General features: G+C 71.3%; 106 protein-coding genes, 4 tRNA genes and 1 pseudogene (2 of these 111 only partly in view). 39 read left to right on the forward strand and 72 right to left on the reverse strand.

The genetic code is table 11. From position 1 onward, the window contains the following. A protein-coding gene (gene sufB / locus JRG78_RS07100; RefSeq protein WP_259606036.1) for a Fe-S cluster assembly protein SufB crosses the window boundary here: on the reverse strand, positions 1-519 show its start. Its footprint begins 900 nt before the window's first position; 519 of the gene's 1,419 nt are visible here — the first part of the coding sequence; it begins with the start codon at positions 517-519; the stop codon falls past the left edge of the window. Positions 520-752: 233 nt separating this feature from the next. Between sufB and JRG78_RS07105 the strand changes: the two genes are divergently transcribed. Continuing rightward, positions 753-1,685, forward strand: a complete 933-nt coding sequence (locus JRG78_RS07105; protein WP_259606037.1) for a COX15/CtaA family protein — start codon at positions 753-755, stop codon at positions 1,683-1,685. Positions 1,686-1,708: 23 nt separating this feature from the next. On the opposite strand, the gene JRG78_RS07110 is transcribed toward JRG78_RS07105, so the two are convergent. Beyond that, positions 1,709-2,623 (reverse strand): heme o synthase, encoded by a 915-nt coding sequence (locus tag JRG78_RS07110; RefSeq protein WP_432806451.1) that lies wholly within the window; start codon positions 2,621-2,623, stop codon positions 1,709-1,711. A 235-nt stretch (positions 2,624-2,858) separates the two neighbouring features. On the opposite strand from JRG78_RS07110, the gene tkt reads away from it, so the two are divergent. The 6 genes from tkt to pgl are packed head-to-tail and all read left to right on the forward strand — an operon-like array spanning position 2,859 to position 11,018. Beyond that, on the forward strand, positions 2,859-4,988 hold the full coding sequence (gene tkt / locus JRG78_RS07115) for a transketolase (RefSeq protein WP_272653249.1): 2,130 nt from the start codon (positions 2,859-2,861) through the stop codon (positions 4,986-4,988). 20 nt (positions 4,989-5,008) lie between these two features. Continuing rightward, the gene (gene tal / locus JRG78_RS07120) at positions 5,009-6,121 is read left to right on the forward strand and encodes a transaldolase (RefSeq protein WP_272653250.1); all 1,113 of its coding nucleotides are present in this window, start codon (positions 5,009-5,011) and stop codon (positions 6,119-6,121) included. Then, on the forward strand, positions 6,118-7,722 hold the full coding sequence (locus JRG78_RS07125) for a glucose-6-phosphate isomerase (RefSeq protein WP_272653251.1): 1,605 nt from the start codon (positions 6,118-6,120) through the stop codon (positions 7,720-7,722). Before tal ends, JRG78_RS07125 begins: the two co-directional genes overlap by 4 nt. Before the next feature lie 28 nt (positions 7,723-7,750). Then, positions 7,751-9,301: a glucose-6-phosphate dehydrogenase gene (gene zwf, locus JRG78_RS07130; protein WP_259606041.1), complete on the forward strand. Its 1,551-nt coding sequence runs from the start codon at positions 7,751-7,753 to the stop codon at positions 9,299-9,301. Beyond that, positions 9,298-10,233, forward strand: a complete 936-nt coding sequence (locus JRG78_RS07135; protein WP_259606042.1) for a glucose-6-phosphate dehydrogenase assembly protein OpcA — start codon at positions 9,298-9,300, stop codon at positions 10,231-10,233. Before zwf ends, JRG78_RS07135 begins: the two co-directional genes overlap by 4 nt. Beyond that, on the forward strand, positions 10,230-11,018 hold the full coding sequence (gene pgl, locus JRG78_RS07140) for a 6-phosphogluconolactonase (protein ID WP_259606043.1): 789 nt from the start codon (positions 10,230-10,232) through the stop codon (positions 11,016-11,018). The genes JRG78_RS07135 and pgl overlap by 4 nt, the downstream gene beginning before the upstream one ends. On the opposite strand, the gene JRG78_RS07145 is transcribed toward pgl, so the two are convergent. Then, a complete protein-coding gene (locus tag JRG78_RS07145; RefSeq protein WP_259608156.1) occupies positions 11,012-11,974 on the reverse strand; it encodes a multidrug DMT transporter permease in 963 nt (320 codons plus the stop codon). The two genes, pgl and JRG78_RS07145, sit on opposite strands and share 7 nt — an antisense overlap. A gap of 73 nt (positions 11,975-12,047) precedes the next feature. On the opposite strand from JRG78_RS07145, the gene def reads away from it, so the two are divergent. After that, on the forward strand, positions 12,048-12,614 hold the full coding sequence (gene def / locus JRG78_RS07150; RefSeq protein WP_259606044.1) for a peptide deformylase: 567 nt from the start codon (positions 12,048-12,050) through the stop codon (positions 12,612-12,614). 47 nt (positions 12,615-12,661) lie between these two features. On the opposite strand, the gene JRG78_RS07155 is transcribed toward def, so the two are convergent. From JRG78_RS07155 to dusB, 5 genes are all read right to left on the reverse strand, one after another. Next, positions 12,662-12,737: transfer RNA gene (locus JRG78_RS07155), tRNA-Asn, on the reverse strand. A gap of 87 nt (positions 12,738-12,824) precedes the next feature. Continuing rightward, a complete protein-coding gene (locus tag JRG78_RS07160; RefSeq protein ID WP_259606045.1) occupies positions 12,825-13,586 on the reverse strand; it encodes an ATP-binding cassette domain-containing protein in 762 nt (253 codons plus the stop codon). Between the two features lie 34 nt (positions 13,587-13,620). After that, positions 13,621-15,570 carry a DNA primase gene (gene dnaG, locus JRG78_RS07165; protein ID WP_259606046.1) on the reverse strand — a complete coding sequence of 650 codons (1,950 nt, stop codon included), beginning with the start codon at positions 15,568-15,570 and terminating at the stop codon, positions 13,621-13,623. Further along, a complete protein-coding gene (locus tag JRG78_RS07170; protein ID WP_259606047.1) occupies positions 15,570-16,958 on the reverse strand; it encodes a deoxyguanosinetriphosphate triphosphohydrolase in 1,389 nt (462 codons plus the stop codon). The genes dnaG and JRG78_RS07170 overlap by 1 nt, the downstream gene beginning before the upstream one ends. Further along, complete coding sequence (gene dusB / locus JRG78_RS07175) at positions 16,948-18,132, reverse strand: tRNA dihydrouridine synthase DusB (RefSeq protein ID WP_259606048.1); 1,185 nt, start codon at positions 18,130-18,132, stop codon at positions 16,948-16,950. Before dusB ends, JRG78_RS07170 begins: the two co-directional genes overlap by 11 nt. A gap of 75 nt (positions 18,133-18,207) precedes the next feature. On the opposite strand from dusB, the gene JRG78_RS07180 reads away from it, so the two are divergent. Then, positions 18,208-18,708, forward strand: coding sequence for a glutathione peroxidase (locus JRG78_RS07180; protein WP_259606049.1), 501 nt, complete (start codon positions 18,208-18,210; stop codon positions 18,706-18,708). A 45-nt stretch (positions 18,709-18,753) separates the two neighbouring features. Here the strand turns inward: JRG78_RS07180 and JRG78_RS07185 are convergent, their stop codons facing one another. After that, complete coding sequence (locus JRG78_RS07185) at positions 18,754-19,431, reverse strand: DsbA family oxidoreductase (RefSeq protein ID WP_259606050.1); 678 nt, start codon at positions 19,429-19,431, stop codon at positions 18,754-18,756. Positions 19,432-19,704: 273 nt separating this feature from the next. Here JRG78_RS07185 and JRG78_RS07190 point away from each other — a divergent pair, with 273 nt between their 5' ends. Continuing rightward, a complete protein-coding gene (locus JRG78_RS07190) occupies positions 19,705-20,124 on the forward strand; it encodes a hypothetical protein (protein ID WP_259606051.1) in 420 nt (139 codons plus the stop codon). Here the strand turns inward: JRG78_RS07190 and JRG78_RS07195 are convergent. Further along, complete coding sequence (locus tag JRG78_RS07195; RefSeq protein ID WP_259606052.1) at positions 20,070-20,867, reverse strand: isoprenyl transferase; 798 nt, start codon at positions 20,865-20,867, stop codon at positions 20,070-20,072. The genes JRG78_RS07190 and JRG78_RS07195 overlap by 55 nt on opposite strands. Beyond that, on the reverse strand, positions 20,864-21,607 hold the full coding sequence (gene recO / locus JRG78_RS07200) for a DNA repair protein RecO (RefSeq protein ID WP_259606053.1): 744 nt from the start codon (positions 21,605-21,607) through the stop codon (positions 20,864-20,866). Before recO ends, JRG78_RS07195 begins: the two co-directional genes overlap by 4 nt. 36 nt (positions 21,608-21,643) lie before the next feature. Here recO and JRG78_RS07205 point away from each other — a divergent pair. Beyond that, positions 21,644-22,331: pseudogene (locus JRG78_RS07205) on the forward strand (trimeric intracellular cation channel family protein). A gap of 114 nt (positions 22,332-22,445) precedes the next feature. Here JRG78_RS07205 and leuA read toward each other — a convergent pair. Beyond that, positions 22,446-24,200, reverse strand: coding sequence for a 2-isopropylmalate synthase (gene leuA, locus JRG78_RS07210; RefSeq protein WP_259606054.1), 1,755 nt, complete (start codon positions 24,198-24,200; stop codon positions 22,446-22,448). A gap of 206 nt (positions 24,201-24,406) precedes the next feature. Between leuA and JRG78_RS07215 the strand changes: the two genes are divergently transcribed. Next, a complete protein-coding gene (locus tag JRG78_RS07215; RefSeq protein WP_259606055.1) occupies positions 24,407-25,060 on the forward strand; it encodes a hypothetical protein in 654 nt (217 codons plus the stop codon). A 3-nt stretch (positions 25,061-25,063) separates the two neighbouring features. Here the strand turns inward: JRG78_RS07215 and era are convergent, their stop codons facing one another. The 14 genes from era to JRG78_RS07285 all read right to left on the reverse strand — a co-directional run bounded on the left by era (position 25,064) and on the right by JRG78_RS07285 (position 40,013). Next, on the reverse strand, positions 25,064-25,978 hold the full coding sequence (gene era / locus JRG78_RS07220; protein WP_272653252.1) for a GTPase Era: 915 nt from the start codon (positions 25,976-25,978) through the stop codon (positions 25,064-25,066). Next, positions 25,953-27,248, reverse strand: coding sequence for a hemolysin family protein (locus JRG78_RS07225; protein ID WP_272653253.1), 1,296 nt, complete (start codon positions 27,246-27,248; stop codon positions 25,953-25,955). Before JRG78_RS07225 ends, era begins: the two co-directional genes overlap by 26 nt. Next, complete coding sequence (gene ybeY / locus JRG78_RS07230) at positions 27,245-27,703, reverse strand: rRNA maturation RNase YbeY (protein ID WP_259606058.1); 459 nt, start codon at positions 27,701-27,703, stop codon at positions 27,245-27,247. The genes JRG78_RS07225 and ybeY overlap by 4 nt, the downstream gene beginning before the upstream one ends. Then, positions 27,700-28,725, reverse strand: coding sequence for a PhoH family protein (locus JRG78_RS07235; RefSeq protein WP_272653801.1), 1,026 nt, complete (start codon positions 28,723-28,725; stop codon positions 27,700-27,702). The genes ybeY and JRG78_RS07235 overlap by 4 nt, the downstream gene beginning before the upstream one ends. Before the next feature lie 94 nt (positions 28,726-28,819). Next, the gene (locus tag JRG78_RS07240; protein ID WP_272653254.1) at positions 28,820-29,167 is read right to left on the reverse strand and encodes an HIT domain-containing protein; all 348 of its coding nucleotides are present in this window, start codon (positions 29,165-29,167) and stop codon (positions 28,820-28,822) included. 16 nt (positions 29,168-29,183) lie between these two features. Next, positions 29,184-29,912, reverse strand: coding sequence for a 16S rRNA (uracil(1498)-N(3))-methyltransferase (locus tag JRG78_RS07245; RefSeq protein ID WP_272653255.1), 729 nt, complete (start codon positions 29,910-29,912; stop codon positions 29,184-29,186). A 13-nt stretch (positions 29,913-29,925) separates the two neighbouring features. Beyond that, on the reverse strand, positions 29,926-31,032 hold the full coding sequence (gene dnaJ, locus JRG78_RS07250) for a molecular chaperone DnaJ (RefSeq protein WP_259606061.1): 1,107 nt from the start codon (positions 31,030-31,032) through the stop codon (positions 29,926-29,928). A 33-nt stretch (positions 31,033-31,065) separates the two neighbouring features. After that, entirely contained in the window at positions 31,066-32,103 is a 1,038-nt protein-coding gene (gene hrcA / locus JRG78_RS07255) for a heat-inducible transcriptional repressor HrcA (protein WP_259608158.1), read from the reverse strand. Between the two features lie 40 nt (positions 32,104-32,143). Continuing rightward, positions 32,144-33,421, reverse strand: a complete 1,278-nt coding sequence (hemW, locus tag JRG78_RS07260; protein ID WP_259606062.1) for a radical SAM family heme chaperone HemW — start codon at positions 33,419-33,421, stop codon at positions 32,144-32,146. Further along, on the reverse strand, positions 33,421-34,074 hold the full coding sequence (locus JRG78_RS07265; RefSeq protein ID WP_259606063.1) for a DUF1990 family protein: 654 nt from the start codon (positions 34,072-34,074) through the stop codon (positions 33,421-33,423). Before JRG78_RS07265 ends, hemW begins: the two co-directional genes overlap by 1 nt. A 147-nt stretch (positions 34,075-34,221) precedes the next feature. Beyond that, positions 34,222-35,940 (reverse strand): ABC transporter family substrate-binding protein, encoded by a 1,719-nt coding sequence (locus tag JRG78_RS07270; RefSeq protein WP_259606064.1) that lies wholly within the window; start codon positions 35,938-35,940, stop codon positions 34,222-34,224. Positions 35,941-36,164: 224 nt separating this feature from the next. Then, the gene (locus JRG78_RS07275; RefSeq protein ID WP_259606065.1) at positions 36,165-38,096 is read right to left on the reverse strand and encodes an ABC transporter ATP-binding protein; all 1,932 of its coding nucleotides are present in this window, start codon (positions 38,094-38,096) and stop codon (positions 36,165-36,167) included. Further along, positions 38,093-39,028 (reverse strand): ABC transporter permease, encoded by a 936-nt coding sequence (locus tag JRG78_RS07280; protein WP_259606066.1) that lies wholly within the window; start codon positions 39,026-39,028, stop codon positions 38,093-38,095. The genes JRG78_RS07275 and JRG78_RS07280 overlap by 4 nt, the downstream gene beginning before the upstream one ends. 1 nt (position 39,029) lies before the next feature. Then, entirely contained in the window at positions 39,030-40,013 is a 984-nt protein-coding gene (locus JRG78_RS07285) for an ABC transporter permease (protein ID WP_259606067.1), read from the reverse strand. A 254-nt stretch (positions 40,014-40,267) separates the two neighbouring features. Here JRG78_RS07285 and lepA point away from each other — a divergent pair, with 254 nt between their 5' ends. From lepA to rpsT, 3 genes are all read left to right on the forward strand, one after another. Next, positions 40,268-42,136, forward strand: a complete 1,869-nt coding sequence (lepA, locus tag JRG78_RS07290) for a translation elongation factor 4 (RefSeq protein WP_259606068.1) — start codon at positions 40,268-40,270, stop codon at positions 42,134-42,136. A 46-nt stretch (positions 42,137-42,182) separates the two neighbouring features. Further along, positions 42,183-42,911 carry an alpha/beta fold hydrolase gene (locus tag JRG78_RS07295; protein WP_259606069.1) on the forward strand — a complete coding sequence of 243 codons (729 nt, stop codon included), beginning with the start codon at positions 42,183-42,185 and terminating at the stop codon, positions 42,909-42,911. A gap of 126 nt (positions 42,912-43,037) precedes the next feature. Beyond that, positions 43,038-43,298 carry a 30S ribosomal protein S20 gene (rpsT, locus tag JRG78_RS07300; RefSeq protein ID WP_259606070.1) on the forward strand — a complete coding sequence of 87 codons (261 nt, stop codon included), beginning with the start codon at positions 43,038-43,040 and terminating at the stop codon, positions 43,296-43,298. 242 nt (positions 43,299-43,540) lie between these two features. Here rpsT and holA read toward each other — a convergent pair whose 3' ends face one another. The 7 genes from holA to pabB form a co-directional block, all read right to left on the reverse strand. Next, on the reverse strand, positions 43,541-44,599 hold the full coding sequence (holA, locus tag JRG78_RS07305) for a DNA polymerase III subunit delta (RefSeq protein ID WP_259606071.1): 1,059 nt from the start codon (positions 44,597-44,599) through the stop codon (positions 43,541-43,543). Positions 44,600-44,741: 142 nt separating this feature from the next. Next, on the reverse strand, positions 44,742-45,644 hold the full coding sequence (locus JRG78_RS07310; protein WP_336297674.1) for a hypothetical protein: 903 nt from the start codon (positions 45,642-45,644) through the stop codon (positions 44,742-44,744). Between the two features lie 84 nt (positions 45,645-45,728). Further along, the gene (locus JRG78_RS07315; protein ID WP_259606072.1) at positions 45,729-47,093 is read right to left on the reverse strand and encodes a hypothetical protein; all 1,365 of its coding nucleotides are present in this window, start codon (positions 47,091-47,093) and stop codon (positions 45,729-45,731) included. Between the two features lie 190 nt (positions 47,094-47,283). Continuing rightward, positions 47,284-49,638: a ComEC/Rec2 family competence protein gene (locus JRG78_RS07320; protein WP_259606073.1), complete on the reverse strand. Its 2,355-nt coding sequence runs from the start codon at positions 49,636-49,638 to the stop codon at positions 47,284-47,286. Then, on the reverse strand, positions 49,635-50,306 hold the full coding sequence (locus JRG78_RS07325; protein WP_259606074.1) for a ComEA family DNA-binding protein: 672 nt from the start codon (positions 50,304-50,306) through the stop codon (positions 49,635-49,637). The genes JRG78_RS07320 and JRG78_RS07325 overlap by 4 nt, the downstream gene beginning before the upstream one ends. A 126-nt stretch (positions 50,307-50,432) precedes the next feature. Continuing rightward, positions 50,433-53,009 (reverse strand): leucine--tRNA ligase, encoded by a 2,577-nt coding sequence (gene leuS, locus JRG78_RS07330; protein WP_259606075.1) that lies wholly within the window; start codon positions 53,007-53,009, stop codon positions 50,433-50,435. A gap of 99 nt (positions 53,010-53,108) precedes the next feature. After that, positions 53,109-54,458 (reverse strand): aminodeoxychorismate synthase component I, encoded by a 1,350-nt coding sequence (pabB, locus tag JRG78_RS07335; protein ID WP_259606076.1) that lies wholly within the window; start codon positions 54,456-54,458, stop codon positions 53,109-53,111. Positions 54,459-54,500: 42 nt separating this feature from the next. Between pabB and JRG78_RS07340 the strand changes: the two genes are divergently transcribed. From JRG78_RS07340 to JRG78_RS07350, 3 genes are read left to right on the forward strand one after another with little or no spacing between them, the layout of a single operon-like run. Next, the gene (locus JRG78_RS07340; RefSeq protein WP_259606077.1) at positions 54,501-55,163 is read left to right on the forward strand and encodes a DedA family protein; all 663 of its coding nucleotides are present in this window, start codon (positions 54,501-54,503) and stop codon (positions 55,161-55,163) included. Positions 55,164-55,213: 50 nt separating this feature from the next. Further along, on the forward strand, positions 55,214-56,242 hold the full coding sequence (locus JRG78_RS07345) for an App1 family protein (RefSeq protein ID WP_259606078.1): 1,029 nt from the start codon (positions 55,214-55,216) through the stop codon (positions 56,240-56,242). A gap of 41 nt (positions 56,243-56,283) precedes the next feature. Further along, the gene (locus JRG78_RS07350; RefSeq protein WP_259606079.1) at positions 56,284-57,150 is read left to right on the forward strand and encodes a 3-methyladenine DNA glycosylase; all 867 of its coding nucleotides are present in this window, start codon (positions 56,284-56,286) and stop codon (positions 57,148-57,150) included. Between the two features lie 83 nt (positions 57,151-57,233). Here the strand turns inward: JRG78_RS07350 and JRG78_RS07355 are convergent, their stop codons facing one another. After that, positions 57,234-58,394, reverse strand: a complete 1,161-nt coding sequence (locus JRG78_RS07355) for a glycoside hydrolase family 3 N-terminal domain-containing protein (protein ID WP_259606080.1) — start codon at positions 58,392-58,394, stop codon at positions 57,234-57,236. 87 nt (positions 58,395-58,481) lie between these two features. On the opposite strand from JRG78_RS07355, the gene JRG78_RS07360 reads away from it, so the two are divergent. Beyond that, positions 58,482-59,261 carry a uracil-DNA glycosylase gene (locus tag JRG78_RS07360; RefSeq protein WP_259608160.1) on the forward strand — a complete coding sequence of 260 codons (780 nt, stop codon included), beginning with the start codon at positions 58,482-58,484 and terminating at the stop codon, positions 59,259-59,261. 144 nt (positions 59,262-59,405) lie between these two features. Here the strand turns inward: JRG78_RS07360 and JRG78_RS07365 are convergent, their stop codons facing one another. Further along, positions 59,406-60,539 (reverse strand): NAD(P)-binding domain-containing protein, encoded by a 1,134-nt coding sequence (locus JRG78_RS07365; RefSeq protein ID WP_272653256.1) that lies wholly within the window; start codon positions 60,537-60,539, stop codon positions 59,406-59,408. An 84-nt stretch (positions 60,540-60,623) separates the two neighbouring features. Here JRG78_RS07365 and JRG78_RS07370 point away from each other — a divergent pair. The 4 genes from JRG78_RS07370 (at position 60,624) to JRG78_RS07385 (ending at position 64,281) form a co-directional block, all read left to right on the forward strand. Next, a tRNA-Ala gene (locus JRG78_RS07370) sits at positions 60,624-60,699 on the forward strand. Between the two features lie 705 nt (positions 60,700-61,404). Beyond that, the gene (locus tag JRG78_RS07375; protein WP_259606082.1) at positions 61,405-62,466 is read left to right on the forward strand and encodes a hypothetical protein; all 1,062 of its coding nucleotides are present in this window, start codon (positions 61,405-61,407) and stop codon (positions 62,464-62,466) included. 126 nt (positions 62,467-62,592) lie between these two features. Then, the gene (locus JRG78_RS07380; protein WP_259606083.1) at positions 62,593-63,795 is read left to right on the forward strand and encodes a GTP pyrophosphokinase; all 1,203 of its coding nucleotides are present in this window, start codon (positions 62,593-62,595) and stop codon (positions 63,793-63,795) included. Positions 63,796-63,807: 12 nt separating this feature from the next. Next, entirely contained in the window at positions 63,808-64,281 is a 474-nt protein-coding gene (locus JRG78_RS07385) for a zinc-binding dehydrogenase (protein ID WP_259606084.1), read from the forward strand. Between the two features lie 12 nt (positions 64,282-64,293). Here the strand turns inward: JRG78_RS07385 and JRG78_RS07390 are convergent, their stop codons facing one another. Further along, positions 64,294-65,148: a transposase gene (locus JRG78_RS07390; protein WP_259606085.1), complete on the reverse strand. Its 855-nt coding sequence runs from the start codon at positions 65,146-65,148 to the stop codon at positions 64,294-64,296. A 154-nt stretch (positions 65,149-65,302) separates the two neighbouring features. Here JRG78_RS07390 and JRG78_RS07395 point away from each other — a divergent pair, with 154 nt between their 5' ends. The 3 genes from JRG78_RS07395 (at position 65,303) to JRG78_RS07405 (ending at position 67,080) form a co-directional block, all read left to right on the forward strand. Next, the gene (locus JRG78_RS07395) at positions 65,303-65,650 is read left to right on the forward strand and encodes a hypothetical protein (RefSeq protein WP_259606086.1); all 348 of its coding nucleotides are present in this window, start codon (positions 65,303-65,305) and stop codon (positions 65,648-65,650) included. Positions 65,651-65,759: 109 nt separating this feature from the next. Continuing rightward, on the forward strand, positions 65,760-66,548 hold the full coding sequence (locus JRG78_RS07400; RefSeq protein WP_259606087.1) for a hypothetical protein: 789 nt from the start codon (positions 65,760-65,762) through the stop codon (positions 66,546-66,548). 1 nt (position 66,549) lies between these two features. Continuing rightward, complete coding sequence (locus JRG78_RS07405; RefSeq protein WP_259606088.1) at positions 66,550-67,080, forward strand: hypothetical protein; 531 nt, start codon at positions 66,550-66,552, stop codon at positions 67,078-67,080. Positions 67,081-67,153: 73 nt separating this feature from the next. On the opposite strand, the gene rsfS is transcribed toward JRG78_RS07405, so the two are convergent. The 9 genes from rsfS to rplU form a co-directional block, all read right to left on the reverse strand. Further along, positions 67,154-67,525: a ribosome silencing factor gene (gene rsfS / locus JRG78_RS07410; protein ID WP_259606089.1), complete on the reverse strand. Its 372-nt coding sequence runs from the start codon at positions 67,523-67,525 to the stop codon at positions 67,154-67,156. Then, entirely contained in the window at positions 67,525-68,685 is a 1,161-nt protein-coding gene (locus JRG78_RS07415; RefSeq protein WP_259606090.1) for a hypothetical protein, read from the reverse strand. The genes rsfS and JRG78_RS07415 overlap by 1 nt, the downstream gene beginning before the upstream one ends. Beyond that, positions 68,682-69,284, reverse strand: coding sequence for a nicotinate-nucleotide adenylyltransferase (nadD, locus tag JRG78_RS07420; RefSeq protein ID WP_259606091.1), 603 nt, complete (start codon positions 69,282-69,284; stop codon positions 68,682-68,684). Before nadD ends, JRG78_RS07415 begins: the two co-directional genes overlap by 4 nt. Positions 69,285-69,290: 6 nt before the next feature. Beyond that, positions 69,291-69,515: a hypothetical protein gene (locus tag JRG78_RS07425; protein ID WP_259606092.1), complete on the reverse strand. Its 225-nt coding sequence runs from the start codon at positions 69,513-69,515 to the stop codon at positions 69,291-69,293. A 48-nt stretch (positions 69,516-69,563) separates the two neighbouring features. Next, on the reverse strand, positions 69,564-70,841 hold the full coding sequence (locus JRG78_RS07430) for a glutamate-5-semialdehyde dehydrogenase (RefSeq protein WP_259606093.1): 1,278 nt from the start codon (positions 70,839-70,841) through the stop codon (positions 69,564-69,566). A 50-nt stretch (positions 70,842-70,891) separates the two neighbouring features. Next, positions 70,892-71,680 carry a glutamate 5-kinase gene (gene proB / locus JRG78_RS07435; protein ID WP_259606094.1) on the reverse strand — a complete coding sequence of 263 codons (789 nt, stop codon included), beginning with the start codon at positions 71,678-71,680 and terminating at the stop codon, positions 70,892-70,894. Then, on the reverse strand, positions 71,677-73,173 hold the full coding sequence (gene obgE / locus JRG78_RS07440; RefSeq protein WP_259606095.1) for a GTPase ObgE: 1,497 nt from the start codon (positions 73,171-73,173) through the stop codon (positions 71,677-71,679). The genes proB and obgE overlap by 4 nt, the downstream gene beginning before the upstream one ends. Positions 73,174-73,281: 108 nt before the next feature. Then, positions 73,282-73,539, reverse strand: a complete 258-nt coding sequence (gene rpmA, locus JRG78_RS07445; protein WP_259606096.1) for a 50S ribosomal protein L27 — start codon at positions 73,537-73,539, stop codon at positions 73,282-73,284. 19 nt (positions 73,540-73,558) lie between these two features. After that, positions 73,559-73,867 (reverse strand): 50S ribosomal protein L21, encoded by a 309-nt coding sequence (gene rplU, locus JRG78_RS07450; RefSeq protein ID WP_259606097.1) that lies wholly within the window; start codon positions 73,865-73,867, stop codon positions 73,559-73,561. Positions 73,868-74,140: 273 nt separating this feature from the next. Between rplU and JRG78_RS07455 the strand changes: the two genes are divergently transcribed. Next, positions 74,141-74,407: a DUF4031 domain-containing protein gene (locus JRG78_RS07455; RefSeq protein WP_259606098.1), complete on the forward strand. Its 267-nt coding sequence runs from the start codon at positions 74,141-74,143 to the stop codon at positions 74,405-74,407. On the opposite strand, the gene JRG78_RS07460 is transcribed toward JRG78_RS07455, so the two are convergent. Beyond that, on the reverse strand, positions 74,372-76,642 hold the full coding sequence (locus JRG78_RS07460; RefSeq protein ID WP_259606099.1) for an Rne/Rng family ribonuclease: 2,271 nt from the start codon (positions 76,640-76,642) through the stop codon (positions 74,372-74,374). The two genes, JRG78_RS07455 and JRG78_RS07460, sit on opposite strands and share 36 nt — an antisense overlap. Before the next feature lie 285 nt (positions 76,643-76,927). Here JRG78_RS07460 and JRG78_RS07465 point away from each other — a divergent pair, with 285 nt between their 5' ends. After that, positions 76,928-77,539, forward strand: a complete 612-nt coding sequence (locus tag JRG78_RS07465) for a vitamin K epoxide reductase family protein (RefSeq protein ID WP_259606100.1) — start codon at positions 76,928-76,930, stop codon at positions 77,537-77,539. Between the two features lie 58 nt (positions 77,540-77,597). Here JRG78_RS07465 and ndk read toward each other — a convergent pair whose 3' ends face one another. The 9 genes from ndk to JRG78_RS07510 all read right to left on the reverse strand — a co-directional run bounded on the left by ndk (position 77,598) and on the right by JRG78_RS07510 (position 89,705). Then, on the reverse strand, positions 77,598-78,014 hold the full coding sequence (gene ndk, locus JRG78_RS07470) for a nucleoside-diphosphate kinase (RefSeq protein ID WP_259606101.1): 417 nt from the start codon (positions 78,012-78,014) through the stop codon (positions 77,598-77,600). A 1-nt stretch (position 78,015) separates the two neighbouring features. Then, entirely contained in the window at positions 78,016-78,414 is a 399-nt protein-coding gene (locus JRG78_RS07475) for a DUF4233 domain-containing protein (protein WP_259606102.1), read from the reverse strand. Beyond that, positions 78,411-79,763 (reverse strand): bifunctional folylpolyglutamate synthase/dihydrofolate synthase, encoded by a 1,353-nt coding sequence (locus tag JRG78_RS07480; protein WP_259606103.1) that lies wholly within the window; start codon positions 79,761-79,763, stop codon positions 78,411-78,413. Before JRG78_RS07480 ends, JRG78_RS07475 begins: the two co-directional genes overlap by 4 nt. Then, positions 79,760-83,233 carry an isoleucine--tRNA ligase gene (locus tag JRG78_RS07485; protein ID WP_259606104.1) on the reverse strand — a complete coding sequence of 1,158 codons (3,474 nt, stop codon included), beginning with the start codon at positions 83,231-83,233 and terminating at the stop codon, positions 79,760-79,762. Before JRG78_RS07485 ends, JRG78_RS07480 begins: the two co-directional genes overlap by 4 nt. A 280-nt stretch (positions 83,234-83,513) precedes the next feature. Beyond that, positions 83,514-84,356: a type IV toxin-antitoxin system AbiEi family antitoxin domain-containing protein gene (locus JRG78_RS07490; protein ID WP_259606105.1), complete on the reverse strand. Its 843-nt coding sequence runs from the start codon at positions 84,354-84,356 to the stop codon at positions 83,514-83,516. A 408-nt stretch (positions 84,357-84,764) separates the two neighbouring features. Beyond that, positions 84,765-86,258 carry an ATP-binding cassette domain-containing protein gene (locus JRG78_RS07495; RefSeq protein ID WP_259606106.1) on the reverse strand — a complete coding sequence of 498 codons (1,494 nt, stop codon included), beginning with the start codon at positions 86,256-86,258 and terminating at the stop codon, positions 84,765-84,767. Further along, positions 86,255-87,121: an ABC transporter permease gene (locus tag JRG78_RS07500; protein WP_259606107.1), complete on the reverse strand. Its 867-nt coding sequence runs from the start codon at positions 87,119-87,121 to the stop codon at positions 86,255-86,257. The genes JRG78_RS07495 and JRG78_RS07500 overlap by 4 nt, the downstream gene beginning before the upstream one ends. Beyond that, positions 87,118-88,089: an ABC transporter permease gene (locus JRG78_RS07505; protein WP_259606108.1), complete on the reverse strand. Its 972-nt coding sequence runs from the start codon at positions 88,087-88,089 to the stop codon at positions 87,118-87,120. Before JRG78_RS07505 ends, JRG78_RS07500 begins: the two co-directional genes overlap by 4 nt. Beyond that, positions 88,086-89,705, reverse strand: coding sequence for an ABC transporter substrate-binding protein (locus tag JRG78_RS07510; protein ID WP_259606109.1), 1,620 nt, complete (start codon positions 89,703-89,705; stop codon positions 88,086-88,088). The genes JRG78_RS07505 and JRG78_RS07510 overlap by 4 nt, the downstream gene beginning before the upstream one ends. 172 nt (positions 89,706-89,877) lie before the next feature. Here JRG78_RS07510 and valS point away from each other — a divergent pair, with 172 nt between their 5' ends. Together valS and JRG78_RS07520 are read left to right on the forward strand one after the other, a co-directional pair. Next, on the forward strand, positions 89,878-92,451 hold the full coding sequence (valS, locus tag JRG78_RS07515; RefSeq protein WP_272653257.1) for a valine--tRNA ligase: 2,574 nt from the start codon (positions 89,878-89,880) through the stop codon (positions 92,449-92,451). After that, positions 92,451-92,666 carry a hypothetical protein gene (locus JRG78_RS07520; RefSeq protein ID WP_259606111.1) on the forward strand — a complete coding sequence of 72 codons (216 nt, stop codon included), beginning with the start codon at positions 92,451-92,453 and terminating at the stop codon, positions 92,664-92,666. Before valS ends, JRG78_RS07520 begins: the two co-directional genes overlap by 1 nt. 174 nt (positions 92,667-92,840) lie before the next feature. On the opposite strand, the gene JRG78_RS07525 is transcribed toward JRG78_RS07520, so the two are convergent. After that, entirely contained in the window at positions 92,841-93,059 is a 219-nt protein-coding gene (locus tag JRG78_RS07525) for a hypothetical protein (protein ID WP_259606112.1), read from the reverse strand. 80 nt (positions 93,060-93,139) lie between these two features. On the opposite strand from JRG78_RS07525, the gene JRG78_RS07530 reads away from it, so the two are divergent. The 6 genes from JRG78_RS07530 (at position 93,140) to JRG78_RS07555 (ending at position 97,535) form a co-directional block, all read left to right on the forward strand. After that, positions 93,140-93,643 (forward strand): GyrI-like domain-containing protein, encoded by a 504-nt coding sequence (locus JRG78_RS07530; protein ID WP_259606113.1) that lies wholly within the window; start codon positions 93,140-93,142, stop codon positions 93,641-93,643. 147 nt (positions 93,644-93,790) lie between these two features. Then, on the forward strand, positions 93,791-94,129 hold the full coding sequence (locus JRG78_RS07535) for a hypothetical protein (protein ID WP_272653258.1): 339 nt from the start codon (positions 93,791-93,793) through the stop codon (positions 94,127-94,129). 108 nt (positions 94,130-94,237) lie between these two features. Then, a complete protein-coding gene (locus tag JRG78_RS07540; RefSeq protein WP_272653259.1) occupies positions 94,238-95,392 on the forward strand; it encodes a sensor histidine kinase in 1,155 nt (384 codons plus the stop codon). Beyond that, positions 95,389-96,051 carry a response regulator transcription factor gene (locus JRG78_RS07545; RefSeq protein WP_259606116.1) on the forward strand — a complete coding sequence of 221 codons (663 nt, stop codon included), beginning with the start codon at positions 95,389-95,391 and terminating at the stop codon, positions 96,049-96,051. The genes JRG78_RS07540 and JRG78_RS07545 overlap by 4 nt, the downstream gene beginning before the upstream one ends. Before the next feature lie 75 nt (positions 96,052-96,126). Then, positions 96,127-96,756 carry a DUF4956 domain-containing protein gene (locus JRG78_RS07550; RefSeq protein ID WP_259606117.1) on the forward strand — a complete coding sequence of 210 codons (630 nt, stop codon included), beginning with the start codon at positions 96,127-96,129 and terminating at the stop codon, positions 96,754-96,756. Continuing rightward, positions 96,753-97,535: a polyphosphate polymerase domain-containing protein gene (locus JRG78_RS07555; RefSeq protein WP_259606118.1), complete on the forward strand. Its 783-nt coding sequence runs from the start codon at positions 96,753-96,755 to the stop codon at positions 97,533-97,535. The genes JRG78_RS07550 and JRG78_RS07555 overlap by 4 nt, the downstream gene beginning before the upstream one ends. Positions 97,536-97,576: 41 nt before the next feature. Here JRG78_RS07555 and clpX read toward each other — a convergent pair whose 3' ends face one another. The 10 genes from clpX to JRG78_RS07605 all read right to left on the reverse strand — a co-directional run bounded on the left by clpX (position 97,577) and on the right by JRG78_RS07605 (position 107,041). Beyond that, positions 97,577-98,845 (reverse strand): ATP-dependent Clp protease ATP-binding subunit ClpX, encoded by a 1,269-nt coding sequence (gene clpX / locus JRG78_RS07560; RefSeq protein WP_259606119.1) that lies wholly within the window; start codon positions 98,843-98,845, stop codon positions 97,577-97,579. A 123-nt stretch (positions 98,846-98,968) separates the two neighbouring features. Then, on the reverse strand, positions 98,969-99,832 hold the full coding sequence (locus JRG78_RS07565; RefSeq protein ID WP_259606120.1) for an aldehyde dehydrogenase family protein: 864 nt from the start codon (positions 99,830-99,832) through the stop codon (positions 98,969-98,971). Continuing rightward, positions 99,829-101,382, reverse strand: coding sequence for an aldehyde dehydrogenase family protein (locus tag JRG78_RS07570; RefSeq protein WP_259606121.1), 1,554 nt, complete (start codon positions 101,380-101,382; stop codon positions 99,829-99,831). Before JRG78_RS07570 ends, JRG78_RS07565 begins: the two co-directional genes overlap by 4 nt. A 14-nt stretch (positions 101,383-101,396) precedes the next feature. After that, entirely contained in the window at positions 101,397-102,398 is a 1,002-nt protein-coding gene (gene deoC, locus JRG78_RS07575) for a deoxyribose-phosphate aldolase (RefSeq protein ID WP_259606122.1), read from the reverse strand. Next, positions 102,395-103,324, reverse strand: a complete 930-nt coding sequence (locus tag JRG78_RS07580) for a sugar-binding transcriptional regulator (protein WP_259606123.1) — start codon at positions 103,322-103,324, stop codon at positions 102,395-102,397. The genes deoC and JRG78_RS07580 overlap by 4 nt, the downstream gene beginning before the upstream one ends. A gap of 156 nt (positions 103,325-103,480) precedes the next feature. After that, positions 103,481-104,122: an ATP-dependent Clp protease proteolytic subunit gene (locus JRG78_RS07585; protein WP_259606124.1), complete on the reverse strand. Its 642-nt coding sequence runs from the start codon at positions 104,120-104,122 to the stop codon at positions 103,481-103,483. A gap of 17 nt (positions 104,123-104,139) precedes the next feature. Next, positions 104,140-104,733 (reverse strand): ATP-dependent Clp protease proteolytic subunit, encoded by a 594-nt coding sequence (locus JRG78_RS07590; RefSeq protein ID WP_259606125.1) that lies wholly within the window; start codon positions 104,731-104,733, stop codon positions 104,140-104,142. Positions 104,734-104,814: 81 nt separating this feature from the next. Continuing rightward, a complete protein-coding gene (locus JRG78_RS07595) occupies positions 104,815-105,306 on the reverse strand; it encodes a tetratricopeptide repeat protein (RefSeq protein WP_259606126.1) in 492 nt (163 codons plus the stop codon). A 65-nt stretch (positions 105,307-105,371) separates the two neighbouring features. Continuing rightward, the gene (gene tig, locus JRG78_RS07600; RefSeq protein ID WP_259606127.1) at positions 105,372-106,886 is read right to left on the reverse strand and encodes a trigger factor; all 1,515 of its coding nucleotides are present in this window, start codon (positions 106,884-106,886) and stop codon (positions 105,372-105,374) included. A gap of 78 nt (positions 106,887-106,964) precedes the next feature. Further along, positions 106,965-107,041: transfer RNA gene (locus JRG78_RS07605), tRNA-Pro, on the reverse strand. A gap of 113 nt (positions 107,042-107,154) precedes the next feature. Between JRG78_RS07605 and JRG78_RS07610 the strand changes: the two genes are divergently transcribed. The 3 genes from JRG78_RS07610 to JRG78_RS07620 all read left to right on the forward strand — a co-directional run bounded on the left by JRG78_RS07610 (position 107,155) and on the right by JRG78_RS07620 (position 108,928). Then, positions 107,155-107,225, forward strand: a tRNA-Gly gene (locus JRG78_RS07610). Positions 107,226-107,418: 193 nt separating this feature from the next. Continuing rightward, a complete protein-coding gene (locus tag JRG78_RS07615; RefSeq protein WP_259606128.1) occupies positions 107,419-108,072 on the forward strand; it encodes a SipW-dependent-type signal peptide-containing protein in 654 nt (217 codons plus the stop codon). A 1-nt stretch (position 108,073) separates the two neighbouring features. Next, positions 108,074-108,928 (forward strand): SipW-dependent-type signal peptide-containing protein, encoded by an 855-nt coding sequence (locus JRG78_RS07620; RefSeq protein WP_272653260.1) that lies wholly within the window; start codon positions 108,074-108,076, stop codon positions 108,926-108,928. Positions 108,929-109,274: 346 nt separating this feature from the next. On the opposite strand, the gene JRG78_RS07625 is transcribed toward JRG78_RS07620, so the two are convergent. From JRG78_RS07625 to JRG78_RS07650, 6 genes are all read right to left on the reverse strand, one after another. Then, positions 109,275-109,631 carry an RNA polymerase-binding protein RbpA gene (locus tag JRG78_RS07625; RefSeq protein WP_259606129.1) on the reverse strand — a complete coding sequence of 119 codons (357 nt, stop codon included), beginning with the start codon at positions 109,629-109,631 and terminating at the stop codon, positions 109,275-109,277. Beyond that, positions 109,631-109,879: a preprotein translocase subunit SecG gene (gene secG, locus JRG78_RS07630; RefSeq protein WP_259606130.1), complete on the reverse strand. Its 249-nt coding sequence runs from the start codon at positions 109,877-109,879 to the stop codon at positions 109,631-109,633. The genes JRG78_RS07625 and secG overlap by 1 nt, the downstream gene beginning before the upstream one ends. Before the next feature lie 83 nt (positions 109,880-109,962). Next, positions 109,963-110,754, reverse strand: coding sequence for a triose-phosphate isomerase (gene tpiA, locus JRG78_RS07635; RefSeq protein WP_259606131.1), 792 nt, complete (start codon positions 110,752-110,754; stop codon positions 109,963-109,965). Then, positions 110,745-111,971, reverse strand: coding sequence for a phosphoglycerate kinase (locus JRG78_RS07640; RefSeq protein ID WP_259606132.1), 1,227 nt, complete (start codon positions 111,969-111,971; stop codon positions 110,745-110,747). The genes tpiA and JRG78_RS07640 overlap by 10 nt, the downstream gene beginning before the upstream one ends. A gap of 10 nt (positions 111,972-111,981) precedes the next feature. After that, positions 111,982-112,986, reverse strand: a complete 1,005-nt coding sequence (gene gap / locus JRG78_RS07645) for a type I glyceraldehyde-3-phosphate dehydrogenase (RefSeq protein WP_259606133.1) — start codon at positions 112,984-112,986, stop codon at positions 111,982-111,984. Between the two features lie 104 nt (positions 112,987-113,090). Next, on the reverse strand, positions 113,091-113,164 hold the final stretch of the coding sequence (locus JRG78_RS07650) for a superoxide dismutase (RefSeq protein WP_259606134.1). The gene runs 553 nt beyond the window's last position; only the last 74 of its 627 coding nucleotides appear in the window; its start codon lies beyond the right edge, outside the window — the gene reads right to left on this strand; it ends in the stop codon at positions 113,091-113,093.

Raw genomic sequence — 113,164 nt, forward strand, 5'->3', positions numbered from 1 at the left:
GGGGATCACGGTGCCGAAGTACTCCTCGAAGAACTCGGGGTGCTCGCGCAGCGCGGTGTCGGTGTCCATGAAGATGACGCCCTGCGCCTCCAGGTCCTCACGGATCTGGTGGTAGACGACCTCGGACTCGTACTGCGCGGCGACGCCGGCGACCAGGCGCTGGCGCTCGGCCTCGGGGATGCCGAGCCGCTCGTAGGTGTTCTTGATGTCCTCGGGGAGCTCCTCCCAGGACTGCGCCTGCTTCTCGGTGGAGCGGACGAAGTACTTGATGTTGTCGAAGTCGATCTCGCTGAGGTCGGCGCCCCAGGTCGGCATCGGCTTGCGCTCGAAGAGCTGCAGGCCCTTGAGACGGGTCTTCAGCATCCACTCCGGCTCGCTCTTGAGCGCGGAGATGTCACGCACGACCGCCTCGGAAAGGCCGCGGCGGGCGCTGGCGCCCGCGGCGTCGGGATCGTGCCAGCCGAACTCGTACACCCCCAGACCTTCGAGCTCCGGGCGGTCGATCAGCACATCCGACATCACACACTCTCCTCTGCGGGCCGCAACGGTGTCATCCGCCCCGACACACCTGATCCCCGTCGAGTCTGCGGGAATCGGATGCCGCTGGTGGGCCCTGACCTTCGGCGCTCTCGTCGCGCCTAGACTGTTGACGATGCGCGTCGCATACCGCGCGTTCATCCCAACAATCCCGATTCTACAGGTTCCGCCTGGCTGAGGGGCCGCGTGCGTCCTCGCCGCGCACCGGAGGACCCATGACCGAGACCACCGCGTCCGTCCCGGACGCCGCCACCACCCGCCCGGGGCACGCGCCGATCGGCCGCGCGCTGCGGATCTTCGCCTGGCTGTCCTTCCTCGCCGAGGTGACGATCATCGCCACGGGCGGCGCGGTGCGGCTGACAGGCTCGGGACTGGGCTGCTCGGAGTGGCCGCTGTGCACGCCCGAGTCTCTGGTCCCGGTCTACGAGGTGCAGGGCGTGCACGGGATGATCGAGTTCGGCAACCGCCTGATGACCGGGGTGGTGGGGCTGCTCGCGCTGGCCGTGCTTCTGCTGGTGTGGCGGATGCGGCGCGAGCGCCGCGACCTGTTCGCCCTCGCGCTGGTGGTGCTGCTCGGCGGCATCCTGCCGCAGGCGGTGGTCGGCGGCATCATCGTCTGGACGGGCCTGAACCCGTTCATCGTCGGTTTCCACTACGTCGCCTCGCTGCTGCTGGTGTGCGTCACGGCAGCGTTCCTGGTCCGGATGAACACCGCACCAGGCCCGCGCGAACGCGTCGTGCCGTCCTGGTTCGCCGCGCTCACCCACGTCACCGGCCTTGCGCTGGCCGTGACGATCGTGTTCGGCGTGCTCACCACCGGGAACGGCCCGCACTCGGGTGACGCGGACGTGATCCGCACCGGCTTCGACGCCACCGTGCTGGCGCACGTGCACTCCTGGCCGGGCTACATCCTCGCCGGGCTCGTCCTGGTGCTGCTGGCCGCCGCGCTGCGGCTGCGCCTGCCGGTGGCCCGCTGGCTCGTCGTCCTCGCCGCCGCGATCCTGGTGCAGATCCTCGTCGGGGTGTGGCAGGCGCGGGAGGGACTGCCACCGGTGCTGGTCGGCGTCCACATGGTGCTCGCGGCGCTGTCCGCCGCGGCGTACACGGTCGTGGTGCTGAACCTCAAGCGCCCGGTCGCTCCGGCCTGAGCATCAGGAGACCGGGCTTCGGGTCAGAGCGGCAGCAGCGGGTCGACCGCGACGGCGAGGAAGATCAGCGTCAGGTACGTGATCGAGGCGTGGAACACCCGCATCGGGCGCGCCTCGGTGCCGTGCACGGCGCGGTTGTAGAGGCGGTGCGACTCGTAGATGAACCAGCCGCCGACGACCAGGGCGGACACCGTGTACACGATGCCCATGCCGGCGACCGGGACAAGCAGCAGCGAGCAGGCGACCGTCGCCCAGGCGTAGAGGATGACCTGCAGGCCGACCTGGGGTGCGGAGCGGGTGACGCCCAGCATCGGCACGTCCACGTCGTCGTAGTCGTCCTTGTACTTCATCGACAGCGGCCAATAGTGCGGCGGCGTCCACAGGAACACCAGCACGAACAGCACCAGCGGCGGCCAGTCCAGCGACCCGGTCACGGCGCTCCAGCCGATCAGCACCGGGAAGCATCCGGCGATCCCGCCCCAGACGATGTTCTGCTCGGTGCGCCGCTTCAGGATCATCGTGTAGATCACGACGTAGAAGAAGATCGCCCCCGCCGACAGCGTCGCGGCCAGCCAGTTCGTGGTGAGCCACAGCCAGAGCGTGGAGACCACCGCGAGCACCCAGGAGAACACCAGGGCGCCCCGGGGCGAGACCTCGCCGGTGACCAGGGGCCGGTTCTCGGTGCGCTTCATGTGCACGTCGATGTCGCGGTCCAGGTACATGTTGAAGGACGCAGCGGATGCGGCGCTCATCGCCCCGCCGATCACGGTCGCCAGCACGAGCCACAGGTTCGGCAGGCCGCCCGCGGCGAGGAACATCACCGGGACGGTGGAGACGAGGAGCAGCTCGAGGACTCGCGGCTTGGTGAGGGCGATGTACCCGCGGATCTTCTGACCGATCGAGTGCCTCGCCTCGATGGTCTGCGACGTCGTGGTGATCGCGATCCCCTCCTCCTGCGCGCGCCCGGACACTCCTCTCAGTCTATGGCACCGGGCGTGTCGGACCGCGTTCCGGGGGTCCTCCGATCCATGGCGAAACGCGGCGCTGCGACGGAGTCGACCCCGCTATGCTGAAACCCACTCGCGCGCCCGCGCTGTGCACCCCCCTCCGTGACGACGCGGATCCCGCGCATCGAATACGGGCGCCTTCGATTGCGTCAGAAGGAGCATGGCCGTGACGGAACTGCAATGGGATGAGATCGACCGGCGCGCTGTGGACACGGCGCGGGTGCTGGCGGCGGATGCGGTGGAGAAGGTCGGCAACGGCCACCCGGGCACCGCGATGAGCCTCGCACCGGCGGCCTACCTGCTGTACCAGCGGGTCATGCGCCACGACCCGGCGGACACCGACTGGCTGGGGCGGGACCGGTTCATCCTGTCGGCGGGGCACTCCTCGCTGACGCAGTACGTGCAGCTCTACCTGGGCGGTTTCGGCTTGGAGCTCGACGACCTGAAGGCGCTGCGGACGTGGGGCTCGAAGACCCCCGGTCACCCGGAGTACGGCCACACCAAGGGCGTGGAGATCACCACCGGCCCGCTCGGCCAGGGCCTGGCCTCGGCGGTCGGCTTCGCCTACGCCGCCCGCTACGAGCGCGGCCTGTTCGACCCGGACGCGGCGCCGGGTGAGAGCCCGTTCGACCACTTCGTGTACGTGATCGCCAGCGACGGCGACCTGCAGGAGGGCGTGACCAGCGAGGCGTCGTCCCTGGCCGGCCACCAGCAGCTCGGCAACCTCATCGCGATCTACGACTCGAACCAGATCTCGATCGAGGACGACACCGACGTCGCGTTCACCGAGGACGTCGCAGGGCGCTACGAGGCGTACGGCTGGCACGTGCAGACCGTGGACTGGAAGAAGTCCGGCGAGTACGTCGAGGACGTCGCCGAGCTGTACGCCGCGATCGAGGCGGCGAAGGCCGAGACCGACCGTCCGTCGCTGATCGTGCTGAAGACGATCATCGGGTGGCCCTCGCCCGGCAAGCAGAACACCGGCAAGATCCACGGCTCGGCGCTCGGCGCCGACGAGCTGGCCGCGACGAAGAAGGTGCTCGGCTTCGACCCGGCGCAGTCCTTCGTGGTGGCCGACGATGTGATCGCGCACACCCGCGCCCTGGCCGAGCGCGCCGCCGCGGCGCGCGCCGAGTGGCAGACCGCGTTCGACGCATGGGCGGAGGCGAACCCGGAGCGCAAGGCGCTGCTGGACCGTCTCGAGGCCGGCGAGCTGCCGGAGGGCATCGAGGACGCCCTGCCGGTGTTCGAGGCCGGCAAGGAGGTCTCCACGCGCGCCGCATCCGGTCAGGTGATCAACGCGCTGGCGGCGCAGCTTCCCGAGCTGTGGGGCGGATCGGCCGACCTCGCCGAGTCGAACCTGACCACGATCAAGGACGCCCCCTCGTTCATCCCCGCCCAGTGGTCCACGCACGAGTGGTCGGGCGACCCGTACGGCCGGGTGCTGCACTTCGGCATCCGTGAGCACGCGATGGGCGCGATCGTGAACGGCATCGTGCTGCACGGCCCGACCCGCGCGTTCGGCGGCACCTTCCTCATCTTCAGCGACTACATGCGCCCGTCGGTGCGCCTGGCCGCGCTGATGAACATCCCCTCGATCTTCGTGTGGACCCACGACTCCGTCGCCCTCGGTGAGGACGGCCCCACGCACCAGCCGATCGAGCAGCTGGCCTCGCTCCGCGCGATCCCGAACTTCACGGTGGTCCGCCCGGCGGATGCGAACGAGACCGCCGTGGTGTGGCTGGAGATGCTGCGCCGCCAGGCGGGCCCGGCCGGCATCGCCCTCACCCGGCAGAACATCCCGGTGTTCGAGCGCGGCGACGGCGACGCCGCCGGCGAGACCCTCGCCGCCGCCCGCAACGCCGCGAAGGGCGCGTACGTCCTCGCCGAGGCGCCGGGCGGCACGCCGGACGTGATCATCATCGCCACCGGCTCCGAGGTGCAGCTCGCCGTCGCCGCGCGCGAGACGCTCGCCGCCGAGGGCGTGAACGCGCGCGTCGTGTCCGCGCCGTCCCTGGAGTGGTTCGCCGAGCAGGACGAGGAGTACCGCGAGTCGGTGCTGCCGAGCGCGGTCACCGCCCGGGTGTCCGTCGAGGCCGGCTCCCCGCTCACCTGGCGCGGCATCGTCGGCGACCGCGGCCGCTCCGTCGGCATCGACCACTTCGGCGCCAGCGCCGACTACAAGACGCTGTTCCAGAAGTTCGGCGTCACCACGGAGGCCGTCGTCGAGGCCGCGCGCGAGACCATCGCAGCGAACGCCCCGCGCGAGACCACCACGGCGAACGCCGCCCACTGACCGAGAAGGAGCATCCCCCCATGAGCACTCCCACCGCACAGCTGGCGGCCGCCGGCGTCAGCATCTGGCTGGACGACCTGTCCCGCACCCGCATCGCCTCCGGCAACCTGCAGGAGCTGATCGACACCCGCAACGTCACCGGGGTGACCACGAACCCGACGATCTTCGCGAACGCGATCACCAACCCGGACGACACCTCCTACGACGCGCAGGTGCACGAGCTCGCCGCCTCCGGCGCCAGCGCCGTGGACGCCGTGTTCGCCGCGACGACACAGGACGTCACCGCGGCGCTGGACGTGTTCCGCCCGGTCTGGGAGGCGACGAACCACGTCGACGGACGTGTGTCGATCGAGGTCTCCCCCGACCTCGCGCACGACACCGAGGGCACCATCGCCCAGGCCAAGGAGCTGTGGGACCGCATCGACCGCCCGAACCTGCTGGTGAAGATCCCGGCGACGAAGGCGGGCCTGCCCGCCATCGCGGCCTCCATCGGCGCCGGGGTGAGTGTGAACGTGACGCTGATCTTCAGCCTGGAGCGGTACGCCGAGGTGATCGACGCGTACCTCACCGGTCTGGAGACGGCGAAGGCCAACGGCATCGACCTGTCCACGATCCACTCCGTCGCCTCGTTCTTCGTCTCCCGCGTCGACACCGAGACCGACAAGCGCCTCGACGCGATCGGCACCGAGGCGGCCCTCGCCCTGCGCGGCAAGGCCGGTCTGGCCAACGCCCGGCTCGCCTACGAACTGTTCGAGAAGGAGTTCGCGACCGACCGCGCCAAGGCGCTCCTGGACGCCGGCGCCAACCTGCAGCGCCCGCTGTGGGCGTCGACCGGCGTGAAGGACCCGGCGCTGCCGGACACCCTGTACGTGACCGAGCTCGTCGCCCCCGGCGTGGTCAACACCATGCCGGAGAAGACCCTCGAGGCCACCTTCGACCACGCCGTCATCACCGGCGACACGGTCACCGGCCGCTACGACGAGGCGCGCGAGGTGTTCGCGGGACTCGCCGAGGTCGGCGTCGATTTCGACGACGTCACCCAGGTGCTCGAGGACGAGGGCGTCGCGAAGTTCATCGACTCCTGGCACGGCCTGCTCACCACCGTCACCGAGGGCCTGGAAGCCGCGCGATGACCGCCGCGGTCCACGTCTCGGGCGTGCCGAAGACCGCGATCGACGAGCTCGTCCCCGGACTGGTCACCGAGCTGGTCGCCTCGCGGATCACCGCCGGGGATCCGACCCTGTGGGGTCCGGATGCCGAGGCCGAGGCATCCGTCCGGCTGGGCTGGGTCGAGGCGGTGTCGGTGTCGCGACCGCTCGTGCCGGAGATCCTCGCCCTCCGCGGCGAGCTGCGCGCGCGCGGGGTGGACCGGGTGGTGCTGGCCGGGATGGGCGGGTCGTCCCTGGCGCCCGAGGTGATCGCCCGCACCGCGGGCGTGCCGCTCACCATCCTCGACTCGACCGCCCCGGCGCAGGTGCTGGCCGCCCTCGACGAGGACCTGCAGCGCACGGTGCTCGTGGTGTCGTCGAAGTCCGGTTCGACCGTGGAGACGGATGCGCAGCGCCGGGCGTTCGAGGCCGCGTTCGCGGACCTCGGCATCGATCCGGCCGAGCGGATCGTGGTGGTCACCGACCCGGGTTCGCCGCTGGACGCGGAGGCGCAGCAGGCCGGATACCGCGTCTTCCACGCCGACCCCGCGGTGGGCGGGCGCTACTCGGCGCTGACCGCCTTCGGCCTCGTCCCGGCGGGTCTCGCCGGCGCCGACATCGCCGAGCTGCTGGACGAGGCGGAGGCCTCGATGCTTCAGTTGGCGGTGGATTCGGCCGAGAACCCCGCCCTGCGGCTGGGCGCCGCGATCACCGGAATCCCGCCGCGCCGCGACAAGCTCGGCCTGGTGCCCGACGGCACCCACATCGAGGGCCTGCCGGACTGGATCGAGCAGCTGATCGCCGAGTCCACCGGCAAGGCCGGCACCGGCATCCTGCCGGTCGTCCTGCTGCCGGTATCCCCCGAGCTGGAGAGCCGCCCGGCCGACCTGCAGATCGTGCGGCTCGTGGACGACGCCGACGAGTTCCACCTCACCGAGCGGCATGAGGGCGAGATCCTCGTCAGCGGCACCCTGGGCGCGCAGTTCCTGCTCTGGGAGTACGCCACCGCGATCGCCGGGCATCTGCTCGGCATCAACCCGTTCGACCAGCCCGACGTCGAGTCGGCCAAGGCCGCGGCCCGCGGCCTGCTCGAGAAGCAGCCCGAGCCGACGCCGCCGGCGTTCGTGCAGGACGGCATCGAGGTGCGCGTGTCGGACCCGGCCCTGGCCGCATCCGGCACCGTCGAGGGCGTGCTCGACGCACTCTGGGCGCAGCTCCCCTCGGACGGCTACGTGGCCGTCCAGGCGTACGTCAACCGCCTGGAGATGGGCCAGCTGCAGGGCCTGCGCGAGATGATCGCGGCCGACTCCGGACGTCCCACCACCTTCGGCTGGGGCCCGCGCTTCCTGCATTCGACCGGTCAGTACCACAAGGGCGGTCCGGCACAGGGCGTGTTCCTGCAGATCCTGGAGCGCACCGACGTGGATCTGGAGATCCCCGGCCGCCCGTTCACGTTCGGGCGGCTGATCGAGGCGCAGGCCGCGGGCGACGCCGCGGTCCTCGCCGCGCACGGCCGTCCCGTCGTCTCGCTCACGATCACGGATGCCGCGGACGACATCCTCGCCCTCTTCGAAGCCGCCCAGTAACCCCCTCCCCTGGAGACATCCCCCACCGATGACTGCCCCCATCTCACGCGGACACAACCCGCTCCGCGATCCCGACGACCGCCGGCTGAACCGCATCGCCGGCCCCAGCGCGCTGGTGATCTTCGGGGTCACCGGCGACCTGTCCCGCAAGAAGCTGATGCCCGCCGTGTACGACCTCGCCAACCGCGGGCTGCTCCCCCCGGGCTTCGCCCTGGTCGGGTTCGCCCGCCGGGAGTGGGAGGACCAGGACTTCGCGCAGGTGGTGTACGAAGCCGTCAAGCAGCACGCCCGCACGCCGTTCCGCGAGGAGACCTGGCAGCAGCTGCTGCAGGGCATCCGCTTCGTGCAGGGCACCTTCGACGACCCCGCGTCGTTCGCGCACCTGCGCGAGACGGTCGAGAAGCTCGACGTCGAGCGCGGCACGATGGGCAACCACGCGTACTACCTGTCGATCCCGCCGAAGGACTTCCCGCTGGTCGCGAAGCAGCTGAAGGACTCCGGCCTCGTCGGCGACGACAGCGCGGACGACACCTGCTGGCGGCGCGTCGTGATCGAGAAGCCGTTCGGCGACGACCTGGAGTCGGCGCGGGCCCTCAACCGGGCGCTCGAGGTGGCCTTCCCGGCCGACTCGATCTTCCGCATCGACCACTACCTCGGCAAGGAGACGGTGCAGAACATCCTGGCGCTGCGCTTCGCGAACGAGCTGTACGAGCCGCTGTGGAACCGCAACTACGTCGACCACGTGCAGATCACGATGGCCGAGGACATCGGCGTCGGCGGGCGCGCCGGCTACTACGACGGCATCGGCGCCGCGCGCGACGTCATCCAGAACCATCTGCTGCAGCTGCTCGCGCTCACCGCGATGGAGGAGCCGATCAGCCTGTCCGCCGAGCACCTGCGCGCCGAGAAGGAGAAGGTGCTCGAAGCGGTGCGGCTGCCCGACGACCTGTCCCTGGCGACCGCGCGCGGCCAGTACGCCGGCGGCTGGCAGGGCGGCGAGAAGGTCAACGGCTTCCTCCAGGAGGAGGGCATGGACCCGCACTCCCGCACCGAGACCTACGCCGCCGTCAAGCTCGACATCGAGACGCGCCGCTGGGCCGGCGTGCCGTTCTACCTGCGCACCGGCAAGCGCCTCGGCCGCCGCGTCACCGAGATCGCCGTCGTCTTCAAACGCGCCCCCGAGCACCTTTTCGGCCGCGGGCAGAGCTCGGAGCTCGGTCAGAACGCCCTGGTGATCCGGGTGCAGCCGGACGAGGGCGTCACCATCCGGTTCGGCTCGAAGATCCCCGGCAGCGGCGCGAACGTGCGCGACGTCACGATGGACTTCGGCTACGGGCACGCCTTCACCGAGGCGAGCCCGGAGGCGTACGAGCGCCTCATCCTGGACGTGCTGCTCGGCGATCCGCCGCTGTTCCCGCGGCACGAGGAGGTCGAGCTGTCCTGGAAGATCCTCGACCCGATCGAGGAGTACTGGGCTTCGCTGCCCGGCGGCCTGGAGCAGTACGCTCCCGGCTCCTGGGGACCGGCATCCGCCGACGCCCTCCTTGCCCGCGACGGACGAGTCTGGAGACGCCCGTGATCATCGACCTTCCCGACACCACCGTGAGCCAGGTGGCCAAGCAGCTCGTCAAGGTCCGCGAGGAAGGCGGCGCGGTCGCTCTCGGCCGCGTGCTGACGCTGATCATCGCGGCCCGCAACGGCGTCGCGGAGGCGGCGATCGACGCCGCCAACGACGCCTCGCGCGAGCATCCGATGCGCGTGATCGTGCTCACCGCGGGCGACGGCGACGCGCGCCTGGACGCGCAGATCCGCGTGGGCGGCGACGCCGGCGCGAGCGAGGTGGTGGTCCTCCGCGCGTACGGCGAGGCCGCCAGCAACGAGGAGAGCCTGGTCACCGGCCTGCTGCTGCCGGACGCGCCGGTCGTGGCGTGGTGGCCGGAGGAGGCGCCGACGGACGTGTCGGCCTCGCCGCTGGGCCGCATCGCGCAGCGCAGAATCACGGATGCCGCGACCTCACCCGACGTTCGCGATCGCCTGGCGCTGCTGGGGAAGACGCACGCCCCCGGCGACACCGACCTGGCGTGGACCCGGCTCACCCACTGGCGGGAGCAGCTCGCCGCCGTCCTCGACCAGCCGCCGTACGAACCGGTCACCGGGGTGGAGGTCCGCGGCGCCGCGGCCTCCCCGTCCACCGCGCTGCTCGCGGCCTGGCTGCGGCTGGCGCTCGATGTGCGGGTGCGCTGGTCGTACGAGGACCCGGAACACTGGCAGGAGGGCATCAAGTCGGTGCGGCTCACGCGAGCCAGCGGCGACATCCTGCTGGAGCGGCCCGTGCCCGGGGTGGCGGTGCTCACCCAGCCCGGGCAGCCCGATCACGAGCTGCACCTGCCACGACGGACGCTGCGTGAGTGCCTCGCCGAGGAGCTGCGCCGTCTGGACGCGGATCTGCTCTACGGTCGAGTCGTGACAGAGGGATGGGAGCGGCTCGGGCCGCCGGACCGGGAGGCATGACAGCAGTGAAAGTCCAGGGGTCGACGAAGACCGTCGTCGTGGAACCGACACCGGAGGCGCTCGCCGCACGGGTCGCGGACCGTTTCCTCACCCGGCTGCAGGCGCGCACGCGCAACGGACGGACCGCGCACATCTGCCTCACCGGCGGATCGATGGGCGCCGCCGTACTGGCCGCCGCGCTCGGTGACCCGCGGCTGGAGGGGATCGACTGGTCCCGGGTGCACTTCTGGTGGGGCGACGAGCGGTTCGTTCCGCTCGACCACGCGGACCGGAACTCACGGCAGTCGCGGGAGGCGCTCCTGGACCGCATCCCGGTGCCGGCGGAGAACATCCACGAGGTCGCCTCTCCCGACGACGGCGTGTCCCTGGAGGAGGCGGCGGCCGCCTACGCCGCCGAGCTCGCCCGGTTCGGCACCGAGCGGCATCCGTGGCCCTCCTTCGCGGTGTGCTTCCTGGGTGTCGGCCCCGACGGCCACATCGCCTCGCTGTTCCCCGACCGGCCCGAGGTGACCGTCACCGACGTGGCGGCGCTGCCGGTGCGCAACTCCCCCAAGCCGCCGCCGGAGCGGGTGACGCTGACCCGTCCGGTGCTGAACGCGTCCAAGCGGGTGTGGCTGGTGCTCACCGGCGCCGACAAGGCATCCGCTCTCGGGCTGGCGCTGGCGGGCGCGAGCTACGCCAGCGTTCCGGTCGCGGGGGCGAAGGGGCGCCGGCGGACGGTGTTCTTCGTGGACGAGGCGGCGGCGGCCGAGGTGGCGCCCGACCTCATCGACCGGGACTACTGACGGGTCTCGTCCGGCTTGTCGCTGCCGCGGCGCAGGCCGAGCTCCTGGCTCTCGCTGAGGATCTGCGGATGGAACCTGGCCAGCCCGAACACGCCCCAGATCGCCGCCGCGCCGGTGACGATGAACAGCACCACCACCCACATCGGCGCCGCCGAGGCCTCGCCGAGCACCAGGGCGCCGATGAGGACCGCCACGATCGGGTCGATCACGGTGAGCCCGGCGATGACGAGGTCCGGCGGGCCTGAGCTGTAGGCGGTCTGCACGAAGTACGCCCCCGCGGCGGCGGCCGCGATGAGGGCGATCACGCAGACCACGGTGATCCAGTCGAAGTTCCCGGCCTGGATCCGCTTGATCGCGGCCTTCGCGAGCGTGGCGACGAAGCCGTACAGGATGCCCGCGCCCGTGACGTAGAACAGCGCGCGCATGCGGTGGCGCAGGATCAGCCAGCTCGCTCCGAGCAGGATGATCACCAGCAGCAGGATCGTCAGGATCACGAACAGGTCGATGTCGCTGATCTCCCGCTCCTTGGCGTACAGCGCCGCCAGCGAGACGAACAGGAAGATGCCGCCGATGCAGGCGCCGATCGCGATGAGCGAATGCCGGGTCGGGGCGTGGCCGGAGATGCGCGCGTTCAGCAGCGTCGTGATCACCAGGGCGACGGCGCCGAGCGGCTGCACGACGATCAGCGGGGCCACCGCAAGGGCGCTGAGCTGGCACAGGATCGCGAAGCCGAGCATGAGGGTGCCCACCACCCACGACGGGCGCCGCAGCAGACCCTTCAGCTGGGCGCCGCTGAGGCCGGTGGTGCCCTCGGTGCCGGTGAGCCGCTCGACCTTCTCCACGCCGCGGTGCTGGTACTGCGCGCCCAGCGACATGAACACGGCGCCGGCGAGGGCGAGCGGGATGCCGAAGAGGAGCCCGGGGTTCTGGAAGACCCCGACCAGCTCGTCGCCCATGTTCGAGACGACGCCCCCTGCAAGACTCACAGTACGACCCTACCCGCCGCCGGCCGCCCAGTAGGGTTGTGGCGTGGCTGTTCTTCCGATCCGCATCATGGGCGACCCGGTGCTGCACGCACCCGCGAACGAGGTGGGCGAGATCACCGACGAGATCCGCACGCTGGTCGCGGACATGTACGAGACGATGGATGCCGCTCCCGGCGTCGGGCTGGCCGCCCCGCAGGTGGGTGTGCCGCTGCGGATCTACGTCTACTCGTACGTGGACGACGAGGAGCGCCCGTGGCGCGGGGAGATCATCAACCCGGTGCTGTGGATGAGTCCGCCCGAGCCCGGCTCCCCCGACCCCGACCTGGAGTCGGAGGGGTGCCTGTCGTTTCCGGGCGAGCGGTTCCCGCTGCGGCGCGCGGACCGGGTCCTCGTGACCGGAACGGATCTGGGCGGCAACGCCGTGCGCATCGAGGTGGACGGATGGCGCGCGCGCATCATGCAGCACGAGTTCGACCACCTCGACGGCATCCTGTACGTCGACCGGCTGTCCGACGGCGACTGGAAGACCGCGCAGAAGATCGCCCGCAAGCGCGGCTGGGGCCGGCCCGGCGCGAGCTGGATGCCCGGAGTGGACGATCTGGAGGGCTGAGCCCCGCCGGTACGCGAAAGGGCCCGTCCAGCTGGACGGGCCCGTGGTGGCTCCCCGGCTTGGACTCGAACCAAGAACCTATCGGTTAACAGCCGATTGCTCTGCCAATTGAGCTACCGAGGAAAGCGCCCGCCGCGGCGGGCAACTCCCCAAGCTTAGCAAACTCCGCGGCGCTCTCAGAAACCTGCGGCGCATGCCGGGCGTGGCGCGTCAGCGGCGCGAATCGTGCTCGGTGTTGGGGGTCCAGGCGAGGTTGCGGCCGGTCCCGCGGGCGACCACGTGGCCGGCGCGGAGGATGAGCGCCTCGGCGTCGAGCTCGCGGATGAAGTCCGCGTCGTTGGTGACCAGAAGAGCCGCCATGGCGCGCTCCTCGCGGCGACGGGTGATCGCGTCGAACACCACCGGGCGCACCTCCAGGTCGAGATTGGCGAGCGGCTCGTCGGCGATCAGCACGTGCGGGTCGAGCATCAGAGCACGGGCGATCGCGACCCGCTGGCGCATGCCGGCGCTCAGCTCGTACGGGAACTTCTCGGCCGCCCCGAGCGGCAGGTGCAGCTCGTCCAGCAGCGACGCCACCCGGATCGACAGCGCCCTGGCGTTCACCCGCCGCTGCCGCGACGTGATCGGCTCGGCGATCACCTCACCCACGGTGAGCCGGGGCGGGAGCCCCGCTCCCGCCCCCTGCGGCAGATACCCGGCCAGCGCGGTGAGCTGCCGGAGCCGTCGCCCAGGCCGCCGGACGTCGACCCCGCACACCACGGCGCGCCCGCCGGCGACCTTCACGGAGCCGTCGGCGTGACCGGACAGCGCGGTGACGAGGGTCGACTTCCCCGACCCCGTGGGACCGGCGACACAGAGCAGGTCTCCCGGCGGCAGGGTGAACGTGACGCCGTCCACGGCACGGGTCGCACCGCCGTGGCCGATCCGGTCGATGACGAGGTCCGAGCAGACGATGGCGGGGGCATCGGGCATGCCTCCATCCTGCCGTGCGTCGCGCACCGGCGGGTCAGGACTCGGCGAACTGCAGTCGTTCCGCGTCGATGTCGCGCAGCCGCATCCGCAGCGCCCGCCCGCCGTCCGAGTCCGCCGGCACGCGCTGCACGGCCGCGAGCAGCTCGTGCTTCTCCCGATCCATGTCGCGCAGGATCAGGCGGCGGCACAGCCCCGTCGCGGACGCGACGGCGCCCTCCTCGTCCCGCGCCGGGAACGGCATCATCAGCAGCTCGCCGGCGAGCCCGCGGAACGGCTCGCGCACGGCATCCGCGGCCTCCGCCGCCCAGCCCACCCGGGTGCGGTCGGGCACCGCCGCGACCGCCTCGCGCACCGCCTCGAGCGCCGGATGCCGGAACGGCGGCGCCAGCGCCCGCGAGAGCAGCCCGGGGTCCACCCGGTGCCCGTACTGCAGCACCCCCATCAGCGCGTCGCGCTCGAGGGCGACGTCGGGATTCCGCGGCAGGTCGGCGATCCGCACCCGCGCGGGCGGCGCGTCGGAGACTCCCGGCCCGCCCGGCACGCCCGGTGCGCCGGGGATGCCCGGTGCGCCAGGGTTGCCGGGTGCGCCGGAGCCGCCCGGCCGCGCGGGTGCGGATACGGTCGGGTCGCGGCGCTGCGACTGCCTGCCCGCGCCGCGCTCGCCGGCGCGCGCGGCGCGGCGCACCTCCTGATGCACCGCGACCGGGTCCATGCCGAGCCGGCGGGCGAGCACCCGCTCGTACCCCGGCCGGAGCAGCTCGTCCCGGATCTCGGCGACGATCGGGGCCGCGGCGCGCAGCGCGCCGACCTGCCCCTCCACGGTGGCGAGGTCGTAACCGGCGAGCTTCCGGTCGAGGGCGAACTCGAACATCGGCACCTTCGCGTCCAGCAGGGCGCGCACCGCGGCATCCCCCCGCTGCAGCCGGAGATCGCACGGGTCGAGACCGTCCGGAGCGACGGCGACGAAGGTCTGCGCGGTGAACCGGGAGTCCTCGCTGAACGCGCGCAGCGCGGCCTTCTGCCCGGCCTCATCGCCGTCGAAGGTGAACACGACCTCACCGGCCGCGGAGTCGTCCCCCATCACGCGCCGCAGCACCTTGATGTGCTCGGCACCGAACGCGGTGCCGCACGTGGCGATCGCGGTGGTGACCCCGGCGAGGTGGCAGGCCATCACGTCGGTGTAGCCCTCCACGACGACCACGCGGCGGGGGTCGCCGCGGGCGATGTCGCGCTTGGCGAGATCGAGGCCGTAGAGCACCTGCGCCTTGCGGTAGATCGGCGTCTCCGGCGTGTTCAGGTACTTCGGGCCCTGATCGTCGTCGTACAGCTTCCGTGCGCCGAAGCCGATCGTCTGCCCGGTGACGTCGCGAATCGGCCAGACCACCCGGCCGCGGAACCGGTCGTACACACCGCGCTGCCCGGTGGAGACCAGGCCGGCGGCGCTGAGCTCGTCCCGCGTGAAGCCCTGCGCGGTGAGCGCCTTCAGCATCCCGTCCCAGCCGCGGGGCGCGTACCCGACGCCGAAGTGCGCCGCCGCACCGGCGTCGAAGCCGCGCTCGCCGAGGAAGCGGCGCGCGGTCTCGGCCTCGGGGCTGAGCAGCTGGGCGCGGAAGAACTCCACGGCGGCCGCGTTCGCGGCGTACAGCCGGCTGCGGCCGCTCGTCTCCGGAGCCGCTCCCCCGTCCTCGTAATGCAGCGAGTACCCGATCCGGCCGGCCAGCCGCTCGACCGCCTCGGTGAAGCTGACGTGGTCCATCTCGCGCAGGAAGGAGTACACGTCGCCCGAGGCGCCGCATCCGAAGCAGTGGTAGAACCCGACTTGCGGGCGGACGTGGAAGCTGGGGCTCTTCTCGTCGTGGAACGGGCACAGCCCCTTCAGTGACCCGACCCCGGCGGACTTCAGCGCGACGCGTTCGCCGACGATGTCGGCGATGTTCGTGCGCGCCTTCACCTCGTCGATGTCGGCCTGCCGGATGCGGGGCATCAGGTCACCCCTTCGCCGACCATCCGCGCCTCCGCGCGCGGCTTCGCCCCGGGCCGGGCGTGCCGCGGGCTCCAGATGCCCACCTCGGCCGGATCGATCTCGCCGACCAGGCGGTTGTGCCAGTCGACCGCGGTCTGATCGGTGAGGCTGGCGACCTGGTCCACGACGACGCGCGCGCGTTCGGCATCCGTCGTCGCGGCGAGGAAGTCCGCGGCGAACGCGGGCTCGAGCACGTCCGCACCCGCCGACCACAGCGCGTCCGTCGACCACAGCGCGTCGGCGAGGCGCTTGAGCACCCGGCGCTGCTCCTTGTACACGCCCTTGCGGGCGTCGATCGTGACGATCGCCTGCCCCATGATGCCCTTCAGCACCGCGATCTCCGCCTCGACCACGCGCGGCACGACGACCTGCGCGTCGTACCGCGCCAGGCTCGCCCCGGGATAGGCCTCGCGGGTCGCCGCCACAGCCGCGCGGGCGAAGCGGCCGATGAGGTCGCTGGTGAGGTTCTTCAACCGCGCCAGGTCACGGCGGGAGCGGTCGAAGGAGCGCAGCCACATCGGCTGGCAGGTGAGCCGGTACAGGGCGTCCGCCAGCTCGTCGCGGGTGAAGTCGTAGCCGACCCACTGCTGGATGCGCCCGATCAGGTGGTGATGCTCGACGGGGTCGGCCAGCTGCGCGGCGTCGAGGTACCCGTTCACGATCGCGTCCTCGAAATCGTGCACCGAGTACGCGATGTCGTCGGACAGGTCCATGATCTCCGCCTCGATGCAGCGCAGGCGCCCCGGCGCCCCCTCCCGCATCCAGCGGAACACCGCCTCGTCCTCGGGGTAGACGCCGAACTTCAGCCGCCCGCCCGGATCGGGCATCGGGCTGTCCACGGTCCACGGGTACTTGCAGGTGGCGTCCAGGCTCGCCCTGGTCAGGTTCAGGCCGACGGAGTGCTCCTCGTCGTCGAGGACCTTCGCCTCGAGCCGGGTGAGGATCCGCAGCGACTGCGCATTGCCCTCGAAGCCGCCGATGTCCTCGGCCCACTCGTTCAGCGCGCGCTCGCCGTTGTGCCCGAACGGCGGATGCCCGAGGTCGTGGCTCAGGCAGGCGGTGTCCACCACATCGGCGGACACGCCGAGCGCCATGGCGAGCTCGCGACCCACCTGCGCCACCTCCAGCGAATGCGTGAGGCGGTTGCGGGCGAAGTCGGCGGTGCTGGCGGGGCTCAGCACCTGCGTCTTGGCCGCCAGCCGCCGCAGCGCGGCCGAGTGCAGCACCCGGGCCCGATCGCGGGAGAAGTCGTCCCGCTCCGAGCGGTGCGTCTCGGCGAAGAAGCGCTCGGCGTCGTGCGGTCCGTACCCGCCGGCGCGGCCGGGGGCCGCCTGCGGGTCAGCCGCCACTGTTCTCGACCTCGGCGCCGCGCATCATGTCGCAGGTCTCCCCCGCCACCTCGCGCGAGTCCAGCCAGCCGTCCGGCAGGGCGGTGCGCTTCGGCGAGCCTGCCCGCCCGCGCTGTCCCTCGGCGGCCGCGCCCGGGTAGGGGGCGTCGCCGAGCGTGCCGAGCAGGTCGTCGATCTCCTGCAGCGTGGACACGCGGGCGAGCGCCGCGCGCAGGTCGCCGCCGACCGGGTAGCCCTTGAAGTACCAGGCGACGTGCTTGCGGATGTCCTTGCAGCCGCGGTCCTCGTCCTCGAAGAACTCCACGAGCAGCTCGGCGTGCCGGCGGAACGCGGCGGCGACGAACTGCAAGGTGGCGTCGACGACGGGCGCGGACGAGGAGGACGCTTCGATGGACTCGGCGTTCGCGGGGCCGAGGGCGGCGGCGAGCTCGCCGAAGAGCCACGGCCGGCCCAGGCATCCGCGGCCGACGACGACGCCGTCGCATCCGGTCTCGGCCATCATCCGCACCGCGTCATCCGCCGACCAGATGTCGCCGTTGCCGAGCACCGGGATCGAGGTGACGGCCTCCTTCAGCTCGCCGATGGCGTTCCAGTCGGCATGCCCCGAGTAGTACTCCGACGCGGTGCGCGCGTGCAGCGCGACCGCCGCGGCGCCGGCGTCCTCCGCGGCGCGGCCGGCGTCGAGGAAGGTGAGGTGGTTCCGGTCGATGCCCTTGCGCATCTTCACGGTGAGCGGGATGTCGCCGGCGGCCTTCACGGCGCGGGAGACGATGTCCGCGAACAGCGACGTCTTCCACGGCAGCGCCGCTCCCCCGCCCTTGCGGGTCACCTTCGGCACCGGGCATCCGAAGTTCAGGTCGATGTGGTCGGCGCGGTCCTCGGCGACGATGATGCGCACGGCCTCGGCGATGGTCGCCGGGTCGACGCCGTACAGCTGGATCGAGCGCGGGGTCTCGCTCTCGTGATGCTGGATGAGCCGCATCGTGATCGCGTTGCGCTCCACCAGTGCTCGCGAGGTGATCATCTCGCTGACGTACAGGCCGGCGCCGTACTCACGGCACAGCCGGCGGAACGCGGTGTTCGTGATCCCCGCCATGGGTGCCAGGACCACCGGCACGTCGAGATCGATCGGGCCGATGCGGAGCGGGCGGGCGGGGGCGGTGGCGATGGTCATCGTCTCCATTCTCCCAGACCCGGGAGGGTTTCCGGCCAGGCCTCCGGCGGCTGTGGAGACGCCTAGGCTGTGGATATGACCGACATCCCGATCAGGCAGATCCCGTACCGCGACGCGCAGGGCGCCGAGACCCGGCTCGACGACCTCGGCGCGGACGTCGTGCTCGTCGTGAACGTCGCCTCCCGGTGCGGCCTCACCCCGCAGTACGCGCAGCTGGAGCAGCTGCAGCGCGGCTACGGCGATCGCGGGTTCACGGTCGTCGGGTTCCCGTGCAACCAGTTCCTGGGCCAGGAGCCGGGATCGATGGAGCAGATCCTGGACTTCTGCTCGACGACCTACGGGGTCACCTTCCCGGTGAACGAGAAGGTGAAGGTGAACGGCCGTCACGCGCACGAGCTGTTCCAGGCGCTGAAGCGAACCCCGGACGCCTCGGGGAAGGCCGGCCGGGTGGAGTGGAACTTCGAGAAGTTCCTGGTGCTGCCCGACGGCGAGGTGCGCCGTTTCCGGCCGAAGCAGCGCCCGGACGACCCCGAGATCGTCGGCGCGATCGAGCAGGCGCTCGCGACGGTGCGCTGAGGCGGACCGGTCGCGGGGCGCGGCGCGCGACCGCCCCGGTCGAGGTCAGGGCTGCGCGGCCGCCTCGCGGCGCTGCGCCCACAGGTCGCGCAGCACGTTCTCGAACGCGGCGGGCGGCTGCGCGCCGCTGATGCCGTACCGTCCGTCGATGACGAAGAACGGCACGCCGTTGATGCCGTAGGCGCGCGCCTGCGCCTGGTCCGCGCGCACCGCGGGCAGGTACCGCGCGCTCTCCAGCGCCTCCCGTGTCTCGTCGCGGTCGAGCCCGACCTCGGCCGCGAGCTCGACGAGGTCGTCGATGCGGCCCACGTGCCGGCCCTCGGTGAAGTACGCCGACATCAGCCGCTCCTGCATCTCCAGCTGACGGCCCTTGTCCTTGGCGACGTGCAGCAGCTCGTGCGCCTTGACCGTGTTGGTGTGCTGGAGCAGGTCGAAGCGGTAGTCCAGGCCCGCCTGCGCGGCGACGCCGGTGACATGGTCGAGCATCTGCTCGACCTGCGCACGCGGCATCCCCTTGTGCCCGCACAGGAAGTCCACCTCGTCGCCGTCGAAGTCGACGGGGGTGTCGGGCGCGAGCTCGAAGGAGTGGTAGGTCACCCGCACCTGCGGGGCGTCCTCACCGGCTGCCGCGGCCGCCAGGCCCGCTTCCAGATTGCGCTTGCCGATGTAGCACCACGGGCAGGCGATGTCGGACCAGATGTCGATCGAGATGGGTTCGCTCACACCCAGGCGCAACCGCGCTCACCGGCGTCGTATTCCGTTGGTAGCATCTTCGGATGCTCGACACCCCGCACCGCGTGCTCGTGGCCGGCGTGACCGGATCGGGCAAGACGACACTGGCGGCCCGGCTCGCGGAGCGCTGGGGCCTGCGCCACGTCGAGATCGACGCGCTCTACCACGGCCCGGATTGGACACCGAGGGCGTCGTTCCTCGACGACGTGCGCGCCTTCGCGGCCGAGGAGCGCTGGGTCACCGAGGGCGTCGTTCCTCGACGACGTGCGCGCCTTCGCGGCCGAGGAGCGCTGGGTCACCGAGTGGCAGTACACCAGCAAGGGCACGAGCGAGATCCTCGCCCCGCGTGCCGAGCTCGTCGTCTGGCTGGACTACCCCTACCGCGTGGTGCGGGCACGGCTGGTCCGGCGCACGTTCGGTCGGGCGGTGCTGCGCACCGAGCTGTGGAACGGCAACCGCGAACGCGGCGTGGCGAACATGTTCCGCCGCGACCCCGAGGTGAACATCCTGGCGTGGCAGAAGCGCACCCTGCACCACTGGCAGGAGCAGATGCCCGAGCTGCAGCGGCGCTACCCGCACCTGCAGGTGCTGCGGTTCCGGCATCCGCGCGAGACGGAGGCGTGGCTTCGTCAGCGGGACGGCGCGTTCACCGCGCCGCCGAAGCGGCGATCGCGGGACAGATAGATCTCGATCGCGCGCCACAGCTCCTCGCGGGAGAAGTCCGGCCAGAGCGTGTCCAGGAAGACCATCTCCGCGTAGGCCGACTGCCACAGCAGGAAGTTCGACGTGCGCTGCTCCCCCGAGCTGCGCAGGAACAGGTCCACATCGGGCATGTCCGGCACATACAGGTGCCGGCGGATCTGCTTCTCGGTGATGGCGCCCGGCTTCATGCGCCCCGTGGCCACGTCCTCGGCGATCGCGCGCATGGCGTCGACGAGCTCGACCCGCCCGCCGTAGTTCACGCACATCGTCAGCGTGAGGACGTCGTTGCCGCGGGTGAGCTGCTCGGCGTACTGCAGTTCCTTGATCACCGAACCCCACAGGCGCGGCTTGCGCCCGGCCCAGCGCACCCGCACCCCCCATTCGTTGAGCTGGTCTCGGCGGCGATGCAGCACGTCCCGGTTGTAGCCCATCAGGAAGCGCACCTCCTCCGGGGAGCGCGCCCAGTTCTCGGTCGAGAACGCGTACACCGACAGGTGCTTGACGCCGGCCTGGATCGCGCCGGCGACCACGTCGAGCAGCACCTCCTCGCCGGCCTTGTGCCCCTCGATCCGGTTCAGGCCCCGCCGGTTCGCCCAGCGCCCGTTGCCGTCCATCACGATCGCGACATGGTTCGGCACGGCCGGGAACGCGGGCGGGTGGATGCCGGTCCAGTCCAGCGGCCGGTACGGCACGGCGTCCTTGTGCGTGTACGGTTTCGGGGTCACCGGGCTCCTTCGCGCTGCGGGTCGGACACGTGGGCGAGCGAGCGGATGCCGCGCTCGAGATGCCATTGCGCGTATGCGGCGACCGTGCCGGAGGCGGCGGCCGTGTCGGCCGGGGTCGCTGCATCCACGGTCGCCCAGTCCCCCGCCATCAGCGCGCGCAGCAGGGCGAGGGCGGATGCCGCGATGCGCGGGCTCCCCGCCGGGGCGCAGTCCGCGCAGATCAGCCCGCCGAGCTGCGCGACGAAGGCGGCGTGCGGGCCGGGCGCCCCGCAGCGTGCGCAGTCCTGCAGCGCCGGGGCCCAGCCGGACAGCGCCATGACCCGCAGCAGGTAGGAGTCGAGGATGCTCCGCGGGGCGTGCTCGCCGCGGGACAGGGCGCGCAGCCCGCCGACCAGGAGCAGGTACTGCTCGGGCGTCGCCTCGGCCTCGTTCAGCCGGTCGGCGGTCTCGACCATGGCGTTCGCGGCGGTGAAGCGGTCGTAGTCCGCGGCGATGTCGGCGCCGTAGGCGCCCAGCGACTCGGCCTGCTGGACGATGTCCAGCGAGCGGCCCTGGTAGAGCTGCACGTCGGCGACCATGAACGGCTCCAGCCGGGACCCGAACTTCGACGAGGTGCGCCGGACGCCCTTCGCGACGGCGCGGATCTTGCCGTTGCGCCGCGACAGCATCGTGACGATGCGGTCCGCCTCACCCAGCTTGTGGGTGCGCAGGATCACCGCTTCGTCTCGGTAGGTGGGCATCCAACGATTATCCTCCGCGCACGGGAGAATGGTCGCGTGACCGAACCGCTCTTCACCATCCCGCTCTGGGCAGACCTGCTCGGCGTGGGGCTCGGCGGCATCCAGGGCGCGATGTTCGCGTCCGGCTTCCAGGGCCAGCGCCGGCTCGACCTGCTCGGCGTCGCGATCATCGGGATCATGATCGGCATGGGCGGCGGACTCATCCGCGACCTGCTGCTCGGCGAGCCCCCGGCGACGCTGCAGAGCAACTGGTACCTGCTCACCGCCGGGGGCGCCGCGCTGCTCGGGATGCTGCTGGCCGGGCTGTTCCAGCGCGTGAACACCGTGATCGTCGTGCTCGATGCCGTGGTGATCGGGATGTTCGGCGCGTTCGGGACCAGCAAGGCGATCGCGGTCGGCATCCCCCGAGGTGCCTGCGGTCTTCATCGGTGTGTGCGCCGCGGTCGGCGGAAGCGTGCTGCGCGACGTCCTCGTGGGACTGCCCGTCGCGATCATGCACGTCGGGTCGCTGTACGCGGTGGCCGCCGGCGCGGGTTGCGCCTTCATCGTCACCGCGCACACCCTGGGGATGCCGATCACCCCGGCCGCGATCATCGGGATCGCCGTGACCGCCGTGTTCCGGGTGCTCGCCGTCGTGTTCGACGTCTCCCTCCCCGAGCAGCGCCGCCTCTACCGCCGCAAGGTGGCCGCCGAGACCGGCTCCATCCCGATCGTCAAACCCTGACCCTCACCCCGGGTTGGGGCGGATTCTCGACCTTGGGGCGGCTCTCCGCCGCCCCGAACGCGAGAATCCGCCCCAAACCCGAAAGAGAAGGGAAGGGGGGATCCGGCGACGGGGTCAGCCGGCGACGAGCTCCGGCTGACGGGCGCGGATCGAGCGGTTCACGCCGGAGACGATCGCCTTGAGGGACGCGGTGGAGATGTCGCCGTCGATGCCGACGCCCCACAGCCGCTGGTCGCCGACCTGCAGCTCGACGTAGGCGGCCGCCTGCGCGTCGCCGCCGGCGCTGAGCGCGTGCTCGACGTAGTCGTACACCGTGATGTCGAAGCCGTGCTCGCGGAGCACCTCCACGAACGCCGCCACCGGCCCGTTGCCGCGGCCGGATGCGGTGACCCGCTCGTCCTCGTCGCGCAGCACCACGTCCAGCTGCACCTCGCCCGACATGTCGCTGCGGATCTCGGTGCCGAGCAGCTCGAACCGGCCCCACTTGGCATCCGCGTCGTCGGCCGGCAGGTACTCGTCGGTGAAGATCTCCCAGATCTGGTCGCTGGTGACCTCGCCGCCCTCGGCATCCGTCTTGGCCTGCACGACGCCGGAGAACTCGATCTGCAGCCGGCGAGGCAGGTCGAGGGCGTGGTCGGTCTTCAGCAGGTAGGCGACGCCGCCCTTGCCGGACTGCGAGTTCACCCGGATCACGGCCTCGTAGGAGCGGCCGAGGTCCTTCGGGTCGACCGGCAGGTACGGCACGGCCCACCCGATCTCGTCGACCGGCCGGCCCTCCGCCTCGGCGCGCGCCGCCATGGCCTCGAAGCCCTTCTTGATGGCGTCCTGGTGCGATCCGCTGAACGCGGTGAAGACGAGGTCGCCCGCCCACGGGCTGCGCTCGGGCACCGGCAGCTGGTTGCAGTACTCGACGGTGCGCTTGATCTGGTCGATGTCGCTGAAGTCGATCTGCGGGTCGATGCCCTGCGTGAACAGGTTCACGCCCAGGGCGACCAGGTCGACGTTGCCGGTGCGCTCGCCGTTGCCGAACAGGCACCCCTCGATGCGGTCGGCGCCGGCCATGTAGCCGAGCTCGGCGGCGGCGATCGCGGTGCCGCGGTCGTTGTGCGGATGCAGCGACAGGATGACGTTCTCGCGGTGGTTCAGGTGCCGGCTCATCCACTCGATCGAGTCGGCGTACACGTTCGGCGTGGCCATCTCCACCGTGGCGGGCAGGTTGATGATCACCTTGCGGTCGGGCGTCGGCTGGAACACCTCCAGCACCTGGTTGCAGACGTCGACGGCGAACTCGAGCTCGGTGCCGGTGTAGCTCTCCGGCGAGTACTCGTAGTACACCTGCGTGCCCGGCACCGTCTTCTCGTACTGGCGGCACAGCCGGGCGCCGTTCAGGGCGATGTCGATGATGCCCTGCTTGTCGGTGCGGAACACCACGTCGCGCTGCAGCACGCTGGTCGAGTTGTACAGGTGCACGATCGCCTGCTTCGCGCCGGCGATGGCCTCGTAGGTGCGGGCGATGAGGTGCTCACGCGCCTGGGTCAGCACCTGGATCGTGACGTCGTCCGGGATGAGGTTCTCCTCGATCAGCTGCCGGACGAAGTCGAAGTCCGTCTGGCTCGCCGAGGGGAAGCCGACCTCGATCTCCTTGTAGCCCATGCTCACGAGCAGCTCGAACATGATGCGCTTGCGCTCGGGGGACATCGGGTCGATGAGGGCCTGGTTGCCGTCGCGCAGGTCGACCGCGCACCAGCGGGGCGCCTGGGTGATGCGCTGCGAGGGCCAGGTGCGGTCGGGCAGGTCGACGCGGATCTGCTCGTGGAACGGACGGTACCGGTGGATCGGCATCGAGGACGGGCGCTGATTGTTCTTCATGGGACTTCTTCTCTTCGTCGGGGATGTTCTCAGGCCAACACGAGCGCCGCGACGAGGAAGGCCCGGGAATCAGGCCTCGTCGCGGCAGCTAAGAAGAAGCAGCGCGCCGTAAGGCATGCATCGATGGTAACAGCATCGGATGCCGGTGCGCACCCGCGCCCGGCGGCTCCGCCGAGACGATCGGTCGCGGGTGGACACTGTCAGTCATGAGCACAGTGCGCAGCATCCGACTCCTCGCGGCCTTCGGACTTGCCGGATTGCTCGCCCTCGCCGGCTGCGCCGGGACCCCGGGCGGGCACCCGCCGACGAGCTCCGCGGGATCCGGAGGCGATCCGCTCGGCGCCGCGGCGCCCGCGCCGCCGGAGGGCGAGGTGACCGGCGCCGGCACGGTGATGGACCACGCCGGCGCGGCCGAGTTCTGCCTCGGCCCGATCGCGGAGTCGTACCCGCCGCAGTGCCGCGGCATCCCGCTGGCGGGGTGGAGCTGGGACGGCGTCGACGGCGCGGAGGCATCCGGGGACGTGCGCTGGGGCGCCTACGCGCTCACCGGCCGGTACGACGGGGAGACGTTCACCGTGACACAGCCGCCCATCCTGCTGGCGCTGTACGACCCGCCCGCGCCCGAGGACCCCACCGGCGGGCAGCCGGGGCACACCGCCGAGGAGCGGCTTCTGGATATCCAGGCGGAGCTCGACGACCGGCTGGGCGGTGACGGCCGCACGTACTTCGGGTCGTATCCGGAGAACGGGTACCTGTGGGTGGACGTGCTGTGGGATGACGGCACCTACCAGGAGGCGGCGGACGCCGAGTTCGGCGAGGGCGTCGTCGTCATCCGGTCCGCACTGCGGGAAGCGGGATAGTGCTCAGAAGCCGAGGCGGCCGAGCTGCTTCGGGTCGCGCTGCCACTCCTTGGCGACCTTCACGTGCAGCTTCAGGAACACGCGGGTGCCCAGCAGCTCCTCGATGCCGGCCCGCGCCGTGGCCCCGACGTCGCGCAGCCGGGCGCCCTTGCGGCCGATGATGATGGCCTTCTGGCTGTCGCGCTCGACGACGATCGAGGCGTGCACATCGGTGAGGTCGGCGTCCTCGCGCGGGGCGATGTCGTCGACGACGACGGCGATCGAGTGCGGCAGCTCGTCGCGGACGCCCTCGAGTGCGGCCTCGCGGATGATCTCCGCGATCCGGTCCTCCACCGACTCGTCGGTGACCACGCCGTCCTCGTACAGGCGCGGACCCTCCGGCATGAGCTGCACCAGCTCGTCGGCGAGCACGTCCAGCTGCTGTCGGGTGAGCGCGGAGAGCGGGATGACCGCCTCCCAGTCCTCGCGCAGCGAGTCCACCTCCATCAGCCGCTCCACGACGGCGTCCTTCTCGGCGGCATCCGTCTTCGTCACGATCGCGATCTTCTTCGCCCGCGGGTAGCCGTCCAGGGAGGCGGCGATGCGGCGGTCGCCCGGGCCCACCTTCTCGGTGGCCGGCACGCAGAACCCGATCACGTCGACGTCGCCGAGCACCTGCTCGACGAGGTCGTTCAGCCGCTCCCCGAGCAGCGTGCGCGGCTTGTGGATGCCGGGCGTGTCCACGATCACCAGCTGCCCGTCCGGGCGGTTCACGATGCCGCGGATCGCCCGCCTCGTGGTCTGCGGCTTCTCGCTGGTGATCGCGATCTTCTCCCCCACCAGCGCGTTCGTGAGCGTAGACTTGCCCACGTTCGGGCGCCCCACGAAGGTCACGAACCCGCTGCGGGTCCCGTCAGTCGTCTCCTCGCGGTCGCTCATCGTCCGCTCCTTCCGTCTCCTCCGGCGCCCGTTCCACGAACACCGTCGCGATGCCCCGCCCGCGTCCGCGCGAGGCGCCGCCGGTGAGCACCAGCCCGCCGATCGTCGCGGTCGCTCCCGGCTGCGGGATCTGCCCGAGGGCCTTGCCGAGCAGTCCGCCGATGGAATCCACGTCGTCGTCCTCGAGCTCCAGCCCGAACAGGTCGCCCACGTCCTCCAGCGAGAGCCGCGAGCTGACCCGGTAGCGCCCGTCGCCGAGGTCGACCACCTCCGCCGGCCCGCGGTCGTACTCGTCGGAGATGTCGCCGACCAGCTCCTCGATGAGGTCCTCGAGGGTGACCAGCCCGGAGATGCCGCCGTGCTCGTCGATGACCAGGCACACGTGCACGGCGTCGCGCTTCATCTGCTGCAGCAGGGTCTCGGCGCGCATCGACTCCGGCACGAAGGTCGCCGGCCGCGCGATCGGCCGCACCGGGGCGCCGCGCCACGCGCTCTCGTCCCGGTAGGCGAACTGCACCAGGTCCTTCAGGTAGAGCACGCCGACCACGTCGTCGGCCTCGTCGTCGACCACCGGCATGCGGGAGACGCCGCTGCGCAGGAACAGCTCCATGGCGTCGGTGGTGGTGGCCTCGGCGTCGACCGTGAGCATCTCGGTGCGCGGCACCATCACGGCGCGCACGAACTGATCGGTGAAGTCGAACACCGAGTGGATCAGGTCGCGGTCGTCCTCCTCGATCAGATCGTTGGAGGCGGCCTCGTCGACCATGCTCAGCAGCTGCTCCTCCGAGGCGAAGCTGCTGCGCCCGGTGCCGGGGGTCACCCGGCGGCCGGCGGCGACGAGGGCGGATGCCAGCGGGCCGAGCAGGATCCGCACCCCGCGCACCACCGGCGCCCAGGTGCGCAGCATCCCGTCGGCGTGCAGCCGGCCGAACGAGCGCGGGCTCGCGCCGACGAGCACGAAGGTGATCCCGGTCATCAGCACGGCGGTGGCGAGCATCGCCCACCAGATGTTCGGCAGCAGGAAGACGAACGCCACCGTCACCAGCACGGCGGCGGTGGTCTCGGCGAACACGCGCATGAACGCGACGGCGTTGACGTGCGTGTCGGGGTCGGCCGCGATCCGGCGCAGCGCGTCGGCGTTGCGACCCTGGTCCGCCATCTCCTCCAGATCGGAGCGGGAGCTCACCGAGAAGGCGGCGTCGACCGCGGCCATCAGGCCGCCGAAGGCGACCAGGAGCACGGCGGCCGCGAGCAGGAAGGCTGCGGTCATCGGCGCCGTTCGGACTCCGCGAAGCCGCGGATCAGCTCCCGCTGCAGCCCGAACATCTCACGCTCCTCCTCGGGCTCGGCGTGATCGAAGCCGAGGAGGTGCAGCAGCCCGTGGGTGGTGAGCAGGATGAGCTCGTCCATCAGCGAGTGCCCGGCGGTCTGCGCCTGCGACTCGGCCACCTGCGGGCACAGCACGATGTCGCCGAGCAGGCCGGGCGGGGTGGGCCGGTCGGCGGTGCCGGGGCGCAGCTCGTCCATCGGGAAGCTGAGCACGTCGGTGGGACCGGGCTCGTCCATCCACTGCACGTGCAGCGCCTCCATGGCGCCCTCGTCGACCAGGACGATCGCGACCTCGGCATCCGGGCTGACGTGCAGCTGGGCGAGGTTGAACTCGGTGAGCCGCTGCAGCACGGTCTCGTCGATCTCGACGGCGGACTCGTTGTTGATCTCGATCATGACAGTCCTCGCTTCGGCATCCGGTCCCTCGGCCCGCGCTGCAGCCCGGCGCGGCGCTCGGCGCGGTTGGCGAACTCGGCGGCCTGCTCGCGCTCGTGGCGGGCGGCGACCCGCTTCTCGTCGTACTCGCTGTAGGCGTCGACGATCCGGCCGACCAGGGAGTGCCGCACCACGTCCTCGCTGGTGAGGCGGGCGAAGTGGATGTCCTCGATGTCCTTCAGCACCCGGGTGACCAGCCGCAGACCGGACGCGCCGGTGGGCAGGTCCACCTGGGTGATGTCGCCGGTGACGACCATCTTGGTGCCGAACCCGAGGCGGGTGAGGAACATCTTCATCTGCTCGGGCGTGGTGTTCTGCGCCTCGTCCAGCACCACGAAGGAGTTGTTCAGGGTGCGGCCGCGCATGTACGCCAGCGGCGCGACCTCGATGGTGCCGGTCGCGATCAGCCGCGGCACGATCTCGGGGTCCATCATCTCGTTCAGCGCGTCGTACAGCGGCCGCAGATACGGGTCGATCTTGTCGGTCAGGGTGCCGGGCAGGAACCCGAGCCGCTCCCCCGCCTCGACCGCCGGCCGGGTGAGGATGATCCGGTCGACCTCCTTGCGCTGCAGCGCCTGCACGGCCTTCGCCATCGCCAGGTAGGTCTTGCCGGTGCCGGCCGGGCCGATCCCGAACACGATCGTGTTCTGGTCGATCGCGTCGACGTACTCCTTCTGCCCGGGGGTCTTCGGCCGGATCACCTTGCCGCGGGTGGACAGGATCGCCTCGGCGAGCAGCTCGCTCGGGCGCACGTTCTCGTCGCGGCGCAGCATCCGGGCGGAGTTCTCCACGTCCGCCGGCCCCAGGTCGTGCCCGGCCTTCGTCATCGCGATCAGCTCGTCCACCAGGGTCTTCGCCGCCGCGACGTCGGCGTCCGCGCCCGTCAGCGTGATCTCGTTGCCGCGCACGAGGACCTGCACGGACGGATGCTGACGCTCCAGCACCCGCAGCAGGCGGTCCTGCGGGCCGAGCAGCTGCACCATCGCGACGCCGTCGGCGTAGATGCGCTCGGTCCGCTGCTGTCCGTTCCGCTCCGCGTCGGTCCGCTCGGGATCCGCCCCGTCGGGGCGCTGCTCGTCAGGCACCGACGCTCTTCTCGTCGAGGCCGCCGGCGAGCACGTGCGCGTGCACGTGGAAGACGGTCTGACCGGCCCCGGCCCCGGTGTTGAAGACGAGACGGAAATCGCCGTCGGCGTGCTCGTCGGCGAGCCGCTTCGCGACCTCGACCATCTCGGCCAGCAGGCCGGGATCGCCGGCGGCGAGCTCGGTCACGTCGCGGTACTCCTCGGTCTTCGGGATCACCAGCAGGTGCACCGGCGCCTGCGGGGCGATGTCGCGGAGCGCGAACACGCGGTCGGTCTCGGTGAGGATCTCACCGGGGATCTCCCCGTTCCGGATGCGGGTGAAGATCGAGGGTTCCGTCATAGACGCCAGTCTACGGTCACCACCGGCCGAGGATGCCGGACAGCACGGCGATCGCGGCGGGCCCTGCCGTCGAGGTGCGCAGCACGGTGTCGCCCAGGCGCACCCGCTCCGCGCCGGCCTCCTCGAGCCGGGCGAGCTCCTCCGGGGCGATGCCGCCCTCGGGTCCCACCACGAGCAGCACATCCCTGCCGTCCGGGCGGATGCCGGTGAGGCGGTGCTCCGCGGTCGGGTCGAGCACGAGCATCCGTTCGGCCTGCGCCCGTGCCGCCAGCTGCGCGGTGCTGTGCACCTCGGTCACGTCCGGCACCCACGCCCGGTGCGCCTGCTTCGCCGCCTCGCGCACGATCGCGGCCCAGCGCTCGCGTCCCTTCGCCGCCTTCGCCCCCTCCCAGCGGGACACGCTCCGCGCGGCCTGCCACGGGATGATGCCGTCCACCCCGAGCTCGCACGCGGCCTGCACCGCGAGCTCGTCGCGGTCTCCCTTCGCCAGCGCCTGCGCCAGCAGGATGCGGGAGGAGGGCGGTTCGTGCGTGCGCCGCTCGGTGACCCGCACCGTCACCTGGCTGGCGGAGACGTCCTCCACCGTGCCGGTGAGCCAGACGCCGGAGCCGTCGCCGATGGTGACCGTCTCGCCGACGCGGACGCGCCGGACCACGGCGGCGTGCTTGGCCTCCGCACCGGTGAGCACGACGGTCTCGCCGACCTCGGCATCCGTGCTGGCGGGGGCCAGGAAGTGCAGCGCCATCTCCGCGCCCCGCTCAGTGCCCGCGCAGGCGGTCGCGCAGCTTTGAGAACAGCCCCTGCTGGAACTGCGCCAGCTTCGGCTGCGGCGGCTTGGCCTTGCGGGCGAAGTCCTCGATGAGCTTGCGCTGCGCGGAGTCGAGCTTGGTGGGCGTGACCACCTGCACGCCCACCCGCAGGTCGCCGCGCTGCGTGCCGCGCAGCGGGGTGATCCCGCGCCCGGCGATCGTGAGCACGTCGCCGGACTGGATGCCGGGCCGGATCTCCAGGTCGACCGGGCCGTCGAGCGCCTCGATCGTCGTGGTCGTGCCGAGGATGGCATCCGTCATCGCCACCTCGAGCGTCGCGAGCAGGTCGTCGCCGTCGCGGCTGAACACCGGATGCGGGGCGACGGTGACCTCGACGTACAGGTCGCCGTTCGGGCCGCCGGCGCGGCCGACCTCGCCGGAGCCCGGCAGCTGCAGGCGCAGCCCGGTCTCGACGCCGGCCGGGATGTCGAGCGAGACGGTGCGCCGGGAGCGGACCCGTCCCTGCCCGCCGCACGCGCCGCACGGGTACGGGATGCGGGTGCCGAAGCCCTCGCAGCTGCCGCACGGCTGCGAGGTGATGACGTTGCCGAGCAGGCTGCGCACCTGGCGCTGCACGTGCCCGGTGCCGCCGCACACGTCGCAGGTCACCGGAGAGGTGCCCGGCTGGCAGCAGCTGCCCTTGCAGGTCTCGCACAGCACGGCGGTGTCCACCTCGATGTCGCGGTGGGTGCCGAAGACGACATCGCCGAGGTCGAGGGTGACCCGCACCAGGGCGTCCTGCCCGCGCTCGCGGCGGGAGCGGGGACGGCCGCCGCGGGCGCCGCCGGCCGCGCCGAAGAACGTCTCGAAGATATCGCCGAAACCGCCGAACCCGCCGAAGGAGCCGTTCGCGTCGCCGCCCATGTCGTAGCGGCGGCGGGACTCCTCGTCGCTGAGCACGTCGTACGCGTGCGTGACGAGCTTGAAGCGCTCGGCGGCCTCCTCCCCCGGGTTCACGTCCGGGTGCAGCTGGCGCGCCAGGCGCCGGTAGGCCTTCTTGATCTCATCCTGGGTGGCATCGCGAGACACCCCGAGGACCTCATAGTGGTCCGCCACGGTCACCTTTCTGGATCTGTTCTCCGCACCGCCTCAGCGGGCGGCTTCGTCTTCCTCGAGCAGCTTCGAGAGGTAGCGCGCCACCGCCCGGGCGGCGGCGAGGTTGGTCGGGTAGTCCATCCGCGTCGGGCCCATCACGCCCACCCGCGCGGTGCCGCCCGGGGCGGCGTAGTTGCTCGCCACGATCGACGCCTCACCGAGGCCGAACGGCGCGTTCTCGGTGCCGATGCTCGCCGCGAGCCCGTGCTCGTCGGTGACCATCTCGCTCATCAGCTTCAGCAGCGTCACCTGCTCCTCGATCGCCTCCAGGAGCGGGTGGATGCTGCCGCGGAAGTCCTGCTCCCGGCGCGCGAGCGTGGCCGCACCGGCCATCACCAGCCGGTCCTGCCGGAACTCCTCGAGCTCCTCGGCGATCACCCCGCCCAGCGTGAGCAGGGCGGGGTGCGTGCGGGTCGCCGACGGCTCCGGGTCCACGATGGTCTGCACCCGCTCGGAGGCGTCGCCCACGGCGCGCCCGGTGATCAGCGAGGCCAGGCGCGCGCGCAGCACGGCCACGTCCTCGGCGTCCACGTCGATGGGCAGGTGCGCGATGCGCTGCGACACGCCGCCGGCATCCGTCACCAGGATCACCAGCAGGCGGTTCGGGGCGAGCGAGACCAGCTCGACGTGCGTGATGTGCGCCCGGGCGAAGGACGGGTACTGCGCGAGCGCGACCTGGCCGGTCAGACGGGTGAGCACCCGCACGGTCCGCGCCATCAGGTCGTCGAGGTCGCTGGGGTCGGAGAGGAAGGACTCGATCGCCTTCCGCTGCGCGCTGGACAGCGGGCGCAGCTGGGCGAGGTGGTTCACGAAGACGCGGTAGCCCTTGTCGGTCGGCACGCGCCCCGAGGACGTGTGCGGCGCCGTGATGAGCTCCTCGTCCTCCAGCTGCGCCATGTCGTTGCGGATCGTCGCGGCGGACACCCCGAAGGCGTGCCGCTCGACGATGGACTTGCTGCCGACCGGCTCGTGGGTCTCCACGTAGTCCTGCACGATCGCCCGGAGGACCTGCAGCCCGCGCTCTGTGACCATCATCCCTCCCGCTGGCACTCGGCCACTCTGAGTGCCAATTCTACCGCGTGAGGGCGCGCACGACGGCGTCCGCGAGGAGGCGCCCGCGCAGGGTCAGGCGCACCGCGCGGTCGCGCACGGCCGCCGCGGGGTCGATCAGGCCGTCCGCGATGAGGCCGGCGACGCGGTCGCGATTCCCGTCCGGCAGCTCCGCGATGGGGATGCCCTCGGCGATGCGGCTGCGCAGCAGCACGCTCTCCAGCATCCGCGCCTCCGGGTCGGGCTGCTCGCGGCCGGCCGCGGGCGACTCCCCCGCCGCGAGCCGCTGCGCGTAGGCGGCGGGGTGCTTCACGTTCCACCAGCGCAGCCCGGCCACGTGGCTGTGCGCCCCGGGCCCGAAGCCCCACCAGTCGTGGCCGCGCCAGTAGGCGAGGTTGTGCCGGGAGCGGTTGTCGTGCACGGTGCCGGCGCCCGCGCCGACCTCCGCGCCCGTCTCGGCCCCTGAGCCTGCCGAAGGGCGCGCCCAGTTGCTCACCTCGTACCAGGCGTACCCGGCGCCGGCGAGCCGGGCGTCCGCCAGCTCGTACATGTCCGCCTGCAGGTCGTCGTCCGGCGCCGGCACCTCGCCGCGGCGGATGCGGCGGGCCAGGCCCGTGCCCTCCTCGATGATGAGCGCGTACGCGGAGATGTGGTCGGGCTCCAGGGCGAGCGCGGCGTCCAGGGAGCGCTCCCAGTCGGACAGGGACTCGCCGGGGGTGCCGTAGATGAGGTCCACGCTCACCGCGAGCCCCGCCTCACGGGCGGCGTGCACGGCCGCGGCGACGTTCTCCGGCCGGTGGGTGCGGTCCAGCACCGCCAGCACGTGCGGGACGGCGGACTGCATCCCCACCGACATCCGGGTGACGCCGGCCGCCGCGAGTTCGCGCGCGACGCCGGGCGTGACCGTGTCGGGGTTGGCCTCGACGGTGACCTCCGCGCCGTCGCGCAGCCCGAACGCGTCCACGGCGGTCTGCAGCATCCGCGCCAGGTCCCCGGCCGGCAGCAGCGTGGGCGTGCCGCCGCCGAAGAACACGGTGTCCATCGGGCGCACGCCCCCGGCATCCGCGAGCACGTCGCGCGCGAGCGCGATCTCCGCGGCGACCGTGGTGGCGTAGTCCTCCTGGCGGGCGCCGCGCAGCTCGGTGGCGGTGTACGTGTTGAAGTCGCAGTACCCGCAGCGGACGCGACAGAACGGCACGTGCAGGTACGCCGAGAACGGAGTCGCCGGATCGACGCGGACGGATGCCGGCAGGCGCCCGTCCGGCGGAGCCGGGTCGCCCAGAGGCAGCGGTCCTGCCATCAGACCGGGGTGGCGTACAGCGGGGAGATCGCCCGCAGGTAGCGGGCGAACAGCTCACGGCGGCGGCGCTTCACCAGCGCCGGCACCAGGCGGTAGAGCAGCGCGACGGGAGCGTCGAAGGCGCGCACGGTGAACCACACCTCGTCGCTGTCCTCGCGCCAGTCGACGTCGAACGACTCCTCGCCGCTGACCACGGAGCCGCCGACGGTGCCGAGCACGAAGCCGATGCGGCGGCGCTCCTCGGTGACCGAGATCACCCGCAGCTCGGCGTCGGCGCGCATCCCGGCGACCCGGCCGCGCACCTTCAGGGTCGTGCCGGGGGCGACGAACGGCGTGCCCTCGGCGTCGAAGCGCTGCTCGGTCTGCGGGCGGCTCGGGGCGATCGGGGCGCCCTCGGCGTCGAAGCTGACGCCCGTGTAGCCGGGACTGGCGGCGGGCCGCAGGTCGGCGAGCTCGAGGCCCGCCGCGCGCTGCGCGGTCCACGACAGCAGCGCCTCGCCGGCGACCCGGAAGCGCTCCTCGCCGCTGCCGATGCGCCACGACTCCTCGGCGGGGATGCTGCGCTCCGGCGGATACTGCATGAGGTCCGGCGCATGGGTGGCACCGACCGCGGCGTAGTCCACCGTGCCTTCTCGGAATGTTCCGCGACGCATGGGGACAAGCCTAGACGGCGTACCTGGACGGCGTCCCCAGCGGATGCCGGGTGGCGTCCCTTCCTCCGGATGCCGCCCGGGGACGGCGACGGGGCCGGTGGCGAACCACCGGCCCCGCTTCAGGAGGCTGCGACGCGAGCGCCGTGCTTACTCCTTCTCGTAGCCCACGTTCTCGACGGGCTGGACGCCGAACAGGTCGAGACCGACGTACGGCTCCGGCGTGAGGTTGGCCAGGCCCTCCTTGACGGTCCAGATCTCCGGGCCGTTGAACAGCGGCATGACGCCCCAGGTCTGAGCGTAGATCTCGGCCTCGAGCTCCATCGCGGCCTTGGTCTGCTCCTCCGGGTCGGTGATCGTCTCGATCTCCTCGTGGATCTTCTTGTCGATCTCCGGGGTGCCGGTGCCGGACAGGTTCAGGCTGCTGTCGGAGCAGTAGAGCTGGCAGAACCACGCGGCGCCGAACGGGTCGGAGGACGTGAAGTTCAGCAGGAAGATGTCCCAGTTCTTGGACGTGTAGTCGTCCGCGAAGTCCGCCGAGGGGCGGATCTGGACATCGACCTCGACGCCGATCTCCTTCAGCTGGGACTGGACGGCGAGGCCGCGCGCACGGGCGGTCTCGGTGTCGCTGTGGATCGGGAACACGATCGACAGGCGGACGCCGTCCTTCTCGCGGATGCCGTCCTCACCGGGCACCCAGCCGGCCTCGTCGAGCAGCTCCTTGGCGTGCTCCACGTCGCCGTCCTTGCGGCCGGCCTTCTCCAGCGAGTTGCTGTAGCCGGGCTGGAACGAGAACAGCGTGAGCGAGCCGGCCGGCTCCTCGGTGTAGTTCAGGCCGTCCCAGGTGATCTCCTTGAGCTGCTCGATGCTGATCGCGGAGAAGATCGCCTCGCGGACCTCGAGCTCGGCGAGGGCGGGCTTCTCGGAGTCGAGCTCGAGCAGCGCGTTCGCCGTGGCCTGGCCCCGGTAGGTCTTCACGCCCTCGAGGTCGGCGACCTGGGCGAGGTGGTCGGCGGTGCCGGTCTCGGCCATGTCGACCTCGTCGTTGCGCAGGGCGTTGACGGCCGCGTTCGGCTCCATCTGGATGAAGGTGACCTTGTCGAGCAGCGGCTCGTTGCCCCACCACTTCTCGTTCGGGACGAGGGTGACCACGCCGCCGGCCTTGTCGAAGTTCTCGATGGTGTACGGGCCGGCGCCCCACTCCGGGTGCCAGTCGCCGAGGAAGGCGGTGTTGAACAGCTCCGCCGAGTTCACCGCGGGGTGCAGCAGGCCGCCGGTGTAGACCATCTCCGGCCAGGCGAACTTGCCGTCGAAGGTGACGATGACGTCGCGGTCGGTCTCGCCCTTCTCGACGGACTTGATCTCCTTCCAGCCGTCGGTCGCGTTCGGCTGGTACTCCGAGTTGTCGCGCTGGGCGACCCAGGTCGTCTCGAACGACTTCCAGTCGATCGGGGTGCCGTCGTTCCAGACCGCCTTCTCGTTCACCTTGAAGCGGATGACGGTGTTGCCGCCCTCCTCGCCGATCTCGTACTCGTCGAGGTAGGCGTCGTTCTTGTAGACGGTGCCGTCCGGCTCCATCAGAAGGATCTGCGGGGTGTACCACGTCGCGATCTGGGTGACGCGGGCGTCGCCGTCGCTGTGGAAGTGGTTCAGCTGCTCCGCGATGTTCGACACCGGGATGCGCAGCTCACCGCCCTTCTGCAGGTTCTCGCGCGGCTGCGGGTTGTAGTCCGCCCCGGTGACGGTCGTGGGCCCTTCGCCCTCGTTGCCGCCGCCGCCGCCGTTGTTCGCCGTCGAACAACCGCTCATGGCGAGGACGAGAGCGCCGCCGATCGCAGCGGCTCCCATCAGCTTCTTGTGCCGGTTCATGGTTCTCCTTTGTGCCTTTCGGCCTTACTTGGGGATAGGGGCAGGATATGTCTCTGAGACTGCGGTTCAGGCGCGGGGGGACCGAATGTTATCGGACTGTGCACTAAGCGCCGGCGGACCGCAGGCACCCTCCGCCGGGCCGCAGAGGCAGGCTCCCGCCCGGCAGAGGGCAGGCTCCCGCCCGGCCGCGGAAGGTGCGGCCGGGCATCCGAGTTCTCCGCGCGTCAGCTGGCGACGGGCTCGGTCGCGCCGAAGCCCTCGACCGGCAGCACGATGCGCTGGCGCGTGCGCTCGATGTCGGGGTCGGGGATCGGGATCGCCGACAGCAGCGCCTTCGTGTACGGATGCTGCGGGCTGTCGAACACGTCGTCGACGTCGCCGTGCTCCACGAACTCGCCCTTGTACATCACGGCCACGCGGTCGGCGATGTGCCGCACCACGGCGAGGTCGTGCGCGACGAACAGGTAGGACAGCCCCAGGCGCGCCTTCAGCTCGTCGAGCAGGTTGATCACGCCGGCCTGGATCGACACGTCCAGGGCGGAGACCGGCTCGTCGAGGACGACGATCTTCGGGTTCGTCGAGATGGCGCGGGCGATGCCGATGCGCTGACGCTGGCCGCCGGAGAACGCCTGCGGGAAGCGGTCGCTGTGCGCCGGGTCGAGACCGACCAGGCCCATCAGCTCGTCGACGCGGTGGGCCACCTCGTCCTTGTCCATGCCGATGGCGAACATCGGCTCGGCGATGATGTCCCAGACGGTCATGCGCGGGTCCAGGGCGCCCATCGGGTCCTGGAACACGATCTGCAGGTCGCGGCGGACGCGTCGCTCCTCGGCGCGGCCGCGGATGTCGGCGACGCTGGTGCCGGCGATGCGGATGTCGCCGTTCTCCTGCGGCACGAGGTCCATGATCTGCAGCAGCGTCGTGGTCTTGCCGCTGCCGGACTCGCCGACGATCGCGAGCGTCTCGCCCTCGCGGACGTCGAAGCTGATGCCCTTGACCGCCTGCACCTCGCCGACCTTGCGCTTGAAGAACGCGCCCTTCATCAGCGGGAACGTCTTGGTGAGGTTGGTCGCCTCGAGGGTGATCGGGCGCTCCTCACGCGGCACGCGCGCCAGGTCGCTCTCCGGGATGGCCGGCACGGGGTAGACCGGGAGTCCGCCGATGCGGCCCTCGTCGTCGATCTCGTGGGCGCGGATGCAGGCCGCGGTGTGCTCCTCGTGGCCGCCGGTGGCGACCGGGAGGAGGTCGGGCTCGCGCTGCACGCAGGCCTCGATCGCGATCGGGCAGCGCGCGGCGAACGGGCATGCGTCCGGCAGGTCGATGAGCAGCGGCGGGTTGCCCTTGATCGGGATCAGCGGCACCTTCTCGGACTTGTCCACGCGCGGGATCGCGCCCAGCAGGCCGATCGAGTACGGCATCCGGGTGCGGTAGAAGAGCTCGCGCACGGGGGCGTGCTCGACGGGCTTGCCGGCGTACATCACCATCACGTCGTCGGCGGTCTTGGCGACCACGCCCATGTCGTGCGTGATCATGATCATCGCCGCGCCGGTCTCCTGCTGCGCCTTCTCCATCAGGTCGAGGATCTGCGCCTGGATGGTGACGTCGAGCGCGGTGGTGGGCTCGTCGGCGATGATCAGCTTCGGGTCGTTCGCCATCGCGATGGCGATCACGACGCGCTGCCGCATGCCGCCGGAGAACTCGTGCGGGAACGACTTCATGCGCCGCTCCGGGTCGGGGATGCCGACGAGCGTGAGCAGCTCGACCGCCCGGTTCCAGGCGTCCTTCGCCGACAGCCGCCGGTGCACGGTGAGCGCCTCGATGAGCTGGTCGCCGATCGTGTACACCGGGGTGAGCGAGGTGAGCGGGTCCTGGAAGACCATGGCCATGCCGTTGCCGCGGATCATGGACATCTGCTTGTCGGTCTTGCCGAGCAGCTCCTGGCCGTCGAAGACGATCGAGCCGGACACGCGGGCGTTGTCGTCGAGCAGGCCCATGATCGCGAGCGAGGTGACCGACTTCCCGGAGCCGGACTCGCCGACGATGCTGAGCGTCTTGCCGGCCTCCAGGTCGAAGGAGACGCCGCGGACGGCGTCGACGCGCCCCGCCTCGGAGGGGAAGCTGACCTTCAGGTCACGGACGGAGAGAACAGTGCTCATGCGCGGCCTCCTGCCGCCGAGGTGGGATCGAGGGCGTCGCGCAGGCCGTCGGCGATGAGCGACATCGAGACGGTCAGCAGGGTCAGCGCGGCGGCCGGGAAGTAGAACAGCCAGGGGGCGCTGGTGATGGTGCCGGCGCCGTACCCGATCAGGGCGCCGAGCGACACGTCCGGCAGCTTCACGCCGAAGCCGAGGAAGGACAGCGCCGTCTCCGCCATCACGGCGTTGACGATGCCGAGCGTGAAGTTGATCACCAGCAGCGAGCCGATGTTCGGCAGCATGTGCCGGAGCACGACCCGGAACCCGGAGATGCCGGCGTAGCGGGCGGCGTGGATGTACTCGCGCTCGCGCAGGGAGAGCGACAGCGTCCAGATGATGCGCGCCGGCATGAACCAGCCGACCACGAACACCAGCACCAGTGAGATCACCAGCCAGTTCCCGCCGGCGTCGTTGGAGATCATCGACAGGATCAGGAAGTTCGGGATCACCATCATGAAGTGGATCAGGAACAGCATGATCCGCTCATACGGGCCCCCGAAGTAGGCGGCCGTGGCGCCGACGATCGCGGAGACGACGGTCGTGCCGACCGCGACGACCACGGCGATCATGAGCGACCGCTGCAGGCCGACCGCCACCTGGGCGAAGTTGTCGTTGCCGGAGCCGTTCGTGCCGAACCAGTGGTCGCCGTTGGGCGCGTCGCGCAGGGACAGGAAGTCCAGCTCGGTGTGGCTGTACGGCGCCACCAGCGGGCCGATGATCGCGAACAGCACGAGCAGCAGGAACACGATCACGCCGGCCACGGCCGGACGGTTGCGCAGGAAGCGGCGGGTGTACAGCCGCCACTTGGAGGTGCGCTTGCGGGGCAGGCGCTGGGCGGTGGTGTCCGGGCCGACCGGCGGCTGGACGACGGGGTCGATCATTTCCGTGGACATGTCAGCTCACCCGCACTCTCGGGTCGAGGGCGACGACGGCGATGTCGGCCAGGATCGCGCCGATCGCGGTCATCAGCGCGCCGAACGCGGCGATCGCCACGGTGCCGTGGATGTCGTTGGTCGCGAGGGTCTGCAAGAAGTACCGTCCCATGCCGTTCCAGTTGAAGATCGTCTCGGTCAGCACGGCGCCGGTGAACACGCCGGGGATGGTGAAGGCGACCTGGGTCGTGACCGGGATGAGGGAGGTGCGCAGCGCGTGCTTGCGCACCGCCTGCGCCTTGGTCAGGCCCTTCGCACGCGCGGTGCGCACGTAGTCGGCCTTGATGTTGTCGAGGAGGAGGGAGCGCTGCAGGAAGTGGTAGCCGGCGTAGCCGGTGAGCACGAGGGCCAGCGTCGGCAGGAACAGGTGCTGGAGCGTGTCGATGAGCACCGGGAAGAATCCGGTCACCCCCTGGCTCGCCGAGCCGGTGACGTAGAAGACGCGGGTGCCGACCCAGTTGTTGAACCCGATGGCGAGGATCACCAGTCCGAGGCCGGCGACGACGACCGGGATGTTCATCGTGATGATGGAGGTCGCCTGCCCGATGCGGTCGGGGAGCTTGTACTGGCGGGATGCGGTGTACACGCCGAGCGCGATGCCGATGACGGTCGTGAGGATGGTGGCGCCGAGGACCAGTTCCGCGCTGACCCAGATCCGATAGGCCACCTGCTCGTTCACGGACTCGCCGGTGGGGCCGAGGCCCCAGTTCCAGTGCAGGACGATGTTGGTCAGCCAGGTCCACCACCGCTCCATGAGCGGGACGGACTCGCTGAGGTTGCGAGGACGCAGCAGGTCGTCGATCTGCTCGGGTGAGAGCGGGGGCCTGCGGCCGACGTAGTTGTTCTCGGGATCGAGATACAGCCAGGCGAGGAAGTACGTGATGTTCGTCGCGGCGACGATCATCAGCACCCACCCGATGAGGCGGCGCACGAGATACTTGATCAAGGTGTTGATTCTTTCTCTTTTACAGCCGTGCGCGGGATCTGCCGACGCAACGCTGGGTCGGGAAGACATTCAACATCATCCGAACCGATCCTGCGACACGGCACCCCGTACGGGCTGTTACGGAGTTGTGCTCAGGCTGGGACTGAGTGTCAGAGCCCCAGGCAACCTCGCGAGACTATCACCACTGCACCGAATCGGCATCAGCGCGCCGGGCCCGTAGAATCGACGGAGCCCGTCCACCGATTCAGGGAACCATGTCTCCGCGCGCCCTCACTCCGCTGTCGCCTGCTGCGACGCCGGCTTCGCAGATCCGCAACTTCTGCATCATCGCCCACATCGACCACGGCAAGTCGACGCTGGCCGACCGGATGCTGCAGATCACCGGCGTGGTGGCCGACCGTGACATGCGCGCGCAGTACCTGGACCGGATGGACATCGAGCGCGAGCGCGGCATCACGATCAAGTCGCAGGCGGTGCGGATGCCGTGGCAGGTCACCGACCCGTCCACGGGCTCAGCATCCACCTACGCGCTGAACATGATCGACACACCCGGGCACGTCGACTTCACCTACGAGGTGTCCCGCTCGCTCGCCGCGTGCGAGGGCGCCATCCTCCTCGTCGACGCGGCGCAGGGCATCGAGGCGCAGACGCTGGCGAACCTGTACCTCGCGCTGGAGAACGACCTCACGATCATCCCGGTGCTGAACAAGATCGATCTCCCCGCGGCGGACCCGGAGAAGTTCGCGAAGGAGCTGGCCGACCTGATCGGCGGGAAGCCGGAGGACGTGCTGCGGGTGTCGGGGAAGACCGGCGTGGGCGTCGAGGAGCTGCTGGACCGCATCGTGCAGGAGATCCCGGCTCCGGTCGGCGATCCCGAGGCGCCGGCCCGCGCGATGATCTTCGACTCGGTGTACGACGCGTACCGCGGCGTGGTGACCTACGTCCGGATGGTCGACGGCAAGCTGGAGCCGCGGGAGCGCATCCAGATGATGTCCACCAAGGCCACGCACGACCTGCTCGAGATCGGCGTGTCCAGCCCGGAGCCGATCCCGACCCAGGGCCTCGGCGTCGGCGAGGTCGGCTACCTGATCACGGGCGTGAAGGACGTGCGCCAGTCGAAGGTCGGCGACACGGTCACGACGTCGCGCAAGCCGGCATCCGAAGCCCTCCCGGGCTACACCGACCCGAAGCCGATGGTGTTCTCGGGTCTGTACCCCATCGACGGCAGCGACTACGCCGAGCTGCGCGAGGCGCTCGACAAGCTCAAGCTCTCCGACGCCTCCCTGGTCTACGAGCCGGAGACCTCCGTCGCGCTCGGCTTCGGGTTCCGCTGCGGCTTCCTCGGCCTGCTGCACCTCGAGATCGTCACCGAGCGGCTCGCCCGCGAGTTCGGGCTGGACCTGATCACCACCGCGCCGAGCGTGGTGTACGAGGTGATCACCGACACCGGCGAGAAGGTGACCGTCACCAACCCCAGCGAGTACCCGGACGGCCGGGTGGCGAGCGTGCACGAGCCGATGGTGAAGGCGGCGATCCTGCTGCCGAAGGACTACGTCGGCACCGTGATGGAGCTGTGCCAGTCGCGGCGCGGGTCGCTGCTGGGCATGGAGTACTTCTCGGAGGAGCGCGTCGAGCTCCGCTACAACATCCCGCTCGGCGAGATCGTGTTCGACTTCTTCGACCAGCTGAAGTCCAAGACGCAGGGGTACGCGAGCCTCGACTACGAGCCCAACGGCGAGCAGGAGGCCGACCTCGTCAAGGTCGACATCCTGCTCCAGGGCGAGAAGGTGGACGCGTTCAGCTCGATCGTGCACCGCGACAAGGCGTACGCGTACGGCACGATGATGGCCGAGCGGCTGCGCAAGCTCATCCCGCGGCAGCAGTTCGAGGTGCCGATCCAGGCCGCGATCGGCGCCCGGATCATCGCCCGCGAGACCATCCGCGCGATCCGCAAGGACGTGCTCGCCAAGTGCTACGGCGGTGACATCACCCGCAAGCGCAAACTCCTCGAGAAGCAGAAGGAGGGCAAGAAGCGCATGAAGATGGTGGGCCGGGTCGAGGTGCCGCAGGAGGCGTTCATCGCCGCGCTGTCCGGGGACGTCGAGGGCAAGGACAAGAAGTAGCGCCGGAACCGGAGCCGGCGTCCGGGATCCTTCCTAGGCTGGCGGTGTGACTCCTCACGTCGTCCTCGTGCACGGCATCCGCACGTCCGCCACGATGTGGCGCTCGCAGCTGGCCTTCCTCGAGGATGCCGGTGTGCCCGCCACCGCGGTCGACCTGCCCGGGCACGGCACGCGGATGGACGAGGACTTCACCATCCACGAGGCGCTGCACACCATCGACGTCGCCGTGCGCGACGCATCCTCGGCGGGGCCGGTGCTGCTCGTCGGGCACTCCATGGGCGGGCTGCTCTCGCTGGCGTACGCGGGGTCGGAGGAGCCGCCGCCGCTCGCCGGGCTCGTCGCGGCGTCGTGCACCGCGCTCCCCCGCGGCGCCGCCCTGCGCACCTACCGTGTGCTCGCGCGCGCCATCGATCGGATGCCGGGGCGCGGCATGTGGCTGACCGAGCGGGTGCTGCGCGCGACGATCCCGGAGGACACGCGCGCGGACTTCGGGGCCGGCGGGTATGCGCTGGATGCCCAGGACATCGCGCTCGGCAGCCTCTCGGCGCTGGATCTGGCGACCGCGGTGTCGCGGATCACGGTGCCGCTGTGGTTCGTGAACGGGCAATACGATCAGCTGCGCGTGCACGAGGCGCTGTTCCGGCGCCTCGCGCCGCACGCGGAGCTGATCGTGGTGCCGCGCAGCACGCACCTGGTCACCGCGATGCGACCGCAGGTGTTCAACGCCGTGCTGCGCCTGGCGATCGCGACGGTGGAGGTCGCGGCCGCGACGTGATCCTTCCGCGGACCTGGTAGACTCGACTCTTGGCTTGCGTGTGGGTTCTACCCTCACGACCGCCGTTCGGCGCCCCTCTCCCGCCTGCGGCATTCCGAACACCAACAAGACAGAAAGCGTCCGCACGTGGCAAACATCAAGTCGCAGATCAAGCGCAACAAGACGAACCTGAAGGCTCAGGAGCGCAACAAGGCCGTCAAGAGCGAGCTGAAGACCTGGGTCCGCAAGACCCGCGAGGCCGTCGCCGCCGGTGACAAGGAGGCCGCTGAGGCCGCCCTGGCCAAGGCATCCGTCAAGCTCGACAAGGCCGTCAGCAAGGGTGTCGTGCACAAGAACCAGGCGAAGAACCGCAAGTCGGCCATCGCCAAGCAGGTCGCCGCGCTCTGAACCCGCACGTTTCGCTGAAGGCCCGTCCCGCCAGGGGCGGGCCTTCTCCGTTCCCCGCCCGACTCGTACCCGGTCGTTGAGCGAGGGCCCCGCAGGCGCCCGAGACGAAACGCCCCACCCGGTCCTCCCCCACCCGGTCGTTGAGCGAGGGCGCCACAGGCGCCCGAGACGAAACGCCCCACTCCGTCGTCCCCCAACCGGTCGTTGAGCGAGCGAGCCGCAGGCGAGCGAGACGAAACGCCTCAGCCCTCAGACCCGAACGGCTGCCGGGTCGCGATAACGGTGACCATCCGCTCGAGCGCGAAGATCGGGTCGCGGGCGGCGCCCTTCACCTCGGCATCCGCCCTCGCCGTGGCCTGGATCGCCATGCCGAGAGACCGCTCGTTCCAGCCCATCAGGTCGCGGCGGGCGCGGTCGACCTGCCAGTCCTTCATGCCGAGCCTCTGGGCGAGCTGACGGCTCGGTTCGCGATTGCCGGCCACACGCGCCATGGTGCGCAGCTTCATGGCGAAGGCGGCGACCATCGGCACCGGATCCGCACCCGAAGCGAGGGCGTGCCGGAGAGCCATCAAGGCCTCCCCGTAGCGGCCGGCGATCGCGGTGTCGGCGACCACGAAGGCCGAGACCTCGACTCGTCCGCCGTAGTACTTGGTGACGACGTCCTCGGTGATGTCGCCCTCGACATCGCCGATGAGCTGCTGGCAGGCGGCGGCGAGCTCGGTGATGTCCTCGCCGAAGGCCGATACCAACGCCCGCAGAGCGGCCGGGGCGATGCGCTTGCCGGCGGCCTTGAACTCCCCCGCCGCGAAGTCGACGCGATCGCCGTCGCGCTTGATCGCCGGGCAGGCGATCTCGATGCCGCCTCCAGTGCCGGCTCGGACGGCGTCGAGAAGCTTCTTGCCCCGGACGCTGGCGCCGGTGTGACGCAGGATGACCGTCGCGCCCTCCTGCGGATGCTCCAGGTACGCCACGGCTTCCTGGATGAACGCGTCCGTGCACTTCTCGACCCCCGCGACGCGCACGAGACGCGGCTCACCGAACAGGGACGGCGAGGTGAGCGCCAGCAGCGTGCCCGGCGCGTAGTCGTCGGCACGGACGTCGCTCACTTCCAGCGCCGGATCCTCCGCGCGCAGGTAGTCACGGATGCCCGCGATCGCCCGTTCCGCGCAGATCTCCTCGGGGCCGGAGACGAGCACGATCGGCGCCGGACGCGGCTCGCGCCAGGACACCTGCGGGATGGACGCCTTCGCTGCGCTCCCGCGCGCGCCGGAGCCTCGGGCGGACGTGCGGGCTGCGGGCATGATCCCAGCCTACCGGCCGGGTATGACACCGCGATGGTCGCGGATCGGGGAGGGCGTTCCGCGGTCGTCGGTGCGTTTCGTCTCGGGCGCGCTTCGCGCGTCCTCGCTCAACGATCGGGCGGGGCTCAACGACCGGGAGTGATCAGCCGAGGTCGGCGTCGTCGTCGGCCTCGCCGCGGACCATGGCGACCCAGCGGTTCAGATAGAGGGCTCCCGCCTCGTCGTGGATGAGCGAGGAGTGGTGACGCACCGGGTACGGCGTCGACGGCACCCCGTCGCCCGGACGGACGTCGACGTGCACGACGTCGTGTCCGTTGTCGTAGAGCCAGTCCGACATCGCGTAGTCGGTGCGCGAGTCGCCCAGCGTGCGCCAGCGCCGAGGCAGCGGGATGCCCTCCTCGGCGAGGAACGAGAGCATGAGGCTGGCGCCGCGGTCCTTGCCGAGACGGTTCGACTCGATGTCGGTGGAGATGATCGTCGGGTCGATGCGGTAGCGGATCCGCCCCTCGGCATCCGCAGCCCGCCGCCCCTCCCACTCGTAGCCGAGGCCGTGCCGGCGCATCAGCGCGGCGATCGCCTCGTTCAGCTGGGGCTGCCGGTCCCGGAACTCGCGATTGGGGATGTCGGTGAGCTGCTCGACGGAGATCATCGCCCGCTTGGTGTCGTCGAAGAAGACGAGGTCGGCGAAGTCGGTGCGCACCAGCTGCTCCATGTCGCGGGCGAACGCCTCCGGCATCCGCAGGTTCTCGTCGACCGTCACCTCGCCGGCACCCGCCGCCGTGATGCGCATCCACACGGCGCCTTTCTCGCAGATGCCCCACAGGCGCGCGTCGTCGCCGAGCCCCTCCGCCACCAGCAGCGGGATCACCTGGTCGCGGAGGAAGGCGTCCGAGCGGCCGGTGTTGAAGGCGATCGGGATGCCGCGGTTCGCGAGCTCGGCGAGATCGCGGGCGATGCTCGGGATCGCGATCGAGCGGGTCACCGGGCTGGCGATGGGTCCGTCGACGTCGAGGAGGAGGCCGAGGGGCGGGGTCGGGATGCTCACCCCTCCGATCCTAGGAGGGGATCCTAGGATCGGATCCCAGCAGGGCGCGAGCGGACGCTCCGCATGATTCCGCCCGATCGGCCGTCACTCCCGCTCGTGCGCGAGCAGCCAGGAGTAGATGTCGTCGCCCTCGCTGCCGCTGTACGCCTGATCCCAGCCCTCGTGCCCGAGCTCGGCGTAGATCGACAGCATCGCACTGTCGGGCGTCGCTCCCGGGCATCCGCTCACCGCCCCGACGGTGTCCACGCTGCCGGCCGGGTTCACGACATCGTCGAACTCGCCGTGGATCGCCCAGACCGGCACCTCCGCGAGTCCGCATCCGACGGTCGACCATGCCGGCCTGCCGTCGCCCGCGATGGGCACGGCGGCGGCGACCTGCTCGTCGCCGTACGCGGCGAGGTATTCCCAGACCCCGAAGGCCCCGCACGAGAGCCCGGTGACGTACACGCGATCGGGGTCGACGTCGTACTCGGTCGTCGCGTACGCGATGAAGTCGTGCAGCTCCTGCGGCGTGGTGCACGGCGACTGCGGCGGATGGCCGAGGTCGTGCTGGAGCTGCATGACGCAGGATCCCGGCCACTCCGCGCCGTCGCACGACTCGGCGCCCGGCAGCCCCGGTGGCTGCTCGACGTGCTGCGTCGACAGCACGACGAAGTCGCGATCGAGCGGCCACCCGCCGATGTCGATGAACCGCGGGATGCCCGTCCAGAGCAGACGGTCCAGGGCCTCGGCGGAGCCGTCGCCGTTCTCGCCGTAGCCGTTGGCTGTGACGAGCAGCGGACTGCCCCCGTCGACCGTGCCGTAGGACGGCGGCAGGTATTCGTAGTACCCCATCGACGCCTCGGTCGAACCGAGCGGATGCGGCGTGTGCCGCTCCCCCGAGCCGGTGCCGATGACCGGCTCGACGATCGCGCACAGATCGGCGTCGAATCCGGGGTGCGGCCCGGCGATGTCCGCGCCGAGGAATTCGAAGGCGCCGGTCGCCGTGTCGACAGTGAAGGTGAAGGTGATGTTCCCGCGGTCGCGGGTGAGCACGCGGTCGTCGGCCGAGACGACGAACGGCTGGCCGAGCTGCTGGGCCGTCACCTCGTACACCGAGCCGCCGAGCGGCGTGATCCGCAGATCCTTCGCGAGGAAGCGTCCCGACGTCGTGAACGAGTCGCCGTCGGCGCTCGTCCAGGTGTTGATGAACTCCACGTTCGCGTGCGTCAGGGGGAGGTCACCGCCCTGCGGATTCGTGCGCTCCAGCATCCGGCTGGTCACCTCGCCGTCCACCTGGAGCGGATGCCCGCAGTCCCAGTTCACGAACGAGTACCTCTCCGTGCTCTCCTCCGGGCCGGCCGCGGCCGCGCCCGCCGGCACCAGCATGACGCCGGCGACGGCGGCCGCCAGTGCCAGCCGCCCGGCATGCCGCCGGGACGGGAAGAATTCGACCGTTTCGCGCATCATGACGCACCGCCTCGACTCGAGGAGAACATGTGGCCGAGTGCCTGCGTCCTGGTCTCCGGGCGTCCCGCGATGACATCCGCGGATCCCCGTGAAGTCAGCCCCCAGAGCAACCTCGAGTGGAGTCTCCTCGGGCTGTGCACCCGTGTCAAGGGCTTCCCGATCCGAGCGCGGATGCCGGGCGATCAGGCGGTCATCCGCCGCCGGGCACGGGTGTGGGAGACGGATGCTGTTCCGCCTGCCGCTCCGCCCATACCGCCAGTGCCCCGTCCTCGAGGGCGAGGAGGATCCGGCCCTGCAGGTCGGTGCGGAGGACGCGGGACCCGAGCGAGGCGGCGGTCGCGAGCGCCTCGGCGCGCGGATGCCCGTAGTCGTTGCCGGCGCCGGCGCTGAACAGCGCCACCCGCCCTCGCGCCTCCTGGTACAGAGCCGGCTCCTGGTCCGCGCTGCCGTGGTGCGCGACCTTGACGATGTCGTACGGTCCTCGCAGGCGCCCGCTCGACAGCAGCATCCGCTGCGGCGACGCCGAGAGGTCACCGAGCAGCAGGGTGCGCGGCACCTCTCCCCCGCCGATCTCGACCACCACGCTGGCGTCGTTCCCGGGCGGGAAGGCGCGCGAGTCGCGCACCGGCCACAGCACGCGCCACGACGCCTCGCCCAGGGTGCCGGACATCCCGGCGGCGCCGTGGGTCGCCACCGCGCCGGCCGCGGTGAGGCCGGCGATCAGCCGCTCGTCGTCGGCGCTGCCGAACGGACCGTGCAGCACCGCGCCGACCCGCCCTCGGACCGCGTCCACCCCGCCGGCGTGGTCGAGATCGAAGTGGGTGAGCACCAAGACGTCGATCCGCGCGATGCCGAGCGCGGACAGGCAGGCCGAGAGCGGTTCCGGCGCCGGACCGGTGTCGATGAGCGCGACGCGGTCGGCGGAGCGGATCACCAGGGCGTCGCCCTGGCCGACGTCGCAGGCTGCGACGCTCCAGCCGTCCGGTGCGGTCATCCCGGCCAGGGGCCCGGTGAGCAGCATCCGTGCCCCGCCGAGCGCGAGCACCGTGACCAGCACGAGCGCCGACGCCGCCCGCAGCCGGTCGAGGCCGTGCCGCAGCAGCACCCCGCACACGGCCGCGCTGACGGCGGCGACGAGCAGCGCCGTCACCGGGCCCGGTGGCACGGCGAAGGTCGCGCCCGGGAGTGCGGCGGTGGTGATCGCCGTCGCCGCGATCCAGGATGCCGGAAGCCACGCCGCCGCGGCGAGGAGGTCCGCGATCGGGGGCACGGCGCCGGCCAGGCATGCCAGCAGGCCGATGACGGTGGCGACCGGAGCCGCGGGTGCGGCGAGCAGGTTGGCCGCGACGCCGACCAGCGACTGCTCCTCGGAGAACAGGGCGATGATCGGCCCGCACACCAGCTGCGCGGCCACCGGCACCGAGAGCGCCAGGGCGAGCGGCTCCGGCATCCAGCGCCGCAGACCGTCCATCAGCGGGCCCGCGAGGAGGAGCAGCGCCGCGGTGGCGGCGGCCGACAGCGCGAAACCCGGCGTGGCGGCGAGCCACGGGTCGGCGACGAGGATGACCGTGACGGCCAGCGAAAGCATCCCCAGCCCGGCGCTCGGACGGCCCAGCAGGATGCTGAGCATCGCCAGCGCGGCCATCACGCCCGCCCGCACCACGCTCGGCTCCGGGGTGACCAGCACGATGAACGCCCCGAGCGCCCCGAGCGCCAGCACGACCCGCAGCCAGCGCGCCCCGCCGCACAGCGCGACGAGCCAGAACACCGCCGCGACGACGATCGCGCAGTTCGCCCCGGACACCGCCGTGAGATGGCTGAGGCCGGATGCCCGCATCGCGGCGTTCAGCTCCTCCCCGACCGCCCGGGTGTCGCCGACCGCGAGGCCGGGAAGGAGCGCGGCGCCGGGCGGCGGCAGGCCTCTTGCGCGCTCGAGGAAGTCCGCGCGGACGCCGGCCGCGACCCCGAAGACACCGGATGCCGGGCGGACGACGTGCGCCTCGGAGCCGAAGAGGATCAGCGCGGCCCGCTCCCCCGGATCGGCCGCGGCGGTCTCCGCGACGACGCGCACGGTCGCGCCCAGCTCGATGCCCGGCTGCGGATCGACGCCCACGCGCACCGGCGCGCTGACCGGCGACGCCCGCGCGGGCGGTCCTGCCCGCAGCGTCTGCGCATCGAACCACACCCGCCCGTCCCGGCCGAAGGACGCCGAGGACGTCACGACCGCGGTGATCTCGGTCACGCGGCCGTCGAACCGCGCCACCGCCTCGCGGGCGGGCTGCGCCAGCGTCACCGACACGGCTGCCGCCGCGCAGCCGAGCAGCACGAGGGCGACCAGGCCGCGCCGCCACGGTGCGGCGAGCACCCAGCCGGCCGCGAGTGCACCGCATCCGATTGCCAGGGGCGGCGCCGCCGCGGGAGCGAGCACGCAGGCGAGCGCCACGCCCCACACCGCGGCGGCGAGGACGGTGCTGCGCAGGTCGAGGCCCTGGGTGCCGAGCAGGCGCCTCCGTCCCGCGTCCGTCTCCGCCCGGCCGGCGCTCATACCCGCACCAGATCCCGGATGCCGTCGAGCAGCTTCTCGCCGATCCCGGGCACGGCGAGCAGGTCGTCGACCGAGGTGAACCGGCCGTTCTCCTCGCGCCAGGAGACGATCCGCGCCGCCAGGGCCGGGCCGATGCGCGGCAGGGTCTCCAGCGCCGCCGCATCGGCGGTGTTCAGGTCGAGCAGACCGCCGGTCGCACCGGCGCCCGGACCGCCCGGCGTGCCCCCGCCCGCGCCCGGTGCCGCGCCGGGACCGCTGGCCGCGGCATCCGCTCCCTGCGCGGGCACGAAGACCTGCTCGCCGTCGGTCAGCGGCCGCGCCAGGTTGACCGCGCGCAGATCGGCGGTCTCCAGGGTGCCGCCGGCCGCGGCGAGAGCGTCGACGAGCCGGGCATCCGGCTCCAGGATGTACAGCCCGGGCGCGGCGACCTCACCGAGCACGTGCACGTAGATCTCGGCGCCGCGGATCTCCGCACCCTGGTCCGCGGAGGCACCGGCCCCCGCGGCATCCAGCGGCACGGTCTCGGACGGCGCGGCCTGCCCGCGCAGCAGGCCCCAGCCCACCGCGGCGGACAGCACCACGAGCCCGATCGTGACCGCCGCGCCGACCCCCAGCCGCAGCCGCGACCGCGGGGGCGGCTCTGCGGCGGGGGCATCCGAGGGTGGCACCACGCCACACTAGGCACGCGTTCGACGCGCTCGGCCGCGCGAACCCGCGCCCTGTTCACAACTCGCCGTGGCGGCGGGATTGTGCAGGATGAACCGGGCGTGACCGTGCGGGAGGAGCTGGGAGCGTCAGCCCTTGACCGCGAAGTTCACGATCTTCGGCGCGCGCACGATGACGCGCACGATCTCCTTGCCCTCCAGCGCCCGCTGAACCTTCTCGTCGGCGCGGGCCAGCGATTCCAGCTCGCCCTCGCCGACCTTCGCGGGCACCTCCAGCGTCGCGCGGACCTTGCCGTTCACCTGCACCGCGCAGGTCACAGTGTCCTCGACGAGCAGCGCCGGGTCGGCGGAGCGCCACGGCACGAGCGCGACGGACGGCTCGTGGCCCAGCTTCTCCCACATCTCCTCCGCGGTGTGCGGGGCGATCAGGTCCAGCATCACGGCGACCGTCTCGGCGGCCTCGCGCACCGCGGGGTCACCCGCGCCGGCGCCGCTGTCGATGGTCTTCCGGATCGCGTTCACCAGCTCCATCAGGCGCGCCACCAGCACGTTGAACTTCGTGTGCTCGACCAGGCCCGGGGCATCCGCCAGCAGACGGTGCGTGAGCCGGCGCAGGCCCGCGTCACCGCGCGAGAAGACCACGTCGACCGGGCTGGAGACCTCCTCCGCGACGCGCAGCGCGCGGGAGAGGAACTTCTGCGCACCGGTCATCGACACGTCGGCCCAGTCCTTGTCGTCCTCCACCGGACCGGCGAAGGCCAGGCCCACCCGCAGCGCGTCGGCGCCGTACGCGTCCAGCTCCTGCTGGAACAGCACCAGGTTGCCCTTCGACTTCGACATCTTCGCGCCGTTCAGGATCACCATGCCCTGGTTGATCAGGCTCGAGAACGGCTCGGTGAAGTCCACCAGGCCCATGTCGAACAGCACCTTGGTGATGAACCGCGCGTACAGCAGGTGCAGGATGGCGTGCTCCACGCCGCCGATGTACGAGTCGACCGGGGCCCAGCGCCGCGCCTCCTCGGGGTCGAACGCGAACTCCTCGCTGTTCGGCGACAGGAAGCGCAGGAAGTACCAGGAGCTGTCCACGAAGGTGTCCATCGTGTCCGGGTCGCGCAGCGCCGGCTCGCCGGTGGCGGGGTCGATCGTGCGGACCCACGATTCCGCGGCGCCCAGGGGCGAGGTGCCCTTCGGCGACAGGTCCAGGCCCTCGACGCTCGGCAGCCGGACCGGCAGCTGGTCCTCCGGCACCGGGACGACCTCGCCGTCCTGACGGTGCAGCATCGGGATCGGCGTGCCCCAGAACCGCTGACGCGAGATCAGCCAGTCGCGCAGGCGGTAGTTCTTCGCGGCACGGCCCAGCCCGGCCTGCTCCAGCTTCTCGATCTGGCGGGCGATGGCGTTGCGCTTGGACAGCCCGTCCAGGTCGCCGGAGTTGATCATCCGGCCCTCGCCGGTGAGCGCGACGCCGGTGCGCGCGGGGTGCAGGTCGTCCAGGTTCTCGGTCTCGATCGGCACGCCGTCCTCGTCCGTCTCGATCACCGGGATCGCGCCGGTGATCGGCGCGGTGGTGTCGACGACGACCTTGACCGGCAGGTCGAACGCGCGGGCGAAGTCGAGGTCGCGCTGGTCGTGCGCGGGGACGGCCATCACCGCGCCGTGACCGTAGTCGGCCAGCACGTAGTCGGCGGCCCAGATCGGCAGCCGCTCCCCGTTCACCGGGTTGATCGCGTAGCGCTCCAGGAACACGCCCGTCTTCGGCCGGTCGGTGGACTGCCGGTCGATCTCGGTCTCCTTCTGCACCTGCGCCAGGTAGTCCTCGAAGCGCTCGCGCACCTCCGGCGAGGCGTCCGCGGCCAGCTCGGCGGCCAGGTCGGAGTCCGGCGCGACGACGAAGAAGGTGGCGCCGTGCAGCGTGTCCGGGCGCGTGGTGAACACGGTCACCGGCTCCTCACGGCCCTCGATGCGGAAGTCGACGTCCGCACCCGTGGAACGGCCGATCCAGTTGCGCTGCATCTGCAGCACTTTCGACGGCCAGAAGCCCTCCAGCTGGTTCAGGTCGTCCAGCAGCCGGTCGGCGTACTCGGTGATCTTGAAGTACCACTGGGTCAGCTTCTTCTTCACGACCTCGGCGCCGCAGCGCTCGCACCGGCCGTCGACGACCTGCTCGTTGGCCAGCACGGTCTGGTCGTTGGGGCACCAGTTCACCGGGCTCTTCTTGCGGTACGCCAGACCCCGCTCGTACATCTTCAGGAACAGCCACTGGTTCCAGCGGTAGTACTCCGGGTCGGAGGTGTGCAGCACCCGGCTCCAGTCGAAGGAGACTCCGTAGGCGAGGAATCCGGCCTTCTGCTGGTCGATGTTCTGGTACGTCCACTCCCGCGGGTCCGCGCCGCGGCGGATCGCCGCGTTCTCGGCGGGCAGGCCGAACGAGTCCCAGCCGATCGGGTTGAGCACGTTGTGCCCGCGGTGCCGCCAGAACCGGGCCACGATGTCCGAGTACAGGTAGTTCTCGGCGTGCCCCATGTGCAGGTCGCCCGAGGGGTACGGGAACATCGCCAGCACGTACTTGCGCGGGCGCGTGTCGTCCGCGCCGCCGGCCCGGAACGTGTCGTTCTCGGCCCAGTACCGCTGCCACTTCTCCTGGAGGGCGTGCGGGGACAGGGACGCGGCGGTTTCGACGGTGGATGCGGACGGATGCTCGGACAAGGAACGGCCAATCTACGGATGCGGACAGCCCGGTGAGACGGGAGATTCCAGGGTATCGCGTCCCGGTGTCGGGCGTTTCGTCTGCCTGTCGAAGGGCGCTCAACGACCGGGCGGGGCCCAATCGGGTGGGAGGGTGGCGCCGAGGGCGGCGAGCGGGGCGCGCGCCTTCGTGGCGACCTCGGCCGCCTCGGCCGCGGCATCCGACAGCCACGTGATGCCGCCCCCGGCTCCGACGTACGCCTCGTCGCCCTCGAAGACGATCGAACGGATCACCATCGCGAGGTCGGCCGTGCCGTCCAGGCCGACGTGCCCGAAGCAGCCCGAGTACACCCCGCGCGGTCCCCGCTCCAGTTCGTGCAGGATCGTCATCGCCGACAGCTTCGGCGCGCCGGTCATGCTGCCCGCCGGGAAGGCGGCGTCGCACAGCTCCCCGAAGGTGACCCCGGGGCGCAGCCGCGCGCTCACCGTGCTGACCAGCTGATGCACCGCCGGGTACGACTCGACCTCCCACAGGCGCTCGACGCGCACGGATCCGGGCTGCCCGATGTGCGACAGGTCGTTGCGCATCAGGTCGACGATCATGACGTTCTCCGCGCGCTCCTTCTCACTCGCCCGCAGCTCGCGTGCCAGATCGTCGTCCTCCGCCGGGGTCGCGCCGCGCGGGCGCGTGCCCTTGATCGGGCTGGTGCGCACCACGCCGCCGGCGACCTCGAGGAACTGCTCGGGGCTCGCGCTGGCGAGACAGCGATCCCCGATCCGCAGGAACCCGCCGTGGTGCGAGGGCGTGGCGCGGCGCAGCCGCCGGTACGCGTGGATCGGGTCGCCGGCATCCGCGACCGTGAAGCGGGTCGTGAGGCACAGCTGGTAGGCGTCGCCGCAGCGGATCGCCTCGCGGCAGCGCTCGACCAGCGCGACGTACTCCGGCACCGTATGGCGGGCGGATGCGGATGCCGGGGGCGCGGCCGGCGGCGGCGGGACGACCGCGTCGAGCGCACGCTCGACGGCGGCGCTCCAGGCGTCGAGCTCCCCCGCCTCGGCGAGCGCCCACACGGCGCGGCGTTCGTGGTCGATCGCGACGGCGCGGTGCACGGCGATCCACGAGGGGACGCGCAGGCCCGGCGCTGTCGGCGCGCCGGCGCGGGCCGCCCCGTCCTCGTAGTCGAGCCAGCCCACCCAGCCGCCGCGGAACGGGACGGCGGCGGGCAAGGGCGCCCCGGCATCGGCATCCGCGTCTCCGTCGCGACCGGGCGCGGCGAGCACGGTCTCCCGCACGACGTCGGCGTCGGATTCCGCCACGCCGCTGCCGAGGATGCTCCATCCCCGCGCGGCATCCGACCCGGCGTCCAGCCAGAACGCGGCGGACTCCCCGGCGCACAGGGCGACGAACAGGTTCTCGGGGTCGCCCCAGCCGTGGATCGGGCGCGCGGAGAGCGTCGAAGGAGCGGGCACGTTCACAGAGTAGAGGCCGGACAGGCGTCGTACGCTCATGGTGTGAATGACGTCGTGCTGTGGGCCATCGAGGTCGTGCAGTCGGTCGATCCCCTCCTGCGCACGCTGCTCGCGGGTCTCGCGATCATGCTCGAGACCAGTGTGCTGATCGGTCTGCTCGTCCCCGGCGACACTGTCGTGCTCGTCGCCTCGATCGGGGTGGGCTCGCTGCCGGAGGGCGTCCTGCTCGGGATCACGGTGATCGTCGGCGCGCTCATCGGCGAGTCGATCGGGTTCTGGCTGGGGCGCTGGATCGGACCGCACATCCGGCACTCGTGGCTCGGCCGGCGGATCGGCGAACGGCACTGGCAGCGCTCGGAGCTGTATCTCCGCCGCCGCGGCGGCATCGCGATCTTCCTGTCCCGCTTCCTGCCGGTGCTGCACTCGCTCGTGCCGCTGACCGTCGGGATGAGCGGCTTCGGCTACCGGCGGTTCCTCGCCTGGACCGTGCCGGCCTGCGTGCTGTGGGCCTGCGCCTATGTCGGGATCGGCTCCGCCGTCGCCGGCGGTTACAAGGAGCTCTCCCAGACCGTGCACTACGCCGGGTACCTGTTCGTCGGTGCGATCCTGCTGTTCCTCCTCGTCGCGGTGATCGCGAAGAAGGTCATCGCGCATCGCGAAGAGCGGCACATGTCCACCGCGGACGACCCCGCCGCGGAGGCGTGACCGTCCGGCCGCAGAGGCGCGACCGGCGCAGGCGTGAAAGACTGGGAGCGATGTCCCCAGCCTCAGCGGCCAAGATCCACTGGTTCGCCCGACTCGAGCACCGCATCCACGTCTGGCGCGAGCGGCGCGCTCGCCGGCGCGGCCGTTCGGCGACCGTCGTTCCGTTCCCCGGGTACGGCGGCACCGGCTGGGTGCGGGTCGTCGGCCGGGTGCTGATCGTCCCGCCGCCGCGGAAGAACGCGGACGGCGAGCTGGCCAGCGTCCGCGGATGGCGCAGCTTCGCCGGCATCCCGGTCAGCTTCGCCGCCGTGCGCATCGAGATCGGCGGGCGCAGCCACGACGTGGTCGCCGACCGCGGCGGCGTGATCGACGCCCGGATCGAGACGCACCTGGAGCCGGGCTGGCAGACCTTCACGATGTCGGTGGAGGGGCAGGAGCCGGTCGAGGCGAGCGTCTTCGTCGTCGCCGACGACATCCGCTTCGGCGTCGTCTGCGATGTGGACGACACCGTCATGGTCACCGCGCTCCCCCGACCGTTCATCGCCGCCTGGAACTCCTTCGTCGTCGACGAGCACGCCCGCATCCCGGTGCCCGGCATGTCGGTGCTGCTGGAGCAGATCATGCGCAGTCACCCCGGTGCTCCGATGATCTACCTGTCCACCGGCGCCTGGAACATCGCCCCCACCCTGCGCCGCTTCCTCAGCCGCCACCTGTTCCCCGCCGGGGCGATGCTGCTCACCGACTGGGGCCCGACGCACGACCGCTGGTTCCGCAGCGGCCGCGAGCACAAGGCCCGCAACCTGCGTCGCCTGGCCGACGAGTTCCCCGGCATCCGCTGGCTGCTCATCGGCGACGACGGTCAGCATGACGAGGCGATCTACTCGGAGTTCCAGCGCGAGCATCCGGGTTCCGTTGCCGGCGTCGCAATCCGCCGGCTGCTCCCCGCCGAGGCGGTGCTCGCCGGCGGCCGCACCGAGGTGGAGGACCACTCCGGCGAAGGCGTGCCGTGGGTGAGCGCGGAGGACGGCGCCGGACTGCGCGAGCAGCTGAGCGCCGCCGGGCTCATCGACGCTCGCTGAACTGATTCTCGGCCCGCGTCGCCGACACGTATCCTCGTCTGGTGCCCGCATCCGTCCTCTCCCGCGCCGAGTGGCGTGCGCGTGCCCGCGCCCACGAGGAGCGGGCGGATGCACTGACCGCCGGGCACCGCGAGCGGACGGCGCGGGGCGAGAAGCACCCCGTCTGGGACTTCCTGTTCACCTACTACTCGTACAAGCCGGCACGGCTGCGCCGCTGGCATCCGGGTGCCGGTGTCGTGCTCGAAGGCGCGGCGGAGCGCCGCTCCTGGCGCTGGTACTCCCCCGGTCCGTCGGAGGTGGACGCGGTGCCGGATGCCGGCGCCTTCGCGGCGGAGAAGCCCGAGCTGGCGCGCCTGATCGAGCGGATGCTGCGCCGCACGGCCGCGCGCCCCGGCCAGTTCGGCTGCTTCGGGCTGCACGAGTGGGCGATGGTGTACCGGGCCGAGGAGCACCGGCATCCGGTTCCGCTGCGCCTGGGGCAGGCCGGCACGGACGCGGTGGTGGAGTCGCACGAGCTGCGCTGCACGCACTTCGACGCCTTCCGCTTCTTCACACCGGATGCCGTCGCCCGCAACCGCCGGCCGCTCACCCGCGAGGAGCAGCCCGCGCTCGAGCAGCCCGGATGCCTGCACGCCGGCATGGACGTCTACAAGTGGGCGATGAAGCTGGGGCCGCTGGTGCCCGGCGAGCTGCTGCTGGACGCGTTCGAGCTGGCCCGCGACATCCGTCTGCTGGACATGGAGGCGGCGCCGTACGACCTCGCCGCGTGGGGCATCCGGCCGGTGCGGATCGAGACGGCCGAGGGCAAGGCGGAGTACGTCCGCCGGCAGCGGGCGTTCGCCGAGCGGGGCAACGCCCTGCGCGAGCGGATGCTGCGCGCGTGGCTCGGCGAGGACGAGGGCGCCTGACGAGATCACCTGACGAGGGCCTCTGACCAGGGCGCGCCGGGCGAGGGCGTCGCGGCGGCGGCGCGTGCGGCGATGCGCGCGGCTCACCCGCCGGTTATGTCCGCCGCGAGCTGCAGCCGCAGCCGCACCACCCGTTCGGCGGCCTCCTGCAGACGCGCGGCCGGCAGGCGTCCGTCGCCGACCGCCTGCACGATGCCGGAGACGATCCGCGGTGCGGTGTCGGGCGTGGATCCGGCGATCATCAGCACCATGTCTGCTCCGGCGGCCAGCGCCGCGACCGCGTTCTGCACCGGGTCGGCGTACGCGTCGACGCCGGAGTCGCCGAGCATCCCGAGGTCGTCGGTGACGGCGACCCCGTCGAAGCCCAGCTCGCTGCGGGCGATGGCGTACCAGCGCGGCGACAGCGAGGCGGGCGCGGGGTCGACCGACGTGTAGGCCAGGTGCCCGAACATGAGCAGCGGAGCGCCGGCGTCGATGCCCGCGGCGAACGGGACGGCGTCGGTCGCACGCCACTCCTCCAGCGTCCGCGTCGTGGACGGGATGCCATGGTGGGAGTCCCCCGGCGCGGCGCCGTGCCCCGGGAAGTGCTTGAGGGTCGAGGCGACCGCGGCCCGCTCCCCCTCGACCGCTGCGGCGACGCGTTCGGCGGCGCCGGCCGGGTCGGCGCCGAGGGCGCGGCGGTGGATGAAGGACGACGGGGCGGCGGGCACGTCGGCGACGATCCCGAAGTTCACGTTGGCACCCGCGTCGGCGACGAGGGCGCCGCGGGCCGCGAAGGCGGCGCGGGCGTCGCCGGACGGACGGTCCTTGAGGGTGTCCGCGGCGGGCAGGTCGTCCCAGGGCAGGCGCGACACGTCGCCGCCCTCCTGGTCGATCGCGATCAGCGGCGGCAGCCGCGGGTCGGTGACGAGGGCGGCGGTGACGGTGCGCAGCTCCTCGGGGGTCGGCGGGATGTTCGCGCCCATCAGGATGAATCCGCCCAGGCCGGAGGACATGTACTGCCGGAGCGCGGCGGTGTCGGTGGTCGGGATGTGCCCCATCACCACGGTGGCGGCGCGCTGCGCGGTGGTCATCTCGGCGACGAGGGCGGCGGCGGGGTCGGGCGTGGGCGTCGGCGACGGGGTGCGCGTGGGGGACGGCGTGGACGGATGCGGCTGCGGCGAGGCCTGCGGCGCGGAGCATCCGGATGCCGCGAGCACCGCCGCCGCGGCGAGCACGGCGAGGAGGCTTCGGATCGCGGACATGGCCTCAGCCTACGGCGGCCGCCTGAAGCGCCGCCGGATGCCGCGACGCCGTTGCGCGGCCGGCACGAGCGTGCTGACATGACGGTGATGGCATGCGACGATCCTCCGCCTCCGGGCATCCGCCGGCATCCGCCCGAGCAGGCGCCGCAGGATGCCGCGGCCGCGAGCGACCTCACCGCTCTGGATGCGCTGGTCACCACCTGCCGCGCCTGCCCGCGCCTGGTCGCCTGGCGGGAGGAGGTGGCGCGCACGAAGCGCGCCGCGTTCCGCGACCAGGACTACTGGGGGCGTCCGGTGCCCGGGTTCGGGCCGCACGCCGCGTCGATCCTGATCGTCGGCCTGGCCCCGGCGGCGCACGGCGCGAACCGGACCGGGCGCATGTTCACCGGCGACCGCAGCGGGGACGTGCTGTACGCGGCGATGTACGCCGTGGGGCTCGCCTCGCAGCCGGTCGCCGCGTCGCGCGACGACGGGCTGGAGCTGTTCGGCACGCGGATCAGCGCGCCGGTGCGGTGCGCCCCGCCCGAGAACAAGCCGACCCCGCAGGAGCGCCGCACGTGCGCGCCGTTCCTCGCGAGGGAGTTGGAGCTGCTGGCCGGCACCCTGCGCGTGGTCGTGGTGCTGGGCGGGTTCGGCTGGCAGGCGCTGCTGGCCACGCTGACGGATGCCGGGTGGCTGGTGCCCCGCCCGCGCCCGCGGTTCGGTCACGGCGCCCGGGTGCGGCTCGCGCATCCCGACGGCCGGGCGCTGGAAGTGCTCGGATGCTTCCACGTCAGCCAGCAGAACACCTTCACCGGCCGGCTCACTCCGGCCATGCTCGAGGAGGTTCTCATCCAGGCGAAGTCCGCCGCCGCCGTCGGACCCTGAGCCCGTCGCCGGACCCTGAGCCCGTCGCCGGACCCTGAGCCCGTCGAAGGGTCCTGAGCCTGTCAGCGGACCCTGAGCCTGTCAGCGGACCCCGAGCCTGTCAGCGGACCCTGAGCCTGTCGAAGGGTCCGCCCGCCGCATCCGCTACGACGCCAGCCGGAGCCCGTCCGCGGGCCGCACCTCCTGCAGGTACCGCCGGACGCCGGTCGCCGCTGTCCGCCCCGCGCGGTTGGCGCCGATCGTGCTCGCCGAGGGCCCGTATCCGACCAGCTGCACCCGCGGGTCTGCGACGGCGGTGGTGCCGCGTCCGCCGCGATCCAGGCGGATGCCGCCCGAGGCGCTGCGCAGCCGCAGCGGAGCGAGGTGCGCGATGGCCGGCCGGAACCCGGTCGCCCAGAGGATCACGTCGACCCGCTCGAACGTCCCGTCCGCCCACCGCACGCCGTCCGGCTCGATCCGCTCGAACATCGGCCGGCGCGCCGCGTAGGCGCCCAGCCGCGCGGCCTCCTGCTCCTGCGGGCGCAGCATCAGGCCGGTCACGCTCACCACGCTCTGCGGAGGCAGGCCCTGCGCCACCCGCTGCTCCACGAGGGCGACGGCCGCGGCGCCCGCCTCCGGGGTGAACTCGTCGTCGCGCCAGACCGGCTCCCGCCGGGTCACCCACAGGGTGTCCGTGATCGGCGCCAGGGCGCCGAGGAACTGCACGGCAGACGCTCCACCGCCCACGACCAGCACCCGCTTCCCGCGGAAGTGGTCCGGCCCGGGGTAGTCGACGGTGTGCAGCTGCTCGCCGAGGAAGCTCTCCCGGCCGGGATGGTGCGGCAGAAACGGACGCGTCCAGGTGCCGGTGGCGTTCACGAGCGTGCGCGTGCGCCACTCCCCCTGCGCGGCGTGCACGACGAGGATGCCGTCCTCGTCGGTGACCGTGTGGACCGACACCGGGCGGAGCACCGGCAGCGCGTGCTCGCGTTCGTAGGAGCCGAAATACGCCGGCACGACGCGGTTCGCCCGGGCGGCGGTCCGAGGCGGGGGCTGCGAACCGGGCAGTTCGGCGACGCCGTGCACGTCGACCATCGTGAGGGCGTCCCAGCGGTGCTGCCACGCCCCGCCCGGCCGCTCGTCGGCATCGAGCACGAGATGACGGATGCCGAGGCGCCGCAGGTGGTACGACGCGGAGAGCCCGGCCTGGCCGGCGCCGATCACCACGCTCTCGAGGATGTCCACGACCGTCCCAACGCCCGCGGCGCCGCCGTTGTTCCGGACACGCCCGGGACGCACGCCCGTCCCCGCCTCGATTGGCGTTCGCGCGGGATGCTGTTGTATTCTGAACGGGTTGCTCCGGGCTTCTACGGAGCAGCATCTGGGCCTGTGGCGCAGCTGGTAGCGCACCTGCATGGCATGCAGGGGGTCAGGGGTTCGAGTCCCCTCAGGTCCACCAAATCGGAAACGTTCGAACCTTGCGCCGCTTATCGTGGTGCAAGGTTCTTTCGTTGTGCTGCCTGGCGCTCGTCGCCAGGATCGTTGCGATGGGCTCGTTCGGCACGAGAGTTGCGTCTCGGCAACGACCGCTGCCGCCGTCGCGTTCCCCGTCAGTTTGGTCATCGGGGTAATGGTGATGCATCCGGCGAGACCGACGTAGCCGGAAGCCGGCTGGTGATGGCGCAGTCGCCGTCGTTGGCAGCGCGATCTGCTGCGACTCGTACCGTGGGTCCAGGCCGCAGCCGTTTCCAGGGCATCGCTCACCTTCGCTTCGCCGAGAACCCAGCGCGCGTGGTACGCGTATCCCGGCCGTGCCTGTCGAGCATCTCCAGCACCAGGGCGGCGTCCTCGTGCAGGGTCGCGGATGCCTGGAACATGAGCCGGTTGCCCCCTGCCGGTCGTCGGCATCCGTCGCGGCCTGGGCTGAGTACGACTAGTGGGGGCGGGCGAGCTCCGCACCTGGCCGCGATCTCGGGTGGTTGCGATCAGGTCGCTAATCACCCGATACGGCACGTCCGCATCCTCGACGTGCTGGGTCACTTGGGCATTATGGGGTCTCTCGCTCGCCGCGGTAGCGACCCTGTGCGCCGCGGACGCTATCCGTGTCAGTGGCCTCGGATACGGTGCTCTTCAACCAGGTAGAGCAGCAGATCGGGAGGCAAGGGTGGGGTCGGCGCAGTACCGCGGTGAATTGCAGCGCAAGCGGAAGCAGCGCGTAGATGCCGAGAAGAAGGCCGGCGACTACCGGAGCAAGGAGTCGAAGAAGCGCAGTGAGGCCGATCGGGCGCGGCGCGAGGCGGCGAGTACGAAGAGCGAAGCGACGAGAAAGTCGAAGCTGAACCGCGCCGCCCAGCGAGACAAGGAAGCAGCCACTGCAGGTGCCGAGGCGAATCGGTGGCAGACCAAGGCCGCGGGGTATGCGAAGCAGGAAGCTAACCTCCAGACCAAACTGGCCAAAGCTGAGCGGTCCGAGGCTGACGCGGCCGAACGAAAGCGCCAAAGAGAGCAGGCTGCTGCGGATCGCCGTGCCGCGACTGAGAGGGCGCAGACTAATGCCCAGCTGATCCGCACCGAGCGCGCTCTCGGTGAAGCTCTCCGAGAGCTGCGCGCCCCGAAACCGGAGAAACTGCGCGTGCTGCTATTAGGCGCATCCTCGGAGGGTGATCTGCGAGTCGGGCGAGAGCAGAAGCGCATCCGGGCCGCCGTCGAGTCTGCCCTGCACCGCGATCTGATCGAACTCGACGTGCGCCCCGCCGCAACCGCCGCCGATCTGCTGGACGGCATCACGAAGTTCCGGCCGCACATCCTGCACTTCTCAGGGCACAGCAACGAAGACCTGATCATCTTCGAGTACGAGAACGACAACCCCCATCGGGGGCACCCGGTAACCGCGCGCGCTTTCTCCCGTGCGATCGCTGCGACCGATGAGCCGCCGTTGCTAGTGCTGCTCAACGCCTGCAGGTCTGCCGCGCAGATCGACCAGCTCGTTGCCGATGTGGTGCCGTTCGCGATCGGCATGGCGGACAGCATCGCCGACGGCGACGCGATCAACTACGCAACCCAGTTCTATGCCTCGATCGCGAACGGCCAGTCCGTCTCCTCAGCACACCTCGCCGGGCAAGTCGCCTTGGAGATGGCCGGACTCGACGGTGCGGAACTTCCTACGCTCGCCTCAGCAGAAGACGTGGACCCCACGTCCACAGTCCTGGTCAAGCCGACCGAATGACCCGTCAAATGCGGCGGGCCGACGGAAGCACGGCCGCGGTGAACGCGGCGGCTTGCTGGCGCTCATGGCCTCACCGGACTGTCACCAGTTCCCGCAGCAGCCTCGAATCGCCGCTACGTTGTCAGTGTGAACTCGACCCATGGTGACCTCGAATTACTGACTACCCACCGCCTGGACTATTACGACGCGAATCTCGCCCGCCGAAAAGCACTCGTCGAGGAAATGAAGCCCGCCGTCGAGAAGCGGCTCCATGCCGCAGGGCTCAATCACTTCCGCGTCGAAGCACGCGTCAAGTCCCGCGCCAGCTTTGAGCAGAAGGTACGTAAGAATCCGACTCGCGAGGTCGAAGACGTCGTGGGCGTTCGCATTCTCGTATTCTTCCGATCTGATCTCGTGGTGGCGGAGGAGGTTGTCCGGAAGATGCTGATCCTCGAGCAGGGGTCTTACGTAGACAAGGCCGATCTCTTGCAGGACAGCGAGTTTGGGTATCGCAGCATTCAGTTCATCGGCCGGACCAAGAAGGGCGGCTGGGACGCGTATCCGGACCCAATGTGGCAGGTATCGGTCAACTCAGGTGACAAGGTGGAGGTCCAGATCAGGACGCTCCTTGAGCACGGCTTCGCAGAAGTTGAACACGACATCCGCTATAAGCCGGGTCCGGTCGATATAACCGCAGACGTCCACCGACGATTCGCGCTGACGGCCGCACTGCTGGAGCAGGCGGATACCAATTTGGACGACATCAGGTCGATACTCCATTCGCGCGAAGAGACCCGCACGACCTCTCGCGCTGCGGACATCAAGGGATCGGATGCCGAGCGGTTTACACGGGCAAGTCGGGCGTCGATTGACCTTGATCGCGACATCAGGATCGCGCTTGATCTGAAACACGGTCATGTGCTCAAGTCGGTGCGCGAAGTTGAGAGAGCGGCAAGTCTCGCGGGGTGGACGACATTCTGGCAGTATCAGCACGCAGTGGAAAGCTATGGTGAGCTGGGACGCCGGCTCGCCATAGCGTGCGCGGATACGTCGCGCGGGGTGGTGTTTATAGACTTCGAGCCGCAGCACGCGCCGATTGGGTATCCGGGAATCGGTCTGTACTGGACTGCTCTGGCGGTCGCACTTGGGGTGAACGACCTCGATCCGAAGAGGCCCCATGGCCAGATATCGATTCCCGACGGTCGGCTCGAGGAGTTCAGGAGCGTAGCGAGATATCTCGTGCGGAACCCAGATGTTCCGGCCCCAACCGTGCGGGACCGCTATCGTGCGCAGGCGGCGCCTGCTGGCTCGACACGGGCTGGCGACTTTCGGTCGATCGAACTGACGTAGTCACGACCTGTCTTGCGGGTTGCGCTACGTCCTGTTCTCTGGGGCTCGGCGTTCTCTGCGGGCTGTTGTCTGCGCGCCGTTCGCCGCTACAGTCACGACGTCGATCTCGTCGAGGCGGTGCGCGACCTCACCGACGGCCGCGGTGTGGACTACGCGTTCGAGGCGATCGGCCTGCCGTTCACCATCGAGGCGTGCTTCGAGGCGATCCGCCGCGGGGGCACCGCGGTCGTCGTCGGCCAGGTCGCCGACGGCGTGAAGATCTCGATCGATCCCTTCGTGATGAGCGATCAGGAGAAGAAGCTGATCGGCTGCAACGACGGGTCCACCCGCATGTCGATCGATTTCCCGAAGATCATCGACCTATACATGGAGGGCCGGATCGACCTGGACTCCATGGTCACCGATCGCATCGCGCTCGACGACGTCAACGACGCCTTCGCACGGATGCGGCAGGGCCAGGGCATCCGCAGCGTCATCGAGTACTGAGCGCAGCGGGTCTCACTCCTGGAGCTGCGCGCGAGCCTGCTCCAGCTCGTGCCGGGCGTCCTCATGCGCCCGCGCGGCGGCGGCCAGCCGCTCCTCGAGCTCGCCGAGGCCGGTGCGCGCCTCGTCACGCGCCTCGCGCACCCGCGTCAGCTCGGCCTCCAGCCGCCGCTCCTGCTCGGCCAGCTCGTCGACGCGCGCGGTGGCGGCGCGCAGTTCAGCCGCGATCCGGCCGTGCTCCCGCTCGGTGCGCGCCGCGTCCGTCTCCGCCTGATGCAACCGCCGCTCCGCCTCCTTGCGGGCGCGGCGGGCACCCACCTCGTCCTCCGGCACCTCACGGCGCTCCGGAGCCGACGGCAACGAGCCGGCCACGGCCTCGGGGAGGACGGCGGCGAGGTCGTCGGCGGGATCGAGAGGGCGCAGCAGGCGCCCGGAGGCGACGGCCGCGGCCGCGCGCACGTCGAACATCGCCGCGTTGAGGGTCTGCTCCACCGCCTCGGTCACGGCGGGGGTCAGCGTCTGCCCGCGCGCCTTCGCGAGATCCGCCGCCTGCGCGGTCAGTCCCCGGACGAGGGCACGACGCTGTCGGGTCAGGGCCGTCAGCGCGGCCGCGTCCAGATCGTCCTGCGCCTCGCGCAGAGCCTCCGCGAGGTCGAGCACCTCCTGCAGCTGCGCCGCGCGCTCCCGGGCGAACAGGTTCACCGCCCAGGCGGCGAGCACCGGCTTGCGCAGGCCCTTCACATCCTTCACCAGCTGCGGGTCGTCCAGCTCCTTCGCCTTCGCATTGCGGGCGGCGGTGAACTCGTCCGGCGGCAGAGCGAGCAGCTCGGCCGCGATGTCGTCCAGGGCATCCTTCGGGGCTTCACCCATCGCCCCATTGTGCCGCACTCGGGATGCGGAGGACGGACCGGCTGCGGGGGTACCGCCCACACGCCTCCTCTAGCGCCGCATCCACCCGTGGTCAAGGCGTTCCCTTGCTCCGCCGTGCCGCCTCTACCGTGAACGCACACGGAAGGAGCCGATCATGTCGAACCCCACCCCTCCCTACCTGCCCGTCCCCGGCCCGGACGATGACGGCCTGCCCGGCGACGGGCTGCCCGATGACGACATCGCCACACGCGAGGTCGACGGGGAGACCGTCCTCGACCCCGACGCGAACGACGATCTCATCGACAGCGCGGCCGCGGACCGTGTCGCCGCCGGCGACGAGGACACGCCGCCGGAGTCGGTGGACGACGTGCCCGCCGGCGGAGCCGGCGCCGACTCGGGCGCCGCGGATGCCGTACGAGTCGATCCCGACGACGAGGCGTCGATCCCGGACATCTCCGAGACGAACGACACCCCGGGTGTCGGCACGCGCCGGGAGGAATGACCGCCGAAGCGGGGCACCACGACCGATGGCCGGCGGGAGCCGTCGCGGTCCGAAACCAGCCGTCTCGCAGCCGATGACGGCGTGGGTGGCGTGGCGCTAGCCTGAACGCGTGCTGCGCATCGCGATCCTGGCCGTCCGGGTGTTGCTGTCCGCATGGCTCGTCCTGTGGGTGGCCGAAGGCCTCCTCGGCGTGGATCAGCGGAATTCGCTGCTGCCCTTCCGCGGTGACGATCCCACGATTCCGGCGGTGCTGATCGGCGTCGCCTGGGGTGTGCTGGGAACGTTCGGCTCGGCGTTCAGCGGCATCCGCAGGCGCCCGCCGCAGCCCGGTGACGAGGTGGCCATCGGGCGGATCGTGGAGGTGCAGCGCACCGGACTCCGCGTCAACGAGATCCCGCAGTACGACGTGTTCGTGCGCGTCTCCCCACCGCACGCGGGCGAGTTCGTCGCGCGCCTGCGCACGCTGGTGCGTCCGGAGGATCAGGCGATCCTCCGGATCGGGCGCAGCATCCCGGTCTCCTACGCCCCGGGCCGGCACGACGACGTCTCCCTCGCCGACACCGGCGACCCGGCCGTGCGCAAGGCGCTGCTGGACTGGCGGATCGCCAAGGGACTGATCGATCCGCGCCTGGTGCCCGCACGGACCACGGGCGTCACCGCTCCCGCCGACGTCGTGGCCGTGCGTCCCACGGGCCGGCGCCGGGAGGGGCAGAGCGAGCTGGCGCTCACGGTCCTGGTCAGCCCGGAGGGGCAGACCGCCTGGCAGGCGGAGACCACGGTGTTCGTCTATCCGGAGGCCGTCGGGCAGCTGCAGGTCGGCTCCCCCGTGTGGGCGATGTACCGGCCCGAGGACCCGCGCCGTGTGGCGGTCACGCTCCACAAGGAGGAGGCGGCCTGACATGCTCGACACGATCTTCTGGCTGCTGAACTTCCCGGCAGCGAACGGCTACGCCATGGTCTTCCTCGCCGCCTTCGGCGCCACCGGCGTCGGCATGCGCGCGCTCCGCGGACCGTCGGTGACCGCCGCCGGCCGGCTGCGTGCCGTGCGCGAGCGCGAGGGGCTGCTCCCGGCGGACGCTCCGACGACGACCTCCTCCGCCGCGGCACACCTGCAGCGGGTGGCCTTCCGCGTCCTCTTCCTCGTCCTGCTCGGCGGGGGCCTCATCGGGTTGCTGTCGCTTGTCGGCGTGCCGGTCACGCGCGCGTACATCCACGCCAACGGCGTCGAGGCGCAGGGCACGGTCGACGGGAACTGGGTGCGCTTCACGACCGCGGACGGCACCGCCTACACGCTGCCCAACGACGTCTTCACGCCGTCGGTCCACCCCGACCGGCACGCCTCGGTCGGCGCCGGCGGGACCGTCACGGTGCGGTATCTGCCGGGGCATCCGCAGGCGTACGTGATCGACAGCGGCTCCGTCGCCGAGTGAGCGGCGACGCCTGACGGGGTGCTGTCAGGACGGATGCCGTGAGGACGCGCGCCGGGCCGGCACGCGCCGGGCGTCAGACTCCCGGCTGGGACAGCTCGATCGGGATGACCGGGCAGTCCTTCCACAGCCGCTCGAGGCCGTAGTACACGCGCTCCTCGGCGTGGAACACGTGCACGATGAGATCGCCGAAGTCCAGGAGCACCCAGCGCGCCTCGGCGCGTCCCTCGCGGCGGACGCGCTTGTGGCCCGCCTCGATGAGCTTGTCCTCGACCTCGTCGGCGATCGCGGCGACGTTGCGCTCGCTCGTGCCGGTGACGAGCAGGAAGATGTCGACGAGCGGGAGCGGCTCCGACACGTTGAGCGCGACGAGATCCTCACCGCCCTTGGACGCGGCGGCGTCGGCCGCGATCTGGAGCATGTGGGCGGCGGATTCAGGTGATTGCATCAGAAGACGTTCGTGGTGAAGGCGACGATCAGGGCGGCGGCCAGCGCGAGCGCGAGGCCGCCGGCGACGATCGCCAGGGTGAGCATGAGCTTGTTGCCGGTCTCCGGGGCCGGCGGCCGGATGACCTCGCCGGCGGGTCGGGAGGTGCTGACGGCCGAGCTGGCGGCGATCGGCGTGGGCGAGGAGGTCGGCGGCAGCTCGCCGTCGATGAGCACCGCGTCGACGTCCTTGCCGTCGGCGACGCCGTCGGCGTGTCCCTGCGAGCCGAGGCCGTTCGGCAGCTCGTAGGTGCCGGTGATGAGGACCTCGCCGGTCGCGGCGATCGGACCGGACAGCGACGCCTCGGTCGGCGCCTGGGTGAAGATCAGCGCGTTCGGCGCGGAGTGCTGGGACCCGGCCGAGTCGCTGTCGATGAGCTCGTCGAACGCGCCGGGCACCTCCGAGCTCTTCGCCTCGATCAGGCCCTGGCCGAACCGGGGGTTCACGGTCGCCCGCGGCTGCTGTGCGTTCTCGGAGGGCTCGGCCGCCCCGGCCAGGGGCACGGCGTCGATCGGAGCGGGGGCGGCGTCGACGGGTGCGGGAGTGTCGGACGGCGCCGTGTCCTCCGTGCCGGCGGCACCCGCCTCAGCGGGAGCGCCGGAGACCGGCACGTCCTCGACCGGCACGACCTCAGCCGGTCGTTCGTCGACGGGGGCGAGGGCGGATGCCGGGGTCGGCACCTCCTCGACGAGAACCTCGGGCTGTGCGGAGTCAGGCGCGGGCGTCTGCGCGGAAGCCTGCTCCGCAGCATCTGCGGCTCCGGCATCCGCGGGTTCCGCATCCTCGGGCCTCGCGTTCGCGGGCTGCGACGCCTCCTCCGCGGGCCGGGCATCCGGAGCCGGCGCGTCGATCGTGGCGACGACCGGGAAGGAGGCCGTGCGGATGCGCTCCTGGGCGCGCGCCTGCTTGCGCGTCAGCGGGGTCGCGCGGAGGTCGACGTCCTTCTCCTCGGGCGCGGGAGCGACCGGTGCGGGCTCGGCCGGCCGCGGCAGCACGGGGGTCGGCGGCGGGGGCGCGGCCCCCTCCTGCTCCGTGACGACCGGCGTCGAACCGGTCAGGCGGAGCTCACGCAGCTGCTTGCGCGTCAGCGGCGTCCTTCCGTTCTGATCCGATGTGCTCATGCCTTGCTCCGATACAGATGATGCTTCGCGATGTACTGGACGACCCCGTCGGGAACCAGATACCACACGGGTTCCCCGTCACGCACGCGTTCGCGGCAGTCGGTCGACGAGATCGCGAGGGCCGGGACCTCGAGCTGGCTGACGTCGTCGGTGGGCAGTCCCTCCGTGCTCAGCACGTGTCCCGGTCGGGAGACGGCGACGAAGTGGGCCAGGTCCCATAACTCATCATGGTCCCTCCAACTGAGAATCTGCGCCACGGCATCCGCACCCGTGATGAAGAAGAACTCGGCGTCCGGCCGCTCACGCCGCAGGTCGCGCAGCGTGTCGATGGTGTACGTGGGCCCTTCACGGTCGATGTCCACGCGGCTGACCGTGAAATCGGGGTTGGATGCCGTGGCGATCACCGTCATCAGGTAGCGGTGCTCGCTGGGGGTCACGTGCTCCTTGTGCCACGGCTGCCCGGTCGGCACGAAGATGACCTCGTCGAGGTCGAAGGAGTGCGCCACCTCGCTCGCCGCCACCAGGTGCCCATGATGGATGGGGTCGAACGTGCCACCCATCACGCCGATGCGCGGAGCCCGAGTGGTCGAGGAGAGCATACGGTCCTAGTGGCCGTGTCCCGATCCGTGACCGTCCTTGCCGTGCTTCTCCGCCCATGCCTCGGCCTTGGCCGAGTGCCGGTTCGCGACGTTCTTGTAGGACAGCGTCACGAGCGCGAGCAGCAGGAACACCACCGCGGCGATGATCCCGTAGATCACCGTGTCGGCCGCCACGTTGCCGTGGTGCTCCGTCTCTGCGGCTGCCATCGCAATCTGCGCGACGAGGTTCATCCTGTCTCCGTTCCTGACCGGCGGGAAAACGCCTCTCCAGTCTAGTCCTCAGCCGCGCGTCTGCCCGGAACCGCGCGCCAGCCACTTGGTGCTGGTCAGCTCGGCGAGCCCCATCGGCCCGCGGGTGTGCAGCTTCTGCGTGGAGATGCCCACCTCGGCGCCGAAGCCGAACTCCCCGCCGTCGGTGAAGCGGGTGGACGCGTTCGCCATCACCACGGCCGAGTCGACCTCGGCGAGGAAGCGCTCGGCGTTGCGCGCGTCGGTCGTGATGATCGACTCGGTGTGGCCGGTGCTGTAGCGGCGGATGTGCTCCAGGGCGTCGTCGAGCGTGTCCACGACCTTCATCGCGATGTCGAGGCTGAGGTACTCCGCCGCCCAGTCCTCCTCGGTCGCGGGCACCACGTTGCTGACCAGGCCCGCGACCATGTCGTCGCCGTGGATCGTGACGCCCTCGCTCTGCAGCGCGCTGGCCACGACCGGCACCAGCTGAGGTGCCGCCTGTCGCAGCACCAGCACGGTCTCCACGGCGTTGCACACGCTCGGGCGCTGCACCTTGGCGTTCACGACGATGTCGCGCGCCCAGTCGATCGGCGCGGACTCGTCGAGCACGATGTGCACCACACCGGCGCCGGTCTCGATCACCGGCACGGTGGATTCCGTCACGACCGTCTCGATCAGGGCGGCGCTGCCGCGGGGCACGAGCACGTCCACGAACCCGCGACCGTGCATGAGCGCCTTGGCACCGTCGCGGCCGAAGTCGTCGACCGTCTGGATGGCCTCGGGAGTGACGCCGGCGGATGCCAGGGCGGCGCGCATGACCTCGACCAGCACGGTGTTGGAGCGCAGGGCCGCACTGCCGCCCCGCAGCACGACCGCGTTGCCGGCGCGCAGCGCGAGCGCGGCGATGTCGACGGTCACGTTCGGGCGCGCCTCGTAGATGGCGCCGACCACGCCGAAGGGCACCCGCACCTGTTCCAGGGCGACGCCGTTCGGCATCCGGTGCCCGCCGACGACCTGGCCGATCGGGTCCGGCAGCGCGGCCACGTCGCGGACCGCGGACGCGAGAGCCGCCACGCGCTTCTCGTCGAGCCGCAGCCGGTCGATCAGGGCGTCGCCGATGCCGTCCCGGCGTCCGCGTTCGACGTCCTCCTCGTTCGCCGCGATGATGCGCGCGGCCTCCGTCTCGATCCCGGCCGCGATGGCCTCGAGGGCCGCTGCCTTCTCCCCGCTGGTGAGACGGGCGACCAGCCGGGAAGCGTCCTTCGCCTTGACGAGGCGGTCCTGGGCGGTGTCGGTCGCGACGGCGTCGGGGACGGTGGTGGTCATCCGCTCAGTCTAGCCACGCCGCTCGCGGTGAAGCCGCGGGATGACGCGGCTCAGGCGGTCGTCGCCGGCTCGAACCAGGTGCCGATGCGGGCGCCGTCCAGGGCCTGGCCGACGAGGTCGGCGCTGGTGACGAGGACGCCGATGCCGGATGCCGCCGCCATGCGCGCGGCGGACACCTTGGTCGCCGCGCCGCCGGTGCCCACGCTGTTCACGACGGTGGCCCCGAACTCGAGACCGGACAGGTCGGCGTCCGCGGCGATCACGTCGATCGGCTCCGCGCGCGGGTCGGTCGGCGGCTTGGTGTACAGCGATTCGATGTCGCTGAGCAGCACCAGGGCATCCGCCTGCACCAGCTGCGCGACGAGAGCGGCGAGCCGGTCGTTGTCTCCGAAGCGGATCTCCTGGGTGGCGACCGTGTCGTTCTCGTTCACGATCGGCAGGATGCGCAGCCCGAGCAGGCGCTCCATGGCGCGGCGCGCGTTGCTGCGGGAGGTGGGATGCTCCAGGTCGCCGGTGGTGAGCAGCACCTGGCCGGCGACGATCCCGAACGGACGCAGCGCCTCCTGATACCGGTACACCAGGACGTTCTGACCCACCGCGGCCGCGGCCTGCTGGGTCGCCAGGTCGGTGGGCCGGGACTCGAGACGCAGAAACGGGAGGCCTGTGGCGATCGCGCCGGAGGACACCAGCACGATCTCGGCGCCCCGCGCGTGCGCCTTGGCCAGTGCTTCGACGAGGATCGGGATCCGCCACGCGGCCTCGCCGCTGATGGACGAGGAGCCCACCTTCACGACGACGCGCTGGACGGTGGCCAGCTCCTCCCGGGACCGCGCGCTCACTCGTCGCCCTCGCGGCTCGCGCGGCGCTGCTCCTCCAGCTCCGCTCGGGCGGCGGCCTTGGCATCCATCCGCTCGTGGTACCGCTCGCGACGCTCGCTGGTGGTGCGGCGCGTGCTGCGGTCGAAGCGGGGGTCGGTGCCGCGCGGAGCGGTCATCAGCTCCGCCGCCGACGAGATGGACGGCTCCCAGTCGAACACGATGCCGTCGCCCTCGCCGATCACCACGGTGGACCCGGGGGTCGCGCCGGCGCGGAACAGCGCGTCCTCGACGCCCAGGCGCTCCAGCCGGTCGGCGAGGTACCCGACGGCCTCCTCGTTCTGGAAGTCCGTCTGCTGCACCCAGCGCACCGGCTTCTCGCCGAGCACGCGGTACACGTTGCCGTAGGTCCCACCCTCGACACGGATGCTGAACTCGGCCTCCGAACCCTTGGGACGGATGACGATGCGCTCCTTCGGCGCCTCGACCGCGACCTCGGAGCGGTGCTGCTCGACGAGCTCGGCAAGGGCGAAGGTGAGCGGGCGCAGCCCCTCGTGCGAGACCGTGGAGATCTCGAACACGCGGAAGCCGCGCGCCTCCAGGTCCGGACGGACGAGCTCGGCGAGGTCGCGGGCCTCCGGCACGTCGACCTTGTTCAGGGCGACCAGCTGCGGGCGCTCCAGCAGCGGCTTCTGCCCCTCGGGGACCTCGTAGGCGGCCAGCTCGGCGAGGATCACCTCCAGGTCGGAGATCGGGTCGCGGCCCGGGTCGAGGGTGGCGCAGTCGAGCACATGAAGCAGCGCCGAGCACCGCTCGACGTGACGCAGGAAGTCCAGGCCGAGCCCGCGGCCCTCGCTGGCGCCCTCGATCAGTCCGGGCACGTCGGCGACGGTGTAGCGCACGTCACCGGCCTCCACGACGCCGAGGTTGGGGTGCAGGGTGGTGAACGGGTAGTCGGCGATCTTGGGCCGTGCGGCGGAGATCGCCGCGATCAGGCTGGACTTGCCCGCGGACGGGTAGCCGACCAGGGCGACGTCGGCCACGGTCTTCAGTTCGAGGACGACGTCGCCCTCGAAGCCGGGGGTGCCGAGCAGCGCGAACCCGGGCGCCTTGCGCTTCGGCGAGGCGAGCGCGGCGTTGCCGAGCCCGCCGCGTCCGCCGGGTGCCACGACGAAGCGCTCGCCCGGCACGACCATGTCGTGCAGCACCTCGCCGTCGACGGTCTTCACGACGGTGCCGACCGGCACGGGCAGCTCGAGGTCCTCCCCCGCCGCGCCGGAGCGCATGTCGCCCATGCCGAAGCCGCCGTTGCCGGCGGAGCGGTGCGGCGAGTGGTGGTACGACAGCAGCGTCGTCACCTGCGGATCGGCGACGAGGATGATGTCGCCGCCGTCGCCGCCGTTGCCGCCGTCCGGTCCGGCGAGAGGCTTGAACTTCTCGCGGCGCACCGAGACGCAGCCGTTGCCGCCCTTGCCTGCGCGCAGGTGGAGCGTCACCGTGTCGACGAACGAGACCATTCGTGGCATCCCTTGGTTGCGGAGTGTGTGGATGCGCATGCGCCCGAGAGGAGGGCGGATACGCGGACGGGGCGAGCCGAAGCCCGCCCCGTCCGGATGCTGCAGTTCTTACTGAGCGGCAGCGACGATGTTGACGACCTTGCGGCCGCCCTTCGTGCCGAACTCGACGGCGCCCGACGCGAGCGCGAAGAGCGTGTCGTCGCCACCACGGCCGACGTTCACGCCGGGGTGGAAGTGCGTGCCGCGCTGACGGACGAGGATCTCGCCGGCGTTGACGGTCTGGCCGCCGAAGCGCTTCACGCCGAGTCGCTGTGCGTTGGAGTCACGACCGTTGCGGGTCGAGCTCGCACCCTTCTTGTGTGCCATTGTTCAGCCTCTTCCGTGCTTACTTGATGCCGGTGATCTTGACGCGCGTGAGCTCCTGGCGGTGGCCCTGACGCTTCTTGTAGCCGGTCTTGTTCTTGTACTTCTGGATGACGATCTTCGGGCCGCGGAGGTCACCGATAACCTCGGCGGTGACCTTGACCTTCGCCAGCTTCTCGGCGTCGGTGGTCACCGTGGCGCCGTCGACGAGCAGCACTGCGGGCAGCTCGATCTTCTCGCCCTGAGCAGCCTGAACACGGTCGAGCTGAACGATCGTGCCGACCTCGACCTTCTCCTGCCGGCCACCGGCGCGCACTACTGCGTAAACCACTTCATACCTGTTTCGTTGGGGAGCACGGGGCTCCGGGAATCTCACGGGAAGACTGTTTGCTTGCGTTCGTCGCGCGGGCGACGGGTGCGGATGCAAGGCTTGTCCTCGCCGTCCGCCGGGGACGACAGGGTTCGCGCACCAAAGGACAACTTTACCGGATGCCGCCCGATGCCGCAAAGCGACACGGCCCCGGCCTCCTCGCCCCGGTCGGTGAGCGAGCGAAGCGAGACGAAACGCACCGCCTCCCCTGAGCATCCGTCCTAGGATCGCGACATGACCGTTCTCGTCGACGATCCCCTCTGGCCGGCGCACGGCCGCCTCTGGGCGCATCTCATCAGCGACGAGAGCCTCGACGAGCTGCACGCCTTCGCCGCGGCGCAGGACGTGCCCGCGCGGGCCTTCGACCGCGACCACTACGACGTCCCCGCGGACATGCTGCCGCGACTCCTCGCCGCCGGCGCGGAGCACGTCGGCGGCAAGGAGCTCGTCAGGAGGCTGATCGCGTCAGGGCTGCGGGTCCCCGCCCGCGACCGGCGCTGAAGGCTCCGGGCGGACGACGACGGGAGTGCCGGCGAGGGCGGCGGTGGTCACCCGGCGGCGGTTGCGCCCCTGACCGGGGGCCTTCGGCTCGGGGAGCGCGTCGAGCACGGTCTCCAGGAGCGCCTCGGCCTCGGTGCGCGGCGGCTTGCGGTCCGCGGACCGCTTCTTGCGCGCCTTCTTCGGACGCTCGGCGGCGGGAGCGGCCGGCTCGGCCGTCTCACGCGGCGCCTCCTCGGAGACGCTGAGCGTCGAGGCGGCGATCTGCGCGAGCGCGGTCTTCGCCCCCTCCGGGATGCCGTGCGTGCCGACGCTCGGGGCGGCGGGAGCCGGCGCGGACGGGGCGCTGCCGCGGGAGCGACGGCCCTGGCCGCCGTTGGCGGAGGCGCTGCGGTGCTTCACGACGGGGTCGTGGTGGACGATGATGCCGCGGCCGGCGCACACGTCGCACGGCTCGCTGAAGGTCTCCAGCAGCCCGAGCCCGAGCTTCTTGCGGGTCATCTGCACGAGGCCGAGCGAGGTGACCTCCGCCACCTGGTGCTTCGTGCGGTCGCGGCTCAGGCACTCGATCAGGCGGCGCAGCACCAGGTCGCGGTTGGACTCGAGCACCATGTCGATGAAGTCGACGACGATGATGCCGCCGATGTCGCGCAGGCGCAGCTGCCGCACGATCTCCTCGGCCGCCTCCAGGTTGTTCTTGGTGACGGTCTCCTCGAGGTTGCCGCCGGAGCCGACGAACTTGCCGGTGTTCACGTCGACGACCGTCATCGCCTCGGTGCGGTCGATCACCAGCGAGCCGCCGGAGGGCAGCCACACCTTGCGGTCCAGCGCCTTCTCGATCTGCTCGGTGATGCGGTACGCGTCGAACGGGTCGATCTCGTCCTCGTACGACTCCACGCGCTCCAGCAGGTCGGGGGCGACGCTCTCCAGGTAGGCGCGGATCGTGCGCTGCGCGTCCTCGCCCTGGATGAGCATCTTCGTGAAGTCCTCGTTGAACACGTCGCGGACGATCTTCACGAGCAGATCCGGCTCGGCGTGCAGCAGCGCCGGGGCCTGCTGGGTCTCCACCTGCTTCTGGATGTGCTCCCACTGCGCGGTGAGGCGCTGCACGTCGCGGGTGAGCTGCTCCTCGGTGGCGCCCTCGGCGGCGGTGCGCACGATCACGCCGGCGGACTCGGGCAGCACCTCCTTCAGGATGCGCTTCAGCCGGGCGCGCTCGTTGTCGGGAAGCTTGCGCGAGATGCCGTTCATCGACCCGCCGGGCACGTACACCAGGTAGCGGCCGGGCAGCGAGATCTGGCTGGTCAGGCGGGCGCCCTTGTGGCCGACCGGGTCCTTCGTGACCTGGACCAGCACGCGGTCGCCAGGCTTGAGCGCGAGCTCGATGCGCCGCGGCTGGTTGCCGGTCTCCACGCCGTCCCAGTCCACCTCGCCGGAGTACAGCACGGCGTTGCGGCCGCGGCCGATGTCGACGAACGCGGCCTCCATGCTGGGCAGCACGTTCTGGACGCGGCCGAGGTACACGTTGCCGATCAGCGACGCGTCCTGGTTGCGGGCGACGTAGTGCTCGACGAGCACGTTGTCCTCGAGGACGCCGATCTGGGTGCGGCCGTTCTTGGAGCGCACCACCATCATCCGGTCGACCGACTCGCGGCGGGCGAGGAACTCGGCCTCGGTCACGACGGGGCGCCGGCGTCCGGCGTCGCGGCCATCGCGGCGGCGCTGCTTCTTCGCCTCCAGGCGGGTCGAGCCCTTGATCGCCTTCGGCTCGGTGATGAACTCGACGGTGCGCTGGCGCTGACGAGGCTCGTCGCGCTGGTCGTCGGCGTCGGACCCGCCGCGGCGACGGCGTCCCCGGCGGCCGGAGCCGCCCTGGTCCTCGGGCTCCTCGTCGCGGCGCGAGCGGGCCGGCAGCGGCACGATCTCGGGTGCGTAGAAGTGCAGCTGCGTCGACACCTTCGACACGAACACCTCGGGCAGCAGGCCCAGGCTGACCGCGGTCACCGGCTCCGGCTGGGCGGGCTCCGGCTCGGGCGCGGAAGCCGACGCTTCGACAGGCTCAGCGTCCGCAGGAGGCTCAGCGTCCGCAGGAGGCTCAGCGTCCGCAGGAGGCTCGGCGTCCGCGACGGGGTCGGCGTCCGTGACGGGGTCGACGGGCGCGAGGATCTCCTCGGCTACCGGCTGCTCCGGCGTCGCGTCGTGGGTGCGGGTGTTGTTGTCATCGTTCTCGTCGGCCATCTCTGGCTTGCTCCCTGCGCGGGCACTGGGTGCTCCGCGAAAACTCGTGCGGCATCGGATGCCGCGAACTCAATCGGCGTGCGGCCGGCTCAGCAGATCGGCTCAGGCCGCCCTGTCGGACCGCGTGGGGCGTCTACCCCGAAGTCTCATCGATGCGTGTCGCAACAGGTCACGACGTCATCTCCCCTCATTATCGCACCTCGGAGCCTCCGCCGCGGCATCCGTGCGCGCCGCGCCGCTCGCGTCTCACGCCGATCGCATAGCAACCGTTGGGATAATCGCGCCATGACCGCCCCGCGCACTCGGCACCTCGGCTACGGAATCTGGCTCATCGTGGCGAGCCTGATCGGATGGTGGGCGGCGTTCCAGCTCACGCTGGAGAAGTTCTTCCTGCTGGAGAACCCGGGCGAGCAGACCAGCTGCTACGTGAGCGTGCTGCTGCAGTGCGACAAGAACCTCGGCTCGTGGCAGGGCGAGGTCTTCGGCTTCCCGAACCCGATCATCGGTCTCACCGGCTGGATGGCCGTGCTCGTGATGGGCGTCGCGGTGATCGCGGGCGCCCGCTTCCCGCGCTGGTTCTGGGCGCTGTTCGGCCTCGGCATCGCCGGCGCCTTCGCGTTCGTGTGCTGGCTGATCGCGCAGAGCATCTACGTGCTCGCGGTGCTGTGCCCGTGGTGCATGGCGACCTGGGCGGTGACCATCCCGACCTTCCTCGCCACCGCGGTGCACCTGGTGCGCAACGGCACCCTGGGCGGGTCGGCGGCGGCCAGGGCGCGGGCCGGGAGGCTGATGGCGTGGGTGCCGCTGGCGACGATCCTCGCCTACGCGCTCGTGATCGCGCTGGCGCAGCTGGCGGGGCTCGACGTGCTGGGCGAGGTCGCCGGGATGGTGTTCTGACCCGCACGGACGACGAAGGGCGCCCACGAGGGGCGCCCTTCTCGTTTCAGGGGTCGGCTCAGCCGAACCAGATCTGCAGCTCGCGGGCGGCGGATTCGGGGCTGTCCGAGCCGTGCACCAGGTTCTGCTGCACCTTCAGGCCCCAGTCCCGGCCGAAGTCGCCGCGGATGGTGCCGGGCGCCGCGACGGTCGGGTCGGTGGCGCCGGCGAGCGAGCGGAAGCCCTCGATCACGCGGTTGCCGGCGAGGCGGATCGCGACCGACGGGCCCGACATCATGAACTCGATGAGCGGCTCGTAGAACGGCTTGCCCTCGTGCTCGGCGTAGTGCGCGGCGAGCAGTTCGCGGTCGGGCTCGACGAGACGGATGTCGACGAGCGCGTACCCCTTCGCCTCGATGCGGGCGAGGATCGCGCCGGTCAGGCCGCGGGCGACGCCGTCGGGCTTGACGAGGACGAGGGTTTCTTCAGTGGCCATGTCATTCGCTCTCTGTGTGAGTGTCTGCCGGCGGCCCGGCCGGACCTCGCCGGTCCAGGCGGGCCCCCACGATCGTCGCATACGCCCACATTCCGCCGAAAATCAGGGCGACGAGGGCGATGGCGGGCACGACCACGGCGGCGAGCAGCACGACGACCTGCAGCGCCCAGCCGACCGCGATGGCGCCGGGCCGGGCGATCGCCCCGGCCGTGGCGATCATCGCGACCGCGACGGCGAGACCGCCGACGACGCCCCACCAGTCCGGGATGCCGTCCGGCAGCGCCCGCAGCCCGAACACGGTGAGCCCGGCGAGGAAGACGATGATCGACTCGAAGCCGAGCACGATCGCGCCGAGCTTCTGGACGAGGGTGCGCGGCGCGCGGACGCGCGGACCGCTCACGCCCGCCACCCCGACTTCCAGTCCTCCTCCTCCGCGAGGCCGATCGCCTCGCCCGCCAGCACGACGGACCCGGCGATCACCACGGCGCGGCGGTCGGATGCGGCCGCCCACTCCCGGGCGGCATCCGCGGCTTCGGCGAGGGTCGGATGCACGCTGGCGCGGCGTCCTCGCTCCTCGACGAGGTCGGCGATGGCATCCGCGTCGCTGGCGCGCTCGGAGTCGGGGGCGGTGGCGAACACCTCCGTGACCGCCGGCAGCAGCCGGTCGACGATGCCCTCGGCATCCTTGTCGGCGAGCACGCCGAGCACGAGACCCCACTCGTCGAAGTCGAAGCTGTCGCCGAGCGCCTGCGCCAGCGCGGCGGCGCCGTGCGGGTTGTGCGCCGCGTCGACCAGCACGGTCGGCGCGATGCCGACGAGCTGGAGGCGTCCGGGCGAGGTGGCGTTCTGCAGCCCCTCGGCGAGGATGTCGCCGGCGATGTGCTGCGAGGCCGCGCCGATCAGCGACTCCACGGCGGCGACGGCGAGGGCGGCGTTGTGCCCCTGGTGCGCGCCGTACTGCGGCAGGTACTCCTCGACGTACTCGCCCGCGAGCCCGCGGATCGTGAGCAGCTGCCCGCCCACGGCGAGGCGCTGATCCACGAGGCCGAAGTCGTCGCCGGCGAAGGCGATGGTCGCGCCCCGCTCGGCCGCCACCCGGCGCAGCACCTCGGCCGCCTCCGGCGGCTGCTGCGCCGAGACCACGGCCGCGCCGTCCTTGATGATGCCGGCCTTCACCTCGGCGATCTTCGCGATCGTGTCGCCGAGGCGGTCGGCGTGATCGAGATCGATCGGGGTGAACACCGCCACGTCGCCGTCGGCGGTGTTCGTGGAGTCCCACGAGCCGCCCATGCCGACCTCCAGCACCAGCACGTCCACCGGTGCGTCGGATGCCGCGACGAAGGCGAGCACCGTGAGCAGCTCGAAGAAGGTCAGCGGCGCGTCGCCGGTCGCCTCGAGTTCGGCGTCCACGATGTCGACGAACGGCTCGATCTCGTCCCAGGCGTCGGCGATCGCGGCATCCGCGATGGGCTCGCCGTCGATCATGATCCGCTCGGTGAACCGCTTCAGGTGCGGGCTGGTGAACAGCCCGGTGCGCAGGCCGTGCGCCCGCAGCAGGCTCTCGATCATCCGCGCCGTCGAGGTCTTCCCGTTCGTGCCGGTGATGTGCACGACGCGGTAGGTGCGCTGCGGGTCGTCCAGCAGGGTCAGGATGCGGGCGACCCGCTCCTTCCGCGGCTGCACCCAGCGCTCCCCCGCCCTGGCCAGCAGGGCCTCGTACACGGCATCCGCTCGCTGCACGTCGCTCACAGTGCCGCGCTCCGCTCGCTCAGCGCCTCGGGCGCGCCGGCGCCGAGCCGCGTCACGGCGACGGCGAAGGCGCCGCGGTTGGCGTAGGTGCCCTTGGCGATCTCGGCCACGTGCTCGGCATCCGCGAGCGCCTCGCCGGCGCGCAGGACCCGGTGCTCGAGGGCGAGGGTCTCCCCCGCGACGTCGGCGATGTCGAACGCCGAGGCCACGGCATCCGCATCCGCGTCGTCCTCGAAGCGCAGCTCGAGGCGGATGCGGTCGCTGACGTCGAAACCGGCGTTCTTGCGGGTGTCCTGCACCGCGCGGATCACGTCGCGCGCGAGCCCCTCGGCCTCCAGCTCCGGGGTCGTGGCGGTGTCGAGCAGCACGAAGCCGCCGGACGGGACCAGTGCGAGGGCCTCGCCCTCCGGCCGGCCGGTGGTCTCCAGCACCAGCTCGTACTCCGAGGGCTCGAGCACGACGCCGTCCGCGGTGACCACGCCGTTCTCCTCGGTCCAGAAGCCCTCCTTGGCGGCGCGGATCACCCGCTGCACCTCCTTGCCCAGGCGCGGGCCGGCGGCGCGGGCGTTCACGCTCAGCCGGTGGCTGATGCCGTACTCGGCGGCGGCGGTGTCGGTGAGCGGCACGAGCTCGACGGACTTGACGTTGAGCTCCTCGCGCAGGATGTCCTCGAACCGGGCGAGCTCGGCGGCGAGCGGAGACACCACCGTGAGCCGGGCCAGCGGCAGGCGCACCCGCAGCTTCTCCTTCTTGCGCAGCGCGTTGCCGACGCTGGAGAGCTCGCGGACCGCGTCCATCGCGTCGCGGACGTCGTCCGCCGCGGGGAAGGCGGAGGCGTCCGGCCAGTCGGTCAGGTGCACGCTGCGGCCGCCGGTGAGCCCCTGCCAGACCCGCTCGCTGATCAGCGGCACCAGCGGTGCGGCGACGCGGGTCAGGGTCTCCAGCACCGTGTACAGGGTGTCGAACGCCTGGCGGCTCTCCGGGTCCTCGGTCACGCCCGCCCAGAACCGGTCGCGCGAACGGCGGATGTACCAGTTCGTGAGCACCTCGGCGAAGTCGCGCAGGCGCGCGGCCGCGGTCGTGGAGTCGAGCCCCTCGAGGTCCTCGCGCACCTCGCGGATGAGGTCGCCGGTGCGGGCGAGGATGTAGCGGTCGAGGACGTCGGCGGAGTCGGTGCGCCACTGCGCCTCGTAGCCGCCGGCTGCGGCACCGGTGGCGGCATTCGCGTAGGTGGCGAAGAAGTACCACGAGTTCCACAGCGGCAGGATGAACTCCCGCACGCCGGCGCGGATGCCCTCCTCGGTCACCGACAGGTTGCCGCCGCGGAGCACCGAGCTGGACATCAGGAACCAGCGCATCGCGTCGGAGCCGTCCCGGTCGAAGACCTCGGACACGTCCGGGTAGTTCCGCAGCGACTTCGACATCTTGTACCCGTCGCTGCCGAGGACGATGCCGTGGCAGCTGACGCCGGTGAACGCCGGGCGATCGAACAGCGCGGTGGAGAGCACGTGCATGACGTAGAACCAGCCGCGGGTCTGCCCGATGTACTCCACGATGAAGTCCGCCGGGGCGTGCGTGTCGAACCACTCCTGGTTCTCGAACGGGTAGTGCACCTGGGCGTACGGCATGGAGCCGGAGTCGAACCAGACGTCGAAGACGTCCTCGATGCGGCGCATGGTGCTCTTGCCGGTCGGGTCGTCCGGGTTCGGCCGGGTCAGCGCGTCGATGTACGGCCGGTGCAGGTCGATCTCGCCCTCGGGGTTGCGCGGCAGCGCGCCGAAGTCGCGCTCGAGCTCCTCGAGGGAGCCGTACACGTCCACGCGCGGGTGCTCGGGGTCGTCGCTCTTCCACACCGGGATCGGCGAACCCCAGTAGCGGTTGCGGCTGATCGACCAGTCGCGGGCGCCTTCCAGCCACTTGCCGAACTGGCCGTGCTTGACGTTCTCCGGCACCCAGGTGATCTGCTCGTTGTTCGCCAGCAGCCGGTCTTTGATGTCGGTGACGCGGATGAACCAGCTGGAGACCGCCTTGTAGATGAGGGGGTTCCGGCAGCGCCAGCAGTGCGGGTACGAGTGCTCGTAGCTCTGCAGGCGCAGCAGCCGCCCGGCGCTGCGGATCAGGCGGACCAGCGGCGTGTTCGCGTCCATCCAGAGTTCGCCCGCGACGTCGGTCACCTGCGGCAGGAAGCGCCCGCCGTCGTCGAGGGAGATGATCGTGGGGATGCCGGCGGCGCCGGTCACCCGCTGGTCGTCCTCACCGTAGGCCGGAGCCTGGTGCACGACGCCGGTGCCGTCGCCGGTGGTGACGTAGTCGTCGACGAGGATCCGCCAGGCGTTCTCGGTGCCCCACGTCTCGGTGTCGGTGTAGTAGTCGAACAGCGGCTCGTAGGCGACCCCGTCGAGGTCAGCGCCGCGGTGCACGGTCTCGACCGCGGCGAGCGCGTCCTCGGCGCTCTCGTAGCCGAGGTCCTTCGCGTAGCCGCCCAGGAGCTCCCGGGCGAGGAGGTAGCGGGCGGCGGGAGCTGAGCCCGTCGAAGCGGTCGAAGCGGATGCTGAGCCCGTCGAAGCGTCCGCTGAGCCTGTCGAAGCGGTTGCTGAGCCGGTCGAAGCGCCCGCAGCATCCGACGCGCCGTTCGGGCCCGCGGGCACGACGACGTACTCGATCTCGGGCCCCACGGCGAGCGCGAGGTTCGTCGGCAGGGTCCACGGCGTCGTCGTCCACGCCAGCGCCCGGACGCCGTCGAGGCCGAGGGCCTGCGCGCGCTCGCCGGTGAGCGGGAACGCGACGGTGACGGACGGGTCCTGACGCATCTGGTACACGTCGTCGTCCATCCGCAGCTCGTGCGCGGAGAGCGGAGTCTCGTCGCGCCAGCAGTACGGCAGCACGCGGTAGCCCTCGTAGGCGAGGCCCTTGTCGTACAGGGTCTTGAACGCCCAGAGCACGCTCTCCATGTATCCGAGGTCGAGGGTCTTGTACCCGCGTTCGAAGTCGACCCAGCGGGCCTGGCGGGTGACGTAGTCCTCCCACTCGCGGGTGTAGGCGAGCACCGAGCCGCGCGCCTTCGCGTTGAAGACGTCGATGCCCATCTCCTCGATCTCGCTCTTCTCGGTGATGCCGAGCTGCTTCATCGCCTCGAGCTCCGCGGGCAGGCCGTGCGTGTCCCACCCGAACACGCGGTCGACCTTCTTGCCGAGCATGGTCTGGAAGCGCGGGAACACGTCCTTCGCGTACCCGGTGAGGAGGTGGCCGTAGTGCGGCAGGCCGTTGGCGAACGGCGGGCCGTCGTAGAACACCCACTCCTCGGCGCCCTCGCGCTGCGCGATGGACGCCCGGAAGGTGTCGTCGGCCTTCCAGTACTCGAGCACCTCGCGCTCGATCTCCGGGAACCGCGGGCTCGGGCTGACGGATGCCGTGGCGGCCTGGCCGAACGACGCGCCGGGGGCGCTGACGGGGATGCGGGGGTAGGTCATCGGTCTCTCGCAGTGATCGGTGGTGACGGCGGATGCTGCTGCGAGGACGACCCTTGCGGACCGCGGTACCACCCCGCGTGCGTCACCGGACGGCGACGCCACTCTCACTGCGGCTGTGACGGGCCTGACCCGCTCGGTTCTACTTGCCTCGACCTGCTGCGCGTGCGCTGAACCTGTCGAGACGTTCTTCCGAGAGCTCCCCGGTGATGGCCGGATCGATGCCGATGCGCTCCATTGTACGCGGGCCGCCGGGCGGGCGGGGCGTTGCCGCGGAGGGAGGCTATGCGGCGCGGTGCAGCCCCTGGGCCACGGCGCGCATGATCAGGTCCTGCACCACGTGCCATTCGAACATCACCTGCCGATACGAGACCCGGATCACGTGGTAGCCGAGCAGCATCAGCTCGGCGTCGTGACGGATGTCCTCGCTGCGCTGCGCGCCGACGTGATGCTTCCCGTCGATCTGCAGCACGAGGCGGTCGCCGATCAGCGCATCGACCCGGTGCCCGTGGATCCAGATCTGCACCCGGATCGGCAGCCGCAGCCAGGCCAGCCGGCGACGCAGATACGTCTCGAGACCGGCATCCGCGAACGGCGAGGCTTCCGCGAGCACCCGGCGGGCCGCGGGCCGCAGCGGCAGCCGCTCCAGCACTCCGCGCTCGACGAGGCCGAGGTTGAGCGCGGACTCCCACGTCGCGAGCGCCTGCTCGAACGGCTCGCACTCGGCGATGTAGGCGAGGACGTTCTCGATCGGGTCGACGAGGGCGTCCGGATGCCGCGGCACCACCGGCTCACCCCAGTGCACCTTCGCCCGCACGCCGACCCTGCCGGTCCGGTTCGGCGGCACCGCCACATGCGGCTCACCTCCGGCATCGTGCAGCCACAGGCCGAGCATCCGGGCCCGGGTGCGGCACGTGAGCACCACGCCGAACCGGGCGGCGGACAGCAGCATCCGGCGCGCGGCGGGGACGGCGACCCAGCCCCGCCGCGGGCGGATGAGCAGCCCGGCGCGGACGGCGGTCTCCAGGGCGCGTCTGCCGAAACCCTGCTCGATGAGGCGGGCGGTGCGGATCACCTCGCCGTGCTCGGACACGAAGCGGACGATGTCGGAAACGGACGGCGTCATCCCGCCATCGTGATCGTGCCGCAGGTGCGCGGACCCGGCGGACCCGGGAACTGTGGAGAGCTTCCCCCGTCGCCGGGATTGTGCAGAACCATCCCCGCGCCCCTCGCGCGGCCATGTACACCTCCCGCGGCCCGTTCTCCGGCATCCGTCCGCGCGAAGCGCACATGGCCGCGCGAAGAACACGCTCCGCCGCGCATCCGACCCCGCGGATCGAAGCCGGCCGACATCCGTACCGCGCCGCCGCACTCGTACCCCGGCCCTGCCCGGCCGTATCCAGCCGTACACAACCGCGGACATGTGCAGTTCCCGCGGCCGTTTCCCCGCATTCCATCCGCGCGAAGCGCACAACTCCGCGCGAACAGCACGCACCGAGCTCCCACCCGAAACCCGCAGCGCGCCGGCCCCGGGTCACCTCCCGGCGTCGAGGAGCTCGCGCGTGAACGGATGCCGCGGGGCGGCGAACACGTCCCGCACCGGCCCCTGCTCCACGATCGCTCCGTCCTGCATGACGAGGACGTCATCGGCGACGGCGGCGACGACGTCGAGGTCGTGCGAGATGAAGATCATGGTGAGCCCGCGGTCCCGCTGCAGGCGCAGCAGCAGCTGCAGCACCCGCTCGCGCACCGACGGGTCCAGCGCGGAGACCGGCTCGTCGAGCACGAGCACGGTCGGGTCCGCGGCGAGCGCCCGTGCGATCGCGGCGCGCTGCCGCTGCCCGCCCGACAGCGCCCTCGGCCGTCGCGCACCCAGCCGCGGGTCGAGATCCACCTCCGCCAGGAGCGCCGCGACCCGCGCGGGGCGCCGACTCCGCGGCATGCCGGCGGCCTGCAGCGCCTCCCGCAGTGAGCGCTCGATCGTCCAACGCGGATCGAACGCCCCCAGCGGGTTCTGGTGCACGAACTGCACCCGCGGCGCGCCGGTCCACCGCAGCTCGCCCGCATCCGGGCGATCCACGCCGATCAGCATCCGGGCGAGCGTGGTCTTCCCCGATCCCGACTCCCCCACGATCCCGAGCGTCCGGCCGCGGCGCACCGTGAACCCGGCATCCGTCACCGCCGGCACCCCGGCGAACGCCTTCGACAGCCCGCGCACCTCCAGCACGGGGTCCGGGTCTCCCTCCGCCTGCGGCCGGGGGCGGTGCATGGTCGCCGCGATCAGCTGCCGCGTGTACTCGTGCTGCGGATGCTCCAGCACCTCCACGGTCGCCCCGGACTCGATCATCGTCCCCTCGCGCATGACCAGCACCCGGTCGGCGATTCGGCGCACGGCCGCGAAGTCGTGGCTGATGAACAGCACGGCCGTCCCCTGATCCGCGATCGAGCGCAGCAGGTCGAGCACCCGCGCCTGCACGGTCGCGTCGAGGGCCGTGGTCGGCTCGTCGGCGATGAGGATCCGCGGGCCCGCCGCCAGCGCCGAGGCGATCAGCGCCCGCTGCCGCAGACCGCCGGACAGCTCGTGCGGGTACTGCCGCGCACGCCGCTCCGGCTCGGGCATCCACACCCGCTCCAGCTGCGCGCGCACCCGGGCCCGCAGCGCCGCGCCGCGCACACCGGGCTCGTGCAGCCGGAGCGGCTCCGCCACCTCGTTGCCGATCCGCTGCAGCGGGTCGAGCGAGACCAGCGCATCCTGCGAGACGAGGGCGATCGCCGCCCCGCGCAGGCGCCGCCATGCGCGCTCACCGAGCCGCCGCGCGTCCTCTCCTCCGATCTCGAGCCGGGATGCGTCCACGGCGCCATCCGTGGGAAGCAGGCCGAGCAGGGCACGCGCGGTGAGCGACTTCCCCGCTCCGGACTCCCCGACGATCGCCACGCACTCGCCGGGTGCGACCGCCAGGGACACGCCGTCGACGACGGTCGCATCCCCGAAGCGAATGCGCAGCCCCTCGACCTCGAGCGCGCTCATCGCCGCCCCTCGCTCCGAGCCCGCAGCACGCGGCCGACGATCGTCGCCGCGATCACGGTGACGGTGATCGCCGCGCCGGGGAACACCGGCACCCACCACGCCGTGCCGAGCACGTTCCGCCCGCCGGCGAGCATCAGACCCCATTCCGGCGTCGGCTCGGTCGGCCCGAGCCCGAGGAAGCTGAGTCCGGCGGCCGCCAGGATGCTGGATCCGATGCCGATCGTCGCCAGGACGCTGAGCGCGCCGAGCACCCCCGGGATGACATGCCGCAGGAACGCCCGCACCGGCCCGACGCCCAGGATGCGCGCCGCCTCCACGTGCTCCGCCAGGCGCAGGGTACGGGTCTGAGTGCGGGCGAGCCGCAGATACACCGGCACGGCGGCGATGGTCACCGCGATCGCCACGTTGGCGTGCCCGGGGCCGAGCACGGCCACGATCACGAGCGCCACGAGGAACTCCGGGAACGCCAGCAGGATGTCGGTCAGGCGCATCAGCACCGCGTCGACGACCCGCGGCGCACTCCCCGACAGCGCTCCCGCCACCAGCCCCAGCAGCAGTGCCAGGCCGGTGGCGAGCACGCCGATGCCGACCGACGCCCCGGCGCCGTGCACCACCCGCGAGAACACGTCGCGACCGCTCTGATCGGTGCCGAAGAGGTGCTCTGCACTCGGCGGCCGCAGCGCCGCGCGCACATCCGTCTGCAGCGGGTCGTGCGTCGCGACCAGCCCTGGTGCGAGTGCCGCGAACGCTACGACGGCGAGGACCACGACCGCGGACCACAGGCCGATGGTCGCCAGAGACGACGGCCCGGGTCGCCGGATCCGCGTGCGCACCTCGCTCCGGATGCCGGATGCCGCGCTCACCGCCGCTCCTCCACCGCCGGCACCGCGACCGCGGACGCCGCCGTGAGCGGCCTGGACCCGCGCAGCCGCGGATCGATGAGCGGATGCAGCAGCTCGATGATGACGTTCACCACGACGAACACGGCGGCGCTGAGCATGATCACCCCGGTCACCACCGGCAGGTCCCGGTCGGTGATCGCGGTGAGCGTCACCCGTCCGAGTCCCGGCCGGGCGAACACCGTCTCCACGAGCACGGCGCCGCCGAGGAGGGACCCGACGAGGTAGGCGGTGAGCGTGAGCGCGTTCGCCGCACCGTGTCGCAGCGTGTGACGGAGTGTGAGCCACGCCGGCCCGGCGCCCCGGGCGCGGACGGTCTCCGCGAACGGCTGCCGCTCCGCCTGGTCGATGCCGTCGCGGAGCACCTGCCCGATCAGGGCGGCCACCGGAAGCGCGAGCGTCACCGCAGGCAGGACGATCGTGGCCGGGTTGCGCGTCCCGGCGACCGGGAACCAGCCGAGGCCGAAGGCGAAGACACCCAGCAGCACCAGCCCGATCCAGAACACCGGGGACGACAGCACGACGAGCTCGACCGTGACGACCACGGCGCGGGCGGGGCCGCGGCGGGCGAAGAGCGCCAGCGCGAGCGCGAGCACGACGGCGATCGCGAGGGCGAGTGTGGCCAGCTGCACCGTGGCGCCGAGCTGCCGCCCGATCACCTCCGCCACCGGCATCCGCAGCTGGTACGACTCGCCCAGATCGCCGCGCAGCAGCCGGCCCAAGAACGCGAGGTACTGCGCGGGCCACGGCCGGTCCAGGCCGAGCTCGGCGCGGATGCCGTCCTTCACGGCATCCGACACCTGCGCCTGCGGACCGAGCATCACCTCGACCGGGTCGCCGGGGATCGCCCGGAAGGCGAGGAACGCGAGGGTCGCCGCGCCCCACAGCACGAGGGCCGCGGAGACGGCGAGCTCGGCGCCCCGCCGGATCACTTCCCGGCGACCGTGGCGCCGTGGAACAGCGGGCGCCCGTACAGGTCGAAGGTCAGCCCGTCGACGGTGTCGGCCACGGCCGTGATCAGCGAGGGCGTGTACAGCGGGACGATCGCCACGTGCTCGGCGTTCCACCGCTGCAGCGCCCCGTACGCCTCCGCGCGTTCGGCGTCGTCGGTGGACGCCAGGCCCCGCGCGAGGAGCGCGTCGACCTCGGCGTCCTTCACCTGAGAGGCGTTCTGGAACCCGTCGGTGGAGAGGTGGCTACGCAGCAGGTCGGCATCCACGCCCGAGAAGCCCCAGTCGGTGATGTCGAACGTCTTCGGGCCGTACTGCTCGTTGTAGGCGCCGGGCTCGAGCACCTCGCGCTGGATCTCGAATCCCACCTCGGCGAGGTCGGACTGGATGGCGTTCGCGAGGGTGGTGCGCTCCTCGGGCACCGGGGTCCAGGCGATCCAGCGCGCCGAGAGCCGCTTGCCGTCCTTCATGCGGATGCCGTCGCTGTCGCGCGCCGTCCATCCTGCGGCGTCCAGCAGCGCGTTCGCCTCGTCGCGGTCGAAGGCGTTGGCCCCCTCGACGGAGGCGTCGTAGTACGGGGTGGAGGCGCTGAGGATGCTCCAGGCGCGCGGGAACTCGCCGTGGAAGATCTCCTCGACGGCGGTGTCCACGTCGATCGCACGGGCGAACGCCTGGCGCACGCGCTGGTCGGCGAAGACGCCGTACGCCTCGTTGAGGAACAGCGAGTACGGCAGCCCCGGGTACTCGATCGATTCGACGGTCAGCCCCTCGGGCAGCTCGCCGACCTGACGCGGGGTGAGGTTGCTGGCCAGATCCGCCTCGCCGCTCTCCACGACGCCGGCGCGCACGGATGCCTCGGGGAGGATCTCGACGCGCAGCGTCTCGAATGCGGGCGCCTCCTCGCCGTGCGGGCCCCAGGCGTAGTCGTCGTTGCGGGTGTACACGATCTCCTGGTCGGGGGTGTACTCGGTGAGCTCGAACGGGCCGGTGCCGACCGTGATGCCCGGTCCCCCGGCCTTCAGCTCGTCGGCCGCCTCGGCCAGCACCTTCGGCGAGTAGAAGCCGAGCTGGGCGGTGCTCGCCGCCTGCAGGAACGGCGCGTACGGCTGAGTGAAGCGCACGGCGACCTCGTGCTCGCCACGCACCTCGGTGCCGGCGTAGTAGTCGGCGCCGAGCATGCTGGCCGCCTGGGCCGATGCCGTCTCCGGGTCGGCGATCCGGTCGAAGTTCGCCTTCACCGCCTCGGCGTCGAAGGGCTCGCCGTCGTGGAAGGTCACGTCGTCGCGCAGCCGGAACGTGTAGGTGGTGCCGTCGGGTGAGACCTCCCAGCTCTCCGCCAGCCAGGGCGAGAACGTGCCGTCCGCCTCCTGGAACACCAGGGAGTCGAGCACCTGCCGCTGCACCATCGCCGACACGTCGAGCTGGCTGACCTGCGGGTCCATGTGACCGGCGGAGAGGTTCGCGCCCTCGATCGCCCAGACGATCTCGCCGTCGCCGTCCGAGCTGCCGCCGCCGGGTGCGGTGCACGCGCTGAGCAGGAGGGCGGAAGCCGCGGCGAGCGCGGCGAAGGGCACGAGACGGCGCACGGATGCGGGCATGACAGACCTCGGAGCAGGGACGAGCAGGGAACGATCCATGCTACTCCCGGGTTGTTGGACCGGGTCGATCTACCACAGCGGCATCCGCCGTCCAACGCCTTGTAGACTGTCCCGACAACCCACACTCAGGCACGCTCACACGGTGCCGCACACATCGCTCAAGGAGACCCTCATGTCCGCGATCCCCGACAAGCCCGCCCTCGAAGGTCTCGAAGCGAAGTGGGACGAGGTCTGGTCCCGGGAGGGGACCTACCTGTTCGACCGCGCACGCGCCGCCGCTTCCGGCCGTGAGGGCGTCTACTCGATCGACACGCCGCCGCCCACGGCATCCGGCAGCCTCCACATCGGCCACGTGTTCTCCTATACGCACACCGACATCAAGGCACGCTTCGAGCGGATGCGGGGCAAGACGGTGTTCTACCCGATGGGCTGGGACGACAATGGCCTGCCCACCGAGCGGCGGGTGCAGAACTACTACGGCGTGCGCTGCGACCCCTCGCTCCCCTACGACCCCGACTTCACACCCCCGTTCGAGGGCGGCGACAACAAGTCCAGCCGCGCCGCCGATCAGAGGCCGATCAGCCGCCGCAACTTCATCGAGCTGTGCGAGAAGCTCACCGTCGAGGACGAGAAGCACTTCGAGGCGCTGTTCCGCCAGCTCGGCCTGAGCGTCGACTGGACCCAGACCTACCGCACCATCTCCGACGAGACGATCCGGCAGAGCCAGCTCGCCTTCCTGCGCAACCTGGAGCGCGGCGAGGCGTACCAGTCGCTCGCCCCCACGCTGTGGGACATCGACTTCCGCTCCGCGATCGCGCAGGCCGAGCTGGAGGACCGCGAGCAGCCGGCCTCGTTCCACCGTCTCGCCTTCCACAAGACCGACGGCTCCGGCGACATCCACATCGAGACCACCCGGCCCGAGCTGCTCGCCGCCTGCGTGGCCCTCGTCGCGCATCCGGACGACGAGCGCTACCAGCCGCACTTCGGCACCACTGTGCAGACCCCGCTGTTCGACGTCGAGGTTCCGGTGCTCGCGCACCACCTCGCGCAGCCGGACAAGGGCACCGGCATCGCCATGATCTGCACCTTCGGCGATGTCACCGACATCGTGTGGTGGCGCGAGCTGGACCTCCCCAACCGCACCATCCTCGGCCAGGACGGCCGCGTCCTCGCCGAGGCGCCGGAGGCGATCACGAGCGACGCGGGGCGGTCCGCGTACGCCGAACTGGCCGGGAAGACCGTGTTCAGCGCCCGCAAGCGGATCGTCGAGCTGCTCGAGGAGTCCGGTGAGCTGCTCGAAGTGTCCAAGCCGTTCCAGCACGCGGTGAAGTTCTACGAGAAAGGCGACCGCCCGCTCGAGATCGTCTCCACGCGCCAGTGGTACATCCGCAACGGCGCCCGCGACACCGACCTGCGCGACCGTCTCATCGAGAACGGCCGCGAGCTCACCTGGCACCCCGACTTCATGCGGGTGCGCTACGAGAACTGGGTCGGCGGCCTCACCGGCGACTGGCTCATCTCGCGACAGCGCTTCTTCGGCGTGCCGATCCCGGTCTGGTACGCGCTCGACGAGAACGGCGAGCGGGACTACGACCGGGTGCTCGTGCCGGACGCCGCGCAGCTGCCGATCGACCCGACCAGCGACGTGCCGGCCGGCTACACCGAGGACCAGCGCGGCAAGCCCGGCGGGTTCGACGGCGAGAAGGACATCTTCGACACCTGGGCGACGTCGTCGCTGACCCCGCAGCTCGCAGGCGGCTGGGAGCGCGACGAGGACCTCTGGGAGCTCGTGGCGCCGTTCGACCTGCGCCCGCAGGGTCAGGACATCATCCGCACCTGGCTGTTCTCGACGATGCTGCGCTCCACCCTGGAGGACGGCCGGTCGCCGTGGCGCAACGCGGCGATCTCCGGCTTCATCGTGGACCCGGACCGCAAGAAGATGTCGAAGTCGAAGGGCAACGTGGTCACCCCCGCCGACATCCTCGACAAGCACGGGTCGGACGCTGTGCGCTACTGGTCCGCGTCGAGCCGGCTGGGCATGGACGCCGCCTTCGACCCGCAGAACCCGACGCAGGTGAAGATCGGCCGGCGCCTGGCGATCAAGATCCTGAACGCCGCGAAGTTCGTGCTGTCCTTCCCGGTTCCGGAGGGGGCGCAGATCACGCACGCCCTGGACGCGTCGATGCTCACCGCGCTGGACGGCGTGGTGCGTGAGGCGACGAAGGCGTACGAGAACTACGACCAGGCCCGCGCGCTCGATGTGACCGAAGCGTTCTTCTGGACGTTCTGCGACGACTACCTCGAGCTCGTGAAGGAGCGCGCCTACAACCAGGCCGACGTGGGTCAGGCATCGGCCGCGCTGGCGCTGCGCCTGGCGCTGTCGACGCTGCTGAGGCTGCTCGCCCCGATCATCTCGTTCGCCACCGAGGAGGCGTGGTCGTGGTTCGAGGAGGGCTCGATCCACACCGCGTCCTGGCCGGAGCCGCTCGGCATCGAGGGCGACCCGACCGTGCTCGCCGCGACCAGCGCGGCGCTGATCGGCATCCGGCGTGCGAAGACCGAGGCCAAGGCTTCGCAGAAGACGCCGGTCGCGCGGGCGACGATCGCCGCGCCGGCGGCGACCATCGACGCCCTGCGCGCGGCGGTCGACGATCTGCGCGCCGTGGGCCGCATAGCGCACCTCGAGTTCGCGGATGCCGAGGAGCTGACCGTGACGCAGATCGAGCTCGCCCCGGTGGAGGTGTGATGCAGCTCGGAACGCGCTGGGCCGCGGGGGCGGAGCCGCCCGCATCCGTTCCCGCGGCGCTGCGCCCCGCGATCGCCGAGGTCGAGGCGAAGGGCCTCGGCGGGCACTGGACGCTCACGTGGCTCGAGGGCCGCCCGATCGCCGAGCTGGATGCCGGGTGGGAGGTCCTCCTCACTGCATCCGGCGACGTCATCGCCCGTCCCTTCGAGGACTGACCCCGGGGTCGTCGAGCGATGTCGGCGGGAGGATCCCGCATCCCTCAGCGGCTTCCGCGATGCGTTTTGCTCCCGGCGGCACCGGCCATCAACGTCGCCGGGAGCTTCCCGCATCCCGCAGCGCCTCCCCGGTGCGATTTCCTCCCCGCGGCGGACGACGCGACCGCCCGCGCGTCAGCGCGGCCGCGATCCGATCGCCAGCAGCGCGATGTCCAGCGCCCGCGGGTCCTGCCGGCGCGCCCGCTGCTCGCGCAGCAGGTCGGCGGCGAGCTCGCGGCGCTCGGCGCGGGCGGCGATGCGCCGCTCGACGTACCGGGAGAGTGCCGATGCGATGCGCTGCAGTGTCCGTTCCAGCGGAGTCGGCGCCGCGAGATATGGAGATGCGGTGATCATGGCATCCTGATGGCGGAGCTGCGCCCGATCGCCTCGCGGAAGCCATCCCGAGCTCGCACACCGCTCCCTGAGGAGGACTCATGACCGCATTGCCCGCCGGCCCGTTCGGGCCCGCCGATCGGATCGACCTGACCGCGACGCCTCTCGCCGTCGTCCGGCGCGCCGGTCTGCGGGTCGACGACCTCACCGAGGCGTTCGATGCAGGGTACGGGGCGCTCGGCCGGCTCATCGCGGACGGCCGGGTGGTGCCGGCCGGTCCTGCGATGGCGATCTACCGCGGCGACCCGATGGGCGTCTTCGACCTGGAGATCGGCTTCCCTCTGCGCACGCCGCTCGCGGATGCGGTGGATGCCGGTGGCGCGGAGACCGTGCATCCGTCGGAGCTGCCTCAGGGACCGGCGTTCGCGACCACGGCGGTCGGCCCGTACGACCAGCTCGGATCGGCGTGGGGCGCACTGGTGCAGCGCGCCGCCGACCAGGGCGCCGCACCGGCGGGCATCTGGATCGAGAGCTACGTCTCGGACCCCAGCGACACTCCCGCCGACCGTCTCCGCACCGACCTCATCATGCCGCTGCGACCCTGACCCAGGCCGGTCGGGCGCGCGGTCAGGCGCTCGTGCGCTTGCGCTCGACGACGAGGTGGCAGCTCACTGTGCGAGCGGCGCCCGATCTGCGGATGAGAACTCTCTCATCCGCGCACGCGGCGCGGCCGACTCGGCCAGACTGGAGCCATGGCACGCTGGGCGTACCTCTCCCTCCCGGTCGGCGCCGTGCTCCTGCTCGGGGCGTGGTGGGCGGCGGACCGGGGCTTCGGCGAGCCGGAGCCGGATCTCGGACCGGCGATCACGCTCACCCCCGCGCCATCCATGACCCCGTCGGCACCTCCCCCGGCCCCCGGCGATCCGGCGCCCGGCGATCCGGCGCCCGGCGGGCAGCCCCCGGGCGGCACCGCGCCCGTCGGCCCGGCGCAGACCGTGCCGCCCGCTCCGCCGCAGGATGCCGGAAGCGACGACGACGGCCAGGAGCCGGACCAGGACGACGACGGCGACGACGATGACTCCGCGGAGTGACGGGCGTCGTGCGCTGACCGTGCGCACGCGGATCCTCGCCTGGACGCTCCTCGTCGTCGCGATCGCGCTGTGCGCCATCGTCCTGGTGACCGGTACCTCGCACACAACGTGCCCGAGCAGCACGAGACGTTCTTCAGCGTCGTGGACGGCCGGGCCGATCGGCGCAGCGGCACCGCCCCACCGGCACGGCTGGACACCGACGACACCCTGATCCGCGCCGCGGCGGAGGCCGAGCGGCCGGTGTGGGGCCGCGAGGAGACGCCGGCCGGCCCCGTCATGTACGCCGCCCTGCCCGTCCGAATCGACGGGGACTCCTCCCGCGGGGTGCTCGTGGTCGCCGAATTCCTCGGCCCCGCGCAGGCGCGCACCTGGTCGACCGTCCTCACCATGGCTGCGGCCGGACTGATCGCGCTCGCGATCGCGGCCGCGGTCGGCTGGTTCGTCGCCGGACGTGCTCTCACACCCATCCGGGAGGTGCGCGAGACGGCGGCCCGCATCGACGGCAGCGACCTCACCCGGCGCATCGAGGTGGTCGGTTCCGACGACGCGGCCCAGCTCGCGCAGACGTTCAACCGGATGCTGGACCGCGTGCAGGCCGCGTTCGACGGGCAGCGCCGTTTCCTCGATGATGCCGGACACGAACTGCGCACCCCGATCACGGTGATCCGCGGGCATCTCGAGCTGATGGGCGACGACCCGCAGGAGCGTGCGCAGACCCTCCGGCTCGTCACCGACGAACTTGAGCGGATGTCCCGTCTCGTCGACGAGCTGATCCTGCTCGCCCGCAGCGAGAGCCCCGGATTCCTCACCACCACTGCCGTCGACCTCACCGATCTCGTGGTGGAGACCCTGGCGAAGGCATCCGCGATGGCGCCGCGCGTGTGGGCGCTCGATGCGGTGCCGGAGGGCGCCATCCGCGCGGACGGGCAGCGCCTCACCCAGGCGCTGCTCCAGCTCGCCGCCAACGCCGTCGCCCACACCGGCGAGGAGGACACCATCGCCCTCGGCGGCGAGGCCGGCCCGGCACGCGTGCGGCTGTGGGTGCGCGACACCGGCCCCGGCATCCCCGAGACCGACCAGGAACGGATCTTCGAGAGGTTCGCTCGCGGACCCGGGCCGCACCACGGGCCGGGCAGCGGCCTGGGCCTGGCGATCGTCACACGGATCGCGGAGGCGCACGGTGGCGAGGTGCATGTGCGCTCCCGTCCGGGCGAGGGCGCCGTCTTCACCGTGGACCTGCCGAGAACGGAGCCCGCACCGTGAACCGCATCCTCATCGCCGAGGACGAGGAGCGCATCGCCTCCTTCGTGGAGAAGGGCCTGCGCGCGAACGGATTCCGCTGCGAGACGGTCACGGACGGCGGGTCCGCGGTGGAGTTCGCCCGGAGTGGCGGCTTCGACCTGATGGTGCTCGACATCGGCCTGCCGGGCCTCGACGGGTTCAGCGTGCTGCGCCAGCTGCGCTCGGAGCGCGTGGACCTGCCGATCATCATCCTCACCGCGCGCGACGCCGTGGAGGACACCGTGGCGGGGCTGTCCGGCGGCGCCGACGACTACATGCGCAAGCCGTTCGCGTTCGACGAGCTGCTCGCGCGGATCCGGCTGCGGCTGGCATCCGCCGCGCCGGCCGAGGCGGTCGTGCTGCGCTCCGGTGAGCTGTCCCTGGATCTCCGCACCCGCCGCGCGGTTGCCGACGGCCGCAGCGTCGACCTGACCGCGCGGGAGTTCGCGCTGCTCGAGACCTTCCTGCGGCATCCGGAGGAGGTGCTCTCGCGGCAGCAGCTGCTGAGCCGGGTGTGGGAGTTCGATTTCGACCCGGGATCGAACGTCGTCGACGTCTACATCCGGTACCTGCGGGGCAAGATCGGGGCCGAGCGGATCGAGACGGTGCGCGGCGCGGGTTACCGTCTGCGCTGCATGTGAACTCTCTCATCCAGTGCTCACGAGGACCTCATCGCGGCCGGTGAGCATCGAAGGATCGTCACGAAGGAGTCCGCCATGTCCCTGCTCGTCCCGATCCTGACCGATCTCGTCGCGATCGTCCTCCTCGCCTACGCGCTGTATTTCCGGCGGCACCGGCGACGCGACCTGCTGCTGTCCTACGTCGCGCTGAATGTCGGTGTGCTCGCAGTGACCATCGCGATGAGCTCGGTCCCGGTGAGCGTCGGCCTCGGCATGGGGCTGTTCGGCATCCTGTCGATCATCCGGCTGCGCTCCGATCAGATCACGCAGCAGGAGATCGCGTACTACTTCGTCGCCCTCGCCCTCGGTCTGCTGGCGGGGCTCCGGCCCGCGCCGGAGTGGATGACCCCCGCGCTGTCGGCGCTCATGCTCGGGGTGATGCTGGTCGCGGACAGTCGATGGACCGCCGCGCGGACCCGTCATCACACGCTCGTGCTGGACCGGGCGTACACCGACGAGCGTCAGCTGACCGACGCCGTCACCCGGCTGCTCGACGCCTCGGTGCTGCGCGTGGAGGTACGGGACCTCGATCTGGTCCGGGACACCACGCTCGTCGATGTCCGCTATCGCGTCCGCGCCGCGCGGCCGGCATCCGTCCGAGGCGGCACCGGGAGCCGGCCCGCCATCGCGCGAACGGAGCGGATGCCGGAGGAGGCGCTCGCGTGATCCTCGCCGAGGTGCTGGGCGCCCTGCCGCCGATCTCGCTGCCGGAGCTGAACGCGCAGGCGGCGCTGATGAACCGGGTGGATCGGAAGTACTTCGTCCCGAGGGACACGCTCGCCGAGCTCATCGCCGCCCTGGGGACCGAGGCCCGCATCCTGCGCATCGCCGGGCGGAACCGCTTCCGCTACTGGACTGTGTACCTCGACACCGAGCGGTTCGACTTCTTCCGCCAGCATGTTCAACGGCGCCGGCACCGCTTCAAGGTGCGCACCCGCACCTACTGCGACTCCGGCGGGGACGTGCTCGAGGTGAAGACGAAGGGAGCCAGGGATCTCACGGTCAAGCATCGGATCGCGTGGGACCCCGCGGTGCCGTGGCAGCAGGACGAAGCGGGGCAGGCGTTCGTGAGCAGGATCACCGGAATGGATGCCGCGCAGCTGCGACCCGTGCTGCACACCCTGTACCGCCGCTCGACCCTGGTGCTCGGCGACCAGCGGATCACCCTCGACGCCGACCTCGAGTTCGGCACGGCGGAGCGGCGCATCACCGGCCCTGACGACATCCTGGTCGAGACCAAGACGCCGGCGGGCGCGTCCGACCTGGACCGGATGCTGGTGCGCGCGGGCATCCGCCCCCACCGTGTGAGCAAGTACTGCCTAGCCGCGTCGATCCTGTACCCGCAGCTGCCCGGCAACGACTGGGCCCGCCTCCGCCGCACCTATTGGAGCCTTCTGCCGCCTACGCTCGATCCGCCGCCGCCCGTCGACCAGGAGACGCGGTGACCGCATCGCCGGCCGGCCCGTTCGGGCCCGCCGATCCGGGGTCAGGCGCTCTTGCGCTTGCGCTCGAGGACGACGGTCGGGGGCGCCCCTTCGTCGACGGATGCCTTGGTCACGATGACCTTGGCGACGTCATCGGCGGACGGGATCTCGAACATGATCGGGCCGAGGACGTCCTCGAGGATGGCGCGAAGGCCGCGCGCGCCGGTCTTGCGGGCGACCGCGAGGTCGGCGATCGAGCGCAGCGCGTCCTCCTCGAACTCCAGCTGCACGCCGTCGAGCTCGAACATCCGCTGGTACTGCTTGACCAGGGCGTTGCGCGGGCCGGTGAGGATGTCGATCAGGGCGTCCTGGTCGAGCGGGGTCACCGAAGCGACGACCGGAAGGCGGCCGATGAACTCGGGGATGAGGCCGAACTTGTGCAGGTCCTCCGGCAGCACCTCGCTGAACAGGTCGAGGTCCTTGCCCTTGTCGTGCAACGGTGCCCCGAAGCCGACGCCATGCTTGCCCACCCGCGACGACACGATGTCCTCGAGCCCGGCGAAGGCCCCGGCGACGATGAACAGCACGTTCGTGGTGTCGATCTGCAGGAACTCCTGGTGCGGGTGCTTCCGTCCGCCCTGCGGGGGGACCGAAGCCACGGTGCCCTCGAGGATCTTCAGCAGCGCCTGCTGCACGCCCTCCCCGGAGACGTCGCGGGTGATCGACGGGTTCTCCGCCTTGCGGGCGATCTTGTCGACCTCGTCGATGTAGATGATGCCCGTCTCGGCGCGCTTGACGTCGTAGTCGGCCGCCTGGATGAGCTTGAGCAGGATGTTCTCGACGTCCTCACCGACGTACCCCGCCTCGGTGAGCGCAGTGGCGTCGGCGACGGCGAACGGCACGTTCAGCCGCTTCGCGAGCGTCTGCGCCAGGTAGGTCTTGCCGCACCCGGTCGGGCCGATGAGCAGGATGTTGCTCTTCGCGATCTCGACCTCGTTGGCCTTCTGCTCGGCGGGCACCAGCGTGCCGCGGGCGCGGACGCGCTTGTAGTGGTTGTAGACGGCGACTGACAGCGCGCGCTTGGCGGCCTCCTGGCCGACGACGTACTCCTCGAGGAAGGCGTAGATCTCACGCGGCTTGGGGAGGTCGAAGTCCGCGATGGGGCCGTCGCCGGCCTCCGCCATCCGCTCCTCGATGATCTCGTTGCACAACTCGACGCACTCGTCGCAGATGTACACGCCGGGACCGGCGATCAGCTGCTGCACCTGCTTCTGGCTCTTTCCGCAGAATGAGCACTTGAACATGTCGGCGCTCTCACCGATGCGTGCCATGCCCGTCCTCCTCAACGATTCTGAGATCGTCCTTCGAGCCTAATCGCTGCATCGGACACCGGGGCGGATTGGCGCGCCCCGGTGTCCGCGGACGGGGAGTCGAGCGGCTTCCCCGCATCCGCCTCACACCATGCTCTTGGTGTGCCACACCGTCTTCGTCTCCACGAACGCCGTGATCCGCTGCGGGGAGGCGTCCACGTCGGCGGTGCCGGCGACAGGCGGCAGCACCCGCTTCAGCGTGTCCGCCGCGGCGATCTCGAGGTCGACCCAGTCCAGTTCCCCCGCCCCGGCGAGGTCCAGGGCGTTGACGTCGGCATGCGAGGCCAGCCAGGGCGCGATCTCCGCCGGCGAGCCGGTGAGCACGTTCACCACTCCCCCGGGCACGTCGCTGGTGGCGAGCACCTCGGCCAGGCTGATGGCCGACAGCGGGAACCGTTCGCTGGCGATCGCGACCACCGTGTTCCCCGCCACCAGGGCCGGCGCGACGACCGCGACCAGTCCGAGCAGCGCGGTGTCCTGCGGGGCGACGATCGCCACCACGCCGGTCGGCTCGGGCACCGAGATGTTGAAGTAGGGACCGGCGACCGGGTTCGCGTTGCCGGCCACCTGGGCGTACTTGTCGCACCATCCGGCGTACCAGACCCACAGGTCGATCGCGGCGTCCACCTGGGCGGCCGCCGCCGCGGCGGACACGCCTTCCTGCGCGGTGATCTCGTCGATGAACTGCGCTCGGCGCCCCTCCAGGATCTCCGCGACCCGGTACAGCACCTGCCCGCGGTTGTACGCGGTCGCAGCGGACCAGCCCTTCACCGCCGCGCGGGCGGCGACCACGGCGTCACGGGCATCCTTCCGCGAGGCCTTCGCGGCGTTCGCGAGGAACGCCCCCTTGGCGGTGCGCACCTCGAAGGTGCGGCCGGACTCGCTGCGCGGGAACGCCCCGCCGATGGCGAGCTTGTACGTCTTCGGCACACTCAGTCGCGCGGTCATGCGGATGCTCCCTTCTTCGCGGAACGGGTTCGGCGCGTCTCGTCTCGCTTCGCTCGCTCGACGACCGGGGTGGCGGCCCTCTTCGCGCGTTCGAGGACCGGGGTCCCGGCCGGCGCGGCGCCCTTCAGGTAGGCGGTCAGCCCGTGACGGCCGCCCTCGCGCCCGTACCCGGACTCCTTGTAGCCGCCGAACGGGCTCGCCGGGTCGAACCGGTTGAACGTGTTCGCCCAGACCACGCCCGCGCGCAGCCGGTCCGCGACCGCGAGGATGCGGGAGCCCTTGTCCGACCAGATCCCCGCGGAAAGGCCGTAGGGGGTGTTGTTCGCCTTCGCGACCGCCTCCGCCGGGGTGCGGAAGGTGAGCACGGACAGCACCGGGCCGAACACCTCGTCGCGCGCGATCCGGTGCGAGGCCTCGACGCCGGTGAAGATCGTCGGCGCGAACCAGAACCCCTTCTCCGGGATCACGCAGTCCGCGGTCCAGCGCTGCGCGCCCTCCGCCTCGCCGATGTCGCTCAGCTCGCGGATGCGGGCGAGCTGCTCGGCGGAGTTGATCGCCCCGATGTCGGTGTTCTTGTCCAGCGGATCGCCGAGGCGCAGAGTGGACAGGCGGTGCTTCAGCCGGTCGAGGACCTCGTCGTGGATCGACTCCTGCACCAGCAGCCGGCTGCCCGCGCAGCACACGTGACCCTGGTTGAAGAAGATGCCGTTGACGATGCCCTCCACCGCCTGGTCGATCGGCGCGTCGTCGAAGACGATGTTCGCCGCCTTGCCGCCCAGCTCGAGCGTCACCTTCTTGGGGGTGCCGGCCACGGCCTTGGCGATGTCGCGCCCGACCGCGGTCGACCCGGTGAACGCGACCTTGTCGACGTCCGGATGCCGCACCACGGCCGCACCGGTCGCGCCCGCGCCGGTGACGATGTTCACGACGCCCGCGGGCAGGTCGGCCTGCTGCAGGATCTCGGCGAAGATCAGTGCGGTCAGCGGCGTCGTCTCCGCCGGCTTCAGCACCACCGTGTTCCCGGCGGCCAGAGCGGGGGCGACCTTCCACGCCAGCATCAGCAGCGGGAAGTTCCAGGGGATGACCTGGCCCGCCACGCCGAGGGCGCGCGGGTTGGCGCCGAGGCCCGCATAGTCGAGCTTGTCGGCCCAGCCGGCGTAGTAGAAGAACCACGATGCGACCAGGGGCACGTCGACGTCGCGGCTCTCCTTGATCGGCTTGCCGTTGTCGAGGCTCTCGGCGACGGCGAGCTCACGGGAGCGCTCCTGCACCAGCCGGGCGATGCGGAACAGGTACTTCCCGCGATCGCGCCCGCTCATCTTCGACCACACCCGGTCGTAGGCGCGGCGGGCCGCGGCGACCGCGCGGTCCACGTCCGCCTCGCTCGCACCGGCGATCTCGGCGATGCGGCTCTCGTCCGACGGCGAGATGGTGAGGAAGCTGGGACCCGTGCCGTCGACGAACTCGCCGTCGATGAACAGTCCGTAGCTGTCGCGGAGGTTGAGGATCGCCTTCGACTCGGGGGCCGGAGCGTATTCCAGGAACGACATGTCCGTGATCCTTGTCAGTCGATGGTGAGGTAGTCGGGGCCGGAGTAGTGGCCGGTGGTGATCTTCTGGCGCTGCAGCAGCACGTCGTTGAGCAGGCTCGACGCGCCGAAGCGGAACAGGTGCGGCTGCAGCCATTCCTCGCCCGCGGTCTCGGCGACGGTCACGAGGTACTTGATCGCGTCCTTGGACGAGCGGATGCCGCCTGCGGGCTTCACGCCGATCCGCTCGCCGGTGAACCGGTGCCAGTCGCGGACGGTCTCGAGCATCAGCAGCGTGGTCGGCAGCGTCGCGGCGGGCTGCACCTTGCCGGTGGAGGTCTTGATGAAGTCGCCGCCGGCGAGGATCGACAGCCACGAGGCGCGCTTGATGTTGTCGTACGTGTTCAGCTCGCCGGTCTCCATGATCACCTTGAGGGACGCGTAGGTGCCGTCCGGCCGGCGGCACGCCTCCTTCACCCGGGCGATCTGGTCGAACACGAGGCCGTAGCGGCCCTCCAGGAACGCGCCGCGGTCGATCACCATGTCGATCTCGTCGGCGCCGGCGGCGACGGCATCCGCGGTGTCGGCGAGCTTGATGTCCAGCGACGCACGGCCCGACGGGAAGGCGGTGGCGACGGCCGCCACCGCGATGAGACCGTCGTCCGGGTCGCCGTGCAGCGCCCCGAGGGCTTCGACCGCGTGCCCCACCATGTCCCCGTACACGCAGACCGCCGCCACGCGCGGGCAGCTGGGGTCCGAGGCATCCGGCGTCTTCGCCTTTGAGACGAGCGAGCGCACCTTGCCTGCGGTGTCGGCGCCCTCCAGGGTGGTGAGGTCGATCAGCGAGATGATCCTGTCCAGCGCCCACGCCTTCGAGGTCGTCTTGATGGAGCGCGTGCCGAGTGCGGCCGCGCGCTGCTCCAGGCCCACGGCGTCGACGCCGGGGAGACCGTGCAGGAACCGCCGCAGGGTCGCGTCGTCGGGCTCACCGCCCAGCACGTCGACCACGCCGCGGCGGGTGAGTTCCTTGGTCGTCATCGTTCCTCCAGCAGTGCTCGGGCGGTGTTCTCGTCGGTGATGATCGCGGTGCACAGGCCGTTGCTGACGACTGTACGCGCGATGTCGTGCTTCGCGGCCCCCGCGGTGACGAACACCGCACGGCGGGCCGCGCGCAGGCGGTCCAGGTCGATGCCGACCGTGCGGGCGTCGAGGGCGGGGTCGACGATGTTGCCGTCGGCGTCGACATACCGGCCCAGCAGGTCCCCGACGGCGCCGCGACGGGCGAGCTCGGCGACGTCCTCCGCGGTGAGGTAGCCGTGCTCGACGTGCGCGGAGGTGCGGTCGGCGGGACCGGCCGAGAAGAGGAAGGCGTCGGCGTGGGCGGCCTGATCGAGGATGGCCGCGACGGTGCGGTCCGCTTCGATGGCCCGTTTGGTCTCGACGCGCTCCAGGATCGCGGGGCTCGGCAGCAGCACCACCTGTCCGGATGCCCGCTGAGCGATGGTCGCGGCGAGGCTCGCGGCCCCGCCGGAGCGCCGGTTGAGGCTCACTCCCCCGTTCGCCTGCACGACGGTGACGCCGTTCGCCCAGCCGTACGGCAGCGCCTCGGCGACCGCGGTCAAGGTGCGGCCCCAGCTCACGGCGAGGGTGCGCGGCACGGGACGCGACGCGGCGAGGTGGTCGGCGGCGGCCTGGGCGACGCGCGCCAGTTCGTCGTCCTCGGAGGCCGGCACCACCACGGCATCCGTCAGAGCGAAGCGGTCCGACAGCTCGCGCTCGAGCCCGAGGCGACGCGCCCGCGGATGCACGATCTCGATCCGCACGATCCCGCGCTCCCGCGCCTGGGTGAGCAGCCGTCCCGCCTTCCACCGTGAGATGCCGAGCAGGGCGCCGATCTCGTCCTGGGTCTTGCCCTCGTCGTAGTAGAGCTCGGCCACGCGCACCGAGAGCAGCTCGTCGTCCACGGCTTCCTCCTTCCCCTCCAGGGTAGGAGGAATCCGGCACACGCGCATGGCGATGCTCAGATGAGCAGCGGATGCCTGTGGTGGTGCGCATCTGCGGCGGGGACGACGAAGGGCGGCCCCGGCGAACCGGGACCGCCCTTCGCGGGAACGCAGCGCTCAGGCGCGCTTGCGGCTGGTCAGCACCTGGTCGACGATGCCATAGGCGCGGGCGTCCTCGGCCGAGAGGATCTTGTCGCGGTCGATGTCGCGGTTGACCTCCTCGGCGGTCTTGTGCGTGTGCTTGGCCAGGGTCTCCTCCAGCCAGGTGCGCATGCGCATGATCTCCGCGGCCTGGATCTCGATGTCGGATGCCTGGCCGTGCCCGGCCTCGCCCATCGCCGGCTGGTGGATCAGCACGCGGGCGTTCGGCAGCGCCAGTCGCTTGCCCGGCGTGCCGGCGGCCAGCAGCACGGCCGCCGCCGACGCCGCTTGCCCGAGCACCACGGTCTGGATCTGCGGCGCCACGTACTGCATGGTGTCGTAGATCGCGGTCATCGCCGTGAACGAGCCGCCGGGAGAGTTGATGTACATCGTGATGTCACGCTCGGAGTCCTGGCTCTCCAGGACGAGCAGCTGGGCCATGACGTCGTCCGCGGAGGCGTCGTCGACCTGCACGCCGAGGAAGATCACGCGGTCCTCGAACAGCTTGTTGTAGGGGTCCTGGCGCTTGAAGCCGTAGGCCGTGCGCTCCTCGAACTGGGGAAGGATGTACCGGCTCTGGGGAAGGTTCCCGGCGGCGCGGAAGGTGGGTGTGTACATGTAGGTCCTCTCCTGCCTCAGTTCGCCGCCGCCGTGCCGCCGCCGCCGGACACGTCGCGGGCGTGCTCGCGGATGTGGTCGACGAAGCCGTACTCGAGCGCCTCCTCGGCGGTGAACCAGCGGTCGCGGTCGCCGTCGGCGTTGATCTGCTCCACGGTCTTGCCGGTCTGGGCGGCGGTGATCTCGGCGAGGCGCTTCTTCATCGAGAGGATGAGCTGCGCCTGCGTCTGGATGTCGCTCGCGGTGCCGCCGAAGCCGCCGTGCGGCTGGTGCAGCAGCACGCGGGCGTTCGGCGTGATGTACCGCTTGCCCTTGGTGCCGCTGGTCAGCAGCAGCTGGCCCATCGAGGCCGCCATGCCGATGCCGACCGTGACGATGTCGTTCGGCACGAACTGCATGGTGTCGTAGATGGCCATGCCCGCGGTGATCGAGCCGCCGGGCGAGTTGATGTAGAGGTAGATGTCCTTCTCGGGGTCCTCTGCGGCGAGAAGGAGGATCTTCGCGCAGATCTCGTTGGCGTTCTCATCGCGCACCTCGGATCCGAGCCAGATGATGCGGTCCTTCAGCAGCCTGTCGAAGACACTCGTCGCGACGAGGGGTTCTGCAGCCATGTCAGCTCCTGTTTCCGTGTTTCGGTGATTCGAATCTACCGGCGACAACACGGACGGCCGGTCGTGTTCGCCGTCGGCATATCAGCGTGGCGGACGGAGCTCCCGGGCGTATCCGGTCACGGACCGCGTGTACCGCGGCAGGTGGGGTGCAAGGGCCTCCAGGGCGACGGAAGCCGCGGCCAGCGGATCCCCCGCGGAGGCGAGCGCGAGGGCGTAGAACGCGGATGCCGCATCCGCGAGCGGACCGCCGCGTTCGCGCTCCGCCGCCAGCAGCTCGAGGCTCTCGGCGACGCGGCCGAGGTTGCGCAGCGTGCTCGCCAGCTGGATCACGGCCTGCGCGCGCAGGTCTTCGGGCAGGCCGAGATCGAGCGCGCCGAGATCGAGCGCGCGACGGTAGAGCGGCTCCGTCTCGGACTCCAGGCCCGCCGAATCGCGGGCGCCCGCGCGTTCGAACGCCGCGTGCGCCTCGTCCGGGGCCTCGGCCGCGAGGGCATCGATGCGCGCGATGCGCTCGAGGTCGGTCAGCGCGTCGTCTGCCCAGATCGCGTCGATCCGCTGCTGCCAGTCCGGCACGGGTCCTTCCGGGAACGGGGAAGGGCGGATGCCGCAGCATCCGCCCTTCCGTGAATGATCCGCGATCACTCGGCCTTGTCGGCCTCGTCCTTCTTCGCGGCGGCCTTCTTCGCCGGAGCCTTCTTCGCCGGAGCCTTCTTCGCGGGCTTCTCCTCCGCCTTCTCGGCGTCGGCGGCCTCGTCCTTCTTCGCGGCGGCCTTCTTCGCCGGAGCCTTCTTCGCCGGAGCCTTCTTCGCGGGCTTCTCCTCGGCCTTCTCGGCGTCGGCGGCCTCGGCGTCCGCGGCCTCGTCCTCGGCCTCATCGATGTCGCCGATGAACTCGGACAGGTCGACGTCCTTGCCGGCGGTGTCGACGACCTTCACCTTGCTGAGCGCGACCGCGAGCGCCTTGTTGCGGGCGACCTCGCCGATCAGCGCGGGCAGCTGGTTGGCCGACTGCAGCGCCTCGACGAACTCCTGCGGCGCCATGCCGTACTGCGCGGCGGACTGGATCAGGTACTGGCTGAGCTCCTCCTGCGACACCTGCACCTTGGCGTCCTCGGCGATCGCGTCGAGCAGCACCTGGGTGCGGAACTGCTTCTCGCTGGCCTCGGTGACCTCGGCACGGTGCTCGTCGTCCTCGAGACGGCCCTCGCCCTCGAGGTGGCTGTGCACCTCGTCCTCGATGAGCTGGGGCGGCACCGGGATCTCGATCTGCTCGAGAAGGGTCTCGATGAGCTTGTCGCGGGCGGCGGCGCCCTGGGCGAAGACGCCCTGCTGGGCGACGCGCTCGGCGAGGCTGGCGCGCAGCTCGGCGAGGGTGTCGAACTCGCTGGCCATCTGCGCGAAGTCGTCGTCGGCCTCGGGGAGGTCGCGCTCCTTGACGGCCTTGACGGTGACGGAGACCTCGGCCTCCTCGCCGGCGTGGTCGCCGCCGACGAGCTTGGAGCGGAACGTGGTCTGCTCGCCTGCGGTGAGGGACTCGATCGCCTCGTCGATGCCCTCGAGCAGCTCACCCGAGCCCACCTCGTAGGAGACGCCGTCGGCGCGGTCGATCTCGGCGCCGTCGATCGACGCGGTCAGGTCGAGCTCGACGAAGTCGCCCTTGGCGGCCGGGCGGTCGACCGGGATCAGCGTGCCGAAGCGCGCGCGCAGGCGGTCCAGCTCGGCGTCGACCGCCGCCTCGTCGGCCTCGACGGCGTCGACGGTGACGGTGATGTCCGACAGGTCGGGGAGCTCGATCTCCGGGCGGACGTCGACCTCGATGTCGACGAGCAGGTCGCCCGAGAAGTCCTTCTCGCTCGGCCACTGCGTGATGTCAGCGGTGGGACGGCCGACCATGCGCACGTTGTGCTCGGCGGCTGCGGCACGGAAGAAGCCGTCGAGGCCCTCGTTCACGGCGTGCTCGATCACGGCGCCGCGGCCGATGCGCTGGTCGATGATCGGCGCGGGGACCTTGCCCTTGCGGAAGCCCGGGATCTGCACGTCGCGGGCGATGTGCTCGTAGGCGTGCTGGATGCTGGGCTTGAGGTCCTCGGGGGTGACCGTGATGCTGAGCTTCACCCGAGTCGGGGACAGCTTCTCGACGGTGCTGTTGGCCATGCTGGTGTGTTCTCCTTGTGGTTTCCGCGCAGACGACGCGGTCGTGAAGTCTGGATTCCGTGGTGGGTCTGGATTCCGTGGTCGGGGCGACAGGATTTGAACCTGCGACCTCCCGCTCCCAAAGCGGGCGCTCTACCAAGCTGAGCTACGCCCCGGTGAACCCGCGCGCACGGGAACGGCCTCCACGAGTCTAACGGACGGGAGGCCGCGCCCCGTCCGCTATGCTTGATCGGTCGGCCGGCAGACGGCCGGCGCCGGATTCCGGTCCGGGGGCGTAGCTCAATGGTAGAGCCCCAGTCTTCCAAACTGGTGGTGCGGGTTCGATTCCCGTCGCCCCCTCTGATGTGCAAAGGCCCCGCCGCACGGCGGGGCCTTTGCACATCAGGATCGAAGACGTTCCACAGCCGCCGCGTCCCAAATCGGCTGCCCGTTTATGCAGTCCCGGCAAATCCGGTTCGCCTCCTCGCGATATACCAATACGCTGACCCGACTCGGTGCGCATCACCCGAGTGATTCGGAAGGGGGATGCTCCATGGAGCACCGGACTGCCGCGGGGGCGGCACTGACATCCACTCGACGACGCAAGGTTCTCGCCGTCCTCGCCGGCGGCCTCGTGCTCGGCGTCGGCGCGGCCGTGACGCTCGCGGCGTGGAACGACTCGGAGTTCGCGACCGGCACGTTCACCGCCGGCTCGTTCAACCTCGAGGGGTCGACGACAGGGCGCTTCAACGCGTCCTACGGCGACCACAACGTCGACAACGGCGACGCCGCCGCGAGCCTGGTCTTCCAGCTGCCCGAGACCGCCGCCGCGATGTCGCCCGGCGACGTCGTGTACGCGCCGTTCTGGGTGCGCCTGGACGAGACGACCACGAACGACGCCACGCTCGTGCCGGACGGGACCACTGCCGGCACCGGCGGCAACGAGGCGAACCTCTCGTACACGGTGCGCGCCATCGCCCCCGCCGCGACCTGCGACGCGACCGCTGCCGGCACGCTCATCGCCTCCGGGAGCACGCTGAGCGCGCAGACGGGGGCGACCTCGGTGCCGCTGACCAAGGGGGCCGCCGCGGGTGCGCCCGGGACCGCCGTGCAGCTCTGCTTCGCGGTGACGGCCGGCGAGGGCATCACTCAGGGCGCCTCGGCGACCGCGACGTGGAAGTTCACCGCCACCTCGACCGCGGACTGACATGACACGCACCCGCAGAGGCCGGCGGGAGGCGAGGCGGCTGCGCTTCCGCCGCATCCAGGCGCTCCTCGCGGGCGGCCTGGTGCTCGGTGTGGGTGCCGCGGCCACGCTCGCGGCGTGGAACGACACCGAGCATGGCAGCGCGACCTTCACGGCCGGCCGCCTTGGTCGTCTGGGCCTTCTGGCCGCGCGGTCCGGCGCGGGCTCGTCCTCGGAGCGACGGGAACGGGGCGTCGGCATGAGAGCGGCACGGGTGCTCGCCGGTGCCGCGGTCGTCGCGGCGCTCCTGTCCCCCACGCCCGCGTGGGCGGCGCCGGCGACCGAAGTGGTGCAGGGCGACGTGCTGCGCCTCGTCTCGGTGGCGGACTGGGATGCCGCCTCCCGGCTGGTGCCCGGCCGCCCCGTGCACTGGGACGTGACGGTGAGCGCGGACGCGCCGGACCCCGGGACGGTGCTGATCGGCGTCAGCGCGGCCGGCGACGCCGCACTCACCGTCGCCGTGCACCGCTGCGAAGCCGCGTGGGGGATCAGCGGATGCCCGGCCGGCGCGCTGCCGATCCGGACCGAGTGGCGGGTTCCGCTCGACGGCGCCGAGGTGCCGCTGACCCGGATCCGCGACGACGAGGTCGCCCGCCTGCGGCTCACCGTCGCCCTGGTATCCGGAAGCGGCGGCAGCACCCGGCTGCGCGTGCACGCGCACGGCGCCGGGGAGTCCGCCGCGATCGCCCCAGGCGGCGACCTCGCCGTCACCGGCCCACCCCCGCTCGCTCCCTGGGCGCTCGGCGGCGGCGCGCTGCTCCTCGCAGGGCTGGCGCTGCTCGTCCTGCGGCGGCCGGACCGCGGAGGCCGCTCATGAAGCGCGGTCTTCCCGCCGCGGTGGCGGGTCTCGTGCTCCTCGCCTTCTCGGCATCCGGCGCGCAGGCCGCGGCCCGCACGGAGGTGACGGATGCCGCGTTCACGGATGCCGAGCACGCGGCCTCGGCGACGTTCACCGCGCTGAACGTGCCGGAGCCGGTGAGCTCGCGCTCGCCGGGCTGCGTGACGGATCCCGGGCTCCTCGCGCTCGCGCCGACCATCACCATCTCCTGGCGGGTGCCGTCCGGCGTCGCCGGGTACACGCAGGCGAACGCCGAGTACGGCCTGACGCGAACGGGCCCCCGAGGTTCCTCGGGGGCCCGTTCCGATGCTCGATCAGCGGGGCGTCAGGCCTGCCCTCGCCGCGCGCGCAGCTGGTTCAGCGCATCCTGGAGGAGCTGCTCGGCCTCCTCCTCGGTGCGACGCTCCTTCACGTACGCGAGGTGCGTCTTGTACGGCTCGGCCTTCGCCAGCGCCGGCGGATTGTCCTTGTCCCGCCCGGCCGGGAGGCCCGAGTGCGGGTGGTCGATGACGTCCGGGATCTCCTCCTCGGGCAGGCCGGCCGCGAAGTAGCGGACGGTCTCGTTGCCCAGGGCATCCCAATACGACACCGCGATGCGGTCGGCGTGATAGCCGTGGTCCTGCTCGCCCATCGGCCCGGAGCCGACTCGGGTGCCGCGGATCGCGTTCCCTCCGGTGGCCATCAGATCACCTGGAACTTCGTGATGAGCCCGAGGGCGACGATGGACACGAACCACAGCAGCGCGAGCACCACCGTGAACCGGTTCAGGTTCCGCTCGGCGAGGCCGGACGAGCCGACCGCCGCGGACATGCCGCCGCCGAACATGTCCGACAGCCCGCCGCCGCGGCCTTTGTGGAGAAGGATGAGGAGGGTCAGCAGGACGCTGGTGATGCCCAGCAGCACCTGCAGCACGAACTCAAGAACTGGCACGAGTGAAAGCCTTTCGACCGGGCCGTTCGGCCCGCGTAACGGTCAAGTATACGGGGCGGCGGGGCCGGAGCCCCGCCGCACACTCAGACGCCGACGTGCTTCTCGAAGCGGACGATGGCCGCGAAATCGTCGACCACGAGGCTGGCTCCTCCGACGAGAGCGCCGTCCACATCGGGCTCGCGCATGAACGAGGCGATGTTCGCGGCCTTCACGGATCCGCCGTAGAGGATGCGGGTGCGTGCCGCGGCATCCTCGTCGAGCACCGAGGCGATGACCTTCCGCAGCGCGGCGCAGACCTCCTGGGCCTGCTGCGGGGTCGCCGCCTGACCGGACCCGATCGCCCACACCGGCTCGTACGCCACGACGATGTCCGCGGAGGCGGGCACACCCTGGAGGGCGGCCTCGAGCTGTGCCGCCGGGACGGCGCTCGCGCCGTGCTTCTCCAGGTCCTCCGCCGTCTCGCCGACGCAGATGACCGGCACCAGGCCGTGCTTCAGCGCGGCCTTGACCTTCGCGTTGACGACCTCGTCGGTCTCCCGGTGGTACTCGCGGCGCTCGGAGTGCCCGATGATGACGTACTTCACGTCGAGCTTCGCGAGGAACGCACCGGAGACCTCGCCGGTGTACGCGCCCGAGTCGTGCGCGGACAGGTCCTGCGCGCCGAGCGCGAACGGGATCTTGTCGGCGTCGATGAGCGTCTGCACGCTGCGGATGTCGGTGAAAGGCGGGAACACCGCCACCTCCACCGAGCCGTCCTCATGCCCCGCCTCTTTGAGCGTCCAGTGCAGCTTCTGCACCGTGGCGACCGCCTGCAGGTGGTCGAGGTTCATCTTCCAGTTGCCCGCGATCAGCGGGACGCGGCTGCTCACTGCCATCCGAGGACCTCCAGTCCGGGGAGCTTCTTGCCTTCCAGGAACTCGAGGCTGGCCCCTCCGCCCGTCGAGATGTGTCCGAACTCGTCGTCCGCGAAGCCGAGCTGGCGCACGGCTGCCGCGGAGTCGCCGCCGCCGACGACGGCCAGGCCGTCGACCTCGGTGAGGGCCTTCGCGACCGCCTTCGTGCCCGCCGCGAAGGCGGGGAACTCGAACACGCCCATCGGGCCGTTCCAGAACACCGTCTTCGAGTCGCGGATCGCGTCGGCGAAGCGGGCGGCGGTCTCCGGGCCGATGTCCAGGCCGATGCCGGAGGCACCGAACGAGCTCTGCTCGATGGCATCCGCGGCGACCACCTCGTGCTCGGCATCCGCGGCGAACGCCGACGCGACCACGACGTCGGTGGGGAGCACGAGCTCCACGCCGCGCTCCTTCGCCTCCGCGATGTAGCCGCGCACGGTCTCCAGCTGGTCCTGCTCGAGGAGGCTGGATGCCACGGCGTGGCCCTCCGCCGCGAGGAAGGTGAACAGCATGCCGCCGCCGATCAGGAGCCGGTCGACCCGCGGCAGCAGGTGCGAGATGACGCCGAGCTTGTCGCTGACCTTCGATCCGCCGAGCACGACCGTGTACGGGCGCTCCGGCTTCTCGGTGAGCCGGTCGAGCACGTCCAGCTCGGCGGCGATCAGCAGTCCAGCAGCGGACGGCAGCAGCTGCGCGAGGTCGTAGACGCTCGCCTGCTTGCGGTGCACCACGCCGAACCCGTCGGAGACGAGCGCGTCGCCGAGCTCGGCCAGCTGTGCCGCGAAGGCCTGTCGCTCGCCGTCGTCCTTCGACGTCTCGCCGGGGTTGAACCGCAGGTTCTCGAGCACGACGACGTCGCCGTCCTCGAGCGCGGCGACCGCCTCGCGCGCGGACTCGCCGACCGTGTCACGGGCGAAGGCGACCGGCTTGCCGAGCAGCTCGGACAGTCGCTGCGCGACCGGCGCAAGGCTGTACTGCGGGTCGGGCGCGCCGTCGGGCCGGCCGAGGTGCGAGCACACGATGACGCGGGCTCCCGCGTTGATGAGGGCGTTCAGGGTCGGCAGGGAGGCGCGGACACGTCCATCGTCCGTGATGACCCCGTCCCGCAGCGGGACGTTGAGGTCACAGCGGACGATGACGCGCTTGCCCTCCAGCGACCCGGCGTCTCCCGTCAGGGATTCAAGGGTTCGCAGGCTCATAGCGTACGGCTCAGAGACGCTCGGCGACGTACTCGGTGAGGTCGACCAGGCGGTTCGAGTAGCCCCACTCGTTGTCGTACCAGGCGGACAGCTTGACCTGGTTGCCCAGGACGCGCAGCAGTCCGGCGTCGAAGATCGAGGAGTACGGGTCGGTGACGATGTCGCTCGAGACGATGTCGTCCTCGGTGTACTTCAGGATGCCCTTGAGCGGGCCCTCCGCGGCGGCCTTGTACGCGGCCTTCACCTCGTCGGCGGTGACCGGGCGCGAGGTGGTGACGGTGAGGTCGGTGATCGACCCGGTGGGGACGGGCACGCGCAGCGCGAAGCCGTCGAGCTTGCCCTTGAGCTCGGGCAGGACCAGGCCGATGGCCTTGGCCGCGCCGGTCGAGGTCGGGACGATGTTGATCGCCGCGGCGCGGGCGCGGCGGAGGTCCTTGTGCGGGCCGTCCTGCAGGTTCTGGTCGGCGGTGTAGGCGTGGACCGTGGTCATCAGGCCGTTCTCGATGCCGAAGGCGTCGTTGAAGACCTTCGCCAGCGGGGCGAGGCAGTTCGTGGTGCACGAGGCGTTGGAGATGATGTTGTGCTTCTCCGGGTCGTAGGTGTCCTCGTTCACGCCCATCACGAAGGTGGCGTCCTCGCCGGTGGCGGGTGCGGAGATGAGCACCTTCTTGGCGCCGGCCTCGATGTGCTTGCGCGCGGCATCCGCGTTGGTGAAGAAGCCGGTGGACTCGATCACGATGTCGACGCCGAGCTCGCCCCACGGCAGGTTGGCGGGGTCGCGCTCCGCGAAGGCCTTGATGACCTTGCCGTCGACGGTGATGCTCTCCTCGTCGTAGGTCACGTCGGCATCCAGGCGCCCGGTCACGGAGTCGTACTTGAGGAGGTGCGCCAGCGTCTTGTTGTCAGTGAGGTCGTTGACCGCGACGATGTCGAGGTCCGCACCCTGTGCGAGTGCGGCGCGGAAGTAGTTGCGTCCGATACGACCGAAGCCGTTGATACCGATCTTGACAGACACTCAGATTCTCCTGTGTCTCGTGCGCGAGATGCGCGTTCTATTCAGGGGGATATATGGACAACGGCGTCCCGACGGGCGGTGGCCCGTCGGGACGCCCGTCTTGTTTATGACAGTACCAGCAGGCCCGAGGTCTTCTCGCGGGCTGTTTCGAACCGCTGAGCGACGTTCTGCCAGTTGG

The sequence above is a fragment of the Microbacterium sp. EF45047 genome, assembly GCF_028472845.1.
In the GTDB taxonomy this organism is placed as follows: Bacteria; Actinomycetota; Actinomycetes; order Actinomycetales; family Microbacteriaceae; genus Microbacterium; species Microbacterium neungamense.

Coding starts and splice junctions, on each gene's coding strand:
- JRG78_RS07625 (WP_259606129.1), bottom strand. CDS start 109,631: ATGGCCACCGGAGGGAACGCGATCCGCGGCACCCGAGTCGGCTCCGGG.
- JRG78_RS07180 (WP_259606049.1), top strand. CDS start 18,208: ATGACCGACATCCCGATCAGGCAGATCCCGTACCGCGACGCGCAGGGC.
- JRG78_RS07405 (WP_259606088.1), top strand. CDS start 66,550: ATGCTCGACACGATCTTCTGGCTGCTGAACTTCCCGGCAGCGAACGGC.
- JRG78_RS07355 (WP_259606080.1), bottom strand. CDS start 58,394: ATGTCCGCGATCCGAAGCCTCCTCGCCGTGCTCGCCGCGGCGGCGGTG.
- holA (WP_259606071.1), bottom strand. CDS start 44,599: ATGCCCGCAGCCCGCACGTCCGCCCGAGGCTCCGGCGCGCGCGGGAGC.
- JRG78_RS07615 (WP_259606128.1), top strand. CDS start 107,419: ATGGAGCACCGGACTGCCGCGGGGGCGGCACTGACATCCACTCGACGA.
- recO (WP_259606053.1), bottom strand. CDS start 21,607: ATGCCCACCTACCGAGACGAAGCGGTGATCCTGCGCACCCACAAGCTG.
- JRG78_RS07565 (WP_259606120.1), bottom strand. CDS start 99,832: ATGACCGCGCGACTGAGTGTGCCGAAGACGTACAAGCTCGCCATCGGC.
- rsfS (WP_259606089.1), bottom strand. CDS start 67,525: ATGCAATCACCTGAATCCGCCGCCCACATGCTCCAGATCGCGGCCGAC.
- valS (WP_272653257.1), top strand. CDS start 89,878: ATGTCCGCGATCCCCGACAAGCCCGCCCTCGAAGGTCTCGAAGCGAAG.
- JRG78_RS07590 (WP_259606125.1), bottom strand. CDS start 104,733: ATGGCTGCAGAACCCCTCGTCGCGACGAGTGTCTTCGACAGGCTGCTG.
- JRG78_RS07395 (WP_259606086.1), top strand. CDS start 65,303: ATGTCGAACCCCACCCCTCCCTACCTGCCCGTCCCCGGCCCGGACGAT.
- zwf (WP_259606041.1), top strand. CDS start 7,751: ATGACTGCCCCCATCTCACGCGGACACAACCCGCTCCGCGATCCCGAC.
- JRG78_RS07490 (WP_259606105.1), bottom strand. CDS start 84,356: ATGACGCCGTCCGTTTCCGACATCGTCCGCTTCGTGTCCGAGCACGGC.
- ybeY (WP_259606058.1), bottom strand. CDS start 27,703: ATGATCGAGATCAACAACGAGTCCGCCGTCGAGATCGACGAGACCGTG.
- hrcA (WP_259608158.1), bottom strand. CDS start 32,103: ATGGTCACAGAGCGCGGGCTGCAGGTCCTCCGGGCGATCGTGCAGGAC.
- pgl (WP_259606043.1), top strand. CDS start 10,230: ATGACAGCAGTGAAAGTCCAGGGGTCGACGAAGACCGTCGTCGTGGAA.
- JRG78_RS07455 (WP_259606098.1), top strand. CDS start 74,141: ATGACCGTTCTCGTCGACGATCCCCTCTGGCCGGCGCACGGCCGCCTC.
- clpX (WP_259606119.1), bottom strand. CDS start 98,845: ATGGCACGCATCGGTGAGAGCGCCGACATGTTCAAGTGCTCATTCTGC.
- JRG78_RS07585 (WP_259606124.1), bottom strand. CDS start 104,122: ATGTACACACCCACCTTCCGCGCCGCCGGGAACCTTCCCCAGAGCCGG.
- JRG78_RS07360 (WP_259608160.1), top strand. CDS start 58,482: ATGGCATGCGACGATCCTCCGCCTCCGGGCATCCGCCGGCATCCGCCC.
- JRG78_RS07105 (WP_259606037.1), top strand. CDS start 753: ATGACCGAGACCACCGCGTCCGTCCCGGACGCCGCCACCACCCGCCCG.
- JRG78_RS07275 (WP_259606065.1), bottom strand. CDS start 38,096: ATGAGCACTGTTCTCTCCGTCCGTGACCTGAAGGTCAGCTTCCCCTCC.
- JRG78_RS07550 (WP_259606117.1), top strand. CDS start 96,127: ATGTCCCTGCTCGTCCCGATCCTGACCGATCTCGTCGCGATCGTCCTC.
- JRG78_RS07245 (WP_272653255.1), bottom strand. CDS start 29,912: ATGGCGCTGCACTTCCTGGCCCCCGCCAGCACGGATGCCGAGGTCGGC.
- JRG78_RS07225 (WP_272653253.1), bottom strand. CDS start 27,248: ATGACCGCAGCCTTCCTGCTCGCGGCCGCCGTGCTCCTGGTCGCCTTC.
- JRG78_RS07465 (WP_259606100.1), top strand. CDS start 76,928: ATGACCGCCCCGCGCACTCGGCACCTCGGCTACGGAATCTGGCTCATC.
- JRG78_RS07320 (WP_259606073.1), bottom strand. CDS start 49,638: ATGAGCGCCGGCCGGGCGGAGACGGACGCGGGACGGAGGCGCCTGCTC.
- JRG78_RS07270 (WP_259606064.1), bottom strand. CDS start 35,940: ATGAACCGGCACAAGAAGCTGATGGGAGCCGCTGCGATCGGCGGCGCT.
- rpmA (WP_259606096.1), bottom strand. CDS start 73,539: ATGGCACACAAGAAGGGTGCGAGCTCGACCCGCAACGGTCGTGACTCC.
- JRG78_RS07530 (WP_259606113.1), top strand. CDS start 93,140: ATGACCGCATTGCCCGCCGGCCCGTTCGGGCCCGCCGATCGGATCGAC.
- JRG78_RS07345 (WP_259606078.1), top strand. CDS start 55,214: ATGTCCCCAGCCTCAGCGGCCAAGATCCACTGGTTCGCCCGACTCGAG.
- JRG78_RS07620 (WP_272653260.1), top strand. CDS start 108,074: ATGACACGCACCCGCAGAGGCCGGCGGGAGGCGAGGCGGCTGCGCTTC.
- era (WP_272653252.1), bottom strand. CDS start 25,978: ATGAGCGACCGCGAGGAGACGACTGACGGGACCCGCAGCGGGTTCGTG.
- JRG78_RS07495 (WP_259606106.1), bottom strand. CDS start 86,258: ATGAGCGCGCTCGAGGTCGAGGGGCTGCGCATTCGCTTCGGGGATGCG.
- tpiA (WP_259606131.1), bottom strand. CDS start 110,754: ATGGCAGTGAGCAGCCGCGTCCCGCTGATCGCGGGCAACTGGAAGATG.
- dnaG (WP_259606046.1), bottom strand. CDS start 15,570: ATGCCCCGCATCCGGCAGGCCGACATCGACGAGGTGAAGGCGCGCACG.
- JRG78_RS07280 (WP_259606066.1), bottom strand. CDS start 39,028: ATGTCCACGGAAATGATCGACCCCGTCGTCCAGCCGCCGGTCGGCCCG.
- JRG78_RS07215 (WP_259606055.1), top strand. CDS start 24,407: ATGAGCACAGTGCGCAGCATCCGACTCCTCGCGGCCTTCGGACTTGCC.
- JRG78_RS07460 (WP_259606099.1), bottom strand. CDS start 76,642: ATGGCCGACGAGAACGATGACAACAACACCCGCACCCACGACGCGACG.
- JRG78_RS07160 (WP_259606045.1), bottom strand. CDS start 13,586: ATGCCCGATGCCCCCGCCATCGTCTGCTCGGACCTCGTCATCGACCGG.
- dusB (WP_259606048.1), bottom strand. CDS start 18,132: ATGACCATCGCCACCGCCCCCGCCCGCCCGCTCCGCATCGGCCCGATC.
- hemW (WP_259606062.1), bottom strand. CDS start 33,421: ATGGCAGGACCGCTGCCTCTGGGCGACCCGGCTCCGCCGGACGGGCGC.
- JRG78_RS07240 (WP_272653254.1), bottom strand. CDS start 29,167: ATGACGGAACCCTCGATCTTCACCCGCATCCGGAACGGGGAGATCCCC.
- JRG78_RS07640 (WP_259606132.1), bottom strand. CDS start 111,971: ATGAGCCTGCGAACCCTTGAATCCCTGACGGGAGACGCCGGGTCGCTG.
- JRG78_RS07520 (WP_259606111.1), top strand. CDS start 92,451: ATGCAGCTCGGAACGCGCTGGGCCGCGGGGGCGGAGCCGCCCGCATCC.
- obgE (WP_259606095.1), bottom strand. CDS start 73,173: ATGGTCTCGTTCGTCGACACGGTGACGCTCCACCTGCGCGCAGGCAAG.
- JRG78_RS07315 (WP_259606072.1), bottom strand. CDS start 47,093: ATGATGCGCGAAACGGTCGAATTCTTCCCGTCCCGGCGGCATGCCGGG.
- tal (WP_272653250.1), top strand. CDS start 5,009: ATGAGCACTCCCACCGCACAGCTGGCGGCCGCCGGCGTCAGCATCTGG.
- JRG78_RS07415 (WP_259606090.1), bottom strand. CDS start 68,685: ATGAGCACATCGGATCAGAACGGAAGGACGCCGCTGACGCGCAAGCAG.
- lepA (WP_259606068.1), top strand. CDS start 40,268: ATGTCTCCGCGCGCCCTCACTCCGCTGTCGCCTGCTGCGACGCCGGCT.
- JRG78_RS07485 (WP_259606104.1), bottom strand. CDS start 83,233: ATGACCTACCCCCGCATCCCCGTCAGCGCCCCCGGCGCGTCGTTCGGC.
- JRG78_RS07510 (WP_259606109.1), bottom strand. CDS start 89,705: ATGCCCGCATCCGTGCGCCGTCTCGTGCCCTTCGCCGCGCTCGCCGCG.
- nadD (WP_259606091.1), bottom strand. CDS start 69,284: ATGCTCTCCTCGACCACTCGGGCTCCGCGCATCGGCGTGATGGGTGGC.
- JRG78_RS07125 (WP_272653251.1), top strand. CDS start 6,118: ATGACCGCCGCGGTCCACGTCTCGGGCGTGCCGAAGACCGCGATCGAC.
- JRG78_RS07430 (WP_259606093.1), bottom strand. CDS start 70,841: ATGACCACCACCGTCCCCGACGCCGTCGCGACCGACACCGCCCAGGAC.
- JRG78_RS07265 (WP_259606063.1), bottom strand. CDS start 34,074: ATGCGTCGCGGAACATTCCGAGAAGGCACGGTGGACTACGCCGCGGTC.
- JRG78_RS07235 (WP_272653801.1), bottom strand. CDS start 28,725: ATGGTGCAGCTGCTCGGCCCGCAGGACCGCCTGCTGCGGGTGCTGGAG.
- JRG78_RS07535 (WP_272653258.1), top strand. CDS start 93,791: ATGGCACGCTGGGCGTACCTCTCCCTCCCGGTCGGCGCCGTGCTCCTG.
- leuA (WP_259606054.1), bottom strand. CDS start 24,200: ATGAAGAACAATCAGCGCCCGTCCTCGATGCCGATCCACCGGTACCGT.
- JRG78_RS07570 (WP_259606121.1), bottom strand. CDS start 101,382: ATGTCGTTCCTGGAATACGCTCCGGCCCCCGAGTCGAAGGCGATCCTC.
- JRG78_RS07390 (WP_259606085.1), bottom strand. CDS start 65,148: ATGGGTGAAGCCCCGAAGGATGCCCTGGACGACATCGCGGCCGAGCTG.
- JRG78_RS07525 (WP_259606112.1), bottom strand. CDS start 93,059: ATGATCACCGCATCTCCATATCTCGCGGCGCCGACTCCGCTGGAACGG.
- tig (WP_259606127.1), bottom strand. CDS start 106,886: ATGGCCAACAGCACCGTCGAGAAGCTGTCCCCGACTCGGGTGAAGCTC.
- JRG78_RS07145 (WP_259608156.1), bottom strand. CDS start 11,974: ATGGGCGACGAGCTGGTCGGGGTCTTCCAGAACCCCGGGCTCCTCTTC.
- ndk (WP_259606101.1), bottom strand. CDS start 78,014: ATGGCCACTGAAGAAACCCTCGTCCTCGTCAAGCCCGACGGCGTCGCC.
- JRG78_RS07425 (WP_259606092.1), bottom strand. CDS start 69,515: ATGAACCTCGTCGCGCAGATTGCGATGGCAGCCGCAGAGACGGAGCAC.
- deoC (WP_259606122.1), bottom strand. CDS start 102,398: ATGACGACCAAGGAACTCACCCGCCGCGGCGTGGTCGACGTGCTGGGC.